Origin of the sequence: Pseudomonas sp. W5-36, assembly GCF_046540455.1 — a bacterium.
GTDB lineage: Bacteria > Pseudomonadota > Gammaproteobacteria > Pseudomonadales > Pseudomonadaceae > Aquipseudomonas > Aquipseudomonas graminis_B.
On the sequence record NZ_JAXCIQ010000018.1, the window covers coordinates 1 to 112,705 of the forward strand.

107 protein-coding genes and 2 pseudogenes (1 of these 109 cut by a window edge) are annotated in these 112,705 nt (G+C 62.1%); 49 read left to right on the forward strand and 60 right to left on the reverse strand.

Annotated elements, in window-relative coordinates:
- Positions 1-252 precede the first annotated feature (252 nt).
- The 6 genes from SLW74_RS22450 to SLW74_RS22475 all read left to right on the forward strand — a co-directional run bounded on the left by SLW74_RS22450 (position 253) and on the right by SLW74_RS22475 (position 7,610).
- Positions 253-1,272 (forward strand): FecCD family ABC transporter permease, encoded by a 1,020-nt coding sequence (locus SLW74_RS22450; protein WP_410930169.1) that lies wholly within the window; start codon positions 253-255, stop codon positions 1,270-1,272.
- The gene (locus SLW74_RS22455) at positions 1,269-2,033 is read left to right on the forward strand and encodes an ABC transporter ATP-binding protein (protein WP_410930170.1); all 765 of its coding nucleotides are present in this window, start codon (positions 1,269-1,271) and stop codon (positions 2,031-2,033) included. Before SLW74_RS22450 ends, SLW74_RS22455 begins: the two co-directional genes overlap by 4 nt.
- An 8-nt stretch (positions 2,034-2,041) precedes the next feature.
- Positions 2,042-4,153 (forward strand): TonB-dependent receptor, encoded by a 2,112-nt coding sequence (locus SLW74_RS22460; RefSeq protein WP_410930171.1) that lies wholly within the window; start codon positions 2,042-2,044, stop codon positions 4,151-4,153.
- Between the two features lie 17 nt (positions 4,154-4,170).
- Complete coding sequence (locus SLW74_RS22465) at positions 4,171-5,250, forward strand: ABC transporter substrate-binding protein (RefSeq protein WP_410930172.1); 1,080 nt, start codon at positions 4,171-4,173, stop codon at positions 5,248-5,250.
- A gap of 61 nt (positions 5,251-5,311) precedes the next feature.
- The gene (gene pabB, locus SLW74_RS22470) at positions 5,312-6,655 is read left to right on the forward strand and encodes an aminodeoxychorismate synthase component I (RefSeq protein WP_410930173.1); all 1,344 of its coding nucleotides are present in this window, start codon (positions 5,312-5,314) and stop codon (positions 6,653-6,655) included.
- A gap of 220 nt (positions 6,656-6,875) precedes the next feature.
- The gene (locus SLW74_RS22475) at positions 6,876-7,610 is read left to right on the forward strand and encodes a phosphoadenylyl-sulfate reductase (RefSeq protein ID WP_065988515.1); all 735 of its coding nucleotides are present in this window, start codon (positions 6,876-6,878) and stop codon (positions 7,608-7,610) included.
- A gap of 109 nt (positions 7,611-7,719) precedes the next feature.
- On the opposite strand, the gene cysB is transcribed toward SLW74_RS22475, so the two are convergent.
- From cysB to SLW74_RS22500, 5 genes are all read right to left on the reverse strand, one after another.
- Positions 7,720-8,694 carry an HTH-type transcriptional regulator CysB gene (cysB, locus tag SLW74_RS22480; RefSeq protein WP_410930174.1) on the reverse strand — a complete coding sequence of 325 codons (975 nt, stop codon included), beginning with the start codon at positions 8,692-8,694 and terminating at the stop codon, positions 7,720-7,722.
- Between the two features lie 151 nt (positions 8,695-8,845).
- A complete protein-coding gene (locus tag SLW74_RS22485; protein WP_296313394.1) occupies positions 8,846-9,340 on the reverse strand; it encodes a universal stress protein in 495 nt (164 codons plus the stop codon).
- Positions 9,341-9,435: 95 nt separating this feature from the next.
- Complete coding sequence (locus SLW74_RS22490) at positions 9,436-10,356, reverse strand: 5'-nucleotidase (protein ID WP_074892511.1); 921 nt, start codon at positions 10,354-10,356, stop codon at positions 9,436-9,438.
- Between the two features lie 46 nt (positions 10,357-10,402).
- Positions 10,403-11,371 (reverse strand): putative 2-dehydropantoate 2-reductase, encoded by a 969-nt coding sequence (locus SLW74_RS22495; RefSeq protein WP_410930175.1) that lies wholly within the window; start codon positions 11,369-11,371, stop codon positions 10,403-10,405.
- 12 nt (positions 11,372-11,383) lie between these two features.
- Positions 11,384-11,719 carry a thioredoxin family protein gene (locus SLW74_RS22500; RefSeq protein WP_410930176.1) on the reverse strand — a complete coding sequence of 112 codons (336 nt, stop codon included), beginning with the start codon at positions 11,717-11,719 and terminating at the stop codon, positions 11,384-11,386.
- A gap of 212 nt (positions 11,720-11,931) precedes the next feature.
- On the opposite strand from SLW74_RS22500, the gene SLW74_RS22505 reads away from it, so the two are divergent.
- A complete protein-coding gene (locus SLW74_RS22505; protein ID WP_410930177.1) occupies positions 11,932-13,008 on the forward strand; it encodes a 3-deoxy-7-phosphoheptulonate synthase in 1,077 nt (358 codons plus the stop codon).
- 65 nt (positions 13,009-13,073) lie between these two features.
- Here SLW74_RS22505 and SLW74_RS22510 read toward each other — a convergent pair whose 3' ends face one another.
- Entirely contained in the window at positions 13,074-13,355 is a 282-nt protein-coding gene (locus SLW74_RS22510; protein ID WP_410930178.1) for a GNAT family N-acetyltransferase, read from the reverse strand.
- Positions 13,356-14,000: 645 nt separating this feature from the next.
- Between SLW74_RS22510 and SLW74_RS22515 the strand changes: the two genes are divergently transcribed.
- On the forward strand, positions 14,001-14,252 hold the full coding sequence (locus tag SLW74_RS22515; RefSeq protein WP_065988522.1) for an Lpp/OprI family alanine-zipper lipoprotein: 252 nt from the start codon (positions 14,001-14,003) through the stop codon (positions 14,250-14,252).
- Between the two features lie 77 nt (positions 14,253-14,329).
- On the opposite strand, the gene SLW74_RS22520 is transcribed toward SLW74_RS22515, so the two are convergent.
- The 4 genes from SLW74_RS22520 to SLW74_RS22535 form a co-directional block, all read right to left on the reverse strand.
- Positions 14,330-15,298 (reverse strand): L,D-transpeptidase family protein, encoded by a 969-nt coding sequence (locus SLW74_RS22520; protein ID WP_065988523.1) that lies wholly within the window; start codon positions 15,296-15,298, stop codon positions 14,330-14,332.
- A gap of 83 nt (positions 15,299-15,381) precedes the next feature.
- Positions 15,382-15,678, reverse strand: a complete 297-nt coding sequence (locus tag SLW74_RS22525; protein WP_065988524.1) for a hypothetical protein — start codon at positions 15,676-15,678, stop codon at positions 15,382-15,384.
- A gap of 71 nt (positions 15,679-15,749) precedes the next feature.
- A complete protein-coding gene (locus tag SLW74_RS22530) occupies positions 15,750-16,214 on the reverse strand; it encodes a thiol-disulfide oxidoreductase DCC family protein (RefSeq protein WP_410930179.1) in 465 nt (154 codons plus the stop codon).
- A 119-nt stretch (positions 16,215-16,333) separates the two neighbouring features.
- Positions 16,334-16,939 carry an arylesterase gene (locus tag SLW74_RS22535; protein ID WP_192130214.1) on the reverse strand — a complete coding sequence of 202 codons (606 nt, stop codon included), beginning with the start codon at positions 16,937-16,939 and terminating at the stop codon, positions 16,334-16,336.
- Positions 16,940-16,949: 10 nt separating this feature from the next.
- On the opposite strand from SLW74_RS22535, the gene SLW74_RS22540 reads away from it, so the two are divergent.
- Positions 16,950-17,633 carry an ABC transporter ATP-binding protein gene (locus SLW74_RS22540; RefSeq protein ID WP_410930180.1) on the forward strand — a complete coding sequence of 228 codons (684 nt, stop codon included), beginning with the start codon at positions 16,950-16,952 and terminating at the stop codon, positions 17,631-17,633.
- On the forward strand, positions 17,633-20,146 hold the full coding sequence (locus SLW74_RS22545; protein ID WP_410930181.1) for an ABC transporter permease: 2,514 nt from the start codon (positions 17,633-17,635) through the stop codon (positions 20,144-20,146). The genes SLW74_RS22540 and SLW74_RS22545 overlap by 1 nt, the downstream gene beginning before the upstream one ends.
- Before the next feature lie 78 nt (positions 20,147-20,224).
- Here SLW74_RS22545 and greB read toward each other — a convergent pair whose 3' ends face one another.
- Both greB and SLW74_RS22555 read right to left on the reverse strand, forming a co-directional pair.
- The gene (greB, locus tag SLW74_RS22550; RefSeq protein WP_065988745.1) at positions 20,225-20,698 is read right to left on the reverse strand and encodes a transcription elongation factor GreB; all 474 of its coding nucleotides are present in this window, start codon (positions 20,696-20,698) and stop codon (positions 20,225-20,227) included.
- Between the two features lie 126 nt (positions 20,699-20,824).
- The gene (locus SLW74_RS22555; protein ID WP_410930224.1) at positions 20,825-21,808 is read right to left on the reverse strand and encodes a GlxA family transcriptional regulator; all 984 of its coding nucleotides are present in this window, start codon (positions 21,806-21,808) and stop codon (positions 20,825-20,827) included.
- A gap of 253 nt (positions 21,809-22,061) precedes the next feature.
- Here SLW74_RS22555 and SLW74_RS22560 point away from each other — a divergent pair, with 253 nt between their 5' ends.
- From SLW74_RS22560 to SLW74_RS22580, 5 genes are all read left to right on the forward strand, one after another.
- Positions 22,062-23,240 (forward strand): GGDEF domain-containing protein, encoded by a 1,179-nt coding sequence (locus SLW74_RS22560; protein WP_192130211.1) that lies wholly within the window; start codon positions 22,062-22,064, stop codon positions 23,238-23,240.
- Positions 23,241-23,264: 24 nt separating this feature from the next.
- Positions 23,265-23,783, forward strand: coding sequence for a GNAT family N-acetyltransferase (locus SLW74_RS22565; protein ID WP_410930182.1), 519 nt, complete (start codon positions 23,265-23,267; stop codon positions 23,781-23,783).
- A gap of 499 nt (positions 23,784-24,282) precedes the next feature.
- Positions 24,283-24,636, forward strand: coding sequence for a hypothetical protein (locus SLW74_RS22570; RefSeq protein WP_065988531.1), 354 nt, complete (start codon positions 24,283-24,285; stop codon positions 24,634-24,636).
- Between the two features lie 342 nt (positions 24,637-24,978).
- Entirely contained in the window at positions 24,979-25,461 is a 483-nt protein-coding gene (locus SLW74_RS22575) for a DUF2938 family protein (RefSeq protein WP_410930183.1), read from the forward strand.
- A 123-nt stretch (positions 25,462-25,584) separates the two neighbouring features.
- On the forward strand, positions 25,585-26,646 hold the full coding sequence (locus tag SLW74_RS22580) for an SDR family oxidoreductase (protein WP_065988533.1): 1,062 nt from the start codon (positions 25,585-25,587) through the stop codon (positions 26,644-26,646).
- A gap of 94 nt (positions 26,647-26,740) precedes the next feature.
- Here the strand turns inward: SLW74_RS22580 and SLW74_RS22585 are convergent, their stop codons facing one another.
- The 3 genes from SLW74_RS22585 to SLW74_RS22595 are packed head-to-tail and all read right to left on the reverse strand — an operon-like array spanning position 26,741 to position 29,610.
- Complete coding sequence (locus SLW74_RS22585; protein ID WP_265386250.1) at positions 26,741-26,950, reverse strand: DUF2945 domain-containing protein; 210 nt, start codon at positions 26,948-26,950, stop codon at positions 26,741-26,743.
- A 25-nt stretch (positions 26,951-26,975) separates the two neighbouring features.
- Positions 26,976-28,817, reverse strand: coding sequence for a glycoside hydrolase family 15 protein (locus SLW74_RS22590; protein WP_410930184.1), 1,842 nt, complete (start codon positions 28,815-28,817; stop codon positions 26,976-26,978).
- Positions 28,810-29,610 carry a glucose 1-dehydrogenase gene (locus tag SLW74_RS22595; protein ID WP_410930185.1) on the reverse strand — a complete coding sequence of 267 codons (801 nt, stop codon included), beginning with the start codon at positions 29,608-29,610 and terminating at the stop codon, positions 28,810-28,812. The genes SLW74_RS22590 and SLW74_RS22595 overlap by 8 nt, the downstream gene beginning before the upstream one ends.
- A gap of 346 nt (positions 29,611-29,956) precedes the next feature.
- Between SLW74_RS22595 and SLW74_RS22600 the strand changes: the two genes are divergently transcribed.
- On the forward strand, positions 29,957-30,880 hold the full coding sequence (locus tag SLW74_RS22600) for a LysR family transcriptional regulator (protein WP_065988536.1): 924 nt from the start codon (positions 29,957-29,959) through the stop codon (positions 30,878-30,880).
- Between the two features lie 289 nt (positions 30,881-31,169).
- Here the strand turns inward: SLW74_RS22600 and pstB are convergent, their stop codons facing one another.
- The 13 genes and pseudogenes from pstB to cydP form a co-directional block, all read right to left on the reverse strand.
- Positions 31,170-31,949, reverse strand: a complete 780-nt coding sequence (gene pstB / locus SLW74_RS22605; protein WP_065988537.1) for a phosphate ABC transporter ATP-binding protein PstB — start codon at positions 31,947-31,949, stop codon at positions 31,170-31,172.
- Positions 31,949-32,827 (reverse strand): phosphate ABC transporter permease PstA, encoded by an 879-nt coding sequence (gene pstA / locus SLW74_RS22610; RefSeq protein ID WP_065988538.1) that lies wholly within the window; start codon positions 32,825-32,827, stop codon positions 31,949-31,951. The genes pstB and pstA overlap by 1 nt, the downstream gene beginning before the upstream one ends.
- Complete coding sequence (gene pstC, locus SLW74_RS22615) at positions 32,824-33,819, reverse strand: phosphate ABC transporter permease subunit PstC (RefSeq protein WP_065988539.1); 996 nt, start codon at positions 33,817-33,819, stop codon at positions 32,824-32,826. The genes pstA and pstC overlap by 4 nt, the downstream gene beginning before the upstream one ends.
- Positions 33,820-33,889: 70 nt before the next feature.
- A complete protein-coding gene (gene pstS / locus SLW74_RS22620) occupies positions 33,890-34,909 on the reverse strand; it encodes a phosphate ABC transporter substrate-binding protein PstS (protein ID WP_065988540.1) in 1,020 nt (339 codons plus the stop codon).
- 413 nt (positions 34,910-35,322) lie between these two features.
- A complete protein-coding gene (gene bla, locus SLW74_RS22625; protein ID WP_410930186.1) occupies positions 35,323-36,213 on the reverse strand; it encodes a class A beta-lactamase in 891 nt (296 codons plus the stop codon).
- Between the two features lie 176 nt (positions 36,214-36,389).
- Positions 36,390-36,593, reverse strand: coding sequence for a hypothetical protein (locus SLW74_RS22630; RefSeq protein WP_192130202.1), 204 nt, complete (start codon positions 36,591-36,593; stop codon positions 36,390-36,392).
- A gap of 29 nt (positions 36,594-36,622) precedes the next feature.
- Positions 36,623-38,680 (reverse strand): pyridoxamine 5'-phosphate oxidase family protein, encoded by a 2,058-nt coding sequence (locus tag SLW74_RS22635; protein WP_410930187.1) that lies wholly within the window; start codon positions 38,678-38,680, stop codon positions 36,623-36,625.
- Positions 38,681-38,708: 28 nt separating this feature from the next.
- Positions 38,709-39,331, reverse strand: a pseudogene (locus tag SLW74_RS22640) (glutathione S-transferase family protein).
- Positions 39,332-39,635: 304 nt separating this feature from the next.
- Positions 39,636-39,938 carry a cyd operon YbgE family protein gene (locus SLW74_RS22645; protein WP_296308818.1) on the reverse strand — a complete coding sequence of 101 codons (303 nt, stop codon included), beginning with the start codon at positions 39,936-39,938 and terminating at the stop codon, positions 39,636-39,638.
- On the reverse strand, positions 39,928-40,044 hold the full coding sequence (cydX, locus tag SLW74_RS22650) for a cytochrome bd-I oxidase subunit CydX (protein WP_065988546.1): 117 nt from the start codon (positions 40,042-40,044) through the stop codon (positions 39,928-39,930). The genes SLW74_RS22645 and cydX overlap by 11 nt, the downstream gene beginning before the upstream one ends.
- Before the next feature lie 25 nt (positions 40,045-40,069).
- Positions 40,070-41,212, reverse strand: coding sequence for a cytochrome d ubiquinol oxidase subunit II (gene cydB, locus SLW74_RS22655; protein WP_410930188.1), 1,143 nt, complete (start codon positions 41,210-41,212; stop codon positions 40,070-40,072).
- A 10-nt stretch (positions 41,213-41,222) separates the two neighbouring features.
- Positions 41,223-42,815 carry a cytochrome ubiquinol oxidase subunit I gene (locus SLW74_RS22660; protein ID WP_065988548.1) on the reverse strand — a complete coding sequence of 531 codons (1,593 nt, stop codon included), beginning with the start codon at positions 42,813-42,815 and terminating at the stop codon, positions 41,223-41,225.
- Entirely contained in the window at positions 42,812-43,009 is a 198-nt protein-coding gene (cydP, locus tag SLW74_RS22665) for a cytochrome oxidase putative small subunit CydP (protein WP_410930189.1), read from the reverse strand. The genes SLW74_RS22660 and cydP overlap by 4 nt, the downstream gene beginning before the upstream one ends.
- An 808-nt stretch (positions 43,010-43,817) precedes the next feature.
- Here cydP and SLW74_RS22670 point away from each other — a divergent pair.
- From SLW74_RS22670 to SLW74_RS22690, 5 genes and pseudogenes are all read left to right on the forward strand, one after another.
- Complete coding sequence (locus tag SLW74_RS22670; protein ID WP_410930190.1) at positions 43,818-44,615, forward strand: substrate-binding periplasmic protein; 798 nt, start codon at positions 43,818-43,820, stop codon at positions 44,613-44,615.
- Positions 44,616-44,617: 2 nt separating this feature from the next.
- A complete protein-coding gene (locus SLW74_RS22675; protein WP_410930191.1) occupies positions 44,618-45,976 on the forward strand; it encodes a diguanylate cyclase domain-containing protein in 1,359 nt (452 codons plus the stop codon).
- 15 nt (positions 45,977-45,991) lie between these two features.
- Complete coding sequence (locus SLW74_RS22680; RefSeq protein ID WP_065988551.1) at positions 45,992-46,732, forward strand: substrate-binding periplasmic protein; 741 nt, start codon at positions 45,992-45,994, stop codon at positions 46,730-46,732.
- 241 nt (positions 46,733-46,973) lie between these two features.
- Positions 46,974-48,602 (forward strand): annotated as a pseudogene (locus SLW74_RS22685) (phosphoethanolamine transferase).
- A 6-nt stretch (positions 48,603-48,608) separates the two neighbouring features.
- Positions 48,609-49,442: an AraC family transcriptional regulator gene (locus tag SLW74_RS22690; RefSeq protein WP_410930192.1), complete on the forward strand. Its 834-nt coding sequence runs from the start codon at positions 48,609-48,611 to the stop codon at positions 49,440-49,442.
- Positions 49,443-49,470: 28 nt separating this feature from the next.
- Here the strand turns inward: SLW74_RS22690 and SLW74_RS22695 are convergent, their stop codons facing one another.
- The 3 genes from SLW74_RS22695 to SLW74_RS22705 all read right to left on the reverse strand — a co-directional run bounded on the left by SLW74_RS22695 (position 49,471) and on the right by SLW74_RS22705 (position 52,372).
- Positions 49,471-50,058 (reverse strand): LysE family translocator, encoded by a 588-nt coding sequence (locus SLW74_RS22695; protein ID WP_410930193.1) that lies wholly within the window; start codon positions 50,056-50,058, stop codon positions 49,471-49,473.
- 98 nt (positions 50,059-50,156) lie between these two features.
- A complete protein-coding gene (locus SLW74_RS22700; RefSeq protein ID WP_369319681.1) occupies positions 50,157-51,626 on the reverse strand; it encodes an MFS transporter in 1,470 nt (489 codons plus the stop codon).
- Positions 51,627-52,072: 446 nt separating this feature from the next.
- Complete coding sequence (locus tag SLW74_RS22705; RefSeq protein ID WP_065988555.1) at positions 52,073-52,372, reverse strand: ArsR/SmtB family transcription factor; 300 nt, start codon at positions 52,370-52,372, stop codon at positions 52,073-52,075.
- Between the two features lie 216 nt (positions 52,373-52,588).
- Between SLW74_RS22705 and SLW74_RS22710 the strand changes: the two genes are divergently transcribed.
- Positions 52,589-54,070 (forward strand): nucleobase:cation symporter-2 family protein, encoded by a 1,482-nt coding sequence (locus tag SLW74_RS22710; RefSeq protein WP_410930194.1) that lies wholly within the window; start codon positions 52,589-52,591, stop codon positions 54,068-54,070.
- A gap of 42 nt (positions 54,071-54,112) precedes the next feature.
- Complete coding sequence (locus tag SLW74_RS22715) at positions 54,113-54,595, forward strand: LEA type 2 family protein (protein WP_410930195.1); 483 nt, start codon at positions 54,113-54,115, stop codon at positions 54,593-54,595.
- 156 nt (positions 54,596-54,751) lie between these two features.
- Here SLW74_RS22715 and SLW74_RS22720 read toward each other — a convergent pair whose 3' ends face one another.
- Positions 54,752-55,009, reverse strand: coding sequence for a hypothetical protein (locus SLW74_RS22720; RefSeq protein ID WP_065988751.1), 258 nt, complete (start codon positions 55,007-55,009; stop codon positions 54,752-54,754).
- Positions 55,010-55,210: 201 nt separating this feature from the next.
- Here SLW74_RS22720 and SLW74_RS22725 point away from each other — a divergent pair, with 201 nt between their 5' ends.
- Entirely contained in the window at positions 55,211-55,531 is a 321-nt protein-coding gene (locus SLW74_RS22725) for a YqjD family protein (RefSeq protein WP_065988557.1), read from the forward strand.
- A 73-nt stretch (positions 55,532-55,604) separates the two neighbouring features.
- Here SLW74_RS22725 and SLW74_RS22730 read toward each other — a convergent pair whose 3' ends face one another.
- Positions 55,605-55,958: an SPOR domain-containing protein gene (locus SLW74_RS22730; protein WP_065988558.1), complete on the reverse strand. Its 354-nt coding sequence runs from the start codon at positions 55,956-55,958 to the stop codon at positions 55,605-55,607.
- Between the two features lie 404 nt (positions 55,959-56,362).
- On the opposite strand from SLW74_RS22730, the gene SLW74_RS22735 reads away from it, so the two are divergent.
- From SLW74_RS22735 to SLW74_RS22755, 5 genes are all read left to right on the forward strand, one after another.
- The gene (locus SLW74_RS22735; protein WP_410930225.1) at positions 56,363-56,989 is read left to right on the forward strand and encodes a paraquat-inducible protein A; all 627 of its coding nucleotides are present in this window, start codon (positions 56,363-56,365) and stop codon (positions 56,987-56,989) included.
- Positions 56,986-57,603: a paraquat-inducible protein A gene (locus tag SLW74_RS22740; RefSeq protein WP_065988559.1), complete on the forward strand. Its 618-nt coding sequence runs from the start codon at positions 56,986-56,988 to the stop codon at positions 57,601-57,603. The genes SLW74_RS22735 and SLW74_RS22740 overlap by 4 nt, the downstream gene beginning before the upstream one ends.
- A complete protein-coding gene (locus SLW74_RS22745; RefSeq protein WP_410930196.1) occupies positions 57,593-59,269 on the forward strand; it encodes an intermembrane transport protein PqiB in 1,677 nt (558 codons plus the stop codon). The genes SLW74_RS22740 and SLW74_RS22745 overlap by 11 nt, the downstream gene beginning before the upstream one ends.
- Positions 59,266-59,889: a membrane integrity-associated transporter subunit PqiC gene (locus tag SLW74_RS22750; RefSeq protein ID WP_410930197.1), complete on the forward strand. Its 624-nt coding sequence runs from the start codon at positions 59,266-59,268 to the stop codon at positions 59,887-59,889. Before SLW74_RS22745 ends, SLW74_RS22750 begins: the two co-directional genes overlap by 4 nt.
- A gap of 321 nt (positions 59,890-60,210) precedes the next feature.
- Complete coding sequence (locus SLW74_RS22755; protein ID WP_410930198.1) at positions 60,211-60,681, forward strand: helix-turn-helix domain-containing protein; 471 nt, start codon at positions 60,211-60,213, stop codon at positions 60,679-60,681.
- Between the two features lie 73 nt (positions 60,682-60,754).
- On the opposite strand, the gene araH is transcribed toward SLW74_RS22755, so the two are convergent.
- From araH to SLW74_RS22780, 5 genes are all read right to left on the reverse strand, one after another.
- Complete coding sequence (araH, locus tag SLW74_RS22760; protein WP_065988753.1) at positions 60,755-61,720, reverse strand: L-arabinose ABC transporter permease AraH; 966 nt, start codon at positions 61,718-61,720, stop codon at positions 60,755-60,757.
- Between the two features lie 45 nt (positions 61,721-61,765).
- Positions 61,766-63,295 (reverse strand): L-arabinose ABC transporter ATP-binding protein AraG, encoded by a 1,530-nt coding sequence (araG, locus tag SLW74_RS22765; RefSeq protein WP_296306953.1) that lies wholly within the window; start codon positions 63,293-63,295, stop codon positions 61,766-61,768.
- Between the two features lie 93 nt (positions 63,296-63,388).
- Positions 63,389-64,399 (reverse strand): substrate-binding domain-containing protein, encoded by a 1,011-nt coding sequence (locus tag SLW74_RS22770; RefSeq protein WP_296306954.1) that lies wholly within the window; start codon positions 64,397-64,399, stop codon positions 63,389-63,391.
- A 164-nt stretch (positions 64,400-64,563) separates the two neighbouring features.
- Positions 64,564-65,442: an SMP-30/gluconolactonase/LRE family protein gene (locus SLW74_RS22775; protein ID WP_410930199.1), complete on the reverse strand. Its 879-nt coding sequence runs from the start codon at positions 65,440-65,442 to the stop codon at positions 64,564-64,566.
- A gap of 76 nt (positions 65,443-65,518) precedes the next feature.
- Positions 65,519-66,229: a FadR/GntR family transcriptional regulator gene (locus tag SLW74_RS22780; protein ID WP_192130186.1), complete on the reverse strand. Its 711-nt coding sequence runs from the start codon at positions 66,227-66,229 to the stop codon at positions 65,519-65,521.
- 359 nt (positions 66,230-66,588) lie between these two features.
- Between SLW74_RS22780 and SLW74_RS22785 the strand changes: the two genes are divergently transcribed.
- Together SLW74_RS22785 and SLW74_RS22790 are read left to right on the forward strand one after the other, a co-directional pair.
- The gene (locus tag SLW74_RS22785; protein WP_410930200.1) at positions 66,589-67,731 is read left to right on the forward strand and encodes an aldose epimerase family protein; all 1,143 of its coding nucleotides are present in this window, start codon (positions 66,589-66,591) and stop codon (positions 67,729-67,731) included.
- A gap of 260 nt (positions 67,732-67,991) precedes the next feature.
- A complete protein-coding gene (locus SLW74_RS22790) occupies positions 67,992-68,216 on the forward strand; it encodes a DUF6555 family protein (protein WP_037011182.1) in 225 nt (74 codons plus the stop codon).
- 390 nt (positions 68,217-68,606) lie between these two features.
- Here SLW74_RS22790 and SLW74_RS22795 read toward each other — a convergent pair whose 3' ends face one another.
- From SLW74_RS22795 to SLW74_RS22805, 3 genes are all read right to left on the reverse strand, one after another.
- The gene (locus tag SLW74_RS22795) at positions 68,607-69,347 is read right to left on the reverse strand and encodes an S-methyl-5'-thioinosine phosphorylase (protein ID WP_410930201.1); all 741 of its coding nucleotides are present in this window, start codon (positions 69,345-69,347) and stop codon (positions 68,607-68,609) included.
- Positions 69,348-69,356: 9 nt separating this feature from the next.
- Positions 69,357-70,358, reverse strand: a complete 1,002-nt coding sequence (gene nagZ, locus SLW74_RS22800; RefSeq protein ID WP_410930226.1) for a beta-N-acetylhexosaminidase — start codon at positions 70,356-70,358, stop codon at positions 69,357-69,359.
- Between the two features lie 105 nt (positions 70,359-70,463).
- The gene (locus tag SLW74_RS22805; RefSeq protein ID WP_065988570.1) at positions 70,464-71,174 is read right to left on the reverse strand and encodes a TetR/AcrR family transcriptional regulator; all 711 of its coding nucleotides are present in this window, start codon (positions 71,172-71,174) and stop codon (positions 70,464-70,466) included.
- Between the two features lie 228 nt (positions 71,175-71,402).
- Here SLW74_RS22805 and lexA point away from each other — a divergent pair, with 228 nt between their 5' ends.
- A complete protein-coding gene (gene lexA, locus SLW74_RS22810) occupies positions 71,403-72,011 on the forward strand; it encodes a transcriptional repressor LexA (protein ID WP_065988571.1) in 609 nt (202 codons plus the stop codon).
- Between the two features lie 11 nt (positions 72,012-72,022).
- A complete protein-coding gene (gene sulA / locus SLW74_RS22815; RefSeq protein ID WP_065988572.1) occupies positions 72,023-72,526 on the forward strand; it encodes an SOS-induced cell division inhibitor SulA in 504 nt (167 codons plus the stop codon).
- 98 nt (positions 72,527-72,624) lie between these two features.
- Here sulA and SLW74_RS22820 read toward each other — a convergent pair whose 3' ends face one another.
- From SLW74_RS22820 to SLW74_RS22850, 7 genes are all read right to left on the reverse strand, one after another.
- Positions 72,625-72,861: a hypothetical protein gene (locus SLW74_RS22820; protein WP_065988573.1), complete on the reverse strand. Its 237-nt coding sequence runs from the start codon at positions 72,859-72,861 to the stop codon at positions 72,625-72,627.
- A gap of 75 nt (positions 72,862-72,936) precedes the next feature.
- Positions 72,937-73,458 (reverse strand): DUF6586 family protein, encoded by a 522-nt coding sequence (locus tag SLW74_RS22825; protein ID WP_410930202.1) that lies wholly within the window; start codon positions 73,456-73,458, stop codon positions 72,937-72,939.
- Between the two features lie 149 nt (positions 73,459-73,607).
- Complete coding sequence (gene topA, locus SLW74_RS22830) at positions 73,608-76,211, reverse strand: type I DNA topoisomerase (protein ID WP_410930203.1); 2,604 nt, start codon at positions 76,209-76,211, stop codon at positions 73,608-73,610.
- A gap of 109 nt (positions 76,212-76,320) precedes the next feature.
- Positions 76,321-76,557, reverse strand: a complete 237-nt coding sequence (locus tag SLW74_RS22835) for a DUF1653 domain-containing protein (RefSeq protein ID WP_065988576.1) — start codon at positions 76,555-76,557, stop codon at positions 76,321-76,323.
- A gap of 102 nt (positions 76,558-76,659) precedes the next feature.
- A complete protein-coding gene (gene fadA, locus SLW74_RS22840; RefSeq protein WP_410930204.1) occupies positions 76,660-77,835 on the reverse strand; it encodes an acetyl-CoA C-acyltransferase FadA in 1,176 nt (391 codons plus the stop codon).
- A gap of 23 nt (positions 77,836-77,858) precedes the next feature.
- Positions 77,859-80,006: a fatty acid oxidation complex subunit alpha FadB gene (gene fadB / locus SLW74_RS22845; RefSeq protein ID WP_410930205.1), complete on the reverse strand. Its 2,148-nt coding sequence runs from the start codon at positions 80,004-80,006 to the stop codon at positions 77,859-77,861.
- Positions 80,007-80,578: 572 nt separating this feature from the next.
- The gene (locus SLW74_RS22850) at positions 80,579-81,016 is read right to left on the reverse strand and encodes a hypothetical protein (RefSeq protein WP_410930206.1); all 438 of its coding nucleotides are present in this window, start codon (positions 81,014-81,016) and stop codon (positions 80,579-80,581) included.
- A 110-nt stretch (positions 81,017-81,126) separates the two neighbouring features.
- Here SLW74_RS22850 and SLW74_RS22855 point away from each other — a divergent pair, with 110 nt between their 5' ends.
- Positions 81,127-81,570 carry a universal stress protein gene (locus tag SLW74_RS22855; protein ID WP_192130178.1) on the forward strand — a complete coding sequence of 148 codons (444 nt, stop codon included), beginning with the start codon at positions 81,127-81,129 and terminating at the stop codon, positions 81,568-81,570.
- Positions 81,571-81,639: 69 nt separating this feature from the next.
- On the opposite strand, the gene SLW74_RS22860 is transcribed toward SLW74_RS22855, so the two are convergent.
- Positions 81,640-83,550, reverse strand: a complete 1,911-nt coding sequence (locus SLW74_RS22860) for an ATP-binding cassette domain-containing protein (RefSeq protein WP_410930207.1) — start codon at positions 83,548-83,550, stop codon at positions 81,640-81,642.
- Between the two features lie 213 nt (positions 83,551-83,763).
- On the opposite strand from SLW74_RS22860, the gene SLW74_RS22865 reads away from it, so the two are divergent.
- A complete protein-coding gene (locus tag SLW74_RS22865) occupies positions 83,764-85,692 on the forward strand; it encodes a transglycosylase SLT domain-containing protein (RefSeq protein ID WP_192130176.1) in 1,929 nt (642 codons plus the stop codon).
- 169 nt (positions 85,693-85,861) lie between these two features.
- Here the strand turns inward: SLW74_RS22865 and SLW74_RS22870 are convergent, their stop codons facing one another.
- On the reverse strand, positions 85,862-86,668 hold the full coding sequence (locus tag SLW74_RS22870; protein WP_410930208.1) for an MOSC domain-containing protein: 807 nt from the start codon (positions 86,666-86,668) through the stop codon (positions 85,862-85,864).
- Between the two features lie 117 nt (positions 86,669-86,785).
- Positions 86,786-87,712: a chemotaxis protein CheV gene (locus SLW74_RS22875; RefSeq protein WP_065988584.1), complete on the reverse strand. Its 927-nt coding sequence runs from the start codon at positions 87,710-87,712 to the stop codon at positions 86,786-86,788.
- Between the two features lie 552 nt (positions 87,713-88,264).
- On the opposite strand from SLW74_RS22875, the gene SLW74_RS22880 reads away from it, so the two are divergent.
- The 3 genes from SLW74_RS22880 (at position 88,265) to SLW74_RS22890 (ending at position 90,622) form a co-directional block, all read left to right on the forward strand.
- Positions 88,265-88,768, forward strand: coding sequence for a hypothetical protein (locus tag SLW74_RS22880; protein WP_410930209.1), 504 nt, complete (start codon positions 88,265-88,267; stop codon positions 88,766-88,768).
- 358 nt (positions 88,769-89,126) lie between these two features.
- The gene (locus SLW74_RS22885; RefSeq protein WP_244160343.1) at positions 89,127-89,963 is read left to right on the forward strand and encodes a sensor histidine kinase; all 837 of its coding nucleotides are present in this window, start codon (positions 89,127-89,129) and stop codon (positions 89,961-89,963) included.
- Complete coding sequence (locus SLW74_RS22890) at positions 89,960-90,622, forward strand: response regulator transcription factor (RefSeq protein WP_192130172.1); 663 nt, start codon at positions 89,960-89,962, stop codon at positions 90,620-90,622. Before SLW74_RS22885 ends, SLW74_RS22890 begins: the two co-directional genes overlap by 4 nt.
- A gap of 47 nt (positions 90,623-90,669) precedes the next feature.
- On the opposite strand, the gene yegS is transcribed toward SLW74_RS22890, so the two are convergent.
- A complete protein-coding gene (yegS, locus tag SLW74_RS22895) occupies positions 90,670-91,578 on the reverse strand; it encodes a lipid kinase YegS (RefSeq protein ID WP_369319700.1) in 909 nt (302 codons plus the stop codon).
- A gap of 451 nt (positions 91,579-92,029) precedes the next feature.
- Here yegS and SLW74_RS22900 point away from each other — a divergent pair, with 451 nt between their 5' ends.
- Positions 92,030-93,481: a mannose-1-phosphate guanylyltransferase/mannose-6-phosphate isomerase gene (locus tag SLW74_RS22900; protein WP_410930210.1), complete on the forward strand. Its 1,452-nt coding sequence runs from the start codon at positions 92,030-92,032 to the stop codon at positions 93,479-93,481.
- Between the two features lie 905 nt (positions 93,482-94,386).
- On the opposite strand, the gene SLW74_RS22905 is transcribed toward SLW74_RS22900, so the two are convergent.
- Positions 94,387-95,271 carry a LysR family transcriptional regulator gene (locus SLW74_RS22905; protein WP_410930211.1) on the reverse strand — a complete coding sequence of 295 codons (885 nt, stop codon included), beginning with the start codon at positions 95,269-95,271 and terminating at the stop codon, positions 94,387-94,389.
- A gap of 152 nt (positions 95,272-95,423) precedes the next feature.
- On the opposite strand from SLW74_RS22905, the gene SLW74_RS22910 reads away from it, so the two are divergent.
- Positions 95,424-96,953, forward strand: coding sequence for an MFS transporter (locus SLW74_RS22910; protein WP_410930212.1), 1,530 nt, complete (start codon positions 95,424-95,426; stop codon positions 96,951-96,953).
- Between the two features lie 24 nt (positions 96,954-96,977).
- Here SLW74_RS22910 and SLW74_RS22915 read toward each other — a convergent pair whose 3' ends face one another.
- Entirely contained in the window at positions 96,978-98,114 is a 1,137-nt protein-coding gene (locus SLW74_RS22915; RefSeq protein WP_410930213.1) for a glycerate kinase, read from the reverse strand.
- A 211-nt stretch (positions 98,115-98,325) separates the two neighbouring features.
- Positions 98,326-99,411: a CdaR family transcriptional regulator gene (locus tag SLW74_RS22920; RefSeq protein WP_410930214.1), complete on the reverse strand. Its 1,086-nt coding sequence runs from the start codon at positions 99,409-99,411 to the stop codon at positions 98,326-98,328.
- 189 nt (positions 99,412-99,600) lie between these two features.
- Here SLW74_RS22920 and SLW74_RS22925 point away from each other — a divergent pair, with 189 nt between their 5' ends.
- The gene (locus SLW74_RS22925; RefSeq protein ID WP_410930215.1) at positions 99,601-100,764 is read left to right on the forward strand and encodes an alpha/beta fold hydrolase; all 1,164 of its coding nucleotides are present in this window, start codon (positions 99,601-99,603) and stop codon (positions 100,762-100,764) included.
- Positions 100,765-100,847: 83 nt separating this feature from the next.
- Here SLW74_RS22925 and SLW74_RS22930 read toward each other — a convergent pair whose 3' ends face one another.
- A complete protein-coding gene (locus SLW74_RS22930; protein ID WP_065988595.1) occupies positions 100,848-101,561 on the reverse strand; it encodes a FadR/GntR family transcriptional regulator in 714 nt (237 codons plus the stop codon).
- A gap of 346 nt (positions 101,562-101,907) precedes the next feature.
- On the opposite strand from SLW74_RS22930, the gene SLW74_RS22935 reads away from it, so the two are divergent.
- The 5 genes from SLW74_RS22935 to pncA all read left to right on the forward strand — a co-directional run bounded on the left by SLW74_RS22935 (position 101,908) and on the right by pncA (position 107,303).
- The gene (locus tag SLW74_RS22935; RefSeq protein WP_065988596.1) at positions 101,908-103,257 is read left to right on the forward strand and encodes an MFS transporter; all 1,350 of its coding nucleotides are present in this window, start codon (positions 101,908-101,910) and stop codon (positions 103,255-103,257) included.
- An 86-nt stretch (positions 103,258-103,343) separates the two neighbouring features.
- A complete protein-coding gene (gene gudD, locus SLW74_RS22940) occupies positions 103,344-104,687 on the forward strand; it encodes a glucarate dehydratase (protein ID WP_410930216.1) in 1,344 nt (447 codons plus the stop codon).
- Positions 104,688-104,855: 168 nt separating this feature from the next.
- A complete protein-coding gene (locus SLW74_RS22945; RefSeq protein WP_065988598.1) occupies positions 104,856-105,509 on the forward strand; it encodes a DUF1345 domain-containing protein in 654 nt (217 codons plus the stop codon).
- Between the two features lie 127 nt (positions 105,510-105,636).
- The gene (locus tag SLW74_RS22950) at positions 105,637-106,602 is read left to right on the forward strand and encodes a D-2-hydroxyacid dehydrogenase family protein (protein ID WP_410930217.1); all 966 of its coding nucleotides are present in this window, start codon (positions 105,637-105,639) and stop codon (positions 106,600-106,602) included.
- 50 nt (positions 106,603-106,652) lie between these two features.
- Positions 106,653-107,303 (forward strand): bifunctional nicotinamidase/pyrazinamidase, encoded by a 651-nt coding sequence (gene pncA, locus SLW74_RS22955; RefSeq protein ID WP_369320094.1) that lies wholly within the window; start codon positions 106,653-106,655, stop codon positions 107,301-107,303.
- A 5-nt stretch (positions 107,304-107,308) separates the two neighbouring features.
- Here the strand turns inward: pncA and SLW74_RS22960 are convergent, their stop codons facing one another.
- On the reverse strand, positions 107,309-107,794 hold the full coding sequence (locus tag SLW74_RS22960) for a GNAT family N-acetyltransferase (protein ID WP_410930218.1): 486 nt from the start codon (positions 107,792-107,794) through the stop codon (positions 107,309-107,311).
- 186 nt (positions 107,795-107,980) lie between these two features.
- On the opposite strand from SLW74_RS22960, the gene SLW74_RS22965 reads away from it, so the two are divergent.
- The 3 genes from SLW74_RS22965 to SLW74_RS22975 all read left to right on the forward strand — a co-directional run bounded on the left by SLW74_RS22965 (position 107,981) and on the right by SLW74_RS22975 (position 111,230).
- Positions 107,981-108,904: a formate/nitrite transporter family protein gene (locus SLW74_RS22965; protein ID WP_065988602.1), complete on the forward strand. Its 924-nt coding sequence runs from the start codon at positions 107,981-107,983 to the stop codon at positions 108,902-108,904.
- A 273-nt stretch (positions 108,905-109,177) separates the two neighbouring features.
- Entirely contained in the window at positions 109,178-109,861 is a 684-nt protein-coding gene (locus SLW74_RS22970; protein WP_065988603.1) for a response regulator transcription factor, read from the forward strand.
- Positions 109,839-111,230, forward strand: coding sequence for a sensor histidine kinase (locus SLW74_RS22975; RefSeq protein WP_065988604.1), 1,392 nt, complete (start codon positions 109,839-109,841; stop codon positions 111,228-111,230). Before SLW74_RS22970 ends, SLW74_RS22975 begins: the two co-directional genes overlap by 23 nt.
- A gap of 81 nt (positions 111,231-111,311) precedes the next feature.
- Here the strand turns inward: SLW74_RS22975 and SLW74_RS22980 are convergent, their stop codons facing one another.
- The 3 genes from SLW74_RS22980 to SLW74_RS22990 all read right to left on the reverse strand — a co-directional run.
- Complete coding sequence (locus SLW74_RS22980; RefSeq protein ID WP_167355789.1) at positions 111,312-111,470, reverse strand: hypothetical protein; 159 nt, start codon at positions 111,468-111,470, stop codon at positions 111,312-111,314.
- Positions 111,470-112,336 (reverse strand): zeta toxin family protein, encoded by an 867-nt coding sequence (locus tag SLW74_RS22985; RefSeq protein WP_410930219.1) that lies wholly within the window; start codon positions 112,334-112,336, stop codon positions 111,470-111,472. The genes SLW74_RS22980 and SLW74_RS22985 overlap by 1 nt, the downstream gene beginning before the upstream one ends.
- Positions 112,337-112,516: 180 nt before the next feature.
- Positions 112,517-112,705: the 3' end of a hypothetical protein gene (locus SLW74_RS22990; protein ID WP_410930220.1), read on the reverse strand. 222 nt of this gene lie beyond the right edge of the window; only the last 189 of its 411 coding nucleotides appear in the window; the start codon falls outside the window, past its right edge; the stop codon is at positions 112,517-112,519.

Below are 112,705 nucleotides of genomic sequence, written 5' to 3' on the forward strand. Positions count from 1 at the left end.
TCCTCGAACAGGCCTTATACATAGATGCAACCGGGTAGCAGTGTTCGAAAAGCAGGTTGAATGTGGGGGCGAGTCCATACATAGGACCGGCTTTAGCCGGGAAGGCGTCAGGCGTCACACCGCAAAATTCAGCCCAATATTCCCGCCCACAAGCTCCTGCTAAGTGAAGATTCACGCATGCGGCATTCCGTCCCTGGAGAACCCTCGCCTATCGCTGTATAGTTTTTTACATATCGAAACAATGAGCAACAGATGTCTTCTGCCAAGCTGTATTCCCCTCTGTTGCTCAGCCTCTTGGCATTGATCGTGACGGCCGCCTGCGCGCTGTTATTGGGTCGCTATCACATCTCAATCCACGAACTCAGCACGTTCATCGCAACGATGCTCGGCCTCAGCGACATGCCAGCCCGGCGCTATGACCTGCTCCACAGCCTGATCATCGAGGCGCGCCTGCCTCGGGTTATCGCAGCGGTTCTAGTGGGCGCCGGGCTTTCCGTCTCGGGCGCGGCGTATCAGGGCGTGTTCCGCAATCCGCTGGTGTCGCCGGGTTTGCTGGGGGTGTTGAGCGGCTGTGCGTTCGGCGCCGCGCTGGGGATCATCTGGCACTTGCCGCCCCTGGGAATTGCGCTGGTCGCCTGCATGACCGGGCTGATCGCCGTGGCGGTCGGTCTGGGCATCGCGCACATGTTCCACACCCCGTCGATCTTGCTGCTGGTGCTCGGCGGCATTGTCGCGAACGCCCTCTTCACCTCGCTGCTGTCCATCGCCCAATACATGGCCGATCCGGTGGATCAATTGCCGAACATCGTCTATTGGCTGCTCGGCAGCCTCAGCGCCGTGGATGTTCAAGCACTGTGGATCATCGGCCCGATTCTGGCCGTGGCGATTGTGCTGTTGTGCATGACCGGCCGCGCCATCGATGCCCTGTCCCTGAGTGATCACGAGGCCCTGAGCCTGGGCGTGCCGGTCGAGCAGATCCGTAGCGGCCTGATCGTGCTGACCACGCTGATCTGCGCACTCACTGTGAGTCTGGCGGGGATGGTCGGCTGGATCGGCTTGTTGATTCCGCATCTGGCGCGGCTGCTGGTCGGCCCCGGCAATGCGCGCATGCTACCCCTTAGCGCCTGCCTGGGCGGGATCTTCCTGCTGGCGTCTGACGGCGTCGCTCGCAGCGTGTCGGCGGGAGAGATCCCCCTCGGCATCATCACCGAGCTGTTCGGCGCGATCGCCTTTGTGCTGGTGCTGCATCGCGTGCGCAAGGGTTGGCTATGAAGCGCTTGCAGGCCCGTCAACTGAGCTATCGAATCGGCGACCGCGTGATCCTCGATAACGTCTCGCTGGACATCGCCCCCGGCGACAACATCGCCCTCCTGGGGGCCAACGGTGCCGGAAAAAGCACATTGATGAAACTGCTGCTGGGGTTGCTGACACCCCACGCCGGCGAGGTGCTGCTCGACGGCCAACCGATGGGCTCGATGAAGCGCCGTGCCATTGCCCGGCAGATTGCCTACGTCCCCCAGAGCCATGTGCCGAGCTTTCCGTTCAGCGTCGCCCACATCGTTGGGCAGGGGCGATTGCCCAGCGTGGGCCTGGGCCATGCACCGAGCCGCGACGACAAGACCTCTGTGCAGCAGGCCCTGACCGACCTGGGCATCCTGCACTTGAGTGAACGGCCGTACACCGAACTGTCCGGCGGCGAGCGCCAGTTGGTGCTGATCGCCCGGGCCATGGTCCAGCGCGCCAATACCATCATTCTTGATGAGCCGGTCACCGGCCTCGACTACGGCCATCAGCTGCGCCTGCTGGCCTTGCTCAAGCGCCTCGCCGCCCAAGGCATCAGCATTTTGTCCAGCACCCATCGCCCTGAACACGCCCTTGCCTCGGCCAATCGCGTGCTGGTCCTGCACGACGGCCGACTCATCGCCGACGGCGCCCCCCACGACGTCATCGACAGCGCCCTCATGGCGCGTCTATACCAGGTCGCCGTCGAGCAGATCGACAGCAGCGGCCACCGCTTTTTCATTCCTTGCTGAGTGTTTGCATGACCCGATCCTTCTCCACGCGCCTGGCCTTCGCGCCACTCTTGTTCGGCGGCTTCGCCCAGATCAGCCTGGCCCAAGAAATGACCCTGGCGCCGCTGGACATCAGTGCCGAACAGTCGATTGCCGATCAGGCGCGGGAGAAGTCGGCGACCCTCGGCCCGATGGGTGAGCGCAGGCTGCTGGACACGCCTTATTCCCTCAGCGTGCTGTCCTCGGACCTGATCGACAGCCAGCAGCTCAAAAGCTTCAAGGACATCATCCGCTACATGCCCTCCGTGCAGGCCGACGGCGCCCGGCCGCAGACCCGGGGTCTACAGGGCAGCGTGGTGCAGAACAGCCGGCTGGACGGCCTCAATGTGGTGTCGACCACCGATTACCCGGCCGAGCAACTGGGCGGCGTCGAGGTGCTGAGCGGGCTGTCGGGGTCGCTGTATGGCCCGGCGAACCCGGCCGGCACCTTCAACCTGCTGTCGAAACGCCCGACCGATTTCACCCGCAATCGAGTGACCCTCGGCGTGGGCACCGGGCTGACCTGGCTCAAGGCCGCTGACCTGAGCGGCCCGTTCGACCCGGACGGCAAGATCAAATACCGCCTGAACGTGGCCGACGAGCAAGGCCACAGCTATGCCCCCGGCAGCACGTTGCGCCGGCAGCTGGTCAGCCTCGCCACGGATTTCCAGATCAGTGACGACAGCGTCATCGAAACCAACGTCAGCCACTACAGCTATCTATCCAAGGGCTTGCCCGGCAAGTTCGCCGTCGCCTCGGGCGTGACGCTGCCCCACGCGCCGGACCCGACCCGCAGCAACCTCGGGCAAAATTACTCCGGCGACAACAACACCACGGACACCGCCAGCGCGCATTTCAAGCATGACTTCGACGGCAACTGGAAACTCGACATCGGCGCGCTGCGGCAGATCGCCGACCGCGAGTCCACCGCGGTCACCAACACGCTGATCAACAACGCCGGCACCTATCGCAGCTCGGTGGCGAGCGCGACCGCCAGCCGCTTCACCATCAACAGCTATCTGGCCAACCTCAACGGCAGCGTCTACACCGCCGGCATTCGCCACGACCTGACCGTCGGTGTCACCGGTTTCGACTGGGACAACTACAACCCCGTGAACGGCGGCACGAAGACCTTGGGTAGCGCCTCATTAAGCAATCCGGTCGGCTTCGACGAGCCTGACTTCCCCGACTTCACCGATCGCTACCACTCGGCCAACGCCCGCCAGCGTTCCTTCGTACTAGGCGACACCCTGACCTTCACGCCGAAATGGAGCCTGATGCTCAGCGGCAGCCAGAGCCGCTTGACCGCCGACAATTATTCTCAAGCGGGCGTCCACACGTCATCCCAAGACTCGGGCATCAGCACGGCGAGCAGCGTGATGTACAAGCCGGTGGACGACCTGACGCTGTACCTGACTTACGCCGACAGCCTGCAACAGGGTGACAGTGCGGCGGCCGGCAGCAGCAACGCCGGGGCGATCCTGTCGCCGTACCGCAGCCGCATGTGGGAGCTGGGTGGCAAATGGGTCGCGCGCGGGGTCAACCTGTCGCTGGCAGCATTTCAGATCAAACGCCCCTTCGCCTACACCCAGCCCGATAACCTGTACGCCGTGGCGGGTGATCAGCGCAATCGCGGGTTGGAATTCTTGGCCGAAGGCGACCTGAGCCAGAATCTCAAGCTGTTCGGCGGCATCACCTGGCTGGACCCGAAGCTGCTGTCCACCGGCAACGACAGCACGGAAGACACGCGCATCGTCGGGCTGTCGCGGATGACGGCCAGTCTGCTGACCGAATACCGCATCGATCAGGTGCCGGGCCTCACCGTCAACCTCAACGCCCGTTATGCCAGCGCGCGCCCCACCGATGACAGCAACGATCACTGGGTGGGCAGCTACAAGACCTTCGACGCCGGCGCCAGCTACAGCACCCGGTTGATGAAACGCGACACGGTCTACCGCCTCGAAGTCACCAACCTGGCCAACGAACGCTACTGGACCAACATCGTCCCCGGCGGGCTGAACGGCTACACCGGTGCCGGCCAAGCCAGCGCCACACCGGCCGCGCCGCGCATGCTGCAGGCGTCGATTCAGGTAGACCTGTGAGGCGGCGGCAGGGCGGCATGCGCCATTTGCTAAAAGGCTTGCTGAGCGGTGTGCTGCTCGCCGGCCTGAGTGCCTGCGCCTTCGCTGATCCGGGTGACGCTGGGCAGAACATTCAGGCCAGTCTGCTGAAACCCGGACAGGTGCAGGACGATAGCGGCCAACGTGTCAGCCTTCCCTGCGAACCCGCGCGTATCGCTGACGCCTGGTACGCCCATCACGTGCTGCTGATGACGCTCGGGGCCGGCTCGCGCATCGTTGCGACGGTCAACCACCCTGAAAGCCAACCGTGGATGTTCAAGGTCCTGCCGACGCTGAACCAGGCCACGGCCATCGAAGGCACGGCGTTCAATGCCGAAACTTTGCTCGCCGAGCACGTCGATCTGGTGTTCACCGCCCTCGTCGACCGTCAGGCCATCGCCTATCGACAGCTGGGCCTGCCGGTCATGCAGATGGGTTACACCGACCTGGCGGGGCTGAAACGCTCGGTGCTCAACACCGCTCAAGCCCTGGGCGGCACAGAGCCCGGCGTGCGGGCCCGTGCCTACAACGGGTTTCTGGATCAGCAATTGGCAGCAGTCAATCGCGTGGTCGCGGGTATCCCGGCGGAGCAACGGCCCAAAGTGCTGCACATCGCCTCGGTCAATCCGCTGAAAGTGGACGGCGCCGACACGCTGATCGACGACTGGATCAAGCTCGCCGGAGGCCGCAATGCCGCGACGGGACTCAAGGGCAACCTGCAAATCGTGTCGGCAGAGCAGTTGCTGGCCTGGCAGCCGGATGTGGTCATTCTCGCTGCCAACGCAGGCCGGCTGGACCAAGCAGCGCAACCGCAACTGCTGAACCAGCTTGAGGCCGTGCGCAACGGGCGCGTCCTGCGTAACCCGGCAGGGGTGTTCCCGTGGGATCGGTACGGCACCGAAGTCGCGCTTCAGGTGGCGTGGGCGGCGCAGCAGTTGCATCCCGCTTTGTTCCCGGACGTGGACATGGCGGCACAGACGACGGACTTCTACCGGCGCTTTTTCGATTACCCGCTGACGCCGGAGGAGGCCCAACGAATTTTGCACGGTGAGCCGCCAGCGACTGCGCCTTCCCCCTAGGACTCGCCCTTGGGGAGGACTACAATCGCCGTCCTCGCGCACTGACTGATCCACGCCTCGCATGCCAACTTGCTCTGTACACCCACTGCCCTATCACGCCGACCCCAGCGGTTACTTCGCCCACGTGCGCGGTGCCCCGGGCGCCGTGCTGCTGGACAGCGGTCGCCCGACTGCGGACCGTGGCCGCTTCGATCTGATCAGCGCCTGGCCGCTGGAAACCCTGCAGCCGGTGGCGGACGAATCCGGTCCGGGCTTTCTCCAGCGCCTGCGTGAATCACTGGCCCGGCTCGGTGAAGCTGATCTGCCCGAGCACTGCGCGCTGCCATTCGCCGGTGGGTTGATCGGTTACCTGGCGTATGACTTCGGCCGTCTGTTCGAGCCCCTGCCCGATCAGGCTACCGATGACCTGCAGCTGCCCGCCGCGCGGTTGGGCCTCTACGCCTGGGCGCTGATCAGCGATCACCACGACCACACCAGCCAGCTGGTCTTTCACCCCGCCCTTGATCACGCCGAACGCCAGCGTCTGATCGCGCTGTTCGAGCAACCCGTGGCGCAACCGGCACCATCGTTCACGCTGACAGCGCCCTTCGCGCCGGACATCAATGCCGAGCAGTACCGGCAGGCCATCGAGCGGATTCACGCCTACATTCAGGCCGGCGACTGCTATCAGGTCAATTTCGCCCAGCGCTTTCGTGCGCAGTACCTCGGTGATCCGTGGGCGGCGTATCAAGCACTGCGGGTGGCCTGCCCCACGCCGTTCGCCGGGTATCTGGCCCTGCCAGAGGGGGATGCGGTGTTGAGCCTGTCGCCGGAGCGGTTCGTCAAAGTCAGTCAGCGTCAGGTCGAGACCCGGCCGATCAAAGGCACGCGGCCGAGAGGGCGAGATGCCGTTGAGGACGCCGCATTCGCTCAAGCGCTGCTTGCGAGTGCGAAAGACCGCGCCGAGAACCTGATGATCGTCGACCTGCTGCGCAACGATCTCGGCCGGACCTGCCGGATCGGTTCAGTGAAGGTGCCGGAGCTGTTCAGTCTCGAGAGCTATCCCAACGTGCATCACCTGGTCAGCGCCGTCACCGGCGAATTGGCCGACGGCAAGGACGCGCTGGACCTGATTGGCGGCAGTTTTCCCGGTGGCTCGATCACCGGCGCGCCGAAGATCCGCGCGATGCAGATCATCGACGAACTGGAGCCCAACCGTCGGGCCTTGTATTGCGGTTCGTTGATGTACCTGGACGTGCGCGGCAGCATGGACAGCTCCATCGCCATCCGCAGTCTGCTGGCAAAAGACGGCGAGGTTGCGTGTTGGGGCGGCGGTGGGATCGTCGCTGATTCGCAGTGGGAGGCGGAATATCAGGAGACCTTCACCAAAGTGCGGGTGTTGATGCAAACGCTTGAGGGGATGTGATCGGGACGGTGAACCGGTCCGTTTCGGGTGGCAGCCTTTAGGTGATGTATGGCGGGGAATGCAACCCTGTGGGAGTGACCGGGGTGGCAACCCGACAGGTTTGCCGCCCGCCAAAGCACCCGTGCTCTCCTCGCTTTCAGCCAAACGGCCCGACGTTTTTTGTTACCATCTGCGCCATTACGAGCGCTTAAGCGCCAGCCCTGATCAGGAAGCCGCCCAGATGAACCACCCTTTTGACGTTGACGACATCGCCGCCACCTTCGCCAGCAAATCCCCGTCCGACATCCTCAAGTTTGCCTTCCAGCACTTCGGCGACGACCTGTGGATTTCCTTCAGTGGCGCGGAAGACGTGGTGCTGGTGGACATGGCCTGGAAAATCAACAAGAACGTCAAAGTGTTCAGCCTGGACACCGGCCGGCTGCACCCGGAGACCTATCGCTTCATCGATCAGGTCCGCGAGCAGTACAAAATCGACATCGACATCGTCAGCCCGGACCGCGAAAAGCTGGAGCCGATGGTCAAGGAAAAGGGCTTGTTCAGCTTCTACCGCGACGGCCATGGCGAGTGCTGCGGGATCCGCAAGATCGAGCCGTTGCGCCGCAAGCTGTCCGGCGTGAGCGCTTGGGCCACCGGTCAGCGTCGGGATCAGAGCCCGAGCACGCGCAACAACGTCGCCGTAGTGGAAATCGACAGCGCCTTCTCGACCCCGGAACGCACGCTGTACAAATTCAACCCGCTCGCCCAGATGAGCAGCGCCGACGTGTGGAACTACATCCGCATGCTCGAACTGCCGTTCAACAGCCTGCACGAGCGCGGCTTCATCAGCATCGGCTGCGAACCCTGCACGCGCCCGGTCCTGCCGAATCAGCACGAACGCGAAGGCCGCTGGTGGTGGGAAGAAGCGACGCAGAAGGAATGCGGGCTGCATGCCGGGAATATGATCGCGAAGGGATAGAGGAGCAGCGCTAAGCGGTAAGCTTCAAGCTGCAAGAGAACAGCAGTCCGCGTGAGGTCTGCTCCTTCTAGCCGCTTGAGACTTGCCGCTTGAAGCTGAGGCTCGCCTATCAATGCTCCGGCAGTTGAACCCCGGCAAACAGCTCTTCCAGCTCCTGCTTGTTGTGGCACTGAATGGCTTTGGCCATGACCTCGCGGGTCAGGTGCGGGGCGAACTTCTCGATGAAGTCGCACATGAAACCGCGCAGAAAGGTGCCGCGGCGGAAACCGATCTTGGTCACGCTGGCCTCGAACAATTCGCTGGCGTCGAGCACCACCAGATCGCTGTCCAGCTTCGGATCGACGGCCATTTTCGCGACGATGCCGACGCCTAATCCCAGTCTCACGTACGTCTTGATCACGTCAGCGTCGGCGGCGGTGAACACCACTTTCGGCGTCAGCCCACGGTGGCTGAATGCTTCGTCCAGCTTGGAGCGGCCGGTGAAACCGAACACGTAGGTCACGATGGGATATTCGGCGAGAATCTCCAGGGTCAGCTTCGGCACTTTGGTCAGCGGGTGGCCCTGGGGGACGACCACGCAGCGGTTCCAGGTGTAGCACGGCATCATCACCAGATCGCCGAACAGTTCCAGCGCTTCCGTGGCGATGGCGAAATCGACCGTGCCGTCGGCGGCCATTTCGGCGATCTGCATCGGCGAGCCCTGATGCATGTGCAGCGCGACGTCCGGGTACTGCTTGATGAAATTGCTGATCACCGGCGGCAACGCGTAACGCGCCTGGGTGTGGGTGGTGGCGATGGACAGCGTGCCCTTTTTCTCGTTGGAGAATTCCTGGGCAATCTGCTTGATGCTTTCGACTTTGCGCAGGATCTCGCCGGCGGTCGTGATAATGCGCTCGCCAGCCGGGGTGACGCGGGTCAGGTGCTTGCCGCTGCGGGCGAAGACCTCGACGCCCAACTCGTCTTCCAGCAGGCGGATCTGCTTGCTGATGCCTGGCTGAGAGGTGTAGAGGCTTTGCGCGGTCGCTGAAACGTTGAGGTCGTGGTGCGCCACTTCCCAGATGTAGCGCAGTTGTTGAAGCTTCATATGTATCCCTCAAAGCCGGAAGACGCCACGGGCATCAGCGACGGTATATAACTGGATTATTGGTCAGGAAGGCAAAGCTAGAACTTTTTATCACTTTTATCCGGTAATGGCACGCGGCTTTTGACGCCCTTGGCACATTCCCGGAATGCGATCACCTCGGTGTGCGCCTGTGCAGCATCGGCACCATGTACACCGGCACGTCGGACAGTTGCAGGACTCGCGCCGCCGTCCGGCCAATCGGCGTATCCCCCTCCCCGCCGTGGCTGCGACTGCCCACCACCAGCAGGTCGACGCTGAGCAGGCGCGCCTGATCGAGTATCACATTGGATGGATCGCCTTGGACCACGCGAACGCTGCGAATCAGGGCAAGGTCCTCATGCCCCTCCCCCAGTTCTTCACGAAAGCTGTCCATTACCCGCGCCTCAATGCCATCGATCACCGTGTTGACGCCCTCACTGTGCAGCTCTTTGAGCACGTCGGCGGCCAGATAACTCTGCAACACGGACTCGGCAAACAGGCCCATTGGCTCCACCACATGCACGACATGCAGCTCGGCATCGAAGGTCCGTGCCAGCACCAGCGCGTGCTGCAGGGTATAAGGCGCATAAGCACCGAGGTCCGTGGCGTAGAGCATCGAGCGGATCATGGGACCCCCGGACAGCCTTTGAAGTGAAGACTTACTCAGCGTAGCAGCGCGCCGCGCACTCAGGCGGCCCGACTGCTGCTTTTCGGTCTAACGCCTCAAGGTTTTAGCTCGTTGCTGATGCCGTGGGGCACATGCCCGGTCGCCACCACTTCCCGCGCGCGCTCACAGTGGCCCGGCTGATCGTCGAAGAACACGTCCGCCGCGAAGGCTTCGAGAAACGCCGATTTGTCCAGGCCGCCGAGGAACAGCGACTCATCCAGACGAATGTCCCACTCGCGCAGTGTGCGGATGACCCGCTCGTGAGCCGGCGCCGAGCGCGCGGTGACCAATGCCGTGCGAATCGGGCAGGACTCTTCAGGGAATTCACGCTGCAAGGCGTTCAATGCCGCGAGAAAGGGTTTGAACGGCCCGCCGGGCAAGGGCCGTCGCGCCGCTTCGCGCTCATTGGCCTGAAACGCCTCAAGCCCTCCGGACTGATACACGCGCTCGGACTCATCGGAAAACAGCACGGCGTCACCGTCGAAGGCGATGCGCAGCTCGGCACTGGCCGCGCGACGGGCGCCACCAGAGAGAATGGTCGCGGCGGCGAAGCCGGCGTCCAGCGCGCTGCGCACGTCTTCGGCGTGGGTGGACAGGAACAGATGACTGCCGAAAGCGGCCAGATACGGAAACGGACTGCGCCCGCCGACGAACGCCGCGCGGGAAATGTCGAGGCCGTAATGCTGAATCGAATTGAACACGCGCAAGCCGGTGTCGGCACTGTTGCGCGAGACCAGCACCACTTCCACCCGGGACTGGTTCAGGCTGGCGTTCAGGCTGAGCAGTTTTTCCACCAGCCGGAACGCATCACCGGGCTCAAGGATTTCGTCCTCGTGGTCGATCTGGTACTGGCGATAGGCAGCAACGCCGCTGGCCATATAAACGTCATGGCTTTCCCGCAAATCAAACAGCGCCCGCGAGGAAATCGCCAGCACCAGCTTACTCCCCGGGGTTTTTACGTTCAGCTGAGTGCTCATCAGTTTTCCTTAAAGCGGGAGGTGGGCAAGCGCACGGCATTGGCCGTCAACGATTGCCGCGATCAATAAACGCCAGCGCGTGATACAGGGCGCGCACCTTGGGCATGTCGCAGCCGGCGGCCAGCGCAGCCGCAAGGGGCCGGGCGTAGATGGCGTCAAGTTCCAGCGGGCGTTTTCCGGTGAAGTCGTGGTACATGCTCGGCCGATAATCCGGCATCTGGCCAGTGACCTTGAGCAATTGCTCGGCGTAGGCCTCCGGCAGTACGTGCCCGCACGCTTCGGCGCCCTGCACCACTTCCGCCATCAAGCCCTGGATCAGGGCGCGACTGTCGGCGTCAGCCATCAGCGGCGTGGTGCTCGCGTTGAGCAGCACCGATAGCCCGTTGTAGGGCACGTTCCACACCAGTTTCTGCCAGCGTGCTTTGTCGAGGTTGTCCATCGCCACGGAGTCAATGCCCGCCTGGTGAAACAGCGAAGCGCCCTGCTCGACCCAGTGCCCGCGCGTTGCCAAATTGGCCGGCCCGCTGTGGTAGCCGATGTTCACGGCACCAAAGGCTTGGTGGGTGATTTGCCCTGGCCCTGTGCGATGCACGCAGACAAAACACAGGCCGCCCAATAGATGAAGGGAATCCGGTAGTTCGGCGCGCAGCTCTTCCTCAACGCCCAACCCGTTTTGCAGCAGCAACACCTTGGCGTCTGGCGCCGAGGCTTGGACGATAGCGTTGGCCACCCCGCCGTTGCCGGTGGTCTTGGCGCCGACCAGCAGCCAGTCACAGGGCGGCATATCAGCCGCTGAGGCGTAGGCCTGGACATTCTCCAGCACCAACGGGCCGTGCACCTGGCTGTCCACGTGCAGGCCATTGCGGGCGACGGCCTCGAATTCGCTGCGCAGCAGAAAGTGCACATCGAAGCCGGCCCGGGCCAGCATCACGCCATAGAAGCCGCCGATCGCACCGGTGCCGATGATGCCGATCCGGGGTTTGACTGCGCTTTCGCTCGCTGCACTTTCGCTCATGGAAACTCCGCTTCAGGGTAATTCGTCTGGCGGCGTCGCCAGCGCGTGTGCCAGGCCCGTGACAATAGCGTCGGCTGACATCTGCGTGCGAAGGGCCCCGAGGAAGGCGCCGTCGCGTATCACAAACATCGTCGGCAGATGAAACACGCCGTAGCGCTCCACCGCGCCGCCGTTTTCTTCGGCATCGATCCAGCACAGCCGATCCAGCGGCAACGATTGCTCGGGCAAATGATGCCGGGCCCAGCGGCAACTGGAGCAGCCCAGGCTGGTGAAAATCAGCAGTGAGACGCCGGGCAGATTGAGAAGTTGCTGGTCGAGGTCGAAGTCCGTCAGTTGCAGTTGATCCACGCGCTTCTCCTCTGAATGATGTTCGGGTGATGCCTGTCGCAACCCCAGACAGGTCAGACAATGCCGCAACCGTTGGACGAAAGCCACGTTTACCCATTGTCGAACCGCCGGCTAACGCGCTAAGGTTCGGCTCCCCCGTTGCGCTCAATCATGCTCGGCTCCGCCGCACGGGGACGCTGGCGGCCAGCATCCGTGACCTGATGAGTAACACGATGGCTGATTTACCGATTGACGACCTCAACGTTGCTTCCAACGAGACACTGATCACCCCGGATCAGCTGAAACGCGAAATCCCGCTGACCGCCGCCGCCCAGGCCACTGTCAGCCAGGGCCGCGAAGTCATCCGCAACATCCTCGATGGCAAGGATCACCGCATGTTCATCGTGATCGGGCCCTGCTCGATCCACGACCTCAAGGCCGCCCACGAATACGCCGATCGCCTGAAAGCGCTGGCGGCCGAGGTGTCCGACACTCTGTATCTGGTCATGCGCGTCTATTTCGAGAAGCCACGCACCACTGTCGGCTGGAAAGGCCTGATCAACGACCCGTATCTGGACGACTCCTTCAAGATTCAGGATGGCTTGCACATCGGTCGTCAGTTGCTGCGCGACCTGGCCGAAAAAGGCCTGCCGACCGCGACCGAAGCCCTCGACCCGATTTCGCCTCAGTACCTGCAGGACCTGATCAGCTGGTCGGCCATCGGCGCGCGCACCACTGAGTCCCAGACTCACCGGGAAATGGCCTCGGGCCTGTCCTCGGCAGTCGGCTTCAAGAACGGCACCGACGGCGGTCTGACTGTGGCCATCAACGCCCTGCAATCGGTGTCCAGCCCCCATCGTTTCCTCGGTATCAACCAGGAAGGCGGCGTGTCCATCGTCACCACCAAAGGCAACGCCTACGGTCACGTGGTATTGCGCGGCGGCAACGGCAAGCCCAACTACGATTCGGTCAGCGTTGCCCTGTGCGAACAGGCGCTGAACAAGGCGAAGATCAAGCCGAACATCATGGTTGATTGCAGCCACGCCAACTCCAACAAGGACCCGGCGTTGCAACCGCTGGTGATGGAAAACGTTGCCAACCAGATTCTCGAAGGCAACCAGTCGATCATCGGCCTTATGGTCGAGAGCCACCTGAACTGGGGCTGCCAGGCCATTCCCAAAGACCTCGCCGACCTGCAATACGGCGTGTCCATCACCGATGCCTGCATCGATTGGGAAAGCACCGAGAAAACCCTGCGCAGCATGCACGCCAAGCTCAAGGACGTACTGCCAACGCGCAAACGCGACTGACCGTACTGCAGAAACGACAACGCCGAGCACATGCTCGGCGTTTTACTGTGTGAAGCGCGGTTCGGTCAGATCTTGGCAGCCTGCCGCTGGTTGCGCTCCATGTAACGCTCCACATAGGAGCACGAAGGAATCACGGTGTAGCCCATCCGGTCGGCATAGTCGAGGGCCACCTTGGTCAAGGCTGCCGCTATCCCACGTCCGCGCAATTCGTTGGGAACGAACGTACGGTAGATATCCAGGGTCTCTTTACCCAGGTCCATGTACGTCAGATAGGCACGGTAGCCGTCGATATTGACTTCGAACTGGTGACCGGTCTCGTCATGGTGGATGGACAACGCCTCGCTCATCACTACTCCTCGCGGGTCTTGGAATTGGACCCTTACCTTATCGACATTTTCCCGGCGAAGGAACCTCTACAGGCAGTACGACCACTATTGGCTTCTGCAATAGGGCCTTCTGCAATAGAGCTGACTGCGCCACCCTGTGCCGTTTGGACACCGCGAAGAGCATCGCTGTTCTCAAACAATTTGAGCACAGGCGAATATAGGCGCCCCGAGCGAATGCGCTCAAGTGAATCAACTGTTAATTGCGTTGCCGCGCATCTGACTGCATGCCCCATGGAACCTGTTATCGCCGACGAATGTCCATTGAGACGCCATGCCCGGACTCAAGTCACTTGAGGGCCATTTAAACGGCTCTCAAGGGTGCGCCTGTCACGATAATCGACTATATAAAAATGGTCGCCGATACGTGGATGGTAGTGGGAAATCGCCTGGGCCGGAGTCACCTGACAGACACCTGCGCCCTGGGGCTTTCTGCGTGCGAAGAAAAAGCGTGAGGAGTTCGACGGAACCCGTTCAAACCCAAGAATTTTCTGCAGATGTTGCGCGCGGTCCGTTTACTTACTACAAACAATGAGTAAGATGTACGCCGGTCGTTTTCTCACTCTCGAGAGATGACTAATTTGATAGAAGTCCTTTAAGGGGAACACGATGAACAACGTTCTGAAATTCTCTGCTCTGGCCCTGGCCGCAGTTCTGGCTACCGGTTGCAGCAGCGCATCCAAAGAAACCGAAGCTCGTCTGACTGCAACTGAAGACGCAGCCGCTCGTTCGCAAGCCCGTGCCGATGAAGCCTACCGCAAGGCTGATGAGGCTATGGCTGCTGCTCAAAAAGCTCAGCAAACTGCTGACGAAGCCAACGAGCGCGCTCTGCGTATGTTGGACAAGGCTAGCCGCAAGTAATAATCCCTCGGGATTATTGATAAGCCGACCCGTTAACGGGTCGGCTTTTTTATTGCCCGGCGTTTGGCGTCGCAGCGTTACTGCAGCGTCATTGGCGCGTCGCCCACCACGGGGGCCGGCGTAGTCGGCACGGCAATTTCGACCGGCATGCCGTCTTCGGCAGCCACCACGTCCCGCACTTCGTCCCAATTGATCCGCAGGCTGTTGGCCAGGTCTTCACGCTTGAGCAGTGCGTTGATCACGGCGGTGTGCTTGTCGACCACCGACGGCTTGCCGCTTTCGTCCAGCGGCGTGTGCGCTTCGAGGTAGACCTTGCCGCCGCTGACGCCGAACTTGTACGGCTCGCTCATGATGCGCACGGTGGTGCCCACCGGGACCATGTCCGCCATTTCCAGCACGTTGTTGTTGTACATGCGGAAGCAGCCGTGACTGGTGCGCATGCCGATGCCGAACTTCTTGTTCGAGCCATGGATCAGGTAGCCCGGCAGCCCGAGGCCGAATTTGAACGGGCCCAGGGGGTTGTCCGGCCCGGCCGGGACCACGTTGGGCAGGATATCGCCGTCGGCAGCGTGCTCGGCCTTGACCGACGCAGGCGGCGTCCAGGTCGGATTGGGTGTTTTGGCGGTGACCTTGGTGGTGGAGACCGGCGAACCCCAGCCTTCGCGACCGATACCCAGCGGGAAGGTGTACACCACGTTCCGGCCTTTCGGGTAGTAGTACAAACGGTACTCGGCGAGGTTGATGACGATGCCTTCCCGAGGACCCGGCGGCAGGATGAAACGCGTCGGCAGCACCACCTGGGTGCCTGCGCCCGGCAGCCAGGCATCGACGCCCGGGTTGGCGGCGATCATTTCCAGGTAACCCAGGTCGTAGCGCGTGGCCAGGTCGGCGAAAGTGTCTTCGTACTTGGCGGTCACGGTCTGCACCTGGCCGATGATGTCCTCACCGGGCGGCGGCAACGGAAACTCCAGGGCGGAGACGGGGCCGGCCGCGCACAGCGCAGCGAGCGACAGACAGCGGGCGAAAGCTGGAATGCGCGACAACATCCGGAGAATCCTTGGTAAACGGAAGGCTTGATTGTGCGCGATTGTACACGCACCCCTGCGCGTCCGGGAGTGTTCGCGTGGCCTTAAACGCCGGCTTCCAGTTCCGGCCAGATCGGGTGCCAGCCGCGCCGTTGCGCGTCGATGATCGCCCGGCACAGCGGGCACAGGCGCTCGTCCTGATAAACCGTCTGCTGCACTTCCGACCAGCGCGGCTGCGCCGGCAACAAGGTGCCGCACAACGTGCGGTCGGCGGAGCCTGCCAGTTCGAGCTGGCGAGCGACCAGATGCACAAGGATTTCCTGGCACGCGAACAGGTCGAGCTGTTCGTCAGGCTCGATCAGTTGATAGGCATAAAGGGACCAGGCAGGACGGCGCGGCATTGGGGGCTCCAGAGCGGGGGCGCCACATTAGCCGAAAGCCCCCGTCCGGAAAAGGCCTGCAGGCCTTTAAATCAGCGGTTTTGGTCTGAGGGCCTGGAAACCGTACAACTGCCGTCGCGGCATCGGCGGCTGCCATCCGGATGAGGTAACCACGCCAGCTGGGGACGAAAGCGGCAGAACAACCGATAACCGAGGTTCAACAGCGGTCTCAACGGCCGCCATGACAGTGGCGCAGCCCAGGCGCCAAGCCCGGCTGCGCGCCAGCTCCAGAGCGTCGCATCCAGGCCCGTGACCCAGGTGCCATCGTCGAAACGGGCATGCAAAACAGACTGCATCTGCTCATGGGTGAATCCAAGAGCCGGTGCAACAAAGCCCTCTTCGCTCATGTCGACGAACAGCAGTCGCGCGGTTGTTGCGTCTGCGCCTGCCTCTGCGTTCGCGCAAGCGTGGGAACGCAGGAGTTTGATCTCCCGCGCGCAAAGCGGGCAGTCACCGTCGAAGTACAGCGTGAGTGGCCACGGCTCTTTCTTGTACATCTTTTGGGTCCTGTATAGGTTTGGGCCACCATAGGCGCAAACCTTCGTGCTGGCAATGAGCGGTCCCTCGCACCCGATGTTTGACCCCATCGCCGAACGCCTGATGTCTGCAGCCGCGACTAAAGCAAGGGTTTAAGGACCGGCCAGACGTTATCCAGCAAGTACGGCTGAGCCGGAACATTGGGGTGAATGCCGTCTTGCTGGGTCATGTCAGGCCGGCCGCCAACCCCTTCCAGCATGAACGGCACCAGAGGCACATTGGTCTCCTCAGCGACTTTCGGGTACACCGCCGCGAAGGCCGTGGTGTAGCGCTCACCGTAGTTAGGCGGGATTTTCATGCCCAGCAGCAGCACCTTGGCCCCCGCCGCCTTGGACTGCTCAACCATGTCGGTAAGGTTTTGTTGCAATTGCGCCGGCGGTTGCCCGCGCAGGCCGTCATTACCGCCCAGTTCGAGGATCACCAGATCCGGTTTGTGCTCGGCAAGCAGCGACGGCAGCCGCGCCTGGCCTCCTGCGCTGGTGTCGCCGCTGACCGACGCATTGACCACTTTTTCCTTGAAGCCTTCCTTCGCCAGACGCTGTTCCAGCAGACTGACCCAACCCAACCGGGTATCCAGGCCGAAAGCCGCGCTGATACTATCGCCAACGATCAGCACCGTGCCTGCCATCGCGCCTTGTGATACCAGCAGCAAACCCAGGCCAGCACTTAAAAACCACGCACGCATCGGATTCTCCATGAGCGAAAGTATTCTCAGTGCTCGGAACCTCAGCAAAGTGGTCCCAAGCACCGAAGGTGACTTGACCATCCTGCACGAACTCTCCCTGGAACTAAACAAGGGCGACACGCTGGCCATCGTCGGCGCGTCGGGCTCGGGCAAATCCACCCTCCTCGGCCTGCTGGCCGGTCTCGACCTGCCCAGCGCCGGTTCCGTAGTCCTGTCGGGGCGCAACCTCAGCGAGCTGGATGAAGATCAGCGCGCCCGGGTTCGCGCCGAACACGTGGGCTTTGTCTTCCAGTCCTTCCAGTTGCTCGACAGCCTGAACGCGCTGGAAAACGTCATGCTGCCCATGGAGCTTGAGGGCCGCAAAGACGCCCGCGATCAGGCCCGGCATCTGCTGGAGCGGGTCGGCCTGGGTCAGCGCCTGACCCACACACCACGGCAGCTGTCGGGCGGCGAGCAGCAACGGGTCGCCATCGCCCGTGCATTTGCCGCCGACCCGGACGTGCTGTTCGCCGATGAGCCCACCGGCAACCTGGACAGCTACACCGGCGAGCGCATCAGCGATCTGCTGTTCGAGCTGAACCAGGAGCGCAACACGACGCTGGTGCTGGTCACCCACGATGAGCGCCTGGCCCACCGTTGCCGGCGCCTGATCCGTCTGGAGGGTGGCCGACTGGTCGCCCCAATGGAGCCTTGATGGCACGCCTGCCTTTCTCACGCCTGCTCAGCCTCGCGGCGCGCCAGCTCATGCGCGATGCCCGCGCCGGCGAGCTGCGCGTGCTGTTCTTCGCACTGGTGGTGGCGGTTGCCGCCAGCACCGCCATCGGCTATTTCGGCGCACGCCTCAACAGCGCCATGCTGCTGCGAGCGACGGAGTTTCTCGGTGCTGACCTGATCCTCGGCGGCTCCACGCCGGCGACACCTGCGCAGATCGATGCCGGCAACGCGCTGAAGCTGGATCACTCGCAGATCGTGATTTTCTCCAGCGTGGTGGCCACCGATAACGGCATCCAGCTGGCCAGCGTCAAGGCCGTCGATGGGGCGTACCCGTTGCGCGGCGAGCTGAAAAGCGCGCCTGCCCCCTACGAAGCGGAAACCGTTGGTGGTGAGCCCCAAGCCGGCGAAGCCTGGGCGGAAGCGCGGATCCTGGTGGCGCTCAACTTGAAAGTGGGCGACAGCATCGACGTCGGTTCCAAGACCTTGAAGCTGACCCGGGTGCTGACCTACGAGCCCGACCGCGCCGGCAACTTCTACAGCCTGACGCCCCGGGTGATGATCAACATGGCCGACCTTGAGGCCACCAAGGTCGTGCAGCCCGGCAGCCGCGTCAGTTATCGAGATCTGTGGCGCGGCACGCCCAAGGACCTCGCGGCTTACCGCAAGGCCGTCGAACCCGGGTTGGCGCCGAATCAGAAAATCGACGACGCCCGTGATGGCAATCAACAGATCGGCGGCGCGCTGGGCAAGGCCGAGCGTTACCTGAACATGGCCAGTCTGGTCGCGGTGCTGCTGGCCGGCGTGGCGGTGGCCTTGTCGGCGGCGCGTTTCGCGGCACGGCGTTTCGATGCCAGTGCGCTGCTGCGTTGCCTGGGCCTGTCGCGCAATGAAGCACTGGTGCTGTTCGGTTTGCAGCTGGCCATGCTCGGCGTTGCGGCCAGTGCGGCAGGCGCCCTGCTCGGCTGGTTTGCCCAACTGGGCCTGTTTCATCTGCTGGAGAGCCTGCTGCCCGCCGCCGTGCCGCCGGGTGGCTGGCTGCCGGCAGTCGCCGGTATCGGCACCGGGCTCGTCGCCCTGGCCGGCTTTGCACTGCCGCCGCTGGCAGCGTTGGGTCGCGTGCCACCGCTGCGGGTATTGCGTCGGGACATGCTGCCGATCCCGGCCAGCACGTGGCTGGTCTATGGCGCGGCGCTGTTCGCGCTGGGCCTGATCATGTGGCGCTTGAGTCTGGACCTGGTGCTGACGTTCGCCCTGCTCGGCGGCGGTCTGATCGCGGCGCTGGTGCTCGGCGGTGTATTGCTGCTGGCCCTGAAAAGCCTGCGCCGCTTGCTGGCCGGGGCCTCGCTGCCGTGGCGCCTGGGTCTGGGTCAGCTGTTGCGCCACCCCATGGCCGCCGCCGGCCAGTCCCTGGCGTTCGGGCTGATTCTGCTGTCGATGGGACTGATTGCGCTGCTGCGCGGCGAGCTGCTCGACACCTGGCAGAACCAGCTGCCCAAGGATGCGCCGAACTACTTCGCGCTGAATATCCTGCCCAACGACAAGGATAATTTCGCTGAACGCATGGGCCGCCTGTCGACCCACAGCGCGCCGCTGTACCCGATGATTCCAGGGCGCCTGATGACCATCAATGGCGAGCCGGTGAGCAAGTTCGTCACCAAGGACTCCCGTGGCGAAAACGCCACCCAGCGCGACCTCAACCTGACGTGGGCGGCCACGATGCCGGAAGGCAACAGCATCACCGCCGGCCAGTGGTGGGCGAGCGATCAGCCGCCTGCGGAGGGCGTGGTCCCCGGCGTGTCGGTGGAAACCAAACTGGCCAACAGCCTGAACATGAAACTGGGCGACACCCTCGGTTTCGTGATCGGCGGTCTGACCCGCGAGGTCAAGGTCACCAGCCTGCGCGACATCAACTGGGACACCTTTCAGCCAAACTTCTTCATGATCTTCCAGCCCGGCACCCTCAAGGACGTGCCGGCCACGTACCTGACCAGTTTCTATCTGGCGCCGGGCAATGATCAGCAGATCGTCGAGCTGTCCCGGGCCTTCCCGGCCGTGACGATCCTGCAGGTGGAAGCGTTGCTGGAGCAGCTGCGCAGCATTCTCGATCAGGTGACGATGGCGGTGCAGTACGTGCTGCTGTTCGTGCTGGCGGCGGGGATGGCGGTGTTGTTCTCCGGCTTGCAGGCGACGCTCGATGAGCGGATTCGACAGGGCGCTCTGCTGCGGGCGCTGGGCGCCAACCGCGCGTTGCTGATCAAGGCCCGGCGCATCGAGTTCGGTCTGCTCGGGGCGGTCAGCGGTGTGCTGGCGGCGATTGGCTGTGAACTGGTGAGCTTTGCCCTCTACCGCTATGCCTTCAACCTGCAGTGGCACCCCCACGTCTGGCTGCTGGTGCTACCACTGATCGGCGCCTTGCTGGTCGGCGGCGCAGGCGTGTTCGGCACGCGGCGCGCGCTGAACGCCAGTCCCCTGCAAGTGCTGCGCGAGGGTTAGCGGCGGAATCTGACGGTGGTCGGCAATGCCCCGCCACCGTCTGTTCAAGAAGCCAGACCGGCCAGCGCAACGCTGCGGCTAGTTCAGGTATTCGATTTTAGTGATCCACCATTGCTTGCTGCCGGACGGAACCGGCACCGAGACTTCATCGTCGACTTGTTTCTTCAGCAGCGCCCGGGCCATAGGCGAATCGATGGAGATGTAATCCATACGGCCGTAGATCTCGTCATAACCGACGATGCGGAAACGCTTGCTCTCGCCCTCCTCGTCCTCGACCTCGACCCACGCGCCGAAGAACACCCGGCCTTCCTGCTCCGGCGAATAGGCAACCACGCGCATGTCTTCCAGACGTTTGCGCAGGTAGCGCACCCGCCGGTCGATCTCGCGCAGCAGCTTCTTGTTGTACTGATAATCGGCGTTCTCGCTGCGATCCCCCAGGGAAGCGGCCCACGCCACTTTTTGCGTGATGTCAGGGCGGTGCTCGCGCCAGAGGTAGTCGAGCTCTTTCTTGAGGGCGGCATGGCCCTCGACGGTGATTATTTTGGTGCTGATTTCACTCATTGACGCTGTCTCTGTGCTGCCAGGCCTGGGTCCGGCAGTGCTGGTCTGTGCCTGCCTGTCCTTGTCAGAACGAAGCCTACAGGGTTGGGCTGACGGGCGGGTAAATCAAGGCGGCACTCATTTGACCAGACGCTTTTCTTTGGAGGGCCGATAGCCGAAGTAGGCGCTGTAGCATTTGCTGAAATGGCTCGGCGAGACAAACCCGCAGGCCACCAGCACCTCCACCTGGGTCAACTCGGTGTGCTGCAGCAGGCGCCGGGCCTCGGTGATGCGCAATTCCAGGTAATAGCGTTGCGGGGTGGTGCCCAACTGCTCCTGAAAGAGCCGCTCGATCTGTCGCCGCGAACGCCCGGCGTACGCCGCCAGTTGCTCAAGCTCCAAGGGTTCTTCCAGGTTGGCGTCCATCAACTTGACCACTTCCTTGAGCGGTGCGCTGACCGTCATGTGCCGGCTTGGCTTGATCCGCCGATAGCGCGACTCCTCGAAAGACAGAATGTCCTCGATGCCTTCGATCAGGGCCTTGTCGTGCAGGGTCTTGATCCATTCCAGCGCCATGTGAAACGCCCCCGCCGGGCTGGCGGCGGTGAGGCGATCGCGGTCGATGACGAAGGCTTCGCTGGTCACCTCACTGACTTTGCAGATCTCCGCCAGGGCGGCGCGGTGCTCGGGGTGAATCGCGCACCGGTAGCCGTCGAGCAGGCCGGCTGCGCCGAGGAACCAGGCGCCATTCCACAGCCCGGCGAGGGTAATGCCATGCTCGGCAGCCGTGGTCAGCAGGTGGGACATTCGCTCATCGGCCTTTAGCCCGGCGCGATAACCGCCACAGACCACCAGCAGGTCGAGGTCCTTCAGCGCCGAGACGTCGAGCCGCGCGTCGGGCCGAATGACGAGCCCCAGATCACTGATCACTTCGCCCTCGTGCAAGCCGAATGTCTGCGAGGTGAACAGTTCGGGGCGCAGAAGGTTGGCCGTGACGAATGTGTCCAGAGCCTGGGTGAAAGCCGGCAACGAGAAGTGTTCGAGCAGCAGGAAGCCGGTTCGGGTCTGGGCCGAGGGGGCATGCTTGTTCTCATCCACGTAGCGAAGATTCTTGCCCTTCATGCCCCCGCTGAATTCTCGCCGCTCGATCACTGCCGCCTCGCTTTTGCGTCCTGCCCGGGGTGCCGATGGTCGCACCCGTTCGCTCCCCAGGGAGAATTCCTTGATCAACGACGGCCGGGTCTGCGCCATTCTAGCGGAACGGCGCCGGCGTTAAAGTTTTGTCGAGGTGGCCGATACACATCGGCCTGCGAAAAAAAGCCTGCCAGGGCTGACATTCGCCCAACCACCCCCCTCCTTACCCACCAGGCTGCTTATGGCGCTCGACCCGACCACCCTGCTGACGATCACCATCGCCCTCGCTGCGGCGGCAGCGCTGTACCTGGCCGTGGAATGGCAGACGGTGCGGGGGCCTTCGTTGCTGTTCTGGAGCGCAGGATTCGCCACCATTTCGGTGGGCTCCACCCTGGCATTGCTGCGCAGCAGCGGCATTCTGGTGATTGGCATCTGGTTCGCCAACGGCTTGCTGGTCACCGCCCACTGGCTCTTCCTGCTGGGCGTTGCGCGGTTTACCGAAGCCCGGCTGTCCAAGGCCTGGTACCTGATCTTCGTCCTGTGGCTCGGGCTGTTGCTGCTGCCGGACCAGCCGTGGTGGTCAAAGGTGATGCTGGCCGCCAACTCGCTGTTGATCTCGCTGCTCATGGTCAAGGCCAGCGGGCTGCTGCGCCCCCACGGCAAGTCCCTGAGCGTCGGCGCGGTGCAGTTGCGCTATGTGCTGCTGGTCCACGGCCTGTTCTATTTTTCCAAGGCAGTCACAGCGGTGGTACCTGGCACGCTGATCGATCTGGCGGCCTTTCGTGGCGAGATCATCCAGATTTCGCTGGTCGAAGGGACGATGGCGGTGATGCTGATCGCCCTGTCGATGACCGGCTCGGAGCGTCATCGCCGGGAAAAACGCATGGCCCGGCTGGCGGCGCGGGATCCGCTGACGGCGCTTTACAACCGCCGCGCGCTGGAAATGCGCGGGCAGCGTCTGCTGGAAAGTGTCTCGCAGGCTCGACCGGCAGCGCTGCTGCTGATGGACGTCGACAATTTCAAACTGGTCAACGACCTCTATGGCCACAGCGCCGGCGACCGGCTGCTGGTCGCGCTCAGCGACATCATCCGTGCGGCCTTGCCCCAGGGGTCGCTGGCAGCGCGCCTGGGCGGTGACGAATTCGTGGTGTTGCTCAGTGACACGTCCAGCGAGCACTTGCTGGCCGTAGGGAGCACGCTGCGTGAGGCCTTTCACGCGACGGCCTCGGCAACCTTTTCCACGCCCCAGCCCGTGACGTTGAGCATCGGCGCCAGCCTGTTCAGCCAACCGCCGCCCAACCTGGCGGCGTTGATCGAGCGCAGCGATGCGGCCTTGTATGAATCGAAACGGGGTGGACGCAACCGCATTCAGCTGGTAGATCAGAGCGTCAACGGCAGCGATCCGCTGCCAACACAGTGAAGGCTCAGCGAAGGAACACCGGCCATGCCCATGAGCAGCCCTCATCTGATCTACCGCGCCCCTGACCCTGATGATCTTGCCCGCCTGTTCGCCATCTACAGCGACCCGCAGACACAACTGTTCAACCCTTCGGGGCCCATGACTGATGAGGCCCAGGCAGCCGCCATGCTTGAGGGGTGGATCGAGCACTGGCAGGCCCACGGCTTCGGCTGGTGGGCGATTGCGCGCAAGGATGCGCCCGAACACATCATCGGCTTCGGCGGCATCGGGCTTCATGATTTTATGGGCGAGCAGCGGGTCAATCTGGGCTATCGGTTTGCCGTTGAGGCGTGGGGACGGGGGTTTGCCACGGAGATGGGCCTGGCCGCGCTGGAGCACGGATTTTCGACGCTGAGGCTGGATGAGGTGCTGGGTTACGTGCGGCCGACCCACGCTGCATCTATCCGCGTGCTGGAGAAAATCGGCATGCAACGCTGCGGCGAGCTCGATGACGTGCCCGGCCAGGCCCCAAGCCTGATGTTCAGAGCCGTTGCGGCGCGGTGAGGGGCGGCGAGGTTCAGTGAGAGGTCTGCAGTCCGCAACTGGCGTCGAGCTCATCCCAGGGGTGCGCGGATTCGCGGGCATAGCCGCACGTCGGCAAATGCACAAACGTCGCTTCCCGTTCTGCTTCGCTCTGCCGGGCCTTGCAGGTCCTGCACAACACAGTGTGGTCATTTAGCCGCCAGTGGCTGTTCCACCGGACGAGATCGTCGGTCACCATCTTACTTCCCCTCACCCTCACATACGTAACCAGTTGATTCAACTTGTCGCCGGAGGTTTCGCCCGCCAAGCCGCTGGCTGATCGGCGGTCGTTGTTTTTTGCGGGTTCGGCGCAAGGATGGTATGCCTCGCGAGGCAAAACCCGAGGCCCAGGCCTGCGCCACGGGTCGTTTAGAGTTCGACCCGGGTTTACGCAACCTTTACCGATCCTAGACGTGGGTTTACACGGATCCGGTGTTTCATACGTCCATGGCGAACCCACTCTTTCGCCAAAGGAGACACCATGATGTCCAAGATGACCCAAGCCCTGATCCTGTCCGGTCTGCTCGCCAGCGCCGGTGCGGCGTCCGCCAGCGAACGCAACGTGATTGTGCCCGTCATCGCCGGAGCCGCCGTGGGTGCCGTACTGGCCGCGGTGATCAGTCAGTCCAGCCACGACCGACACGATCGCTATCAGGATTACCGCCCGCAACCGCGCTACGCGCCGCGTTATCAGCCGCAGTACCAGCAGGTTGTCTATGTGCCAGTGCGTGAGCGAGTCGAATATCGTCGCTTCGCGCCACCGCCGCCCCGTGGCTACTACGACGGCGGATACCGCAGAGGTTTTGACCACGGTCCGGGCAATGACCGCTGGTAAGCGCTTGAGCGGCCGTTAATGTGGGACCGGCTTTAGCCGGGAAGGCGTCAGATGTCACACTGCAAATCTCACGGTGTTAATGCGGGCCTCTTCCCGGCTGAAGCCGGTCCCACTAAGGGAATTGCGTGCAGTCAATGGGACTGGCTGCGAACCTGAATGTGGGACCGGCTTTAGCCGGGAAGGCCTCGGATGTCACACTGCAGATCTCACGGTGTTCATGCAGGCCTCTTCCCGATTGAAGCCGGTCCCACCAAGGCGTCGCGTTCAGTCAACCGGCGCGCTTTCTCTGACAAAACTGCTAACGTTTCCGCCCATCACTCGCCCATCGACACAGGGACGGACATGTTCGAATTCATTTACCTGACAATTCTCATCGGCATGGGCGGCACCGCGCTGCTGGATCTCTGGGCGTTGTTGCTGAAAGCGGTGCTGGGTTTGCCGACCCCGCCCTGGCACCTCGTCGGGCGCTGGTTTGCCGGGATGCCCAAGGGACAGTTCGTGCACCGCAATGGCATCGGTATTTCCCCTCCCGTCCCCAATGAACTGGCGATTGGCTGGTTTATGCATTACACCGTCGGCGTGCTGTTCGCCGCCGCGCTGTTATTCATCTGGGGCGTGCAATGGGCGCATGGGCCGACCTTCCTGCCGGCCCTGATCGTCGGACTGGTCACCGTCGGCGCCGGCTGGTTCATCCTGCAGCCCGGCATGGGTGTCGGGGTCGCCTGCAACAAGGCACCGCAGCCGACCGTGGCGCGGCTGCAAAACGTGGTCGGGCACATAATCTTTGCCATCGGCATGTATGGCGCGGCGCGACTGGTCGGGTGATCAAGCGCGGTATGAGGTCGCACCCGGCCAATCGCGGTGAACCTATCGACGCCGCTGCCGTTCTGAAACCTGAGGGCTGCATGATTATGAAGCCCGTTCCACTCGATCAATCAGGAGACCCCCATGACTCAAACGGCCTTGGTCGTCGGCGCCAGCGGCATCGTCGGCAGCGCAACCACTCAACTGTTGCTCGATAACGGTTGGCAGGTGGCCGCCCTTTCCCGCCGTCCCTCGCAAACGCCGGGCGTGATCCCCGTCGCAGCGGATCTGCAAGACCCGGCATCGGTCAAGCAGGCCCTCGCGGACCTCAAACCGAGCCACGTCTTCCTTACCACTTGGTCGCGTCAGGCGACCGAAGCCGAAAACATTCGCGTCAACGCGGCCATGGTGCGTAACGTGCTGGACGCCCTGAGCCCGGCGAAGAGCGTCAAACATGTCGCGCTGGTCACCGGACTGAAGCATTACCTTGGCCCGTTCGAAGCCTACGGCAAAGGCACCCTGCCGCAGACCCCGTTCCGCGAGTCCCAGGGTCGGCTGGACATCGAAAACTTTTACTACGCTCAGGAAGATGAAGTCTTTGCCGCCGCCAAACGCGATGGTTTTACCTGGAGCGTGCACCGTCCGCACACCGTCACCGGCGTTGCGGTGGGCAATGCGATGAACATGGCGACCACCCTCGCAGTGTATGCGTCGATCTGCAAAGCGACCGGCCGCCCGTTCGTGTTCCCCGGCTCCCGCATGCAGTGGGACAGCCTCACCGACATGACCGACGCCCGGCAACTGGCCAAACAGCAACTGTGGGCGGCGACCACGCCCGCTGCGGCGGACCAGGCATTTAACATCACCAACGGCGACGTGTTTCGCTGGAAGTGGATGTGGGGCCAGATCGCCGAGTACTTCGGTGTGCACCCTGCCGAATTCCCGGAGAAGGTTTCCCCACTGGAAGAGCAGATGGCAAACGATCAGGCCGCATGGGACGAACTGGTCCGCACTCACGGTCTGAAAGAAGCCGACATCACGCGCCTCATTTCGCCATGGCACACCGATGCCGACCTCGGCCGCCCGATCGAAGTGGTGACCGACATGTCGAAAAGCCGAGCATTGGGCTTTAACGCGTTTCAAGCCAGCGATCAGGCGTTCTTTGACGTGTTCGATACGTTGCGGGCACAGCGTCTGATTCCGTAACGGCACCGATCACCGCCACAAAAAAACGCAGCGATGATGACCATCATCGCTGCGTTTTCGTATCCGGATCCCCTCGACAGCGAAGAGGCGAAGCTCACGCCTTTTCCAGCGCGTCCTCCTTGTGCATCGCCAGGTGGCCGGTCTTGTCACTCTTGACCTCGTACTGCGGCGCATCGGGTGAGGCATGGCGATGACGGCCCATGAACTCCACCTCCTTAGTGTGCACCTTGGTCACTTTGCCGACGACGTGCCCGGCTTCGGAATTCCAGCGCACGTGGTCACCGACCTTGAATGCATGAGCCATTGATTTTCTCCTTTAATGCCGGAAGTCAGGGCTGCCAGAGGGTCTGGCTGCCTTCGAGTTTGCGGTCCAGAAAACTCGCCGCACTGATCAGCGCGAGGTGGCTGAGGGCTTGCGGCGTGTTGCCCAGATGGTGGCCGTGGGCGTCGAACTCCTCGGCGTACAGACCCAGCGGGTTGGCGTAGCGCAGCAGTTGTTCAAACTCAAGATGCGCCTGCTCCACCCGCCCGGCGCGGGCCAGGCACTCGACGTACCAGAACGAACAGGCCACGAACGCGCCTTCCTCACCTTCAAGGCCATCCTGGTGGTCATCGTCATTGCGATAGCGGAAGACCATGCCGTCGCGCACCAGCGTCCGTTCGATAGCCTCCAGGGTTTTCAGCCACTTGGGATCGCTGGCACCGACGAAGCGCACCAGCGGCATCAGCAGCATCGACGCGTCGAGGTTTTTGCTGCCCTTGTGCTGGACGAAATGACCCAGGTCGGCGTCCCAGAAGTTGTCCCAGATGTCGTCATGGATGGCCTGGCGCGCCTTGTCCCAGCGATCGAAGGGTGCCGGCAGCGAACGTTTCAGCGACAGGCGAAGCGCGCGGTCCAGGGCGACCCAGCACATCAGCCGCGAATGCAGGAAATGCTGGTCGTCGCCACGCATCTCCCAGATCCCGACGTCCTTGCTGTTCCAGGTTTCGCACAACTCGTTCACCAGCCGGGTAACGTGCTTCCAGCCCTCGTGGGAAATGGCCTCACCGTATTTGTTGGCCAGGTACACCGCGTCAAGCAGCTCGCCATAGATGTCCAGTTGCGTCTGCTTGTAGGCCTCGTTGCCGATGCGCACCGGCGACGCACCGCCGTAGCCGCTGAGGTGATCCAGCTCTTCTTCGGGCAATTCTTCGCGGCCGTCCAGGGCGTAGAGAATGCCGAGCTTGTTGGCGTCCTCGCAGCAATCGCCCATGCGGTCGCGGACCCAGTGCATGAAAGCGTTGGCCTCCTCGGTATACCCCAAGCGCATGAAGGCGTAGACGGTGAACGACGCGTCGCGGATCCAGGTGTAGCGGTAATCCCAGTTGCGCTCGCCGCCCTCTTCTTCCGGCAGGCCGAAGGTCGCCGCAGCGACGATACTGCCATGCTTGCGCGAGGTCAGCAGCTTGAGCGCCAGGGCCGAGCGGTTGACCATTTCACGCCAGCGACCGCGGTAGTTGGAGTGCCGGCTCCAGTGCTGCCAGTAGTTGACGGTGTTTTTCAGATCGCAATCGCAATTGGTCGCTTTGACCAGCGGATCGTCGGCACCGCCGAGCATGAACTCGACCACATCGCCCTGCTTCATCTCGAACTCTGCCACTGCGGCCTGGCCTTCGAGCATCAATCCGGTGGTCGCCGCCAGACGCATGGCAGGCTGGCCTTCGGCCTCAAAACGAATGTCCTCACCGTCCATCTGCGCGGTGGTGTCAGCCCGGCTGTAGTCATGGCGCACCCGGCAGAGCATGCGCACCGCGGCCTGGCCATGACGAACATGAATGCGGCGGATCAGGCGCGGCAGGCTGTCTACTTCGGACGCAATGGGCATCAGGTCAGTGACCTCGACGACCGCGTCCTTGGCGATCCAGCGTGTCATCAGCACGTTGGTTTGCGGCAGATACAGCTGCTGGCGACGGGCATCCGGCAAGATCGGCGCCAGCTGGAAAATCCCTGCGTCAGGGGTGTCCAGCAGCGCGGTGAAAATACTCGGGCTGTCGAAATCGGGCCAGCAGCAGAAGTCGATGCTGCCGGTGTCGGCCACCAGCGCGGCGCTGCGCATGTCACCGATAATTCCGTGGTCTTCGATGGCGTTCTGGGGCTCTTGTTCATCGGGGATCGGAGAGTGTTCAGCCATTGTTGCGGAACTCCGGGTAGAGGCTCATGCCACCGTCGATGAACAGCGTCGTGCCATGCACATAGTCGGACGCATCCGACGCCAGCCAGACAACGGCATTGGCGACATCATCGGCCTCGCCCACGCGACCGTAGGGGATCAGCTCCAGCAGTTTCTTCTCGGCGTCGCCACTGGTGGCCTTGGTGTTGATGGCCGTGCGAATCGCCCCAGGCGCAACGCTGTTGACGCGGATGCGCTGCTCGCCGACCTCTTGCGCAATGCTGCGCATCAACAGATCGACGCCGCCCTTAGAGGCGGCGTAGTTGACGTGGCCGGCCCAGGGGATGACCTGATGCACCGAACTCATGTGGATGATCTTGCCCCGGGCGCGGGACACCTCGGGGCGGATGTCCTGTTTGGCGAACTGCCGCACCGCAGCGCGGGCGCAGAGGAACTGGCCGGTGAGGTTAACGTTGATGACGGTGTTCCAGTCTTCGAGGGTCAGGTCGGCGAAGGCGGCATCCTTCTGCAGCCCGGAATTGGCGACGAGGATGTCCAGGCGGCCGAACGCCTTGAGGGTCTCGGCGAACAGCTTCTCCACGTCCTGCTCGTTGGACACGTCGGCGCCTATGGCGATGGCCTGGCCGCCGGCGTCGATGATTTCTTGCGCAAGCTTCTGCGCGGGTTCGGGCTGCGAGTGGTAGTTGACGACCACTGCCGCGCCTGTCGCTGCGAGCCCTCTGGCCGCGCCAGCACCCAGTCCGGAACTGGCGCCAGTGACAAGGGCGACCTGGCCTTTCAAGGAAATCTGCATGGAATGTGGAGCCTCATGGTGAGCGTTTTAATGCTGACTCATGGGGTTCTGCTGAAGTTCATCGGGATCAGTACGCCCGTGGCGAAAACCCAGGAGCGGCCGGTATTGGCAGACAGGGCCTCGACGGTCACGCCGCAAAATCGAGGATGCGCACGCTGGCCTCTTCCCGGCTGAAGCCGGTCCTACAATTCGCGGTCCAGCCGGGCCCACTGAACGTACGCATCCACCGGTAGGACTGGCTTCAGCCAAGAAGGCTGGACGCCGAACGACCGCGCTCCATAAACTGCGTCCATCTGTCGCAGACCTCTACAGCAGGGTGAAGAATGTCGGGTAACGGGGACGATGTATGAATCGCAATGAGCTGCGCAAGGCCGACATCAACCTGATGGTGGTGTTCGAAACCTTGATGCAAGAGCGTAACGTGACCCGCGCCGCCGAGAAGCTGTTCCTCGGCCAACCCACCATCAGCGCTGCCCTCAACCGCCTGCGTGCGCTGTTCAACGATCCCTTGTTCATTCGCGTCGGGCACCGCATGGAACCCACGGCGCGGGCCAACGAGATCATCAGTCACCTGTCGCCGGCGCTGGACGCCATGTCCGTGGCCCTGAGCCTCACGCGGGAATTCGATCCGGCCAGCAGCGACATGACCTTCCGCATCGGGCTGTCCGATGACGTCGAATACAGCCTGTTGCCGCCGATGCTGCGCGCGATCCGTGAAGAAGCGCCGGGCATCGTGCTGGTGATCAAGCAGGTCAATTTCTGGAATGTTTCGGAGCTGCTCATGTCCGGCGACATCACCGTCGGCGTCTGCCTGACCCGTGAGCTGCCGGCCAATGCCAAGCGAAAAATGCTGCGCATCATGCGGCCGATGGTGGTGCGGGCCGATTCTTCGCCCGAGCCAATCACCCTGGATGAATACTGCACCCGGCCCCACGTCGTGGTTTCACACGTGGCGAACATTTCAAGCTTTGCGGATGAGTGGCTGGCGGCGATCGGGCGCAAGCGCACCGCCGTGTTGTCGGTGCCGCAATACAGCACGTTGCCGGCGTTGATGGAGGGGACGGATCTGCTGTGCAACTTGCCGGATCACCTGACCCGTGCCATGGCCCGGACCGGTCTGCGCGGTGAGCCGCTGCCGTTCGTGACGCCGAATCTGGAGCTGTCGATGGTCTGGCTCAGCGTCATGGACACCGACCCCGCCGAACGCTGGCTGCGCAAGCGGCTGGAGGCGTTCATGGGGGATTCAAGCGCTACCAGCTCTGCGCGGTAGCCCCTGACCCCTTCCCGGCTAAAGCCGGTCCCACAAAACACCCCGCGATCAACTGTAGGACCGGCTTCAGCCGGGAAGACGCCGGTTAATACACCACCAAATTTCCGGTGTAGCGGCCGACGCCTTCCCGGCTAAAGCCAGTCCTACGATGCGCGCGTGACTTAGTGGGACCGGCTTCAGCCGGGAAAGCGTCAGCGGTGACAGCACAAAATGATGGCGTTCACACCATTCTCTTCCCGGCTAAAGCCGGTCCCACTAAAACCTTTTACAGCGCCAGCAATACCCTCAATCAGCCAAAACGACCGGTGATGTAATCCTCGGTCTGGGTCTTGGATGGCTTGGTGAAAATGGTGTCGGTGTCGCCGTGTTCGATCAGTTCGCCCATGAACATGAACGCGGTGTAGTCCGAGCAGCGCGCGGCCTGTTGCATGTTGTGGGTGACGATGATCACGGTGAACTGCTCTTTGAGCTCGGTGATCAGCTGTTCGATGCGACCGGTGGAGATCGGGTCGAGGGCTGAAGTCGGTTCGTCCAGCAGCAGCACTTGCGGGCGCAGCGCGATGGTGCGGGCGATGCACAGGCGCTGTTGCTGACCACCAGAGAGGCTCTGGGCGCTCTGCTTGAGCTTGTCTTTCACTTCATCCCACAACGCCGCGCCGCGCAGGGCCTGCTCGACGCGCTCTTCCATCTCGCGACGAGAAAGTTTCTCGTGGTGACGCACCGCGTAGGCGATGTTGTCGTAGATCGACATCGGGAACGGCACCGGCTTCTGGAACACCATCCCGACATTGCTGCGCAGGCGGTTCATCGAGTAGCCCGGGGCGAGAATATTCTCACCGTTGAGCATCACTTCGCCTTTGGCTTCCTGCTTCGGGTACATCGAGTAAATGCGGTTGAACACGCGCAGCAGCGTGGACTTGCCGCAGCCGGACGGGCCGATGATCGCGGTGATGCGCTTCTCGGGGATGATCATGTCGACCGACTTCAGCGAACGCTGAGTGCCGTAGTAGAAATCGAGACCGCGTACCTGGATTTTGGTTTTTTCGTCGGCGAGGGAAAGGTTGTTCATCAGGACGCCCTATTGCGCAAAAGGAGAAGACGGGAACTGAGGCTCAGTACCAGCACAAACATGGTCATAATCAAGGCGCCGGCCCAGGCCAGGGAGTGCCAGTCATCGAACGGGCTCATCGCGTACTGGAAGATCACCACAGGCACGCTTGCGATCGGTTTGAGCAGGTCACTGCTCCAGAACTGGTTGCCGAAGGCGGTGAACAGCAACGGCGCGGTTTCGCCGGTGATGCGCGCCAGCGCCAGCAGAATGCCGGTCACCACGCCGGCCTTGGCGGCACGCAGGACGATCTGCAGCGTCAGCTTCCATTGCGGCACACCCAGCGCAAGTGCGGCTTCGCGCATGGTCGACGGTTGCAGCTGGAGCATTTCGTCGGTGGTGCGCACCACCACCGGGATCACCAGCAGAGCCAGGGCCAGAGCGCCGGCGATGGCGGAGAAACCCACCTGGTGGTTGGTCACGGCGCTGAGGGGCAGGATCACCGCGGTGTACACGAACAGACCGAGCACGATCGACGGCGCCGACAACAGAATGTCGTTGATGAAGCGCACCGCGTTGCCCAGCTTGGTGTTGCGGGCAAACTCTGCCAGCCAGATACCGGCCATCAAACCAATCGGCGTGCCGATCAGCAGGCCGATGCCGGACATCAGGATGCTGCCGTAGAAGGCGTTGGCCAGACCGCCGGACGAGCCCGGTGGCGGGGTCATTTCAGTGAACAGCCGCAGGTTCAGCGCTTCGAATCCGTTGACGATCGTGGTCAGCAGAATCCACACCAGCCACAACAGGCCGAAGGCCGTCGCGGCGCAACTCAGGACCATCGCGATCCTGTTCTTGATGGCGCGTGAGCGGTACAGGTTTTCGTTATCGGCCTTACTCATAGACCCTCCTTGCGCGACAGACGAGAGAGCATCAGACGGGCGATCGCCAGCACGATGAAGGTAACCACGAACAGCAGGAAGCCCAGGGCGATCAGTGCAGAACGGTGCAGGTCGGTGTAGGCCTCGCTGAACTCGTTGGCAATCACCGAAGCAATCGAGCTGCTCGGCATCATCAGCGATGCGGAGAACTGGTGCGCGTTACCCAATACGAAGGTCACCGCCATGGTTTCACCGAGCGCACGGCCCAGACCCAGGAACACACCGCCGACCACCGCCGAGCGGGTGTAAGGCAGGACGATGTCCCAGACCACTTCCCACGTCGTGCCGCCCAGGGCGTAAGCCGACTCTTTAAGGGCGATGGGCACGCTGCGGAACACTTCGGTCATGACCGAGGTGATGAACGGGATAATCATGATCGCCAGCACGATGCCGGCGGTGAGCATGCCGATGCCCAGGGGCGGGCCTTGAAACACCGGGCCGATCAGCGGCAGCGCGCCAAGGTTGTCGTTGATCCAAGGGGCCATGTACTGGGCCATGAACGGGCCGAACACGAACAGGCCCCACATGCCGTAGATGATCGAAGGAATACCCGCCAGCAGCTCCACCGCCGAAGCGATGGGCATGCGCAACCAGGGCGGTGCGACTTCAGTCAGAAAAACCGCGATGCCGAAGCTCACCGGAACGGCGATCAGCAGGGCGAGAAAGGAGGTCACCAACGTGCCGTAGATCGGTACCAACGCGCCGAACTTGCCGTTGACCACGTCCCATTCGGTACTGGTAAGAAATTCGAAGCCAAACGTCTTGAATGCCAGGGCACCGCCCCAGAGTGTCGAGCCAGCGATACTCGCCAGCAACAGCAGCACCAACAGAGCCGCTCCCAGCATCGTGCGCCGAAACCAGGCGTCGTGTCGGTGATCGCGGGCCGCGCGTTTTTCGCTCTCGGATATTGCATCCGGAATCACAGCGGACATGTATTGGGTGTTATCAGTCATGGTAGGTCCACTCGCAAGGAAACCCTGCCATCGAGCGCTCGGTGGCAGGGGTAAGCCGGATTACGTCGAGTTACTTGGTGAACTCGGTTTTCCAGTAGTCTTCGATCTTGCTGACCAGCGATGCAGGCAGAGGTACGTATTCCAGTTTTTCAGCGGCGCTCTGACCTTTTTCCAGGGACCATTTGAAGAAGTCGAAAGCAGCCGCGCTTTTCTCGGCGTTCTTCGGTTGCTTGTACATGATGATCCAGGTGGTCGCGGTGATCGGCCATGCCGTCTTGCCCGGCGCGTTGGTCATGATCAGGTTGAAGTCTTTGGCGTTGGCCCAGTCGGCGGTGTCGGCCGCTGCGGCAAAGGCTTTGGCGTCAGGCTTGATGAACTCGCCAGCCGAGTTTTGCAGTTGGGTGAAAGCGATATCGCTCTTGGTGGCGTAGGAGTATTCAACGTAACCGATCGAGCCCTTGATCTGTTTTACGTAAGCCGCCACACCTTCGTTGCCCTTGCCGCCCACGCCCACTGGCCATTGAACGGCGGAACCGGTGCCTGGACCGGATTTCCATGCGTCGCTGACTTTGGTCAGGTAGCTGGTGAAGTTGAAGGAGGTGCCCGAGCCGTCCGAACGGTGAACCACGGTGATGTTGGTTTCAGGCAGTTTCACGCCTTCGTTCAGTTTGACGATCTCAGGGTCGTTCCACTTGGTGATTTTGCCCTGGAAGATGTCGGCGAGGACCTGCCCGCTCAATTTCACGTCGTTGGCTTTCACGCCTTCGAGGTTGACGACCGGAACGATACCGCCGATCACGCTTGGGAATTGACCCAGACCGCCGGCCTTGAGGTCTTCCGCGGACATCGGGGCGTCGGACGCGCCGAAGTCAACGGTGGCAGCCTTGATCTGGGCGATACCGCCACCCGAACCGATCGACTGGTAGTTGACGCGATTGTCAGCAGTTTTGCTGTAGTCCTGCGACCACTGGGAGATAACCGGGAATACGAAACTCGAACCAGCGCCAGTCACATCAACGGCGTGTGCCATACCCGACAGGCACATCGAAGCCATCAGAAGCGACAGGCGTTTTTTAGTCAGCAGAATCACGGCAATACCTCAACAAGAGAATTTTGTGTGTGTGGTCACAGTTGAAGACCCGAGGCAGATTTAAAACCGGAAACATTTCTGTTTGATGACAGTCTTGAGACCGCGCGCAAAAACGGAGGCGTCTGTCAGCCATTTCTTACAGCGTGTAAATCTGAAGTGCCCGGTTTTGCTGGCCGAGGCTGCAGTTGTCTAGCGGAGGGAATTTAATATCAATGCGCCATATATCGGCGTGAGAGAAAGGCGTTTTTCGGCCATTGAGCGCAACATCGGCCGCAGCAGGCCCGGCCTAAGACCAGCCCAGAGCCGTCATCGGGCGTGGGCAGAGACGACCGGTAGGCTGCGCACGGCCGATTCATCGAAGCAATGTGTATCGAGATTTTTCGGCCTGTCCCAATCCCTTCGAAAGCCAGCCTTTACATCGCTGCGGCAAGTCGCCCGATGTCTGCCATCAGCGCGTTGATCTGATCACCGCTGGCCTTGGAACCGGTGTAATAGGCCGTGACCAGCATGGGACCCCGCTCGCCGGGCCAGATGACGGCGACGTCGTTGCTGGCATTGTTGGCCCCGGAGCCGGTTTTATCGCCCACACGCCAACTGACAGGGACCCCGGCGCGCAGCTTCTTGTCCCCGGTCTGGTTGTTCACCAGCCACGCCGTCAGCTGATCCCGCGAGGCCGGCGTCAGTTTTTCACCCAGCACCAGCATGTTCAGTGTCTGCAACATGGCGACGGGGGTGGTGGTGTCGCGCAGGTCGTCCGGCCGGTTTTCATTCAGTTCGGGCTCACGGCGGTCGAGGCGGGTTTGCGTGTCCCCCATTGACCGCAACCATGCGGTCAACCCTTCGGGACCGCCCACGCTGTCGAGCAGCAGGTTGGCCGCGGTGTTGTCGCTCAGCGTCATCGCCGCCTCGCACAGCGAACCCACGCTCAGCCCCTGCCCGCCCGCATGCAGCTCGGTGGTCGGCGAATACGCCACCAGTTGCTCGGCGGAATAGACGATGCGCCGCGACAGGTCTTCGTGCTTTTGGTCGACCCGCGCCAGCACGCAGGCGGCGGCCAGGCATTTGAAGGTGCTGCACAGGGCAAAGCGTTCATCGCCGCGATGGCTGATCAGGCGCTGGCTGGAGGTGTCCAGCATGGCGACACCCAGGCGGCCGCCGTGGCGACGTTCGAGTTCGGCGAGTTGCTGCGCAATGGCCAGGTCGGAAGACGGCCCGGCGCGACGCTCGGCAGCCAGTGAGGAAAGGCTCAACAACGTGGGCACGGCCAGCAACGACGCGCCGATGAGGGTTCTGCGGGTGATCAAGATGAACGTCCTTGTGAAGGGCAACGAGCGCCGCATGGATCATGGCACTCACCCCGATGGGATGAGTCGCCGGTGAGCCGCTGCGAACGGTGAACAAACCGGCGCACATCATCCGACCAGACGCGGCTTCATTTCAACCGTTGCCGGCGCAAACGTCCTGTTTGCCACCGTTGCCATTATCGCGGCCGGTCGAATCCCGACACCGACCGCACCCACATGAACAGCCGCAGGGTCGCCGGGTTGTCGATGGGCTCGTGGTTTTCTGCAAGCTCGCCGGCCAGGGACGCCAGCGACTGCGGCAACAACCAGGAAATCTCCTGCTCGGTGGCCTGATAGGGCATCGGGGTTTCATCGTTCTCGATCGCTGGCCATGGGTTCATCGCCGTCTCTCCCGCACACGCATGGGTGGTTACAGATCGAGCACCAACGGCCCTGAAGCCGGGACTGCGCAGCAGATCAGTACGTGGTCCGGCGCCGGCTTTTCAGCGGGCGGGACCGGGTAATGCACCTGGCCACTGACGAGCCGGGTCTTGCAGGTGCCACAGGATCCGCCGCGACAGCTGAATTCCGGGTTCAGACCGCGGCTCTCGGCCAGTTCCAGCAAGCTGCCACCGCCGGGCCGCCAGCGCGCTTCCTTGGCAGAACGTTCGAACACCACCGGCACCGCTTCTGTCGCAGCGGGTGGTTGCTCAAAGGCAATCGCTTGAGAATCACCGCTGCGCTTGAGGCTGGACGGGCCGAAGGTCTCGGCATGAATGCGCTCATCGCGAATGTGCATGCCGCGCAGGCCGTCGTAGATCTCTTGGGTAAATGCCGCCGGCCCGCACACATAGAAATCAAAATCGTCGAACGGCAGCAGTGCCTTGAGCAGACCGAGGTCGATGCGGCCGGTCAGGTGAAAATCTTCACCCACACGCGCCGACGTTTCCGGCTGGCTCAGCACGCGGATCACGGTCAACTGATCGCCGGCCTTCGCAATGAGTGTGTCCACTTCTTCGCGAAACGCCAGGTCGACCAGACGACGGGCACTCTGGATGAACCAGGTCGCCCGCCCTCCCCGCACCCGTTTGCCTTCGTAGATGACTTCTCGCAGCATCGACAGCATGGGCGTGACGCCAATGCCCGCACCCAGCAGCACCAGCGGCCGGCGCTCTTGCGGGTCCACCACGAAACGGCCCTGGGGTGCCCGCGCCTCAAGCAGATCGCCGACCTTCACCTGATCATGCAGGTACGCCGAGGCGAGCCCGTCGCGCTTGACGCTGATGCGGAGAAATCCGTCGGACGGCGCGCTGGACAGGCTGTAGGTGCGAATTACCGGCGGCGTATGGCCTTCAAGCGCCAGGCGCAGCGGCAGGTGCTGACCGGCCTTGAACGCGGGCAACCCTGCGCCGTCGGCAGGCTCGAAATAGAACGAACGGATGCCGTCACTTTCGTCCTCGATCCGCGTCACCCGCAGGGGCCGCCATTGATCGCGCAGGGCATCGGCCTGCAAACGGGCGGCGGTTTGCTGCCAGTCGCCGGTCATCAGGCTGTTCGGCGACCACCCCTGAAAGGCCCAGCGTGAGCGCAACGCCGCCGGCCGACGCACCACCTGTTCCACCCGCACTTGCCAGAGCCGTTCGGCGCCCTGGAACGCCGCGATTTCCGGCCCTTCGAGCACCAGCGTGACAGTGCCTGCCACTTGCAACAGCTCGCCGGTCTGGAAATCAACGAACAGCAGACCGGCCTTGGGATTGAGCTGGAAGTTGCCCAGCGTGTTGAAAAACAGGTTGCCGGCGAAGTCTGGAATGGTCAGCACGTCGCCGTCCACCCGCACGAACCCGGTCTGGCCCCCGCGGTGGGACACGTCCACCGATCGATGGGGCTGCGCGCCTTCAAGGTCGACATAGCTGGCGACGAAGAACGTGTCAGCACCACGAATGGTGGCGATGGCGGCGTCATCCAGCGCGGTCAATCGCTGCACAGGGGGACGCTCCGCCACAGCTTTGAGCGGCACCTGCTTCAATGCCCGCAGCTGAATGTACTGCGGACAATTACCATACGAGTGCTCGACGCTCACGGAAAAACCGTTTTCCCACACGTCGCGGATGTGCCCGTTGAGGCGGTTGCGACGGCGGGAGTGCAGGTCGATACCGAGCATGCCCACCGCCGCGCCGGGCGCGAATCCGGCGCCGGCCGGGTCTTCGGCGTCGGGACGTCGGGCGATGTCCAGACGCCTGGCATCGGGTGATTGGATGAAACCCGACTGGGCGTCCAGCAGGCTCGCCCACGGCCAGCCTTCAGGGTCCACGGCGCCAATGATCAGGTACGGCAAGTGCTCGTAGAACTCACGGTGCTGATCGGGCATGTAGTCACGAATGACGCGCTTGCCCAAGGTTTCCATGCGCTCTGCAACGCCGACCTTGGCCTGCAGAGCACGCTCGCCGGAATGCCATGGCGATGCCGTTTCGGTGCGAATCTCGTTCATGGCGCGAACTCCCTGGCATCACGGAGGGTTACTTGACCAGGCCTACTGCCGTGCGCGGCATGGGCGTGAAGCCCGGCAGCTTCTCGATGCGCGCGAGCCATGCCTGCACGTTGCCGTAGTCGTCCAGCGAGACGTTGCCCTCCGGCGCGTGGGCGATGTAGCTGTAGGCGGCGACATCGGCGATGGTGGCGTGATCGGTGGCGAGAAAATCGCGGCCGGTCAGGTGCTGATCGATGACCAAGAGCGTCTCGTGGGCCCGCTGGATCGTGTCCTGGGGATCGAAACCGGCACCGAACACGGTGATCAGACGCGCCCGCGCCGGGCCCAGATAAATCGCGCCGGAGGCGGCAGACAACCAGCGCTGCACCTGCGCCGCGCCCTCGGGATCATTCGGCAGCCAGCGGCCCGAGGGGTCGTACTTCTTCGCCAGGTACACCAGGATCGCCGTGGAATCGGCGACGATGCCCCGTCGTCGTCAATCACCGGCACTTGGCCGAAAGCGTTGATAGCGAGGAATTCCGGCTTCCGCTGCTCGCCCTTGGCCAGGTCGACGAACTGAATGTTCGGTGCAAGACCCAGCAGCGACAACATCAACTCGGCGCGATGGGAGTGGCCGGACAGCGGGAAGTGATAGAGGGTGATGGCGGTCATGGGTGGGCTCCTGAGCAAGGTTCGACTCAGCGCGGGGCGGCGGTGCTGCCGTGGTTGTGCCGCGCTGGTGAAACCGATAGTGGGCCCGACCGCCCGATTGGGGAATCACCAAAAAAGGCAATCCACTGTTTCACTGGGTGAAATGCTGAGGACGACATCGTGTTGCTTTGCCGGCGCGCGGGGCTGACCACCCTCTATAGGCGCCATTCAGAAATATCCCCGGCCTGCTGCGCGCAATTGCCCCGTTGATCGCGCGCAGCCGGCCGGGGGAAACGGCCGAGGCTACTTCTACCTCACAAAGGGCTCACAGCCACTGCCGTGCCGTCAGCCACATCCCATAACCCACGGCCATCAGCGCCCAGGCCAGCAGCGGGTGAAACATCACCCGCCAGGCCAACGCCCGCGGCTCGAAACCGACGCCGTGGACGAACCCTCCGGCCACGCCCCACATGATCAGCATCAGCAGGCCGTGGGAATAATGGCCGTTGGCGTCAAGCATCGACGCGGGGTGAATCAGCAGCACCAGGCTCAGGGGCACGGCCATCAACACGGACAATGTCCGGCCGACGGCGTGCCTGAAGGGTGCGTTCAGCGCTTCAGCGGTCACGGCCGCTCTCCAGCGCGGCGGCGTCGGATGACTCCAGCCACAGCGCGTTGATGATGCCGAAGCTGCAGGCCAGCAACACGCCGAGAATCCAGGCGAAATACCACATGATTGTCTCTCCTCTAAAACGCGGGTCAGTACAGGCCGTGGGGGTTGCGATCGATGTGCGCGGTGGTGACCTTGCCCCACATTTTGGCGTAGCACCACAGCGTGTAGCAGAGGATCAACGGCACGAAGATGGACGCCGCGATCAGCATGATCATCAGGGTTTTATGGCTGGACACGGCGTCCCACACGGTCAGGCTCGACGCCGGGTCCAGGCTCGACGGCATGACGAACGGGAACAGCGCAAAGCCTGCCGTGCACAGCGCGCCGACGATCGCCAGGCTGCTGCCGAGGAACGCCGTTCTGCCCTGCCCCGCACTGGCGCCGAGCAAGGTCAGCAAGCCACCGAAGATCCCCAGCAGCGGCGCGATCACCGTCAGCGGGTGCTGCTGATAATTCGCCAGCCAGCCGTGGTTGCTGGCCGTCACGGTTTTCGCCAGCGGGTTGAGCGCAGCGCCTGCATCGAACGCCGAGGTGATCGCCAGGCCTTGAATGCCGCCCAGCAACAGCCACGCGCCGGCGCCGATGAACGACAGCAAAAACAACAGCGACAGCCACTGGGCCGCACGGCGGGAGCGTCGGGCAATGGCGCCTTCGGTGCGCATCATCAGCCAGCTGCCGCCGTGCAGGCCGAGCATGCTCAGGCTGACCACCCCGGCCAGCAAGCCGAACGGGCTCAGCAGTTGCCAGAAGTTGCCGTGATAACTGGAGCGCAAGGTCTCGTCGAACTGGAACGGCACACCCAGCAACAGGTTGCCGAACGCCACGCCGAAGACCAGCGACGGCACCACGCCACCGACGAACAGGCCCCAGTCCCAGCTCTGCCGCCAGCGGGTGTTTTCCAGTTTACTGCGGTAGTCAAAACCCACCGGGCGCACGAACAGCGCAAACAGCACCAGCAGCAGCGCCCAGTACAAGCCGGAGAACGCAGCCGCGTACACCAGTGGCCAGGCCGCGAACAGCGCGCCGCCGGCCGTAATCAACCACACCTGATTGCCGTCCCAGTGCGGGGCGATGGTGTTGATGACCACGCGCCGCTCGGTGTCGCTGCGCCCGACGTAGGGCATCAGCATCGCTGCGCCCAAGTCGAAGCCATCGGTGAGGGCGAAGCCGATCAGCAGCACGCCGACCAGCACCCACCAGATCATTTTCAGTGTCTCGTAATCGAACATCGGGAATTCCTCAGGCCAGGGCCGGTTGTCTGGCGTCAGCAGCGTTGCCCTGCGCGCCTTGCTCGAAGTGGTAGCGACCGGTGTGCAGGCTGCTCGGGCCGAGTCGGGCGAACTTGATCATCAGGTACATCTCGATGATCAGCAGGACGGTGTAGAAGCCGACCAGCGCCACAATCGAACCGATCACATCCGCCGCCGACAGGGTCGAGGCCGAGAGGTGCACGGGCAGCACTTCACCGATGGACCAGGGCTGACGACCGTGCTCGGCGACCCACCAGCCGGTCTGGGTGGCAATCCACGGCAGCGGCAGGCTGAACACCGCCCACTTGAGCAGCCAGCGCTTGCGGGTCTCGTTCTTGCGCGCCGAGGCCCAGAAGGCACAGGCGAACAGCAGCAGCATGAGCATCCCGCTGAGCACCATCACGCGGAAGGTCCAGAAGATCGACGCCACCTGCGGGATCGAATCCAGCGCGGCCTGTTTGATCTGCTGCTCGTTGGCGTCGACCACCTTGTCGGTGTATTTCTTCAGCAACAGGCCGTAGCCGAGGTCTTTCTTCACCCCATTGAAGGCGTCGAGGGTCTGCTCACTCTTGTCGCCGCCGCGCAGCTGGCCGAGCAAGTCGTAGGCAGTCATGCCGTTACGGATGCGGCCTTCGTGTTCGCGGACCAGGTCCTTGATGCCGGTGACCTGTTTATCCACCGAGCGGGTGGCGATGATGCCCATCACGTAGGGAATCTTGACGGCGTAATCGGTGCGCTGCTCGGCCTGGTTGGGCAGGCCGAACAAGGTGAACGCCGCCGGAGCCGGTTCGGTGTCCCATTCAGCTTCGATGGCGGCCAGCTTGGTCTTCTGTACGTCGCCGATTTCGTAGCCGGATTCGTCACCCAGCACGATCACCGACAGGATCGAAGCCAGGCCGAATGCCGAGGCGATGGCGAACGAACGCCGGGCGAAGGCGATGTCGCGGCCCTTGAGCAAATACCAGCTGGAAATCGCCAGGACGAAGATCGCGCCGGTGACGTAGCCGGAGGCCACGGTGTGGACGAATTTGACCTGGGCGACGGGGTTGAACAGCAGGTCGCTGAAGCTGGTGAGTTCCATGCGCATGGTGGTGAAGTTGAACTCGGCGCCGACCGGGTTCTGCATCCAGCCGTTGGCGATGAGGATCCACAGCGCCGACAGGTTGGAGCCGATCGCCACCAGCCAGGTGACGCTCAGGTGCTGGACGCGGGTCAGGCGGTCCCAGCCGAAGAAGAACAGGCCGATGAAGGTCGATTCGAGGAAGAACGCCATCATGCCTTCGATGGCCAGTGGCGCGCCGAAGATGTCGCCGACGTAGTGGCTGTAGTAGGCCCAGTTGGTGCCGAACTGGAATTCCATGGTCAGGCCGGTGGTGACGCCGAGGGCGAAGTTGATGCCGAACAGTTTGCCCCAGAACTGGGTCATGTCTTTGTAGATTGGCTTGCCGGTCATGACGTAGACCGATTCCATGATGGCGAGCAGGAAGGTCATGCCGAGGGTCAGCGGGACGAACAGGAAGTGGTACAGCGCGGTCATCGCGAACTGCAGCCGGGAGAGGTCGACGACTGATTCCGATATCATTTTGGGTTTTTCTCAGAGGGTGCGGGTGGGGTGCTCAGTAGGTGCAGGCCGGCTTGCACGCCGTCGTCCTTGACTTCGACCGGGGCGTCGAACCAGATGCTGCGGATGCCCATGAGCAGGACGAGTTTGATCAGGAGGATCAGACTGATGTCTTTGGCCAGGGGGTGTTTGAGGAAGTCGAAGGGGCCGGGCATGTTGAGGACTCGTCGGGGTGCGGGGTATTTTTCCTACAGGGCCTTGGTGCACCTTTGATCCAGGTCAAGGAAGCGCGTTTACTCCGGTGTGGCAGAACGCCACAGTTATTTAAAAGCATCTGCCTGGGGGCAGATTGTTTCTGCCTTCGGCGAGTTACTTGGAAAAGCACCCCAAGTAACCAAGGGTGCTTGCTCTCGGTTGGGCCCTTCCTTCGTCAGGGTTCCCTCACTCCGACGACGCTCCGTGGGCCCGCGCCGAACGGACATCCATGTCCTAGCGGCGCTCTCGCGGCATCCCTGCCGCTCGGCCCACTCCGCGTCGTCTGCGTTCGGCCTGCACCCAAGTCGCGTTTGGCGGTGACTCGACCTTTTGTGTACGAAGATCAAAAGCAGATCAAAAGAAGATCAAGAGCTTCCCGGCTGAAGCCGGTCCTACGCACGCGACGCCCTGGTAGGACCGGCTTCAGCCGGGAAGAGGCCGGTCAGGGCAATGGGAATCGGGGGTTGGCGCGGGACTGCCAAGGGGACGGGACTGCCAAGGGGACTGATTTATTTACAGCGCTTCACCGTAAATTAATCTGTCCCCGACTCCCCGTGGCCAAAACCGGCCTGGGCCGACCACCGCCGGTAGGGCGAAGCAACTAAACCGACCGCCACCGCCTGCCCTGTTAGGATGAACGGCAGGATGCCGTCTCAAGTGGCGGATTATTCAGCCGATATTCCGGTGTGCAAGGCAGTCGGTGACGGTTGCGCCGGTGTGTTCACGGCCCGGAATCTGTCGCTTTTGCACCCCATGAGGTAGTTATCGATGACACTCCATTCGCTCATTCACACACTGGGCAGCGCACTCTGTGTGGCGCTGTTGCTGTGCGTGGGGTCTGGCGCGTCGGGGGCTGAATCGATTAACTCGAATGCGCCTAGGGTCGAGATCCATGTCGTGACCGAAGAGCTTGCGCCCTACAACATGACCCGCGACGGGGTGCTCACCGGTATGAGCACCGAGGTGGTTCAGGCGGTGCTGAAGGAGGTCAATGTGCAGGCCCCCATTCAGTCCATGCCCTGGGCGCGGGCTTACGATCTGGCGCTGCACAACCCCAATGTGCTGATCTACTCCATCACCCGCACCGCCGAGCGCGAGCGGCTGTTCAAGTGGGTCGGGACCATTGCCGCGTCGCGCTGGTTTCTGTATTCGTCCGCCCGCCATCCCGTCACGCTGCTGAGCCTGGACGACGCCCGGGGCTGGCAGACCGCAACCGTCAATGAAGACGTTGGCGAGCAGTACCTGATGGCGCGCAGATTCGAGATCGGTCATCAGCTGCAATCGAGCAACCGCTACGAATTCAATTACCAGAAACTGCAGACCGGCCACGTCGACCTGTGGATTTCCGACGAGCTCAACGCTTACTACCTGGCCCGGCAGGTCGGCGATGACCCCGCGCGGACCCTGGTGCAATCCCTGCGCATTAAAGAGCTGGAGGAAGCCGGCGGGTTCAACATGGCGTTCAGCACCGGAACGCCCGACGCCACGGTGCAGCTGTTTCAGAAAGGCCTGAACACCCTTCGCGCCAATGGCACCTACGACGCCATCGCGCGCAAGTGGCAGTGAGCATGCAGAACGAAACGCCTTCCGATCCACCCGGCGCACCACACCCGCCACCGCGCAGCGCACAGCGCACCGGTTCGCTGGCGCGGCGTCTGGTGCTGGCGACGCTGGCGTTTTGCGTGCTGTTCACGGCGGCGACGGTGCTGGTGCGCACCTGGTTCGCCTGGAACACCAACCTGGCGAACATGAACGCCGAGCTGACCCTGATCGATCAGGTGTTCCAGGGCACGCTGTCCAAGGCCGTATGGGAGATGGATGATCAGGCGCTGCAGACCCAGATCGACAGCGTGGCCACGGCGGCGCCGGTGGGCCGGGTCCAGCTGAAAATCCTGCGGCCCGGCCGCGCCCCGGAAATTCTGGAGCGCCAGCACCCCGGCCACACCGGCTCGATCCGCGCCCCGACGCTGCATCGGCAGTTGACCATCGCCCCCTACCCCGGCGCCCGCGAAGTGGTCGGCGAGCTGACCATCGAAGGCGACGAAAGCCTTCTGTGGAAACGCCTGTGGAAAGAAGTCGCGGTCATCATGGTCACCCAGATCATCCAGTCCCTGGCGCTCGCCGGGCTGATCATGGGCATGTTCAACCGCTCGGTGACCCTGCACGTGCGGCGCATTGCCCGGCACCTCGAACACCTGACGCCGCTCAACCTGAAGACGCATCTGACCCTGGACCGTCGCGGCAAGGGGGGTGACGAACTCGACCTCCTCGAAGCGGGCGTCAATGACCTGCAAGACAAACTGGCCGCGCACCTGGAGCGTCAGGCCCATGACGAAATCGCCCTGGCCGCCAGCCGCGACCAACTCGCCGAACTGGTCGAGCAGCGCACCGCACAGCTCAAGGCCGCGAACACGCGACTGGAAGCCCTGACCCGCTTCGACCCGCTCACGGGCCTTGCCAACCGCCGCCATTTCGACGAGCTCAAGGAGCTGGAATTCAATCGCGCCTTGCGTCATCGCCACCCGCTGTCGGTGCTGATGTGCGACATCGATTTCTTCAAGCGTTACAACGACACCTACGGCCATGCCAGGGGCGATCAATGCCTGCGCGATGTGGCGCTGGCCATGAGCGCGCTGTTCTCGCGTTCCGGCGAACTGGTGGCGCGGCTCGGCGGTGAAGAATTCGCCGTGCTGCTGCCGGGCCAGGATGATCAACAGGCGCTGGCGTCGGCCGATCGCCTGCGCGCCCTGCTGCACCGGCAACAACTGGTGCACAGCGCTTCACCGGTCTCGCCTTTCGTGACCCTGAGCATCGGCGTGGCCGAGCTCGATCCGGCGAACATGGAGCACTTCGATCAACTGCTGCAGAGTGCCGACCGGGCGCTGTACCGGGCGAAAAGCCAGGGCCGGGACCGCTGTGTGATCTGAACCGAGAGGGATGCCATGGGAAATAATCATTGTCAGCGCAGCGTTCTGGCCGCTTTCCTGATGCTGTTCGTGGGTCTGAACGCCAGCGCCACGACGCTGCAAGTGGTCACCGAAGACTCCTCGTACAGCGCACTTGAGGGCGACAAGGTGGTCGGGGTCGCCAGTGAAGTGGTCGAGATGACCCTCGCCAAGGCGGGCATCAGCGACTACCACATGGCGCTCTATCCCTGGGCGCGGGCCTATGACATCGCCCGGCTCGAAGCGAACGTGCTGATCTACCCGATGATTCGCAACAGCGCACGTGAGGCGCTGTTCAAGTGGGTCGGCGAGCTGGAACACGTCACACCGTCGTTTTACAAACTCCGCGAGCGCCGGGATGTGGTCGTCAACGCCCTGGAGGACGCCAGCCACTACACCGTCGGGGTCGTGCGTGACGATTCGCGGCAGCAGTACCTGGAGGGCAAGGGTTTCAACAGGATGGTGGTCTCGCCCAATAATCTGGACAACCTGCGCAAACTGATCAGCGGCCAGGTCGAGCTGATTCCCATGCCCGAGCGCGAAGCGCGGGAGCAGTGTGCCGATCTGCAGATCGCGTTCGAGGACCTTGAAAGCGTCTACACACTCGACGAACTGTCCAAAGGTCTGTACGTGGCCCTCAGCGCCAGCACGCCGGACGAAACGGTCCAGCGAATCGCCGCTGCATTTGCCCGGCTCAAGCAGGAAGGCACGGTCGACAAGGTGATCGCGGGGCAGTAGTTGCAGGCCACCGCGAGCGCATTACCGCCTGGGCAACCTGTATTCAGGCCCCGAAAGCCGCTGCCTCGGACATTTCACAAAGCCTTCACAATCGTTTTGGAAAACTCCGCGCGATCTGTCCCCGCCTCCCCCTTCCAGCAGCCATCGACTCGCGCTGCGGACGTCTCGGCACCCCGGATGGAGCGGCCTGGTGAACCCGCACACCCGGCACTGCGCGGCCCCTTATACGGAACTGAATTCGATGGTAAAACCGGTCACGTCCACCCGTCTGGTGATGCTGTTTTCCCTGTGTCTGGTGGTGTTTTACAACCTGGCGACCTGGCGCGCACTGGTTGATCTGGCGCAGCTGCAAGGCGTCAAAGCCATCGCGTTCTATGCCTCGTTTGCCTTCCTGTTGTGGGCCGCGATCACCCTGCTGCTGACGCCCTTCTCCTTCCGCCCGACGCTCAAACCGGTGCTCAGCCTGGTCGCGCTGTGCTCGGCCGCCGCCGCCTATTTCATGAACACCTACGGCATCAGCATCGACACGACGATGATGCAGAACGTGCTCGAAACCAATCCTGGCGAGGCCGAGGCCCTGTTGAGCGGCACGCTGCTTTTCTACCTGGGCCTGCTGGGCGTGCTGCCGATTGCACTGATCTGGTGGCTGCCGGTGACCTATCGCCCCGTGCTGCCCGGGCTGGTCAACAAGGTGCTGGTGTGCGTTGGCTGTGTGCTGGTGATCGCTGCCGCCGTCGGGCCCTTCTACTCGACCTACGCGCCGATCTTTCGCGATGAAGACAAGCTCACCCACTTCATCAATCCGACCAACTACCTCTACGCCATCGGCAAGCTGACCAAGCAGACCGTGGCCATCAAAGAGACCCTGAACATCCAGACCGTCGGCGCCGACGCCGCCCTCAGCCCGCAAGCGCAACAGCGGCCGAAAAAAAGCCTGATGATCTTCGTCGTCGGCGAAACGGCCCGGGCCGACCACTTCTCCCTCAACGGTTACGGGCGGGAAACCAACCCGGAGCTGAAGCAGCAGGACATTCTCAATTTCACCCACGTGGCCTCGTGCGGCACCTCCACTGCCGTGTCAGTGCCGTGCCTGTTTTCGAAGTTTCCGCGCACCGATTACAGCGACAAGAAGGGCAAGACCTACGAGGGTCTGCTGGACATGCTTCAGCGCGCCGGCCTGAAGGTGCTGTGGCTGGACAACAACAGCGACTGCAAGGGCACCTGCCTGCGGGTGCCCCACAGTGACATTCCGAAAAACCAGCCGAGCCCGTTCTGCGACGGCCAGAACTGCCTCGACTAATCGCTGCTGGTGGGTTTGCAGGACTACATCGACTCGCTTCAGGACAACGCCATCATCGTCCTCCACTCCGATGGCAGCCACGGTCCGGAATACTACGACCGCTACCCCAAAAGCCTTGAGCGCTTCACCCCCGTCTGCCACACCAATCAGCTGGGCAGTTGTACGTCCGACGAGCTGAAAAACGTCTACGACAACACCATTCTTTACACCGACCATTTCCTGTCGCAGACCATCGAGTTGCTCAAGCGCAATCAGAACAAGGTCGATGCGTCGATGATCTATGTCTCGGACCACGGTGAGTCACTCGGTGAAAACGGCATCTACCTGCATGCCGCGCCCTACGCCATTGCTCCGTCAGCCCAGACCCACGTGCCGATGGTGATGTGGTTCGGCCACTCGACCCTGGAAGACGCCAGCGTCGATCGCAGCTGCCTGGCCGCCAAGCAAGACCAGCCGGACTTGAGCCATGACTACCTGTTTCATTCGGTGCTAGGCTTGCTCGGCGTCACCACCACGGAATACCAGCCGGCGCTGGACCTCTTTCACAGCTGCAAACGCGACAAGGGATGAGTTGAAATGACCTGCCAGAACCCGTTGAAACGTCTTGATCAACCGGTGTTCTGGCGGGACGCTCAGCTGCCTTTCATGGAGGCGCGCTCCATTGATGACGGCCGCAAGGTCTGCTATTCCCGTCACGCCCACGACGTGTTTTCCATCGGCGCAATCACCGCCGGGCAAAGCACCTATCTGCACGAGAAAACCACCCAGACCATCACCACCGGCACCGTTGTGGTGATGAACCCCGGCGAGGTCCATGCCTGCAACCCCATCGACGATCAGCCGTGGTCCTACCTGATGCTGTACGTCAACGCCCAGTGGCTGGGGGCGCTTCAGCGCGATTGCGGGGTCAGCAACGGCGGCGTGTTTCGAGGATATCCGGCCACCCATTGTCGTGACCCGCTGTTGTTCAACGGGCTGCTGGAGCTGCACCGGCGGCTGGTGGATGCGCAGCTGGACACGCTGGCAAAACAGGAGGCCGCTGTGAGGTTTTTCACCCTGATCGAACAGCGCCTGGGCGGCTCGACATTGACGCCCAAACGGGCCAATCCCAAGGTCGAACGTGCGGCGCGTTACATTGATGCGCATTATCTGCAGCCGATCCGGCTGGAGGACCTGTGCGCGGTGGCGAATCTGTCCGAGGCCTACCTGATTCGTGCGTTCGAGCAGCATTACCACATGACCCCGCACGCCTGGCTGGTCAACCGGCGCATCCAGCACGGCCAGGCGCAATTGCGCAGCGGCGAGCCCATCGCCGACATCGCGCAGCAGAGCGGCTTTGCCGATCAGGCGCACTTTCAGCGGGCGTTCAAAAAGCATCTGGCGGTAACGCCGGGTCAGTACAAGCCTTGATCTGCGGTTGCTGCTCGCAAGGGAGGGCTCAGACGTAAAACAGCGACACCGCGCAGCCTGCCAACAGCGCTGCCATGCTGCGGTTGAACACGCGGATGCGCCCAGGGCTGCGCAAGTAAGGGCCGAGAAAAGCGCCAGCGTAGGCCCAGCAGCCCACCGACAGGTAGCACACGACGAAGTAAATCAGCGCAAACAGACCGATCAGTCGCGCTTCGCCATCGGCCACGAACGCGCCCATTCCCGCCACCGCCGCCAGCCACGCTTTCGGATTCAGCCACTGCATCGCCGCGCCATGGAAAAACGACGGCTCGCGGGTCGGTCTGGTGACGTCGAGGCGGCCGTCGTCCATCGCCAGCTTCCACGCCAGATAGAGCAGAAACGCCACCCCGGCCCAGCGAATGATCTCGGTCAGCATCGGGTAGCGCTGCAGCACTTCATGCAGGCCGAACCCGGTGAACATCAGCAGCACGACGAAGCCCACCGTCGCGCCGAGCACGTGGCGCAAGCTGGGGATCAAGCCGAACTGCGCGCCCGAGCTGAGCGCCACGACATTCACCGGGCCCGGCGATATCGACGCCGCCAGCGCGAACGCCGCCATGGACATCATCAGGTTCATTGCACGTCTCCCACCTTATTGACTGTGGGTTGAGTGTACGAAGGGCGCACGAGCGGGCGATTGAACAAAACTGACCAATCGCCGACAGCCTGCTGGGGTCAGTCGTGGGCCTGGGACAACGGCCGCGCCACTTCTTCGAGGGATTTACCCTCGGAGGCCACGCCCCAGATCGCCTGCACCACGGCGGCCAGCACCATCAGCGCGGCGCCAATCAGGTAGCCGAAAAACACCGGGCCCCGCTCATGGGTGTCGATCAGCTGGCCGAACAGCGTCGGGCCGACAATGCCGCCCAGCGCCGTGCCGAACGCATAGAACACGGCGATGGCCAGCGCGCGGATCTCCAGCGGAAAGGTTTCGGCGACGGTGAGATACGCCGAACTGGCCGCTGCCGAGGCAAAGAAGAAAATGATCATCCAGGCGATGGCCTGCTGCGTGACATCCAGAACGCCCTGCTGGAACAGATAGCCGCTAATGGTCAGCAGGACTCCGGACACGGCGTAGGTCAGGCTGATCATCACCCGCCGACCGACCACATCGAACAGCCGGCCCAGCAGCAAGGGCCCGCAGAAATTGCCCAACGCCAGCGGCAGCACGTACCAGCCGATCGAGGCGGACGGCACTTGGTAGAACTCGGTGAGCACCAGCGCGTAGGTGAAGAAAATCGCGTTGTAAAAGAACGCCTGGGCGGTCAGCAACGTCAGGCCCACCAAGGCGCGACGGCGGTAGGTGTTGAACAGCGTATGGAAAATCTCTTTCAGCGGCGTGTGGTCCCGCGCGTGCAGACGCAAGGGCGGGCCCGTTGGCGCTGACAGGTCATGGCCCTGGCGACGCAGGCGTTCTTCGATGCCTTCCACGATCACCCTCGCCTCCTCGCCCTGGCCATGGATCAGCAACCAGCGTGGGCTTTCCGGCAGCCACAGGCGCATCAGCAGAATGATCAGGCCGAGCACCGCGCCGATGCCGAAACACAGGCGCCAGCCCATGTCCGCGCCGACCCACGGGGCGTCCAGCAGCACGATGGAGCCGACCGCGCCCAGGGCCGCGCCGATCCAGAAGGTGCCGTTGATGGTCAGGTCGACCCAGCCGCGAAACCGTGCCGGCGTGAATTCCTGGATGGTCGAGTTGATCGCCGTGTACTCGCCGCCGATACCCATCCCGGTGAGAAAGCGGAACAGCAGGAAACTCCAGAGGCTGAAGGAAAACGCCGTGGCGGCGGTGGCGGTGATGTACAGCGCGAGGGTGATGAAGAACAGCTTGCGCCGGCCCAGACGGTCGGTCAGCCAGCCAAAGAACAACGCCCCCAGCACCGCGCCGCAGATGTAGGCGCCGCCGGCCAGACCGATGTCAGCGTTGGTCAGGTGCAGGACGGGGCTGTCTTTCAACGCCCCGGACACCGAGCCCGCCAGCGTCACTTCGAGCCCGTCGAGCAGCCAGGTGATGCCCAGCGCGAAGACCAGCAACGTGTGAAAGCGCCCCCACGGCAGACGATCGAGCCGGGCCGGGAGGTCCGTTTCGAACACCTCCCCTTTGCTGTCTGCCGCTCCTGCCTGCACGCCGCTGATCGCCATGACTCGTCCCCGTGGATCGGAAGTGATCTGTGGGTTCAGAGTTCGCGGGGGACGTGGGAGTTCAGCGGGGTGTCGCCCGATATCTTCGGCACGCCACCGAACCTGTGGGACCGAGCTTGCTCAGGAAGGGGCCGGAGCAGTCAGCTACTTTCTTCGGTGAGTGAGAGCAGCCTTCGCGAGCAAGCTCGCTCCCACAGGATCGCGGCCGGCTCGGTCGCAGAGAGTGGCAGAGGGGACTGATTTATTTACAGCGCTTCATCGTAAATGAATCTGTCCCCGGCTGGACTCAACATAGAGGCCGCCGATACTGGCGCCTTCCCGGCGGAAGCCGGTCCTACAGTCAATGCCAATCCTGCTGGATGCATGCGATGCCATCGTAGGACCGGCTTTAGCCGGGAAGGCGCCAGTGCAGGCGCTGACATTCGAGCGGTACCAAGCGGCGCACGCTAGATCTGCATCAACTGCTGGGCGTAGGCGTGGAGGACCTCTCGCTGGATCATGAAGCTGGCGTATTTGCCCTCGCGCAGGGTGGCGATGAGGCCGGCGCGCTCGAGCTCTTTGGTGTGGTGGGAAACGGTAGCGGCGCTGACCGGATTGACCTTCAGCACCTCGGCGCAGGGCAGCGCCTGTTCGCTGTTGCCAATCTGAACCAGTATCCGGAAGCGGCGGCTGTCAGCCAGCGCCCGGGCTATCAATGCGATTTGCGACTCACTCAACGGAAACTGCTGTGCCGTGCTCTCGATCATCGTGACGCCTCAGTAAAAACCTCCTTGTCCAGAGATACTGCGGAATAAACCGACAGGCTAATGACGGTGGGCACTGGCGGTCAATACTATGGAGGCTCACGGCAAAAGATGGTTCAGCGCCGTGAGGATTCGCCTGCGAACAACTCTACGCTGCCCGCAGACCTGCGTAGCGTTTTCTGGCATCCTGCGCGCCCTTTTCCCCTGCGATCGACCGCCATGCCTGCCCCCTCCGACCTCATCTACGGGCTTGAAGACCGGCCGCATTTCACCGCCGCGATCTTCGCGGCGTTGCAGCACGTGCTGGCCAGTTTCGTCGGCATCATCACCCCCACCCTCATCGTCGGCAGCGTGCTCGGGCTCGACAGCGAAGTGCCCTACCTGATCAGCATGGCGCTGTTCGTCTCCGGGCTGGGCACCTTTGTTCAGGCCAAACGCTTCGGCCCGATCGGCTCAGGGCTGCTGTGCCTGCAGGGCACCAGCTTCTCCTTCCTCAGCGTGATTCTAAGCGCCGGGTTTCTGGTCAAGGGTCGCGGCGGCGGCACCGACGAAATTCTCTCGACGATCTTCGGCGTGTGCTTTTGCGCCGCGTTCGTCGAGGTGGTCCTCAGCCAGTTCATCGGCAAGTTGCGCAAGCTGATCACCCCGGTGGTCACCGGCACGATCATTACCTTGATGGGCCTGTCGTTATTGAAGGTGGCGATGACCGACATGGCCGGCGGCTTCGGCGCCAGCGATTTGGGCTCGGCGGCGAACATGGGCCTGGCCGGTCTGGTGCTGATCACCATCGTGGTGCTCAACCGGTTCAATATGCCGTTACTGCGCCTGAGCGCGATCATCATCGCCCTGACCCTGGGCTTCGCGGTCGCTTGGCTTATGGGTCGGGTGGATTTCGCGCAGATGCCTCAGGTGCCGGTGATGAGCCTTCCGGTGCCGTTCAAATACGGGTTTTCCTTCGATCTGCTGGCGTTCATCCCGATCGCGGTGATCTTTCTCGTGTCGCCGCTGGAGGCCGCCGGCGACCTCACCGCCAACTCGATGATTTCCCGGCAGCCGGTGAGCGGACCGGTGTACATCCGCCGAATCAAATCGGGGCTGCTGGCGGACGGCCTGAATTCGGCGCTGGCCGCGACCTTCAACAGCCTGCCCATGGTGACCTTCGCGCAGAACAACGGGGTTATTCAGCTGACCGGTGTGGCAAGCCGCTACGTGGCGTTTTTCATCGCCGGGATTCTAGTGCTGCTGGGCCTGTTTCCGATCATCGGCGCCGTGCTGCAACTGATGCCGAAGCCGGTGCTGGGTGGCGCGACCCTGATCATGTTCGGCACGGTCGCGGTGGCGGGCATCAAGATCCTGTCGGAGGCCGGCCTGCATCGGCGCAATATGCTGATCGTGGCGATTTCCCTGGGCATGGGCCTGGGCGTCGCTGCCGTGCCGGAAGTCTTGCGCGACCTGCCGAAGGCGCTGCACAACATTTTCGAATCGCCCATCACCGTCGGCGCGTTCTGCGCGATCATCCTCAATATCTTCCTGCCGGAGGAGTACCAGGAGCCGGAGCTTACTGAGTTCGACCCGGAAGCCGCGACCTTGAAGGTGCTGCAGGACCCGCCCCCCGGCTCTCGCGCAGACCTTGGCGCAGAACCTGCCGGAGAACCTCTTGGGGCCCGCGAGGTCGCACAGTTGAATCGTCAGGACGTTTGAAGGGGCGTGTTGCGCCCCAGCTGCCTGCCACGGGAGTCACCGATGCCGCTACGCCCGATCCGCACCCTCCTCGCCGGCCTGGCCATGGTTCTGGCACTGAGTGCCTGCGCGCTGTTTCCCAACCGCGACCCGCTGAGCATCAACGTGGTGGGCATCGATCCCCTGCCCGGCCAGGATCTGGAAATTCGCTTCGCCGTGAAGCTGCGCCTGCAGAACCCCAATGACACCGACATCCAGTACGACGGCGTGGCGCTGAATCTGGACGTCAACGGTCGCTTGCTGGCGTCTGGCGTCAGCGATCAGAAAGGTACGATCGGGCGGTTCTCCGAAGGCGTGCTGACGGTCCCGGTCACCGTTTCAGCCTTTGCCGCCTTGCGTCAGGCGGTGGGCCTCGCCGATCAGCAGCGCCTCGACAACCTGCCCTACGAACTGCACGGCAAGCTGGCTGGCGGGCTGTTCGGCACGATGCGCTTTGAGGACAGCGGCACGCTGAGCCTGCCGAAACCGGCCAGCGGCAGTTGGTGATGGCGGACTGCGTGACCGGCTTTACGCTTTTAGTGGGACCGGCTTTAGCCGGGAAGGCGTGAGGCACCACACCGCAAAAATCAGGCAAAAGTAACGTCGCCAGGACCGGCCTCTTCCCGGCTAAAGCCGGTCCTACAATGGGCGGGATCGAATGCCTCAGCCCCGCGCCGCTGCCACCTGACGATTGACCTCGGCGCGCACCATGTTGGCGTACTCCGGCGGCGACATGGCGTCGAGTTCGCCGCGCACCCACTCCGACCATTTGCCCTTGCGCTTGGCCCGCTCGCCCATCAGCCGGGCGGCGTCAGCCTTGGCCTTGCCCAGATTGCTCTGCCACAGATCGAACAGGCGAGACTTTTCGTCCTCGATGGCGGCGCGTTCCGGAAGGGTTTTGTTGGCCAGGTTGTAGCTCATGGTATGTACCTCGATGTGCAAAACGAAACGCATAAACGGAGCCGGTGGCCGGCTCGAAAAACGTCAGCATCTTACACCCGCGGACGGTGAATCCCGACCCCATTCGTTGTACTTTTTGGTCGCTGGCAGAATTGGGCTGCAACTTTTGGGGCGCTCAAAACTCCATTGCACACTGCTATAACCACTGAAAGGAAATTTGCCATGGCTCGTAAAACTGCTGCTCAGAACGCCGCTGTCGAACAGATCAAGGATCAAGCGTTCAGCGAACTGGCCGCCCTCATTGAAGAGTCCGATAAACTGCTCAAGGACAGCGCCTCGCTGGTTGGCGAAGAAGCCGACACCGTGCGCGCCCAATTGAGCCAGAAGCTCAAGCAGGCCATGGAATCGGTGGGCAGCGTGCGCGAACGCGCCAAGCCAGCCGTTGATGCCACCGAAAACTACATCGGCGGTCACCCATGGCAGACCGTGGCGATCTCGGCAGGCTTCGGTCTGGTGGTGGGTCTGCTGCTGGGCCGTCGTTGATTAGCGACGTCTGATTCTGTAGCCAGACTCGCTTTGGCCGGTGGCATCGCCTGATGCCACCGGCTTTACATCCTCAAGATCGAGGCGAGATCACTTCCAGCTGTGACAGGCGGTGGCCTTTGACCATCGCGGCATCGATCTCTGTCTTGGCCTTCTCGGCGTCTGCCTGAGACTCGAACGGCCCGATCATCACCACTTCCCTGCCATCGACCTTCACCACATAAGACGGGTAATGGTGCTCGACCAGCCAATAGGTCATGTCGCTCAGCGCTTCTTTCAAATGGACACGAATGGTCCATTGCGGCGAAGCCGGCGTCGGCGCTTCCGCGGTCGAATCAGTGCTCGGAACCTGGGCGGGCGTTGCGGGCTTGCCGCCATCACAACCCGCCAGCATCAACACCGCCACCATCATTGCCATCTTGCGCACGTCTGTCGCTCCTCGTTTGAAGTGGCGGGAGTCTACCACCGCAGGCGAGTGCGAGTTTAACGTCCAGCCGGTACACTGCTCGGCGACCGCCCTGAACGGGTCTTCAACCCTCACCGGTGACCGAGCCCCTGGAAGATTGCTGCCGGGCCCACAAATAACCGAACGCGATGATGGCACTGTGGTCAATCTCTCAAGTCTTTTCGCAGGCTCACCTTGATGACGTTCATTTCCGATAATGCCAGCCTGCGCCTCACCGACCGGGTACTGCTGCCCGCCCGCCCCACAGGCGCGCAATCGACAACAGCCGATCTATCGCGAACACGCCCATGAATTCCGCGACGCCCACGCCGATGACTGACATTTCTCACCGCCAGGCTCATGCCCCCGAGCAGCCGACCGCGCCAATGATCGCCGAGCCCCATAGCCACGGTGATCAGTGGATCATTTGCGAGCACTGCGACTCGGTCTATGAGTCCATGCCCCTGAACAAGGGCGAGGCAGCCTATTGCCTGCGCTGCGCCGCGATCCTGCGTCGCAGCCATCGGCTGACCCTCGAGCAACTGCTTGCCCTGAGCATTGCGGCCTGCATTCTGTTCATCTTCGCCAACGTATTCCCGGTCATCACCATCAGCATGCAGGGCCTGCACAACGAGGTAACGCTGTGGGGTTCGGTTCAGGCGCTGGCCCAGGGGAAGATCACGTTGATTGCGCTGGTGGCCGGGCTGGCCATCATTCTTGCCCCGGCACTGCAGATCGCCTTGTTGTTCTGGGTGCTGGCCCATGCCCATCGCGGCGAAATCGCCCCCGGCTTCAAAATGTGCATGCGCACCCTCGAACACCTGCGGCCCTGGAGCATGCTGGAGGTGTGCCTGCTGGGGATTCTGGTGGCCATCGTCAAACTGGCGGGCATGCTCGATGTGCACGCAGGCGTCGGCCTGTGGGCCATGGCGATGCTGATGGTGCTGATCCTGCTGATCGCCGGCAAGGACATCCGCCGCCTGTGGGATGAACTGGGAGTCGAACCTGAATGAACGGCATTCCCTACGCTCGGGAGTACAAGATCACCCTGTGCCACGTGTGCAGTTACGTCTGTGCGGAAGAGGCCCATGAATGCCCGCGCTGCAACTCGCCCGTGCATCGGCGCAAGCCCAACAGCCTGACGCGCACCTGGGCCTTTCTGATTGCCGGTCTGATCTTCTATATCCCGGCCAATCTGTTGCCGGTGATGTACACGACGATGCTGGGCAGCAGCAGCGAGAACACCATCATGAGCGGGGTGATCGAGTTCGCCGAAAGCGGCTCGTGGGACATCGCCATTCTGATTTTCATCGCCAGCGTGGTCGTGCCCTGTATCAAGTTTCTGGTACTGGGGCTGATGCTGGTGACCTGCCAGCGCCGCAGCACCTGGGCGATGCGCGAACGTTCGCGGCTGTTTCGTTTCATTGAGTTGATCGGCTACTGGTCCATGCTTGATGTGCTGGTGGTCGCGCTGGTGGCAGCCCTGGTTCAGTTTCGCGGGCTCAGCACCATCGAGCCGCGCCTTGGCATTCTGTTTTTTGGTTTGGTGGTGGTGATGACCATGCTTGCCGCCATGACGTTCGATCCCCGGCTAATCTGGGACGCAGAGGTTGAAGATGTCCGATAACACCCTACCCCCCTCCCCGCCGACTCGACCGCAAGTCAAAGCGCGCAAGATGCGCGTTTCGCTGGTCTGGCTGGTGCCGATCGTCGCGGCCCTGATCGGCCTGTCGATGGTGGTTCATGACTTCCTCAACGTCGGCCCCAAAGTGGTGGTGAGCTTTCTCACGGCAGAGGGCCTGGAAGCCAAGAAGACCCAGGTCAAGTACAAGAACGTAGTCATCGGCATCGTCACCGACATCGAACTCAGCGATGACCGCACCCACGTGCTAGCGAGCATCGACCTGAACCAGTCGGCCGCGCCGTTCACCCGCGCCGATACGCAGTACTGGGTGGTGCGTCCGCGCATCGGTGCCCACGGCGTCACCGGTGTCGACACGCTGTTGTCGGGGGCTTTCATCGGCGCCGACGCGGGCAGCTCGGAAGAAACCAAAAAAGACTTTACCGGCCTGGAAACCCCGCCCGCCGTGACCTTCGGCGAGAAAGGCAAACGCTTCATTCTGCACACCGACGACCTCGGCTCGCTGGACATCGGCTCGCCGGTGTACTTCCGCCGCATCCAGGTGGGCCAGATCGTGGCCTACGAACTGGCGAAGGACGGTAAGGGCGTCGACGTCGAAATCTTCGTCGGCGCGCCCAATGATCAATTCGTGCTCACCGACTCGCGCTTCTGGAACGCCAGCGGCGTGGACGTGACCCTCGGCGCCTCGGGCCTGAAAGTGTCAACCCAGTCCATGGCGTCGATCCTCTCCGGCGGTATCGCCTTCCGCGAACCCAAATACAGCCCCGACGCCAAGCCAGCCGACGGCAACGCCGAATTCAAACTGTTCGAAGACCAGACCACGGCACTGGCGCCGCCCGATGGCGAACCCAAATACATCCGCATGCGCTTCAACCAGTCGCTGCGCGGCCTGGTGGTCAATGCGCCGGTGGATTTCCTCGGCGTCAATATCGGCCGTGTGGTGTCGGTGGACCTCGACTATGACGCTGCCACGGGCACATTCCCCGGCATCGTCGGTGCGGTCATTTATCCCCAGCGCCTCGGTGCGGCCAATGACAAGCTCAAAGAGCAGGCAGGCGCTGGCGATGACGAAGAGCAGACCTCAAGGATTCTCGGGAAGTTCGTCGAACGCGGGCTGCGGGCGCAAGTGCGTACCGGCAACCTGTTGACCGGCCAGCTGTACGTCGCGATGGATTTCGATCCCAAGGCGGCGAAGATTTCCTACAACTCCAAGGCGCGGCCGCTGGAGATCCCGACGGTGCCCGGCAGTTTCGACAAACTGCAGGAGCAGTTGCAGGCGTTCGTCGACAAACTGGGCAAGATCCCCCTCGACGACCTGGCGAAGAATCTCAACGGCAGCCTGATCGAACTTCAGAAAACCATGAAGCAGGTCAACAGCGATGTGTTGCCGCAGATGCGCGGCGCGTTGCAGCAAGCGCAGAAAACCCTGGGCACGGCCAACGAAGCGTTGTCGGACGACTCGCCTGCGCGTCAGCAACTGGGTCAGGCCATGGACGAAGTCCAGCGCACGGCCCGCTCGGTCCGTGTGTTGACCGATTTCCTCAGCCGTCACCCTGAATCGCTGATTCGCGGTCGTACCGGCGATGCGGCGCCCGGCTCGTACAAAGGATCATCCTCTTCCCGTGAAATTGCTCCGGAGCCTGCTCAATGACCTTGCGTAACTCGTTCCTCGCCCTGGCCTGTGTGCTGGGTGTGACGGCCTGCTCCTCCACGCCGACCCACTATTACACGCTGATCGCGCCGGCCACTCCGACGCCTGCAAGTGTGGGTCAGACGCCGTTCCAGTTTGAAATGCAGGCGGTGCTCATGGCGGTTCAGGTCGATCAGCCGCCGCTGGTCATCCGCCAGGGCAACGGCAGCCTGGCGATTCTGGAGAATGAGCGTTGGGGCGCCCCATTGGGCGATGAGTTCCATGACGCGCTGACCGGGCAACTGGAGCGCCGCTTCGGCTCACGGGACTTGGCGGGCTTGCCCAAACAACGTGATCAGCCGGTGCTGTCGGTCCGAACCGACGTACGTCGCTTTGAATCGGTGCTGGATCAATATGCGCTGATCGATGTCGTCTGGAACCTGAGCCTGCGAGGCATCGGGGCCGAGCCCGGTACCCAGCGGCAAACCCTCACCTGCAGCAGCGTCATCAGGCAACCGGCGGGCATCGGCATGGAAAATCTGGTCATCGCGCACCAGAAAGCCGTGTCAACGCTGGCCGACACCATCGCCCGCACCGCCACGCAATGGGCGCGTCAACCCGACGCCCGCTGCCCTTCCTGACAGCATCGACGCCGGGGCTGCAGAGGCCCCGGCTGTTTACCGCCCTTCGCTCCCTCGCACCCCCGCTCAGAACGCCGAACAGTCCGCATAAAAGCACTTCATTCGGGCAGTTATCGTACAACTGTTTGAGAATACTCCTACAAACCGGTATGTTTGGATCCACATTCCAACCAGATGGTTGTATTGTCTGGCCCGGTATGAGTTGGTTAAACCTCATCAGCCGCACCCGTTTGCGTTGATCTGCTCATTCTCGCGCCGAGTCGATTCATGAATTCGCAATCAGCTGCTTAACGTCAGGGATCGTCAAATGGAGTTGATCACATGAACGGCATAGGCCTGAGACTCAGGCAGGAACGCACCAGACTGAAGCTGTCACAGAGCGCGTTGGGAGCGATCGGTGGCGTCGAGACGAACGCTCAGGGCAATTACGAGAACGGCACTCGATCGCCCAAGGCCGATTATCTGCTTCGCATTGCGCAAGCCGGTGTGGACCTCAACTACGTCCTGAGCGGCAACCGATCTTCTGCGGACGTCATGAATATGGCGGCTGTGATTGATCCTGAGGGGAAGCCGGACGTCTATCCGCATCTGACCAAAGTCACCCACCAGCTGCACCGTAACCTCTATGGCCTCATCGACGCCTCGTTGCAACTGACGCAACTCATTGAGGTGCGCAACCAAGACGCCCGGTTCAACGAGGCCAAAGTGCAGCTGGAGACGATACGGGTTGAAGCGCAGTCGCTGGCCCAGGCGACGATGAAGTTGATCTTCGAGACTTCGAAGCTGGTGTAAGGCGGCTTCGTAGCAGGCTTGCGCTGTGTGGGGAGGGCCTCTCCCTACACAACGCACGCCTGAAAACTCCGAATCAGCGACGCTTCAACCGGTCGATGATCACTGCCAGCAGCAGGATCGTGCCGCGAATCACGTATTGGTAGAAGGTGTCGATGTTCTTCAGGTTCATGGCGTTCTCGATAATCGCCAGAATCAGCACCCCGGCGATGACATGGCGAATCATGCCGATGCCGCCACTGAGGGAAACCCCGCCCAGTACGCACGCGGAAATCACCGTCAGCTCGAAACCCTGGCCGATCATTGGCTGACCTGAGGTCATGCGCGAGGCCAGCACCACACCGGCCAGTGCACCAATCAAACCGTGCACGGCGAAGATGATGATCTTGGTCCGATCGACGTGAACGCCTGCGAGCAACGCCGCTTCCTGGTTGCCGCCGATGGCCAGGGTATTGCGGCCGTAGGTGGTGTAGTTCAGCAGCCAGCCGAAGAAGATGAAGCAGACGATGGTGATCAGAATCGGCACCGGCACACCGAACAGCTGACCGTTACCGAACACGAAGAAGGCCTCGTCGCCCACGCCCACGGCTTTACCGTTGGAGAAGATATAGGCCAGCCCCCGCACGATCTGCATGGTCGCCAGGGTGGTGATCAACGCATTGATGCGCAACTTCGCGATGACGATGCCGTTGATCAGCCCGACCAGCAAACCCATGGCCAGCGCCGCCGATACGCCGAGAAACACGCTGTCGGTGTCGCGAATGACGATCCCGGCAATGACCCCAGAGCATGCCAGCACCGAACCGACCGACAGGTCGAAATGCCCGGACGCCAGGCAGTAGAGCATGGTGCAGGCGGCGATGCCGACCGTGGAGATCGCCAGGCCCAGGCCGCGCATGTTCAGCGGCGACATGAAGTTGTCGATCAGCAGCGCACAGAGCACAAAAATGCCCAGGGCGGCCATGAGCATGGCCCAGTCGTCGACGAATCGACGCAGGTTCATGCCTTGGCGGGGAGCCGTCAGGCTGGATTCGGTAGACATACGCACCTCGTTCTTATTTTTCATAGCCAGTTTTCATAGCCAGGTTCAACCGCGGGTACGCGGCAATGCCAGTTGCAGAAGACGCTGTTCATTAGCCTCTTCCCGGGACAATTCGCCGGTGATGGCGCCTTCACTCATGACCAGAATGCGATCGGAAATGCCCATCACCTCCATCAGGTCGCTGGACACCACGATGACCGCGATGCCATCGGCGGCCAGGTTATGGATGATCTGATAGATCTCGGATTTCGCGCCGATGTCGATGCCGCGGGTGGGCTCGTCCAGCAGCAGCACCTTCATTGGCATCGACAGCCAGCGGCCCAGAATGGCCTTCTGCTGATTGCCACCCGACAGGAACAGCATCTGCTGCTCGGGCGAAGGCGTCTTGACGTTCATTGATTTGATCTGGTGCCGGGCGTTGTCACGCTCCCAGCGCCCCTGGATCAGGCAACCCAGGCTGAGGTGCCGAGGCCGCGCGCCGATGTTGATGTTCTCCGCGACACTGGAGAGCGGCACGATGCCTTCTTTCTTGCGGTCTTCCGGGCACAGCAGAATGCCGGCGTCGATGGCGTCACGGGGTGAACGCAGGTTCAGCGGCTTGCCTTCCAGCTGCAAGGTCCCGGCCTGACTGCGCGTCAGCCCCGACAACATGCGAAACATCTCGGTCCGACCGGCACCGACCAGCCCAAAGAAGCCGAGGATCTCGCCCTTCTCCACGGCAAAACTGGCGGGCTCCTGCAAGCCCGGGCCCATCAGGCCGGTCACCCGCAGGCTCGGCCCCTGGTGCTGACGCGGCCGATAGTTATAGATGTCCTGAATATCGCGCCCGACCATGCAGGTCACCAGGCGGTCATGGTCCAGATCGGCCATGTCCTCGAAGGTGCGCACGAAGCGGCCGTCTTTGAACACGGTGACGGCGTCGCAGACGCGGAAGATTTCTTCCATTCGGTGGGAAACGTAAAGAATGACCCGGCCTTCATCACGCAGCCGGGTGATGATCGCCATCAGACGATCGATCTCCCGCGCCGACAGGCTGCTGGTGGGTTCGTCGAACGCGATGACGTGGGCGTTGCGCGACATGGCCTTGGCGATTTCCACCAATTGCCGTTGACCCAGGGACAGATCACCCAGGCGCGTGTTCGGGTCGATCTCGTCGGCCAGGCCTTTGAGCAGTTCCCGCGCGCGGCGGACCATCGCCCGACGGTTGATCATGCCCCAGCGATTGGGCATGTGACCAAGCAGCAGGTTTTCCGCCACCGACATTTCCGGGACCAGGTGCAGTTCCTGGTGAATCACCGCCACGCCGGCCGCGATGCTGTCGGCAGTGGATTTAAACGCCAGGTGCTGATCGCCGATCTGCAGATCGCCGCTGTTGGGCTGGTACGAGCCGCCGAGAATCTTCAGCAGCGTCGATTTACCCGCGCCGTTCTCGCCCATCAGCGCGTGAACGCTGCCTGGCCGAGCTTCGAAATTGATGTCCGACAGCGCCTTCACGCCGGGGAAGGTTTTACCGATCCCGTTGAAGCGCAGGCTGCCGCCGTGCTGGATCTGTTGCTGAACCGATGCCTGTTGCATGAACCACCTCCACCCCGCCCCACCCTTGTCGGGTGGAGCGAGGCCTCGCAGATATCCGCCTGATTGCCAGGCGTCCCGACTCGACTGCCGCGCTTACTTGTACAAACCGAGCGGGGTCAGCACGTCCTTGAAGTTGCCGCGATGAATCAGGGTCACGTCATCCATGGCGGTGTATTTAGGCGGTTCTTTGCCGGTGGTGACCCACTCGTACACCATCAGCGCCGTGTTATAGCCCTCTTTGTCAGGGCTTGGCAGCATCGACCCGTAGAAGCCGCTTTCCTTCTTCTTCAGTTCATCGATGGCGTCAGTGCCATTGATACCGATGCCGATTACGTTGGCCGGTGCGAAACCTGCCCCCGCCGTGGCGCGCACGCCACCCAGAACGGTGTTGTCGTTCATGCCGCCGACAATGAGGTTTTTCGCCCCGCTTGGAAGCTTGGGCAGGGCAGCGCCGGTGGAATCCATGCTGCCCGGCACATCGAGGGTCTTCTGTGGTGCGAAGAGGATATGATCCTCAGGCAGACCGGCTTTCTTCAACGCATCCACCGAACCGTCGGTGCGCTTCTTGCCGGTGTCCAGCTCGTTGTAGGTGTTGATGATCGCGTAGGTTTCTTTCCAGTCCCACTTGCGATTCTTCGCTTCGTCGGCCATGGCGGCGCCCTGTTTCTGGCCGACTTCGAACGCGGCCATGCCCAGGTACGGCACGTCTTCCATGAACTTGCCTTTGGCATCCACGAAACGGTCATCGACGGCCATGACTTTCAAGCCGTTGGCCTTGGCTTTGGCGACGATGGACGGGCCGAGGGAAACATCAGGCGGGCAGATGACAAACCCTTTGGCGCCGTTGGCGGCGAGGCTGTCGATGGCAGAGAGGGTTTTTTCACCGTCGGGAACGGCGATTTTGATAACTTCGAAACCGTGTTCTTTACCGGCCTTTTCGGCGAACTGCCATTCGGTCTGGAACCAGGGCTCTTCAGCCTGCTTGACCAGAAAACCGATCTTGACCTTTTCGGCGTCAGCGGCGGATACACCGGCGCTCATGCCCAGAATGGCGGTGGCAACAGCAGCACAGCACAGGGAACGAATCCCGTGGCGACTCAACATAGCTAACTCCTTATTTTTATTGACTAGCTACAGCGTTCAGCAGTGAGTGTCGGGGCGGCATACAGCTGAAAACAGTGCAGGCCGCTCGACTGAAAACAGTCATATCATATTATCAATGAAGCCTATGTAACCGAGTGTCACACCCCTTGAGCACAGGGTTTGGATCATCCCGCGAAGCGGTGTGAGGCCATGCCCTTGACGCCGATTTCCATCTGAATCACAGACCCGTCCAGCTCCAGTGCGCCCTCCGCAGGCCGCGCGCTGGTCACAAATAAAGTGGTCATGTCGGGCCCGCCGAACACGCAGCTGGTCGGGTGACTGACCGGCAGTTCGACGATCCGGTCAACGCTGCCATCGGGGGCAAAGCGGATCAGGCAACCGCCATCCCAGCGGGCGTTCCAGACAAACCCATCTTCGTCCATGGCCGAGCCATCGGGTGCGCCGCGAGCATGCTCATGGGCCCAGACTTCCCGCTCACCGAGGGAATGATCATCGTTGATCAGGTAGCGATAGATCACGCCGTCCAGGGTGTCGGCGGTCAGCACCGCTGAACCGTTTTCCGGCCAGACCAGGGTGTTGACGATGCCCTGACCTTGGACCAAAGGAGCGACCGAGCCATCGCCGTCGACGCGGTAAAGCCCGCCCGAGCGACGCTCGATAGGCAAGTCGCCGCCCTGCTCGTCCAGGTTGTTCTGCATCGTCCCCAGCCACAGTCTGCCGTGCCGGTCGCAACGGGCTTCATTGGCACGGTTGCCCGGCACCGGGTCGGCTGCGCACAGCAGAGAAACAACGGGCTGATGGAACGGGGAATCAAGGTCGAGACGATGGACGCCGCTGGCGAGGGTGACCAGCGCATCACCTTGCGTGGTGGGGATGAAGGCCGAAACCGGCTCGCTGAATTGCCAGTGGGACAGCGTGCCTGCATGCAGGCGCAACGCACGGAAGCCGGCGATATCGACCCAGTACAACGCCTGCTGGGCATGATCCCAGAACGGCCCTTCGGCCAATTTGAAACGCTGGTCACAGACCGGCAGCCACTTCATGAACAATTTCCTGCTTATTATTGTAGGTCCGTGAGCCACTCAAAAAGCTCACCTGTCGAACGTCAAACTGGCCTGTTCAGGACTCGCGCGCCAGCGGTTGTTCCCGTGAACGCGCAATCACTTCACCCGCGTTTTCAATCAGGCTCATGCAAGCCCAGACACCCCGCGCCGAATCCCGGTTGGCGATGGCATCCGCCAGATCCTTATGCAGCGGCAAGGTCCTGCCGAGCTCTCCGGGCACCCCCGACGACACTTCGAACGAGATCGCCAGCAAGGCGCCCAGTGCCGGCAACATCTGCTCGATGAACTGGTTATGACTGGCCGCCAGCACCGCTTCATGGAAACGTTGGTCCGCAGCGTTGTAATCACTCGGGTCCGCGACGCTGGCTGCAAGCCGCGCATAGGCCGCGTGAATCCCGGCAATCTGCTCCGGCGTCGCCCTTTCGCAGGCCCAACGCACCGCCATCGGTTCAATAGCGCGCCTCAAATCCAGCAGGTCCAGCACAAAACTCTGGGGCAGGCCTTTGGCCGCCAACCAGCCCACGACTTGTGGGTCGAACAGATTCCAGCTGCGTACCGGCATGACCCGCGTACCCACTTTGGGCCCGACCTCCAGCAACCCTTTGGCCACCAGTGTTTTGATGGCTTCGCGAATCACCGTACGGCTGACCCCGAATTCTTCACCCAATGCCGCTTCAACCTTCAGCGACTGGCCCGGCGTTACATTGCCTTGAGCAATCCAGGCTCCCAGACGGTCTACCGTCGACGCGTGAAAACTGCTGCTCATTGATCCGCCCCTGTCTGCGTTGTGTTCCGCAAATCGAGGCTAATGATCATACGATTAGGAGTCAAACGTCTGTACAGACGGGCAATCCTGGGCTAGACCTTCCCGGGTCGTAACCGACACGGCCTTTCGCCAAATAGTATTACAATTTATTTTTAAAGCGAGTGCTTTTGATCTATAACTCGAAATATCAGGGCCGACCGGCTCAAATAGTATGACCAATCAGCCGTCGCTGCGCCTTCTTCGGTGGCGACGGGCAGCAGCATCGTGAGCAACAAGGATGCTGCCCTGAGCGGTACCTGCGAGAACGTCCACGGCAACATGCTCATAACTACCTCCCATAAGAAGAAAGGATCAACGCAATGAGAAAGACGCTCATACCTGCCCTAGGCCTGTCGCTGATGGCCGCCGCCCTGCAAGTGCACGCCGCCGGACTGACCACCGAACACGGTGCGTTCGGCAAACTCGCCGATGGCACCCCGGTCGAGAAATACACCCTGCGCAACAGCCAGGGCATGCAGGCGACCGTGATCACTTACGGCGGCACGCTGCAGTCGCTGCTGGTACCGGACAAGCACGGCAAGGCTGAGGACGTGGTCCTGGGCTTCGATGACGTGGACGGCTACGTCAAAGGCACCGCGTTTTTCGGCGCCACCATCGGCCGCTTCGGCAATCGCCTGGCCGGCGGCAAGTTCTCCCTGGATGGCAAGAGCTATCAGGTGCCGCTGAACGACAAGACCAATTCCCTGCATGGCGGCCCGAAAGGCTTCGACAAGCAGATCTGGAAGGCAGAAGAGGTCAAGGACAAAGGCTCGGTCGGGGTCAAGCTGACCTATGTCTCCGTCGATGGCGAGATGGGTTTCCCCGGGACGTTGAAAACCGAAGTCACCTACAGCCTGAACGACAAGAACGAGTTGCGCATTCAGTACCACGCCACAACTGACAAGCCGACCGTGCTCAACCTTACCAACCACAGCTACTTCAACCTGGCCGGCGCTGGCAACGGTGACATCCTCGACCAGGTGGCCGTGGTGCACGCAGCACGCTATACGCCGGCGAACGAGACGCTGATCCCGACGGGTGAGCTGGCGCCTGTGGCGGGCACACCGCTGGACTTCCTCAAGCCTGTCGCCTTCGGCAAGCGCATCCGTGAAGACAACGTGCAGCTCAAGTTCGCCGAAGCCACGCAGGGCGGCTACGACCACAACTGGGTGCTCGACACCAAGGGCAAGCTGTCGAATCTGGCAGCGGACGTGGTCGATCCGAAGTCCGGTCGCCGTTTGCAGCTCTTCACCACCGAGCCCGGCGTTCAGCTATACACGGGCAACTTCCTCGACGGCACCGTCAAAGGCAAAGGCGGCAAGATCTACCCGCACTGGGGCGCATTCACCCTGGAAACCCAGCACTACCCGGACTCGCCCAATCAGCCAGCCTTCCCTTCCACTCGCCTGGACCCGGGCAAGTCTTACACTCAGACCACTGTGTTCAAATTCCTGAACAAGTAACCATTTGAGTGTAAAAACGGTGCGGCAGGACGGCTTTCATCGTCGTCCCCGCCGCATCGCGTCCTGCTTCATGCCGCCATGGCGCCGCTGAAACCGCTCAACACCGGGGGTTTGCCATCCATTTGTGAGGGTGGCCGACGATTCGCTCACCGTTCTGTACTAAAGCTAACCGTTTGGCTTAGAACGGTAATTTCGAGTGAATTTTCCCGGCGGTGACGACTCAGTTACAAAGAGAGTGACTGATAGGGAGGTTTGCAAGCGTGGCACAGTACAAGCATTTCAGAATCGATTATCTGCTGCACGGCAGTTACAAAAGCTTTTACATCAGCGCCGAAGCCATGGACAACGCGTCGGCCTGGCACTGGGCCTCGGTGGATGCCGGGTTCGGTCAGATTCCAAAATACCGCTCGGACCGAGTCCCTAAAGTGACCAAGCCAAAAGCCGAGCAACTGGGTTTGACCGATGTTGAGTGGGCCGAGTCCTGATCAGCTGATCAGGACTTCTTACCCGCTAACCTGTTCGCTGAACCACCTGATTGCTCCCTACGGGAATCTGCCTTGGCAGGGCGTCATTATCGGCGCGCTGCCGGGCATACCCTCGCCCCATCCCTCCCCCGCGTTAACCCGCTCAGTCCAGGCCTGATCCGAAGAGAATTCTGACGATTAGCTCGCCCCATCGACGCCATTAGCAAACCTGATCATTAAACGACCATTGCAGCTAAAGCCTTGCAACTACAGGCTTACAGAAACTTATCCACAGAGATATTCACGCTTTCCGTGGACAACTTTTTCAACGAAATGGCGTTGACTTTATTGCCCTCTCCAGCCTAGCCAGCTTTCTAAAAAAAATCCTGTCCATCCCGACAACAGCCTGCTTCAAGCGGCGCTGAGTACCCTTGCCAGTGTGGCCTTGACCTTGCCAATCCCGTCGTGCAGCGCCTGCTCGATTTCCGCCATCGTAATGACCGCTGCCGACTTGCCGGCGGCCGGATTCACCACCAGCGCCAGGCAGGCGTATTCCAGCTCGAGCTCACGGGCCAAGGCCGCTTCCGGCATGCCGGTCATGCCAACGATGTCACAGCCGTCGCGCTCCAGACGCGCGATCTCGGCCACGGATTCCAGGCGCGGGCCCTGGGTGCAGGCGTACACGCCGAAGTCGCTATGGGCGCACCCTTCAGCGGCCAGTGCTGCAATCAGTCGAGCCCGCAGTGGCGCGCTGTAGGGGAAGCTGAAATCGATGTGGGTCACGTGCTCCAGGTCATCGGCAAAGAACGTATGTTCGCGACCGCTGGTGTAGTCCACCAGATCATGGGGCACGCAGAAATGGCCGGTGCCCATGTCGGGATGAATCCCGCCGACAGCATTGACCGCCAGAATCGCCTCGGCCCCGGCCTGCTTCAGGGCACAGATGTTGGCGCGGTAGTTGACCTTGTGCGGCGGAAAGCGGTGCGGGTGCCCGTGACGCGCCAGAAACATCACCTCGCGGCCGGCGTATTCGCCCAGATGGATATCGCCCGACGGCGCGCCGTACGGGGTATTCACTGACAGGGACTGACGAATCGTCAGCCCGTCAAGCTGGGTCAGGCCGGTGCCGCCGATAATTGCGTAAACAGTCATGGGGATTCCTTATTCGATCAGTTGAGCAGCGCGCAGGGCACTCAGCGCCGCCAGCCAGCGAGGGTGCTGCCGATATTCGGTGGACGCCACGCCCTGGCCGCGCATCCGGTCAAGTCGCGCCGCAGGAGCCGAAACCTTCAAGCGCTGCGCCGCGCTCAACGCGAGCTCAGCCGCCGCCCGGTCGTTACAGACCAATCCCATGTCACAGCCTGCGCCAAGCGCTGCCTCGATGCGGCTGGCAGCGTCACCGACAACATGGGCGCCGGCCATCGACAGGTCATCGCTGAAGATCACGCCATCGAAGCCCAGCTCGCCACGCAGGATGTCCTGCAGCCAGCGGCGGGAAAAGCCCGCCGGTTGCGAATCGACCTGGGGATAGATCACGTGGGCAGGCATGACTGCGGCCAGGTGTTTGCTCAAGCGCTGAAAGGGCACCAGGTCATTGGCGCGGATGGTTTCCAGACTGCGCTCGTCATGGGGGATGGCCACGTGAGAGTCAGCCTCGGCCCAGCCATGCCCGGGAAAATGCTTGCCCGTGGCGGCCATGCCCGCCGCGTTCATGCCACGGATAAAAGCGCCCGCCAGCATGGCAGCCCGCTCGGGGTCGCCTTCGAATGACCGGGTGCCGACCACCGCACTGCGTTGATAGTCCAGATCCAGCACCGGCGCAAAGCTGAGGTCCAGCCCCACCGCCAGCACTTCGGTTGCCATCAGCCAGCCGCAATGCTCGGCGAGGCTGTCGGCATCCGGATGAGCCGCAATGGCGCGCATCGGCGGCAGTCGCACAAACCCCTGGCGCAAGCGCTGCACCCGTCCGCCCTCTTGATCGACAGCGAGCAGCAATTCGGGACGAATGGCACGAATGGACGCGCAGAGTTCACGGACCTGCCGTGGACTTTCGATGTTGCGCGCGAAAATGATCAGGCCGCCCACTTCGGGCTGACGCAGAAACTGACGGTCTTCGGAGGTCAGCCAGGTACCGGCGACATCCACCATCAGGGAGCCTTGCAGGCCAGAACTCATAGGAAGATCCTTCAACTACCAATGCTCAGGCCGGCATGGTGAGGGATCGAAGGATGTGATGCAAATTCCGCCACCGCCAGCCGGTGACGGGCCTCAGACCTTGGCAGGCACCGGTGTCGGGGTTTTGGTCCGGGGGCGCAGTTGCGCGGTAAGCATGGCGTTGTCGGTGACGCCCGATTCGGCGCGCATGCCGGCCGCCAGAAACGGCACCATGAGGCGCATGACCTGCTCGATGGACGTGTTGACGCCGAAATCGGTCTCGGCGATGGCCCGCAGTGCTTTGATACCGGACATGCTGAACGCGGCAGCGCCCAGCATGAAGTGGACCCGCCAGAACAGCTCGATGGGGGGAATGCGCGGTGCGGCTTCATTGACCAGCAGCATGTAACGACGGAACACCTTGCCGTACATGTCTTCGAGGTAACGACGCAAGTGGCCCTGGCTCTGACTGAACGCGAGACCCAGCAGGCGCATGAAGATGGACAGGTCGTTGTTGCTGCGCGGCTGAACCACCAGCGCTTGTTCGACGAGGATCTCCAGCAACTCTTCAAGGGTGGGTTTGTGTTCAGGCTTGGCCTGACGGCGTTCCAGCTCGCGGTCGAGACTGACGCAGAACGGCCCGAGGAAGCGGGAGAATACCGCCTGGATGAGGGCCTTCTTTGAACCGAAGTGGTAGTTCACCGCTGCCAGATTGACTGACGCCTTGCTGGTGATGAGCCGCAACGAGGTTTCGGCAAAACCCTTCTCGGCAAACAGCTGCTCCGCTGCATCGAGAATTCGTTCAACTGTTTCCGACTGAGCCATGGTTCAACGCCTGACAAACACGTGTTTGAAACATACGTTTCATACACGGCACTGTCAACCCTGAGCGTCGCTTTCCGTCCGGTCAGTCACGGGCATTTAACCATACAAACCGGGGCCTGTAGCCATTCATGGCACGGGGTGATTACAGACGTCGCGAAAAGGATCATTGCCAAGACCCAAGCACTGTATATAATCCCAGTCACTGTATAAAAAGCCAGAGCGATGCACATGATCAAACTGACGTCACGCCAAGCCGAGATTCTGGACTTCATCAAGCGCTGCCTGGAAGACAACGGCTACCCGCCGACCCGCGCCGAGATCGCTCAGGAGCTGGGCTTCAAATCGCCCAACGCTGCCGAAGAGCACTTGAAAGCACTCGCGCGCAAAGGCGCCATCGAAATGACCCCGGGCGCTTCCCGCGGTATTCGCATTCCCGGCTTCGAAGCCAAACCCGATGACAGCGGCCTGCCGATCATTGGCCGCGTCGCAGCGGGTGCGCCGATCCTGGCCCAGCAACACATCGAAGAATCCCTCGCCATCAACCCGGCCTTCTTTCACCCGAGTGCAGATTACCTGCTGCGGGTACACGGGATGAGCATGAAAGACGTCGGCATTCTCGACGGCGACCTGCTGGCCGTCCACACCACCCGCGAAGCGCGCAACGGCCAGATCGTAGTGGCGCGAATCGGCGACGAAGTCACGGTCAAACGCTTCAAGCGTGAGGGCAACAAGGTCTGGCTGCTGGCCGAGAACGCCGACTTCGCACCGATCGAAGTGAATCTCAAAGATCAGGATCTTGTCATTGAAGGCTTGAGCGTCGGCGTGATACGTCGATAAGGAGAACGTAGATGCAGCTCCCACAGACACCGCAACAACATGCACAACTGCCACTGTTCGAAGCATTCATGGCGCCCGGCCTGCCCATGCTCGACGTCCCGCTGCTGCAGGTCCCGACGCTGGCAGAGATTGCCGAGTCGCCCTGGAGCAACGAGCCGGAAGTCTTCAGTGAACTGTCTTTGCGCGGCGCTGCCGGGAACTGCCTCAACTTGCTGGCGCCGATTCTGCGTGAGCTGAGCCAAGACACCAATGATCGCTGGCTGACGCTGGTGGCACCGCCTGCCAGTGTGACCCAGGCTTGGCTGCGTGACGCCGGTTTGAATCGGGAACGTATTATTCTGATGCACCCGCGAGGAACCCAGAGTGCGCTGGAACTGACCCGTGAAGTCTTGCGCTTGGGCCGCAGCCATACGGTGGTCAGCTGGATCAATCCGATCTCGGGCAATGCGCGCCAGCAACTGGCAAGCGCAGCACGTATCGGCGACGCGCAGAGCCTCAACATTCGGCTGGGCTGATCACGTCGGCAGCACTATTCAGGGTATTTAGAGCATGTGGGCGCTTCTTGAGGATCGAGAAGCGGGATAGCGTGTGAGCGACCGGCAGATTCCGAGGATCAATGCAGGACGCGCGGCCCGTCTTCATCCTTGGTCAACTCACCTTCGGCCAGCCGACCTGCCATCTGCACACCCACGCTGAGCATCGCCTTGGCGACCTCAACGTGTTGACCCTGCAAAAACGCCTTGGCGTCTTCGGAGAAATTCAGCGTGACGAGGGACCCTTCGTCTTCAGCGCGGCGCAGTTCGATGCGGCCGTCAGGCAGTTCAACAATTTCCAGAAACGAAGTTGGCATCAGAGCAGTTCTCCACGAAAGGCCGGCATTGTAACAGCCAGACGACTCAGCCCCTAGCCCATCGATCACTCCGTATCAGCACTCGCTCAGGCCTTCTCTGAACCGGATGGCCAGGCTTTTGATCTGCTGACGCCAGATCTCCATCTCTTCCCGCGTCAATGGCTGCTCAGGCTCTTCTTCGGCGCCCACTGAAATGATCAAAGGCTGCGTGACATCGCCTTTCGGCTTCCGCGGCGCGCTGGGCGGCATAAACAGCGCACGGTACGAAGCCAGCAACTGCGCCAGCCACGTTTCGCGGTTGTGGGCGAGCTCCACCAATTCGCCCATTTCCGGAATGGCGATGGCTTCCAGTACCTTCGGTGACAGCAGGTCCTCGGCACGCGGCGTACTGGCCTGCGGCAGCCGGTAGTAGCCGGCGATTTCATGGCACAGCCCCAGCAACGCACCATACAAATGAAAGATCGCGGACTCACGCTCGGCCTGCTCAAGCCCCTGGGCGTTCATGGCGCGACTGTCTCTGGCCTTCGCCATCGCTTCCAGGGCGAGACCTGCAAAGAAAATCTTCTGATTGGTGCGGGTATAGAGTTCGTGAGCCATGACAGCGGCCTCTGTAGAGATGAGTGGATCGCAACGCGCCTGCGGCCGGTCAACCGCAGACAAAAAAATCCCTCGGAGCGCAAGAGCACGCCGAGGGATTCTTTTAACGCAAAGCGTCGGGGCTGACCAGTCGGATCGAGATCAAACGATCAACGCTTGTCCTCGACCTTCCACTTGCCGCCGTCGTAAAAAGCACGCCAGCCAGTAGGCTTGCCCTCCACTTCGGTCTGCACGTACTGCTCCTTGGATTTGCGGCTGTAGCGGATCACCGCCGGACGACCATCGGGATCCTTCTTCGGCGCTTCGCACAAGAAGTGGTACTTAGGATCGATCTCGTCCTTGTGCGGCGCAATTTCCATGACTAGGGGTGCACGGGTCTCGCGGTTTTTCGGGAACTGGCTGGCCGCCAGGAACAACCCGGAAGCACCATCGCGCAGGATGTAGGTGTCGTCGACCTTGTCGCACTTGAGCTCCGGCATCTTCACCGGGTCCATCTTCGGCGGTGCGGCTTCACCGCTTTTCAGCAGCTTGCGGGTGTTCTTGCAGTTGGTGCAGCCGAAGAACTTGCCGAAACGGCCGGTCTTGAGCTGCATTTCGCCGCCGCACTTGTCGCACTCGACGCTCGGGCCCTCGTAGCCCTTGATGCGGTACGTGCCCTCTTCGATCTCGTAACCCGAGCAATCCGGGTTGTTGCCGCAGATGTGCAGCTTGTGCTTCTCATCTAGCAGGTACGCATCCATCGCGGTGCTGCAGATCGGGCAGCGATGCTTGCCACGCAGTACGCGGGATTCGGACTCGCCCTCATCGTCGTCGGCGATTTCGTCGCCCGGCGTGAGGTTGACCGTGGCCTTGCAGCGCTCTTTCGGCGGCAGGCTGTAGCCCGAGCAGCCGAGGAACACGCCGGTGGACGCGGTACGAATCTGCATCGGGCGGCCGCAGACCTTGCACGGGATGTCAGTCATCACCGGCTGGTTGGCGCGCATGCCGCTGTCGGGTGCTTCGGCCACTTCGAGTTTCTTCTTGAAGTCACCGTAGAACTCGTCGAGGACGTTCTTCCAGTCGCGCTGCCCGTGGGCCACGTCGTCGAGGTTTTCTTCCATGCCGGCGGTAAAGCCGTAGTCCATCAGGTTCGAGAAGCTTTCGGACAAACGCTCGGTGACGATATCGCCCATCTTTTCGGAATAGAAACGACGGTTGTGCAGGGCCACGTAACCACGGTCCTGAATCGTCGAAATGATCGCCGCATAGGTCGATGGACGACCGATGCCGCGTTTTTCCATTTCCTTGACCAGGCTCGCTTCCGAGTAACGCGCAGGCGGCTTGGTGAAATGCTGGCTCGGGTCGAGCTTGATCAGCTTCAGCTTGTCGCCCTGGGCCATGTCCGGCAGTACGTCATCATCGCCCGGCTTGCTCATTTGCGGCAGCACGCGGGTGTAGCCGTCGAACTTCAGGATGCGGCCCTTGGCGCGGAGCTCGAAATCGCCGGCCGCGACGCTGACAGTGGTCGACAGGTATTGCGCAGGCGGCATCTGGCAGGCCACGAACTGGCGCCAGATCAGCTCGTACAGACGCTCGGCGTCGCGCTCCATGCCGGTCAGCTTGCTCGGGTGCGTGTTGACGTCGGAGGGACGAATCGCTTCGTGAGCCTCTTGCGCGCCTTCCTTGCTGCTGTAGACGATCGGCGATTCCGGCAGGTACTTCTTGCCGAACTCGGTTTCGATGTAGGTGCGGGCCATGGCCACAGCGTCAGCCGACAGGTTGGTCGAGTCCGTACGCATGTAGGTGATGTAACCGGCTTCGTACAGACGCTGGGCCATCATCATGGTTTTCTTAACGCCGTAGCCCAGGCGGTTGCTCGCAGCCTGTTGCAGCGTGGACGTGATGAAGGGCGCCGACGGCTTGCTGCTGGTCGGTTTGTCCTCACGCTTGCTGATGCTGTAGGCCGAGGCCTTGAGCTTCTCCAGCGCCGCCATGGCGGTCGCTTCATTCAGCGGCTTGAAGGCTTCGCCTTTCTCGCGAGCGACTTCGAAGCGAACGTTGGCGCCCTTGGCGGTGCCGAGGTCTGCGTGGATCTCCCAGTACTCTTCCGGGTTGAACGCACGGATTTCACGCTCGCGCTCCACCACCAGTTTCACTGCCACGGACTGCACTCGGCCGGCCGACAGACCGCGAGCGATCTTCTGCCACAGCAGCGGCGACACCATGTAACCGACGACGCGGTCGAGGAAACGGCGTGCCTGCTGGGCATTCACGCGGTCGATATCGAGCTCGCCCGGTTTGGAGAAGGCTTCCTGAATGGCTTTTTTGGTGATCTCGTTGAAGACCACACGCTTGTAGCGCGAATCGTCGCCGCCGATGGCTTCGCGCAGGTGCCAGGCAATGGCTTCCCCTTCGCGGTCCAAGTCCGTCGCGAGATAGATGGTGTCGGCGTCTTTGGCCAGGCGGCGCAATTCGTCGATCACCTTCTCTTTGCCGGGAAGGATTTCGTACTTGGCCTTCCAGCCGTGATCCGGATCGACACCCATGCGCGCCACGAGCTGGCGCTTGGCCTTTTCCTTGGCCGACAGGACGGGCGCTTCGGCCACGGCCTTGCCGCGCTTGGCAGCAGGCTCTTTGGAGGCGCTAGCCGAACCGCTGGTGGGCAGGTCTCGGATATGGCCGATACTCGACTTCACCACGTACTGGTTGCCCAGGTACTTGTTGATGGTCTTGGCCTTAGCCGGGGATTCCACAATGACCAGCGATTTGCCCATGGATCGGAAAATTCCTAATGCGAGAAAAAAGACGTCAGAGCCGTCGAGGCCCCGCTATATATAGTGGCTGAAAGGTGAGGTCAAGCAATGGCTGCTGCGAGGTCCCGCCTCAGGGCCGGGGAAAAAGATCCGGTTCGGCCTGGACCAAAGCAAAGCGCGGCACTTGCTCGCCGTCAACCTCAACTGACTGCAGAAACATGCTCAAAGGGCGTACCCACAGGCCGTATTCGCCGTACAGCGCCTGATAGCACACCACTTCTTCTTCGGTCTCCGAATGCCGCGCGACACCGATAACACGGTATTCAGGGCCTTTGTAGTGACGGTAGAGACCTGGCTGTAGCGGCATGCGGGGAACCTCGGGTGTGACAAGAAAAAAAATGGCGAAAATACATTTCCGGAAAAAAACAAAAGCCGGGGCACCAGGCCCCGGCTCGCACACTGACACCGTTTAGACGCGTTCGAATACGGTGGTGATGCCCTGACCCAGACCGATGCACATGGTGGCAACACCCAGGGTGCCGCCATTCTGCTTCATCACGTTGAGCAAGGTGCCGGAAATCCGCGCCCCCGAGCAACCGAACGGGTGACCCAAGGCAATGGCGCCGCCGTGCAGGTTAACCTTCTCGTCCATCTTGTCGAGCACTTTCAGATCTTTCAGCACCGGCAGGGCCTGTGCAGCGAACGCTTCGTTGAGCTCGAAGTAGTCGATATCAGCGATGCTCAGCCCCGCGCGCTTGAGCGCTTTCTGAGTCGCCGGAACCGGTCCGTAACCCATGATTGCGGGGTCGACACCGGCCACTGCCATGGAGCGGATCACCGCCAGGGGCTGGATGCCGAGGTCCATGGCGCGCTGGCCGGACATCACGATCATGCACGACGCACCGTCGGTGATTTGTGACGAGGTGCCGGCCGTGACCGTACCGCCTTTCGGGTTGAACGCAGGCTTGAGGGCCGCCAGGCTTTCCAGCGTCGTCTCCGGACGAATGGTCTCGTCGTAGTCGAACATCTTCAGGAAACCGTTCTCGTCGTAGCCCTGCATCGGGATGATTTCGTCCTTGAATTTCCCTTCCAGCGTGGCCTTCTGCGCGAGTCTGTGGGAACGCACACCGAACGCATCCTGCGCCTCACGGGTGATGCCGTGCATCTTGCCCAGCATTTCGGCGGTCAGGCCCATCATGCCGGAGGCTTTGGCGGCGTACAGCGACATGTGCGGGTTCGGGTCGACACCGTGCATCATGCCGACGTGGCCCATGTGCTCGACACCGCCGATGACGAAGACGTCACCGTTGTTGCTCATGATGGCCTGCGCCGCCGTGTGCAGCGCGCTCATGGACGAACCACACAGACGGCTGACCGTCTGTGCTGCGGAGGTGTGCGGAATCTGGGTCATCAGCGACGCCAAGCGCGCGATGTTCCAGCCCTGCTCCAGGGTCTGGTTGACGCAGCCCCAGATCACGTCCTCGACTTCCGCCGGGTCAACCTTGTTGTTGCGTTCCAGCAATTTGCTGATCAGGTGCGCCGACATGTCTTCGGCGCGGGTATTGCGGTGCATGCCACCCTTGGAGCGGCCCATCGGTGTGCGACCGAAGTCGACAATCACGACGTCTCTCGGATTCAAGCTCATATCTTCACCTGTTCGTTGGGCACTTAGCCGAAGAAGCGCTGGCCGGTCTTGGCCATTTCACGCAGCTTCGCAGTGGGGTGGTACAGAGCGCCCAGATCAGCGTATTGGTCAGCCAGGGCGACGAATTCAGCAACACCGATCGAATCGATGTAGCGCAGCGCGCCACCGCGGAACGGAGGGAAGCCGATGCCGTAGATCAGGCCCATGTCGGCCTCGGCCGCCGTGTCGACGATGCCGTCTTCCAGGCAACGCACGGTTTCAAGGCAGAGCGGGATCATCATCCAGTTGATGATGTCTTCGTCGCTGACTTCACGCTGCTCGTAGATCACTGGCTTGAGCACTTCCAGCACGAAAGCGTCGACCACTTTCTTCGGCTTGCCCTGCTTGTCGGTCTCGTAGACGTAGAAGCCCTTGCCATTCTTCTGGCCCAGGCGATTGGCGTCGTACAAGGCGTCGACAGCGGTGCGGCGATCGTCCTTCATGCGGTCCGGGAAACCTTCAGCCATGACGTCGCGACCGTGGTGGCCGGTGTCGATGCCGACCACGTCCATCAGGTACGCCGGGCCCATTGGCCAGCCGAATTTTTCCATGACCTTGTCGATGCGCACGAAGTCGACACCGGCGCTGACCAGCTTGGCGAAACCGCCGAAGTACGGGAACAGGATGCGATTGACCAAAAAGCCCGGGCAGTCGTTGACCACGATCGGGTTCTTGCCCATTTTCTTGGCGTAGGCCACGGTGGTCGCCACGGCGACTTCGCTGGACTTCTCGCCACGGATGACTTCGACCAGCGGCATCATGTGCACCGGGTTGAAGAAGTGCATGCCGACGAAGTTTTCCGGACGCTTGAGGGCCTTGGCCAGCAAGCTGATGGAGATCGTCGAGGTGTTGGAAGCGAGAATGGTGTCTTCACCCACCTGCCCTTCCACTTCGGCCAGCACGGCCTGCTTGACTTTCGGATTCTCGACCACGGCTTCGACGACGAGGTCGACGGTGCCGAAATCGCCGTAGGACAGCGTAGGACGAATCGCGTTGAGCGCTTCGGCCATCTTCGCGGAGGTCAGACGGCCTTTTTCGACGCGCTTGCCCAGCAGCTTCGATGCTTCGCCCAGGCCCAGTGCGATGGCTTCTTCACGGATGTCCTTCATCAGGATCGGCGTGCCTTTGACCGCCGACTGATAGGCGATGCCGCCGCCCATGATGCCGGCGCCCAGTACGGCGGCCTGCTTCACGTCCTTGGCCACTTCGTCGTAGACCTTGGCTTTCTTTTTCAGCTCCTGATCGTTCAGGAACAGGCCGATCAGGCTCGCGGCGGCCGAGGTCTTGGCCATCTTCACGAAACCGGCCGCTTCCACTTCCAGCGCTTTGTCGCGACCGAAATTGGCGGCTTTCTGGATGGTCTTGATCGCTTCGACCGGAGCCGGGTAGTTCGGGCCGGCCTGGCCTGCCACGAAACCCTTGGCGGTTTCAAAGGCCATCATCTGCTCGATGGCGTTGAGCTTGAGCTTGTCCAGCTTCGGCTGACGCTTGGCCTTGAAATCGAACTCGCCGGAGATGGCGCGTTTGATCAGGTCCAGAGCAGCTTCCTGCAGTTTGCCCGGGGCGACCACTGCATCGACGGCGCCCACTTTCAGTGCGTCTTCGGCGCTGTTGTCTTTGCCGGACGCGATCCACTCGACGGCGTTATCCACACCGATCAGACGTGGCAGACGGACTGTACCGCCGAAGCCCGGGTAGATGCCGAGTTTGACTTCTGGCAGGCCGACCTTGGCGGTGGCGGACATGACGCGGAAGTCAGCGGCCAGGCACATCTCCAGACCACCGCCCAGCGCGACGCCGTTGATGGCCGCGAGGGTGGGCACGTTGAGGTCTTCGAACGCGCTGAAAATCTTGTTGGCTTCGAGGTTGCCGGCGACGAGTTCAGCGTCCGGCAGCTTGAAGTTATCGACGAACTCGGTGATGTCGGCGCCGACGATGAACACGTCCTTGCCGCTGGTGACGATGACGCCCTTGATCGAGCTGTCGGCCTTGATGGCTTCGATGGCCTGACTGAGGTCGTTGAGGGTGAGACGATTGAACTTATTGACGGACTCACCCTTGAGGTCGAACTGCAGTTCGACGATGCCACTTTCAAGAGCCTTAACCGTGATGGCTTTACCTTCGTAAATCATCAACTGATCTCCACGATATGGAAGCTGAACAATACGCATCAGACGCTGAGATCCGGCGCTATGCACGACGTTGCCGTCGAGGCGAAACACCAAACGCCAGTCACCCCGTCGACGCGATTCGAGCGTCTGTCAGAGCATTCCTACGGCAAACGCTCAATTCATACGCCCGTTTGATTTGGGTGCGGCTACCTTCTGCCATATTCCAGCAATTGTCAATTCAGCACACAGCGGGCAAAACAGGCAAATCGCAGGTAAAAAGCGCGCCTGATACGGGCCCATTCAAGGTAATGATTGCTTCAGTGACGGCAGCCGCTGATCAAGCGCTGGCGCGTGGAGAAGCTTGGCACGGAGGGAATAAAAAGCAGCACGGCAGCAGACAAATGCACCATTAAGGTCTACATTCAGCGCACTGCGCATCAAGACGGGTCATTTAAGCGTCGCCACCAAGCGATATGTGACCCCGGTCGCGGCATTGCACCGCACCGCACAGGAATTACGGCCTGCCTGGCCAACCCCGGCCCGATGTTGTTATCGGGCTTTTTAATGCCCGTGATTCGGGCATCGGGGGCGGATTACGCCAAGGCCTTCAGCACCGCTGCAATGTGCTGCAACACATCGGGTTCGCCACGTTCGGCCCAGTACAGGGCAATCAGCTGCTTGCCCGCTTCCACCTTGTAGACGTCTGCCGGCAGCGTCTTGAACTGCTCAAGCAGCCGCGGATCTTCACACGGCTCGCGCCACTGGTTAAGCCACACGCCCGGTTCCATCTGCCAGTACACCCAGACATCGGGCGCACGTGCGGTACGAGGCCGGTGATACTGCGGGCACGGGCTCGGCGGCTCGGTCGGCACCCAGTGCGGCCACTCCTGGGGGATCAACTGCATGGCCAGCCCCATTCGACGCGCCTGCATGCGCATGGCCATTCTGCCGCTCTGGGAGCGCGACGGGCGCAGCCAGACCATCGGACTTAAAACCACCGCGATGATTGACAGAACGATCCACACCGTCATATTTGTACGCCCCCCGCGGCGGCAAGCGGCGGGCGGACCACATCGGCGTGCCAGAGGCGCGTGAAAAGAGCCATAATCAAAACCATCGCAAACCTCAGAAGGAAAACCCCATGTCCTATGTACATATTCTGGTAGCCGTGGACCTCACTGAAGAGTGCGATCCGGTGATCAAAAAAGCCATGGCGCTGGCATTGGCCGGCGGCTCGAAGCTTTCGCTGGTGCACATCGTCGAACCCATGGCCATGGCCTTCGGTGGCGATGTCCCCATGGACCTGTCGCAGCTGCAACAACAGCAGTTCGATCAGGCCAAGGAAAAGCTGGAAGCGCTGAAACGCAAATACCCTGACGTCAAAACCGGCGACAGCCATCTCACCTATGGCCAGCCGCGTCAGGAAATCCACAACCTGGCGAAGGAGCACCAGGTCGACCTGATCGTTGTCGGCAGCCATGGCCGACACGGTCTGTCGCTGCTGCTCGGTTCCACCGCCAATGACGTGCTGCACGGCGCACCGTGCGACGTACTGGCTGTGCGACTGGTCAAGCGCGTCGACTGATTCAGGCCCGCAAACAAAAGCCCGGCCCTTGAAAAAGGACCGGGCTTTTTTAGGGCCGCAGGTGACCGATCACTCGTCCAGCTCGGCCCAACGCTCAAGCAGCCCGTCCAGTTCGCCTTGGAGGCTTTCCAGCTGCGCCATCACGGCAGTGGTTTGCTCTGAAGGACGCTGATAGAAACCGGCCTCGGCCATCTCGGCAGTGAGCGCAGCCATTTGCGCCTCTACACCGTCGATCTGCGCGGGCAGCGCTTCCAGCTCGCGTTGCAGCTTATAGCTGAGCTTCTTTTTCGCGACGGGCATTTCGGCCGCCGCGACGGGTGCTGCCTGAACCACGGCAGTGGCCAGCTCGGACTTGCCGGACTTGCTGTCGGTGACGCCCAGCAGACGCGGCGAGCCGCCCTGACGAATCCAGTCCTGATAGCCGCCAACGAACTCGCGGACCTTGCCCTCGCCTTCGAACACCAGGGTGCTGGTGACGACGTTATCGAGGAATGCCCGGTCGTGGCTGACCATCAGCACGGTGCCCTTGAAGGTCAGCAGCACTTCTTCAAGGAGCTCGAGGGTCTCGACGTCCAGGTCGTTGGTCGGTTCGTCGAGGACCAGCAAGTTGGCCGGTTTGCTGAACAGTTTGGCAAGCAGCAGACGCGCCCGCTCACCACCCGACAATGCCTTGACTGGCGTCCGCGCCCGCTGCGGGCTGAACAGGAAATCGCCCAGGTAGCTGAGGACGTGACGGCTCTGGCCGTCGATGTCGATGAAGTCGCGCCCTTCGGCGACGTTATCGATCACGGTCTTTTCCAGATCGAGCTGGTGACGCAACTGGTCGAAGTAGGCGACGTCCAGACGGGTGCCGACTTCCACCTTGCCGCTGGTGGGCTGGAGGTTGTCGAGCATCAGCTTGAGCAGCGTCGTCTTGCCGGTGCCGTTGGCGCCGAGCAGACCGATGCGGTCTTCGCGCTGCAGGACCATGGAGAAGTCCTTGATCAGCATCGGGCCGCCCGGGTGAGCGAAGCTGACGTTGTCGAGCACCATCACCTGCTTGCCGGATTTGTCTGCCGTGTCGAGCTGAATGTTGGCCTTGCCGGTGCGTTCGCGGCGGTCGCTGCGCTCGACGCGCAATGCCTTCAGGGCGCGTACGCGGCCTTCGTTACGGGTACGACGGGCCTTGATGCCCTGACGAATCCACACTTCTTCCTGGGCCAGACGCTTGTCGAACAGCGCGTTGGCGGTTTCTTCCGCCGCGAGCATGGCTTCCTTGTGCACCAGGAAGCTGGCGTAGTCGCCATCCCAGTCGATCAGGCCGCCACGGTCGAGCTCCAGAATGCGGGTCGCGAGGTTCTGCAGGAAGGACCGGTCGTGGGTGATGAACAACACCGCGCCCTGGAATTCCTTCAAGGCTTCTTCGAGCCAGGCAATCGCGCCGATGTCGAGGTGGTTGGTCGGTTCGTCGAGCATCAGCAGATCAGGCTCGGACACCAGCGCCTGGGCCAGCAACACGCGACGACGCCAGCCACCGGACAGTTCGGCGAGGGTCTTGTCGGCCGGCAGTTGCAGACGGCTGAGGGTGCTGTCCACCAACTGCTGCAGGCGCCAGCCGTCACGGGCTTCGAGGTCCGACTGCACGTGCATCAGCTTGTCGAGGTCTTCGGCAGTGACGATGTTCTGGCTGAGATGGTGGTACTGAGCGAGCAGCTCGCCCACGCCGTCCAGGCCTTCGGCCACCACGTCAAACACGGTACGGCCGTCAGCGACCGGCAACTCCTGCGGGAGCTCGCCGATCTTCAGGCCGGGGGCGCGCCAGACATTGCCGTCGTCGGGCATCTGAATGCCTTTGACGAGCTTCAACATGCTGGACTTGCCCGTGCCGTTGCGGCCAATGATGCAGACCCGCTCACCACGGGCGATCTGCCAGGACACCTTGTCCAACAACGGCATGGCGCCGAACGCAAGGGACACATCGCTGAATTTGAGCAGGGTCATGAGCTTCTCCAAAAACCGGGCGCGCATTCTACCTGAGATAACCCGGCAGAGGGGCGGCTAATCGATGACAGGACGTCGTCCGGACCCGGTGGCCGGCCGATTGTAGGCCGGGTTTGTTTCCATCCATCACGACGGGCGAGGCAGCGCTTCAACCCGCGCGGGCAACAGGCTAAGCTAGCCGCACTTTTCACGATGCATCTGAACGGAAGTCTCATGCGCAGTCGTTTCTTCAGCCTTTTGTCCTGCCTGCTTCTGTCGGCCACCGCTGCCCAGTCCGTCCAAGCGGTCGATCTCACCACCCAGCGTCAGTATTACGATGAAGCCAAACGCGCTTTGGCCAAGGGCGACAGCGGCCCTTATCGCACCTATGCCGCCGCGCTGGCGGATTACCCCCTCGAGCCGTATCTGGCCTACGACGAACTCACCGCACGCCTGAACAGCGCGAGTGACGAGGAAGTCGAAAAATTCTTCGCCGAGCATGGCGACCTGCCGCAAGCCAACTACATGAAGCTGCGCTGGCTGCGACTGCTGGCCTCGCGCGGTGACTGGCAGCCCTTCGTCAAGTATTACGACCCCAAGCTGAATTTCGTCGAACTCGACTGCCTGTACGGCTCCTATCAGCTCAGCCATAACCAGCGCTCGGAAGGCTATGCCAACGCCGAGAAGACCTGGATGACGGGCAAGACGCTGCCGGCAGCCTGCGACACGTTTTTCACCCAGTGGGCGGTCGAAGGTCAGCTGACCGAGCAGAAACGCTGGCAGCGCGCCAAGCTCGCTGCGCAAGGGCGCAACTATGCGCTGGCCAATCAGCTGGTCAACAGCATGACGACCCTCGCGCCCCAGGGCCGTTTGCTGATCGCCGTGGCGCAGAAGCCGGAAATGGTCAACAACCAGGGCCAGTTCATGCCGGCCGACGAGGCCATGTCCGATGTGGTGGGTCTGGGCCTGCGCCGTCTGGCCAAGCAGGACCCGCAGCGGGCCATGGAACTGCTCGACAGTTACGCGCCGGTGCTGCATTTCTCCCATGAAGAACAGGTGCAGATCGCCAAGGAAATCGGCCTGACCCTCGCCCGCAGTTACGACGGCCGTGCCCTTGAGGTCATGACCAAGTACGACCCGGACCTGCGCGACAACACCGTCACCGAATGGCGCCTGCGCCTGTTGCTGCGACTGGGCCGCTGGAGTGACGCGTACGAGCTGACCCGTCGCCTGCCCCAAGACCTGGCGACCACCAACCGCTGGCGTTACTGGCAGGCCCGCTCCCTGGAGCTGGCCCAGCCCAACAGCCCACTGCTGCCGGGGCTGTACAAGGCGGTCGCAAAGGAGCGCGATTTCTACGGTTTCCTCGCCGCCGACCGCACCCAGACGCCCTACATGCTTAATAACAAGCCGTTGGCGATGAGTCAGGCGCTGATGACCAAGGTGCGCAACACCCCAGGTGTGCGCCGCGCGCTGGAGTTCTACGATCGCGGGCAGATCGTCGACGGTCGCCGCGAGTGGTACCACGTTACCCGTCGCTTCAGCCGTGACGAAATGGTTGCCCAGGCCAAACTGGCGTACGACATGCACTGGTACTTCCCGGCGATTCGCACCATCAGCCAGGCGCAGTACTGGGACGACCTCGACATTCGCTTCCCGATGGCCCACCGCGACACCCTGGTGCGTGAAGCGCAGGTTCGCGGGCTGCATTCAAGCTGGGTATTTGCGATCACGCGACAGGAAAGCGCGTTCATGGACGACGCCCGCTCCGGCGTCGGTGCCGCAGGCTTGATGCAACTGATGCCTGCGACGGCCAAAGAGACCGCACGCAAATTCAGTATTCCTCTGGCCTCGCCGGCGCAGGTACTCGATCCGGACAAGAACATCCAGCTCGGCGCCGCGTACCTGAGCCAGGTCCATGCGCAGTTCAATGGCAACCGGGTGCTGGCTTCGGCGGCGTATAACGCAGGCCCGGGACGTGTCCGTCAGTGGTTGAGGGGCGCCAACCACCTGGCCTTCGACGTCTGGGTCGAGAGCATTCCGTTCGACGAGACCCGTCAGTACGTGCAGAACGTGCTGTCTTATGCAGTGATCTATGGGCAAAAGCTCAACTCGCCGCAGCCGCTGGTGGACTGGCATGAACGGTTCTTTGATGATTTGTAAGGCTGCGCGGTCGTAGGACCGGCTTTAGCCGGGAAGACATCGGGCTGCACGGCGGAGATTCGCGGCGTGACTGCCGGCCTCTTCCCGGCTAAAGCCGGTCCTACAGTGCGAATCGAGTGCATTTTGTAGGACCGGCTTTAGCCGGGAAAGCGTAAGAGCAAGCGCTCAACTACTCCAGCACCTCAACCTCCATCCCCACCTCGACCTGCCCCGGTCCATTACTCACCAGGTTCTGCCCAAACCAGATCTGACCCTCCCGCTCCCGATACGTCTTCAGCGTCGTCATCGGTTCGCGGTCGGCGCTACGTTCGCCGGTTGCCGGATCTATCGTCGTCAGAATGCAGCGCGAGCAGGGCTTTAACACCCGCAATTCAACGCCGCCAATTCGAATCCGCTTCCAGCCATCCTCCGCAAACGCCTCGGAGCCAGTGACAACCAGATTCGGGCGAAACCGCAGCATCTCCAGCGGGCGGCCGACCTTCTGCGATAAATCATCCAGCGAGGACTGGCCGATCAACAACAGCGGGAAACCGTCAGCAAACCCGACCTTGTCTTCGATCGCCCCGTAACCGGAAGGCAACCCGCGAGCGCGGGCCTTCGGCACATGCACCAGCCGTGTCGGCTTGCCCACCAGGGCACTGACCCAACGCGCCGCGTCTTCGCCCGCGTCCGGCACACGAAAACTGTCGCGCCAGATCGTGATGCCGCGCAGATTGGCCTCTTCATCGGCTGGCACCGGCACATTCAGACTGCCCAGACCGGGGGCCGACAACGTCACGCCACCGCCCTTCCACAGCACCGACAGCTGCGACATCTGCGGCAGCACACGCTGGCTGTAAAAGCGCCCGGTGGCCTCATCCACCAGCATCCAGCGGCGATCACCACTCATGCCCAACTCATCGAAACTGGCCTGCTGCAACGGCTCGGCCATGCAGGATTTGAGGGGGTACCGATACAGTGCGCTGAGGTGAAACATGTACGCGTCCTTATGCCAGAGCGGAAAGCCACCACTCTATACGAGACGCCGGAAAACCAAGCGGTACAGATGCAAAAAAGCCCCTCCATACAGCAAGGGGCTTGAAACAGAACCGGATCAGTTGTCGAGCATGAGCCGCTCGCGGACCACATCGACCAGCTTGTCCGGCTGGAATTTGGAGAGGAAGTTATCGCAGCCGACCTTCTTGACCATGGACTCGTTGAAGCTGCCGGACAGCGAGGTATGCAGCACCACATAGAGGCCGCGCAGGCGGGGGTCGTTGCGGATTTCCGTGGTCAGGCGGTAGCCGTCCATTTCCGGCATCTCGGCGTCGGTAAAGACCATCAGCAGCTTGTCGGTCATCACTTCGCCGGTGTCCGCCCAGCCCTTGAGCATGTTCAGGGCTTTCAACCCGTCACGGGCGACGTGCATTTTTACGCCGAGCTGACCCAAAGTGTCACGCAACTGCGAGAGCGCCACGTTGGAGTCGTCCACCAGCAGCACTTCGCGGCCAATGGCGCGGGTGAGGACCGGATCTTCCAGCTTGTCGCGGGAGACCTTGGCGCTGTACGGCACGATCTCGGCGAGAACTTTCTCCACGTCGATGATCTCCACCAACTGGTCATCGACCTTGCTGATGGCGGTCAGGTAGTGCTGACGCCCGGCGCTGGTCGGTGGTGGCAGGATCGCCTCCCAGTTCATGTTGACGATGCGGTCGACGCCGCCCACCAGAAAGGCCTGAACCGAGCGGTTGTATTCGGTCACGATGATCGTGCTCGAAGGGCCCGGCACCAACGGGCGCATACCGATGGCCTGGGACAGGTCGATGACCGGCAGGGTCTGGCCGCGCAGGTTGACCACGCCGCACACGAACGGATGACGCTGGGGCATCAGCGTCAGCTTGGGCAGTTGCAGGACTTCCTGAACCTTGAATACGTTGATCGCGAACAACTGCCGGCCAGCCAGGCGGAACATGAGGATTTCCAGGCGGTTCTCACCTACCAGCTGTGTACGTTGGTCTACTGTGTCGAGAATGCCAGCCATCTGTTGCTCCTGGAGCAGGGTTCAAGTAAGTCCGCCTACCCTTTATCGGCAGCCCCATGACAGACCTTAATCGGAATAGAATGCGCACGGCGCAATTGATGTCACATTAACATCACCAAAGGCCCGTCGACAGACCTGAGCGCTGGCAGACCGGCGAACGGCGTGGCTTTCAGACGCGCGGCCCGATGACGACCTGCTGCAGAGCGACACCGCGAGTAGGGGTAACCCTTAAGGGCAATCGGGGCGAACCCAATATTCGGCCTTCCCAATAGCCATTACTGTGACGCCCTTCTCGTAAATGAATGGAGTCAGGCATGCGGTTGCGCTCGCGGAAGTATCCCCCTCAGTGGCCGGCCGCCTTGCAACGGACTGTCCTCGCGAGCCCTGTGGGCAGATGAACGTCCGACGCGCTCATGCCGATTACCCCGCCCTGCCCGACCATTCGCAACAATCAGAAACGCCCTACAGACTTTCCAGTGCCTTCAACATTAACTTTGGGCCACTCGCCCCACGCGACCTGACGTCGCCATTTGAGAAGAGTGGAGATTGCACATGCTGAACGGCAATGAATGGCAGCAGCTGCATGCAGAGTTTCTCAGCGATACCCAGACACTCATGTGCCGCGCCGATGAATGCCTCAGCCATCTGGAATTGATCAGCGATGATCGTGACGCGATGGAATGCCTGCTCACCACACTGCAACAGATTGCCGGCGAGGCAGACACCCATGGCGTTGAAACCGTCAGTGGTTTTGCCCGCCAGTTGCGTTACCTCCTTTACTTCGCCCACGCTGCCGGGCAATTGCAGCCAAAGGCATTGCACACCCTCAAATGTTGCTTCGAGCTGATGGCCTGGCAGCTTGAGCTCATCGACCCCCAGACTGGATCGCTGGCGCTTGACGACTGCGAGCAGCGCGATTTGCTGGACGCATTCGCCTGCCAGTGCGGGGCCGGCACGCGGGCGCTCAACGTCGCCGTTAACCCGGGCTGGACGGTCAGTGGCGGGAAGTACGACGGGCTCGCACCCGAGCGTGCCGATCACCGTGAAGCGCCATGAATTGCTGCTGATAGCACCCATCGCACGCCCGTCCCGCACTTGAAAGGCTGGCTGAACGGACCCTCGGCGTTGTGATGGGTGTCAATCAGTGCTCAACCTCAGCCCTCAATAAAACCGACAATTAAGGTACTATCGGCGCGCTCGAAGGGACGCTTGAAGCAGCACTTTTTCGGTCCATTCGAACAGTCGTCTGGACGCGCTATACCCCTACACAGGAAGTTCAGCATTGGGTTGTTCGCAGTGCTCGTTCAAATGGCCTGACAGATCCGTCAGGTGTAGACATCCATTATCGATGGCTTCATTCGCTATGCATGGCAGCAGGAAATTACGTGGCGTTCATCGGATGAACCCCGGCAGCATGATTCGCTGGGCAGCCTTGCTCGGCCTGGCGACCACGGGCTGCAATGTGGTCGCGTATCTGGCGAGCGGCGCGCTGCCGCTGGGGTTGGCGCTTATCAACGGGCTGGCGTTTGCCGGCCTCTGCTACAGCCTGACCCGCCCGAACCGGACCATTCAGTTTCAGCCCAGGGAACTGGCCGAGCACATGCTGCAGGTTCAGGAAACCGAGCGGCATCGTCTGAGCCGCGAGCTGCACGATGACATCGGCCAGATGCTCACGGCGGCAAAAATGCAGAGTGACTGGCTTCAGCGCCGCGCGCCGCAGGCATTGCACGCGCAGTGCACAACGCTCATCAACACCCTCGATGAAACCCTGGCGAAGGTTCGCGACGTGTCCGCCATCCTCAACCCCCGCCAGTTGACCAGCCTGGGACTGGAAGCCAGCCTGCGCGCGCATTTGCTGCGCACGCTGTCGGCCACGTCCGTGCAGTGGAGCCTGGAATGCCAGCAGCGCCTGGACGGTATTCCCGAAGAAATCGCCGTGGCGGCCTTCCGGATTACCCAGGAGGCCGTCACCAACATGCTGCGCCACGCCCAGGCAAAAAACCTGCGCGTGCAACTGCAGCGTCGTCCGGAAGGGTTGTCGCTGAGCATTCGCGATGATGGCCTCGGGTTCGCCCCGGCGCTGAGCCCCGCTGGACAGGGACAGCGCGGTATGGCCGGCATGGCGGAGCGCGCGAGCCTGTTGGGCGGTGAATTGAGCGTCGCAAGCGAGCCCGGACAAGGCACCTCCATTCAGGCGTTGTTTCCGTGGGCGCCGCGTGTTCGCGGACGCGCCAATGGCAGCAAGCCGTGAGGGTCTGCAACGTGCTGCTGGTGGATGATCACGCGCTGATCCGCGCCGGTGTTCGCGCGCTGGTGTCAGACATTCCGGGTTACGCCGTCATTGGCGAGGCCAGCGACGGCCATCAGTTGCTGGAAATGAGCCTGCAGCTGAAACCCGACATCATTTTGCTCGACATCTCCATGGGAGACAGCGACGGTCTGGAGGCCCTGCAACGCCTGCGCCGGACGCTTCCGCACAGCAGGGTGCTGATTCTGTCGATGCACACCGAGCCGTGCCTGATCATGGGCGCGCTGGCCAGCGGCGCCCACGGCTATCTTCTCAAGGATGCGACCGCCAGCGAGATCGAGCACGCGCTGAACGCCCTGCGCGATGGCGAACGCTACCTGAGCCCGGCCATCGCTCACACGGTCATCAGCCAGGCGCTGGTCAGCAGCCAGATCGCACCTGCCGAACCCGCCGAGAACCACAACCTGACCGCGCGGCAGCTGGAAATCCTGCGGCTGGTCGTGCGGGGCACCTCCACCCGCGAGATCGCTGCCGGCCTCGGCCTGAGCGTCAAAACGGTGGAAACCCATCGCGCGCAAATCATGAAGCGGCTGCACATCTACGACGTGCCCGGGCTGGTGCTGTTCTGTGTGAGGGAGCGAATCATCAGCCTGGATGACTGACGGCGCCGGATGAGCACGCGGGCGCGGCTCATCCGACATTTCAAGGCTCAGGCGAGCTGTCGCGTCTGCCCCAGCAGCGGCGAATGCGACGGCAGGTGAACGCGCAACGCACCCGCTCGCGCCTCGAAACGGTTTGCTTCGCCGCTCAGGGGTTCGCCGTCGAGGTTGATATTCAGCCCCTGCGCCGACTTGAGCTCCACCCACGGCAGCCGCGCCCGAACGAACATGTTGTCGAGGCCCAGACCGCCTTCGAGCAGGCTCTTCAGGGTGCTCACCACCTCCTGGGGCGCTGGCAGAATGCTGATGTCCAGCAGCCCGTCATCGGCCAGGGCTTCCGGGCACAACGGATGGCCACCGCCCGCCTGACGACCGTTGCCGATCCCCAGCGCCAGCATCTCGCCCTTCCAGTGAAAGTCCGGGCCGTTGAATTCGCCGTAGGCGGCCTTCAACTCACTGAAACGTGTGAGGCCGGTGAACAGATAGGCCGCACCGCCGAGGATTTTTTTGAGGTCTTCGGAGGTGTTGGCGGTGACCTGGCTGCCAAACCCGCCGGTGGCCATGTTGAGGAACATTTGCCCGCCCACGACCCCCATGTCGACCGGGCGCGCCGGGACGTCCAGCAGGTCGAGGGCCTGATCGGGTTCCAGCGGCACGCCCGCCGAACGGGCGAAGTCGTTGGCGGTGCCCAGCGGCATGATCACCAGGCTGGCGTCGACTTCAGACAGCGCCAGCGCCTCCGCCACGTCCCGCAGCGTGCCATCGCCGCCACCGGCGATGATGTGCCGATGACCGGCCTCCAGCCCCTCACGTACCAGGCGCTGGGCATCCCCCGCTTCCCAGGTCACGCGCACGTCCAGTTCCCAGCCATGTTTGCGCTTGCGCTCCACCGCCTCGCGGACATCCTCGTTGAGCGCCTGCTTGCCGTGAAGAATCAGTAATGCCCTGCGCGCTGTCATATCCCTTCCTTCTACCTGTACGAATTGATGCGTGATGTGTTGACCGCGCCCGCTGCAAAAAAAGCCCGTGGGGGAAAAATCTTTTGAGCCAGTGTCCCGGATGAGAGACGTTTTAAATACCTCCGGACAGCCGTGAAATGGCAGGTCGAGAGCCCAGTGATGGCAAAAAGTCTTGCGCGGCAGGGACTTAGACAAGGCTGCTCCTCCTCTGCCCTGCGCCCCGATGCTGCCACTGCCACAGCCCTTACGGTCAGTGCCCCGCAAATAAGGGACGAGAGGCGTTAATTCTGCGTTACCGACCCTTGAAATGCATCGGAGGAAAGCGCTTAATCGACAAATAATTGGCTAATTTGACCGGCCCCGAATTAAAAGTCAGTAAATTGACTTTTTACCGATTGGCCTGGCATGCCGCCGAGTCATTGATTCACGGATCGAAAAGGCGAGAAACGACATGCAACTGATTCCCTGCATTATTGCTGGCGGCGCCGGCACCCGGCTGTGGCCTGTTTCACGGGAGGCGATGCCCAAACCCTTCATACGCCTGCCGGACGGCGAAAGCCTGCTGCAGAAGACGTTCAACCGCGCCAGCCAGCTGGACGGCGTGGGAAGCGTTCTCACCGTCACCAATCGGGATGTGTATTTCCGCACTGTCGATGAATATCGGCTGCTGAACAAGCACCAATTGGCGCTCGAGTTTCTGCTCGAGCCGTTCGGCCGCAACACTGCCCCTGCCATCGCTGCGGCGGCGCTGCACGTTCAGGCGCGCTACGGCGACGACGCGCAGCTGCTGATCCTGCCGGCTGACCAGCTCATCAGTGACGTCGCCGCCTTCGAGACGGCCGTGCAAAGCGCACGCAAACTGGCCGACGAAGGCTGGCTGGTGACGTTCGGGCTGATTCCCTCCCGCGCAGAGACCGGTTTTGGTTACATCGAGAAAGGCCAGGCCCTCGGTGGCGAGGCCTACCAGGTCGCGCGCTTCGTCGAGAAACCCGACGCCGTCACTGCCCAGAACTATCTCGCAGGCGGTCTGCATTTGTGGAACGCCGGGATGTTCTGCATGCGCGTCGATGTGCTGCTGAACGAAATGGACACTCACGCGCCGGAGGTGCTGGCCGCCGTGCGCCATTGCCTGTCGCAGTGCAACACCAAGGAAGGCCGCAACGAGCTGCAGATCGAACTGGACAGCACGACCTTCGCCCAGGCACCTGACATTTCCATCGATTACGCGTTGATGGAGCGTTCGCAGAAGGTCGCGGTGGTGCCCTGCGAGATGGGCTGGAGCGATATCGGTTCGTGGCGCGCCATTCGCGAGCTGGCCCCGGCGGATGAAAACGGCAACCAGTGCAACGGCCAGGTGGTGCTGCACGACGTGACCAACTGCTACATCGACTCGAAAAAACGCCTGGTGGGTGCGGTGGGTCTGGATAATCTGATCATCATCGACACGCCGGATGCTTTGTTGATCGCCGACGCCGATCGCAGTCAGGAGGTCAAGATCATCGCTCAGGAGCTCAAGCGTCAGGGTCATCCGGCGTATCTGTTGCACAACACCGTTACCCGGCCGTGGGGGACTTATACGGTGCTTGAGGAGGGCAAGCGCTTCAAGATCAAGCGCATCGTGGTGAAACCGCAGGCGTCTTTGTCGCTGCAGATGCATCACCACCGCAGTGAGCACTGGATTGTGGTCAGTGGCATGGCGCGTGTTACGAATGGCGAGAAGGAGTTCATGCTCGACACCAATGAGTCGACGTTCATTCAGCCCGGCCACACCCATCGCTTGGTCAATCCGGGGGTGATTGATCTGGTGATGATCGAGGTGCAGAGCGGGGAGTATCTGGGGGAAGACGATATTGTCCGGTTTACCGATGTGTATGGGCGGGTGCCTGAGGCTGCGAAAGCTTAGGCGTAGTCTGATTAGATCAAGATCAAGGGCGTCGGCCTAACGGCCTCGGTTTCGCCTTCGGCGAGTTACTTGGAAAAGCACCCCAAGTAACCAAGGGTGCTTGCTCCTGGTTGGGCCCTTCGTTCCTCAGGGTTCCTTCACTCCGGTCCCGCTCCGTGGGCCCGCCGCCATCCGCCATCCATGGCGGGGGGCGGCTCTCGCGGCATCCATGCCGCTCGGCCCACTCCGCGAGACCTGCGTTCAGCCTGCACCAAGTCGCGTTTCGCGGTGTCTGGGCTAGCGCGTATAAAATCAAAAGCGAAGGCAAGAGCAGAAGCTTCCCGGCTAAAGCCGGTCCTACGACGCGTGCAGCAGTCAATAGGCCTCACTTGATCGTGCCCACGCTCCGCGTGGGAATGCATCTCGTGACGCTCCGCGTCACCTTCCCCGGCCTGAATGCGCGTTGTCTGCGGGACGCGGAGCGTCCGGAGGGGCGTTACCACGCGGAGCGTGGGAACGATCGGAATCGATGCTGAGCGAACCGTCCCTTTCCCGGCTAAAGCCGGTCCCACCACAGACCGCGCGCTCCCGTAGGACCGGCTTCAGCCGGGAAGCTTTTGATCTGCTTAAACGCGCCTTTGATCTTGATCTTCATACACAAAAGGCTCAAACACCGCTAATCGCGACTTGGGTGCAGGCTGAACGCAGGTCTCGCGCAGTGGGCCGAGCCGCAGGGATGCGGCGAGAGCGCCGTCAGGACATGGATGTCCGTTCGGCGCGGGCCCACGGAGCGAGACCGGAGTGAAGGAACCCCGACGCAGGAGGGGCCCAACCAGGAGCAAGCACCCTTGGTTACTTGGGGTGCTTTTCCAAGTAACTCGCCGAAGGCGAAACCGAGGCCGTTAGGCCGACGCCCTTGATCTTTTTTACAGCGCCCCCGCGCCCTTGCCGCCCTTGACGTACTCAATAAACCTCATCACCGCCGGGGCCTTCTCGTAGCGTCGGTGGATCAGCGACAACGACGAGCTCGGCTGACAATCCTCAATCCGCCGATACACCACATTCGGCAAACGAATATGATCAACCACCGACTCCGGCACCACCGCCACACCCTGCCCCAGACTCACCAACGCAATCACCGACACCAGCCCTCCCGGCTGCGGACCCAGCGTCGGCGCAAAACCGCCGTGGGCCGCCACCTCCAGCGTGCCGGAAATCTGCTCGGGGAGAATGAACGTCTCGTTCTGCAGATTCACCGCAGTGATGACCTTCAACTTGCCCAGCCACGAACTGTCCGGCAGCGCCAGGGCGAAACCCTCCGTCAGCAACTCCACGGCGCTCAAGGCATCCGGCAGCTGCATGGGAGAACGGATAAAACCCACGTCCAGCCGCCCCTCCTCGATCAGCCGCGGCAGCGTCGGCATCAGGTGCTCGTTGATACTGAATTCAACCCCACCATAGCGCTGCCGAAACTGACTGACGTGTTGCTGCAACACCCCGGAAAACACCGCTGAGGCGACGTAGCCCAACTCGATCCTGCCGGCCTCGCCACGGCCGGCGCGCTGGACGTTGTACTGCGCGGTCTCAAACTGCCGCACCGCAAGCTCCGCCTCGATCTGCAGCGCGCGCCCGGCCTCCGTCAGCCTCACCTCCCGCTGTTCCCGCAGAAACAGTCGGGTGCCCAAGGCATTTTCCAAGTCCTGAATCTGACGCGTCAGCGTCGGCGGCGCGATGCCCAACTGCTCGGCCGCGCGGGTGAAATGCCGATGGCGGGCGACCGCCAGAAAGTAGCGAAAATGGCGGATTTCCATGGAGCGTTACCTGGCAGGTAATGAAAACGCGAGGCGCGGGTAACAGAGCATAGGGCATATCCGCTTACTCTGTTGCGGCGAAGCACCACCCCGCCCCACTTCTTCACCACCCGCGTTAGTCCGCACCTAACAGCCCCCCCGGAGCCCCGCACATGTCTCGACCCAGCCCCCGCATGACCCTGCTCACGGCCTCCGGCGTGTGCGCGCTGATCGTGCTCGACACCAATATTGTCGCCGTGACCCTGCCGAGCATCGCGCGGGACCTGAATGCCGGGTTCGCCGACATCGAGTGGGTCGTCAGCGCCTACATGCTGGCCTTCGCCGCGCTGCTGCTGCCGGCGGGCAGTCTGGCCGATCGCTTTGGCCGCAAGCGCATGCTGGTCACCGGGCTGGTGCTGTTCATTCTGGCCTCGCTGGGCTGCGGCGCGGCGCCGGACATTCTGTTCCTCGACATCGCCCGGGCGATCAAGGGCGTCGGCGCGGCGCTTCTGCTGACCTCGGCGCTGGCGACCATCGGCCACGTTTTCCACGATGAAGCCGAGCGCGCCAAAGCCTGGGCGTTCTGGGGCGCCTGCATGGGCGTGGCCATGACCGCAGCGCCCACGGTGGGCGGGCTGATCGCCGACCTGATTGGCTGGCGCTGGATTTTCTACCTGAACCTGCCGGTGGGGTTGGGCTTGCTGCTGATGGTGTTGCGTCACATCGAGGAGTCGCGCAACGAGCAGTCGGCGCGTCTCGACCCGTGGGGCAGCCTGTTTTTCAGCGCCAGCCTGCTGAGCTTGATCTGGGGCCTGATCGAAGCCAACCGAATCGGCTGGGACCACCCGCTCACGTCCATGCGTCTGGCAGCGGGGGCCGTGCTCCTCGTGCTGTTCGTCATCGCCGAGCGCCTGCAACGGCGGCCGATGGTCGATTTGCAGCTGTTCAACTACCCGCGCTTCATCGGCGCCCTGCTCGGGATGTTCGCCTACGCCGGCTGCGCCCAGGTGATGATGACGTTGCTGCCGTTTTACCTGCAAAACGGCCTGGGCTTCAGCGCCATCGGCTCGGGCCTGGGCATGCTGCCCTTCGCGATCACCATGTTGCTGCTGCCGCGCTTCGGGCCGACGCTGTCACGGCACCTGTCGCCGGCCGCCATGATGGCGCTGGGCCTGACCCTCGTCGGCATCGGCAACCTGCTGTGCGCCTGGGCCACAGGGATTGGCGGCTACCCGGCGTTCGCGGCGGCGATGGCGGTGACCGGTGCGGGCGCGGGCTTGCTCAATGGCGACACGCAGAAAAACATCATGGCCTGCGTGCCACGGGAACGCACCGGCATGGCGTCGGGGATGAGCACGACCATGCGTTTCAGCGCGATCATGCTGGCGATCGGCGTCTACGGCGCGCTGCTCGCCAGTCATACGCTCGGTTCGCTGAAAGACTCACTGGCGACTGTCACGCCCCGTCTTCTCGATCAGGCCGAGCACATCGCGTCACGGGTGGTGGCCGGCGACATGCACGCCGCGCTGCAAACCATGGATGCCGGCGCGCGGGGTATGATTGAGCCGCTGGCCCGGGATGCCTTCGTCTCGGGCTTCGGCTCGGTGCTGTGGGTGGCAGGTCTGATCGCGCTGTTCGCGGCGGTGCTGGTGGGCACGTTGATGCGCAAACCGATTCCGCTGATGCACCTGAAGACCGCCTGATCGACGGAAACGATCAGGCCAGCGTCAACGGGCAGCGAGGGCCCACACCCGGGCGATATCCCGCACGCGGTCGTGGAGCAACGTCGCCGCGTTGGCGCAGGCGAATTCCAGCGTCATCGGCCCGCTGGTCACCGCGAACGCGGCGCTGATGCCGTGGGCATAGAGGTCGGCGTAGCCCTCGCCCAGTGTCCCGGCCAGCACAATGACCGGCACGTTGTGGCGCTGCGCTATCCGGGCGACGCCGAACGGCGTTTTGCCGCGCAAGGTCTGGGCGTCGAAACGGCCTTCGCCAGTGATCACCAGGTCTGCACCCTCCAGCGCCTCGGCCAGCCCGGTCAGGTCGGCCACCACCTCCACACCGGGGCGGAACGACGCGTTCAAATAGGCCTTGGCCGCGAAGCCCATGCCGCCTGCTGCGCCGCTTCCCGGATATTCGCTCTCGTCGCGGCCCAGCGCCTGAGCCGAGTGCTCGGCGAAATGCCCCAGCGCTGCGTCCAGCGCCAGCACCTGTTCAGGTGACGCGCCCTTCTGCGGGCCGAAGATGTGCGACGCGCCTTGCACGCCGCAGAGGGGATTGTTGACGTCGGCGGCGACTTCGAACTGCACGCAGTTCAAGCGCGGGTCGAGCCCGGTCAGGTCGATTCGCGCCAGTTGCGCCAGGGCCAGACCACCGGCCGGTAGGGGCTGGTCGTCGTGATCAAGAAAGCGCGCGCCCAGCGCCGAGAGCATGCCCGTGCCGGCATCATTGGTCGCGCTGCCGCCGATGGCCAGAATCACCCGGTCGGCGCCGGCATCCAGAGCGGCCTTGATCAGCTCGCCGGTACCAAACGTGCTGGTGGTGGTTGCGTCGCGCTGTTCCAGGCTCAGCAGTTGCAAACCGCTGGCCGTGGCCATCTCAATGATTGCCGTGCGCGTTTCCGGCAGCCAGCCCCACTGTGCCAGAACCGGTTCAGCAAGCGGTCCGCTGACCTGACTGCTCATCCATTCACCGTCGCAGGCGGCCAATACCGCTTCGATGGTGCCCTCCCCGCCATCGGCCATCGGGCACTCGACTAGTTCTGCGTCTGGCCAGACATCCCTCAGCCCGCGGGCAATGGCTTGGGCGACACTCTGGGCGCTGAGGCTGTCTTTGAAAGAGTCCGGGGCGATGACGATTTTCATATTGTTCTCCTTGTCTGAGGGCCGATCTTCGCACCGTGGGGCGACTTTACCGCCTTACGCATGCACAACAGGTGTCTCTCTCGGTTGTTCATACGAACAAAGCCGCGAAAGCCTCTTACCTGACCACCATCTGCGCGCCTGCCAGCTTAGGGGACTGATTTATTTACAGCGCTTCACCGTAAATCAATCTGTCCCCGCCCCCCAAAAGCCCTCACCTGGCCACCATCTGCGCGCCGAGGTACAGGCGCAAGAGATCTTCGGTCCGGTAGGGATCACAACCGGTCAGTTCGGTGATTTTCTCGAGCCGGTAACGCAGGCTGTTGCGATGGATGCCCAGCGCGTCGGCGCAGGCCTGGCTTTCGCCGCTGTAATCGAACCAGGCGCGCAGGGTGTCGAGCAACTGCGGGTTGTCGAGCAGGCGCTGAATCGGCTCGGCGATGCCTTCGGCCAACCAGTCGTGGCGGTTGCGCCAAAACAGCAGCGCGACGCGATGGCTGCCCAGACGCAGGAGTTTGACGGCCGGCCGCAGGTGGCGTGCGTATTCGAGCAGGTCGCGGGCGGCGGTGCACGCGGCGCGCAGGGAGGGGAGGTCTGACGATGGCTCGACGGTCGCCATGCGCTGAACGGGCCAGCCCTGCTCGTCGAACAGCTCCAGCAACAAGGCGTCGTCACGGTCCTTGCCCAGCGCGCGGCACCAATAAATCAGACCCGGCTCGCACGGCAGGCACCAGCTGTTGGCGTAGCGCCCCGACAGCCACGCACTCATCGCAGCGGCATAGGTCGCGTCTTCAGGCAGTTCGAGCAACACGGCCTGGCGCGGCAACTGCGGCTGCAGACCCAACTGTTCAGCTTCGGCGACCAAGTGGGCAGCGCTGTCGCCGAGCAACAACCGCGACAGCAAGTCTTCACTGCGCTGATGCCGCCACTGCTGATCAGCCTGCTGACGTCGATGCTCCATGAGCATCTCGGCGGTCATCTTCACCAGTTCCGCGTAGACCCGCACCTCATCCGGCTCGCCGGTGATACCGAGCACGCCGATCAGTTTCTGATCCAGCATCAACGGCAGATTCACCCCCGGGCGCACGCCGTCGAGCTGCCGCGCCGTGTGCGAATCGATCTCCACCACGCGGCTGTTGGCGAGGACCAGTTGCGCCCCCTCATGCCGGGTGTACAACCGCTCCACCTCGCCGCTGCCAATGATGATGCCCAGGTAATCCATGACATTGACGTTGCACGGCAAAATCGCCATCGCCCGGTCGACGATGTCCTGGGCGAGGGCGTGGTCAAGGGCGAACATGAGGGGTGGCTGCACAGCAAAGGGAATGAGGGTTCATACACATCAGGTCTTGTTTTTGTGGGTGGTGGGAGTCTGCCTGAATTTTTCCAAGACTTCTCGCGCCAGTCCTGAGTGCATCGATATCCAACAGCGAGAGGCCGTGGCAGAGTGCGACCGTACCTTTATGGCCCTATCGAGTAATGCCTATTTATGTTGAGAACTGCCATCAAAAAGCTGCACCGTGTCACCCTCCTCCTCTGCGCCATGACCCTTCAGGCCTGCGCCTCCGGCGAGCCGCCTTTGGGGCAGGCGAGTTTTGCCGAGTATCGCCAGCAGACCATTGACTGGACGCAGGGGAACCGCACCTTTCAGACGACCGATCACCCTGCCGAGATCGAATGGAATGCGCCTCGGGAATGGCGGCCAGAAGCGCCAGCCACTCGGGGGATTTTGTTGGTCCATGGCCTCGGCGACTCCCCCTGGTCGTTCAATGACGTCGGCGAAGCGCTCGCCGCGCAGGGGTTTCTGGTGCGCACGGTTTTGCTGCCGGGGCATGGCAGCAAGCCGGCGGACATGCTGGGGGTGACGCTCAAGCAGTGGCAGCAGGTGGTGCGCGAGCAGACGCAGCTTCTTGAGCTGGAGGTGCCGACGGTGTATATGGGCGGGTTTTCGACCGGGGCGAATCTGGTGCTGGATTACGCCTACGAGCACCCGAATATCGCTGGCCTGGTGCTGTTCTCTCCGGCCTTCAAACCTGCCAACACCTACGCCTGGGTTACTCAATACATCGGCTGGTTTCGCCCGTGGCTGGCGAAGCCGGATGATGGCGTGCGCCCGATGCAGACGCCGGTCCGCTACCTGAACGTGCCCACCAACGGTTTCGCCCAGTTCTATCGCAGCGCGCTGCTGGCGCAGAAGCATCTCGACAGAGGGGCCTACGACAAGCCGGTCTTCGTCGCCATCACCGAGCACGATTCGGTGCTGGACACCGCTTACGTGCTGGACACCTTCAACGCCCGCTTCACCCACCCCCTGAGCCGACTGATCTGGTACGGCAACGAACCGGCACCGGCGCAGAAAAACCTGAAGGTACTGGTGCGCAACGACTTCCTGCCCGAATACCGCATCGCCCGGTTCTCGCACATGGGGCTGATGTTTTCCCCGGCAAATCCGCTGTATGGGGTAAATGGCACTCAGCGAATATGCTGGAACGGCCAGTCATCCGCCGACATGCAAAAATGCCTGAATGGCGAGCCGGTGTGGTATTCCGATTGGGGCTATCGAGAGCTAGGCAAGGTCTTCGCGCGGCTGACGTTCAACCCGTATTTCGAGTGGCAGTCGGGGGTGATGATGGAGGTGCTGGCGTACCCATAGTGGGACCGCGCACGCTTCGTAGGACCGGCTTCAGCCGGGAAGAGGCCGGTGTGAGCGCCACACATTTCGAGCGATAAAGACCTTCACTCAACCGGCGCCAGCCGTTCTCGGCTGTTGCTCAGGTGCGTCCACATCGCGGCGCGGGCGGCGTCGGGGTCCTGGCGGCGGATGGCGGCGAGGATGGCTTCGTGTTCGAGGTTGGCCAGATACGCACTGTGGGTGAGGCTCGCGCCGGCCCGTTCGCTGGTGGCAATGCGGCTGCGCGGGATGACGGCGATGCCGAGGTTTTGCAGGATCTCCACGAAATAAGGATTGCCAGTCGCTTCGGCGATCAGCAGATGAAAGCGCCGGTCCGCTTCGACGCAGCTGTCTTCCTTGGCCAGCAGGTCCTGATAATCATCCAGCGCGGCGCGCATCGCCGTCAGCTGGGCCTGACTCCGGCGTTGCGCGGCCAGGGCGACGGCCTGGGTTTCCAGGCCCATGCGCAGCTCGATGATGTGCCGCACGCTGAACGCCGTCTCCACCTTCAGGTGCAGCCCGCTCTGCTCCGAACGCGCCAGCACGTAGGTGCCTTTGCCCTGATGGGTCTCGACCAGCCCGGACGCCTGCAATTTGGAAATCGCCTCACGCACCACCGTGCGGCTTACGCCGTGCTCGCGGACAATCTCGCTCTCGGACGGCAGTTTCGCGCCGGGCGCAATGGTGCCCATCAAAATCCGCTGACTCAGGTCGGTGACCAGGTCCGTCGCCAGGCTGTGTTGGCGTCGCTTGGGTGGCAAGGGTCCGGTGCTGTTCAAAAAAGGTCGTCCTATAAGTATTGAAATAACGACGGCTGCCAACGCCTGCCGTCCACTTGTATTTTCCTGACAGCCCAGGCTCGTCACTCGTATCAAACCACTCGCTGGAAACCCAAGGCGAAACGACCGGGGCCCTTGGAAACACAGCCACTCAGCACCCCATACGCACTCATCCAACTTGTCAGACAAGCGAGACTAGCCCGACGAAATACTTCCCGCAAGCCCCGCAAATACGGTTGCCAAGGCGATCATTACTTGTATGATGACTGGCAACAGGGCCTATACACCTTGTCACACACAACTTGCTTAATTACCCGCATAAAAATAATCAGTGGGAGTTACCAGAGTGAACACATCCTCATCACGGGCGGATGACGCCACCGATTCCGTCCTGCAATCGGCGGTCTCGAAAGTCAAACGACACATCCTGCCGCTGTTCGTCATCATGTTCATCGTCAACTACATCGACCGGGTCAACATCGGCTTCGTGCGTAGTCACATGGAACATGACCTGGGTATCGGCGCGGCCGCCTACGGCTTCGGTGCCGGCCTGTTCTTCATCGCGTATGCGATGTTTGAAGTCCCCTCCAACATCCTCCTGCAGAAAGTCGGCGCGCGCATCTGGCTGACCCGCATCATGCTGACCTGGGGCATCGTCGCGGCGTGCATGGCGTTCATCCAGACCGAAACCCACTTCTACATCCTGCGCTTCTTGCTGGGCGTGGCCGAAGCCGGGTTCTTCCCGGGCGTGATCTACTACTTCACGCGCTGGTTGCCCGGCGTCGAGCGTGGCAAGGCCATCGCCATCTTCCTCAGCGGCTCGGCCTTTGCGTCGGTGATCTCCGGCCCGCTCTCCGGCCTGCTGCTGCAGATCGACGCGCTGGGCTTCCACGGCTGGCAGTGGATGTACTTCATCGAAGGCATGTTCTCCGTCGGCCTGTGCTTCTTCGTCTGGTTCTGGCTTGACTCCAAACCCCACGACGCGAAATGGCTCACCGAGGCCGAGAAAGACGCGCTGGTCAACACCATCGACGCCGAGCAGAAAGCTCGCGAAGCGGCCAACCCGGTCAAGCTGTCCATCGGCAAACTGCTCAAGGACCCGCAGATCATCCTGTTCTGCCTGATGTACTTCTTCATCCAGCTGACGATCTACGCGGCGACGTTCTGGCTGCCGAGCATCATCAAGAAGATGGGCGATCTCACCGACTTCCAGGTCGGTCTGTTCAACTCGATCCCATGGTTCATCGCCATCGTCTGCATGTACGGTTTTGCCTCGCTGTCGGCCAAGTGGAAACACCAGCAGGCGTGGGTTGCCGTGGCCCTGTTGATCGCGGCGGCCGGAATGTTCATGTCGACCACGGGCGGTCCGGTGTTCGCCTTCGTCGCCATCTGCTTCGCGGCGATGGGCTTCAAATCGGCATCGTCGCTGTTCTGGCCGATTCCCCAGGGCTATCTGGATGCACGGATCGCCGCCGGCGTCATCGCGTTGATCAACTCGGTGGGCAACCTCGGCGGCTTCGTTGCGCCGACCACCTTCGGCATCCTTGAACAGCAGACCGGTTCGATCCAGGGCGGCCTTTATGGCCTGACCGTCACCTCGATCATCGCCGCCATTCTGGTGTTTACCGTGCGCACGACGCCCAAGCCCGGCGCGGTGCCGGTGGCCAAGGTCGACGTCACACCCAGCCACACTTGAGCCAAGCGCTTGGGCCCTGAGCTCTGAGCAATGAAGACCGTAAAGACAGCGCCCCCGCCGCGCTGGGTACTCACAAGGATTTAGACATGAACACACAGCATTCCGGCAGCACCCCCGTCATCACCGACATGCAGGTCATTCCGGTGGCCGGCCACGACGACATGCTGCTCAACCTCAGCGGCGCCCACGGTCCGTATTTCACCCGCAATATCGTCATCCTCAAGGACAACGCCGGCCACACCGGCGTGGGTGAAATCCCTGGCGGTGAGAAAATCCGCCAGACCCTAGAAGACGCCCGGTCCCTGGTGGTCGGCAGCAGCATCGGCAACTACCAGAAGATCCTCAACGACGTGCGCCGCACCTTCGCCGAGCGCGATGCCGGCGGTCGCGGCCTGCAGACCTTCGACCTGCGCATCACCATCCACGCGGTCACCGGCATTGAAGCTGCAGTGCTGGATCTGCTCGGTCAGCACCTTGAGGTGCCGGTCGCGGCGCTGCTCGGCGAGGGCCAGCAGCGTGACGAAGTGAAAATGCTCGGTTACCTGTTCTACGTCGGTGACCAGACAAAAACCAACCTGCCCTATCGCACCGAAGCCGACGCGGACAACGAGTGGTTTCGCGTCCGCCACGAAGAAGCCCTGACCCCGGAAGCCGTTGTGCGTCTGGCCGAGGCGGCTTATGCGCACTACGGTTTCGAGGACTTCAAGCTGAAGGGCGGCGTGCTCAGCGGCGATGCGGAAATCGAAGCGGTGACGGCGCTGGCCGAACGTTTTCCGAAAGCGCGCATCACCCTCGACCCGAACGGCGCCTGGTCACTGAAAGAAGCGGTGCGTCTGTGCCGCGATCAGCACAAGGTGCTGGCCTACGCCGAAGACCCCTGTGGCGTAGAGAACGGTTATTCGGGCCGCGAAGTGATGGCTGAATTCCGTCGCGCCACCGGCCTGCGTACCGCCACCAACATGATCGCCACCGACTGGCGCGAAATGGGCCATGCCATTCAGCTTCAATCAGTAGACATCCCCTTGGCCGACCCACACTTCTGGACCATGCAGGGTTCGGTGCGCGTCGCGCAGATGTGCAACGAATGGGGCCTGACCTGGGGCTCGCACTCCAACAACCACTTCGATATCTCCTTGGCGATGTTCACCCACGCGGCCGCCGCTGCACCGGGCAACATCACCGCCATCGACACTCACTGGATCTGGCAGGACGGCCAGCGCCTGACCAAGGCGCCGCTGCAGATCATCGGCGGCAGCGTTCAGGTGCCGAAGAAGCCGGGGCTGGGGGTCGAGATCGACATGGACCAGGTGGCCAAGGCCCACGAGCTGTACAAAGGCATGGGCCTCGGCGCGCGGGATGACAGCGTGGCGATGCAGTTTCTGGTGCCCAACTGGACGTTCAACAACAAGCAGCCGTGTCTGGTGCGCTGATTCAGTGATTTCAACCGGTCAACCTCCCACTGGACGGGCCGGTTAACAGATTCACCTAAACTGCCAAATGGCGACCGGCGCGTAACCCCTTGCGCGCCGTTTTTCTTCATCATCTGCTGTAGCGGCCGCGTGCTACTGTTCGCGCATCTCACTGCCGTGAATTCCTCTATGTCCCGCCTTGCCAAGACCCACCCCCGCCTGACCATCGCCACCCTTGTGGGCGTCGCTGCCGGTATCGCCAGCGCGTTCGTCGCCCCCGACATTTCAGTCATCAGCAAATGCCTGATCGGCTGGAACGTCGCCGGCTGGCTGTACATGGCGATGATCATGCGCCGCACCTTCAAATCCAGCGCGGAAGACGTGCGCCGGGTGGCCGAAATCGAGGACGAAAACGCCGGCGTGGTGCTGTTCGTTGTCTGCGTGGCGGCCATTGCCAGCCTGGCGGCGATCATCCTCGAGCTGGCCGGCATTCAGGACATGAAGGACGCCGATAAAGCGCTGCATTACGCCTTCACCGGCTTCACCATCCTCGGCTCATGGCTGCTGATCGGCGTGGTCTTCAGCCTGCACTACGCCCGGGTGTTCTACACCTGGAACGGCGACAAGCCGGCGTTGCGCTTTGCCGATGGCGAAGAGAACCCGGACTACTGGGACTTTCTGTATTTCTCCTTCACCTTGTGCGTTGCGGTGCAGACTTCCGACGTCGGCGTCGCCACGCGCGGCCTGCGCAAAGTGGTGCTGGCGCAGTCGCTGATCGGGTTTGTGTTCAACACCTCGATTCTGGGGTTCTCGATCAACATCGCGGCGGGGTTGTTTAACTGACATTCAGCGCAGGTACCGGCACCTTCACGAGCAAGCTCACTCCCACACACGGACTTCCAGACCGCCCCGCGCAGGCGTACTGTGAGCGCCACAAATCCAACATCGCTGCTGAACGAGGCCTCGCTCAATGACTCAGGATTCCGGGCTGAAGATTGCCGTACTCGACGACTGGCAATCGGTCGCTGAACACGTTGTGGACTGGGCCGTATTGCAGCGGATCGGCGAGGTCAGTTTTCTCCATGACTACCCGGCGGATACAAACGCGATGGTCGCCCGCCTCAAGGACTTTCAGATCCTCTGCGTGATGCGCGAGCGCACGGTTTTCGATGACGCCCTGCTCAGTCAGCTGCCGAACCTGAAACTGCTGGTGACCGGCGGCATGCGCAACGCGGCGCTGGACCTCAAGGCCGCCGCGCGCCTGGGCATCACCTTGGTCGGCACCGACAGCTATAAGTACGCGGCGCCTGAACTGACCTGGGCGCTGATCATGGGCGTGACCCGCAACCTGGTCGACGAAGCCAATTCCCTGCGCGCGGGCGGCTGGCAGATCGGCATCGGCAGCGACTTGTACGGCAGGACCCTGGGCATCGTCGGGCTGGGCAGCATCGGCCAGAAAATCGCCCGCTACGGCAAGGCTTTCGACATGAAGGTGATCGCCTGGAGCGAGAACCTCACCGCTGAACGGGCCGCCGAGCATGGCGTGACGTACGTCAGCAAGCAGGAACTGTTCGAGCAAGCGGACGTGGTCTCGGTGAACCTGGTGCTCAGCGAGCGCAGCCGCGGGCTGGTCGATGCCGATTCGCTAAACCGCATGAAGCCGACGGCGTATCTGGTGAACACCGCCCGCGGGCCGATCGTCGACGAGGACGCGCTGATCGAGGTGCTCAACCAGAATAAAATCGCTGGCGCCGCCCTGGACGTTTACAGCGTCGAGCCGTTGCCCGCCGATCACCCGTTTCGCACGTTGCCCAACGTCCTGGCCACACCCCACGTGGGCTACGTGACCGAGAACAACTACCGGATGTTTTTCAGCCAGATGATCGAGGACATTCAGGCCTGGCACGCCGGCGCGCCGATCCGCGTGTTGGCCTGACCGCGAACCGACTCATTGCCCCAAGACTCACTGCATCAAGGACTCAGATGATGACCACGCCGCTTTCCCGATTGCCCTCCGACCCACGCGCCGCGTTGCTGGTGATCGACATGCAATATGACTTCATGCCCGGCGGCGCGCTGGCCGTGGCCGAAGGCGATGCACTGGTGCCGTTGATCAACCGCCTCGGCGCGCAGTTTCGCAACGTGGTCATGGCCCAGGACTGGCACCCGCGCGGGCATGTGTCGTTTGCGTCGAGCCACGCCGGGCGCGCGCCGTTTGACAGCATCACCCTGCCCTACGGCGCGCAAACGCTGTGGCCCGATCACTGCGTGCAAGGCAGCCACGGTGCCCGGTTGCACGCCGACCTGGACATCACCCACGCACAGTTGATCCTGCGCAAGGGCTGCAACGCCGGCATCGACAGCTATTCCGCGTTTGTCGAAGCCGACCGCACCACGCGCACCGGGCTGGCCGGCTATCTGAGCGAGCGTGGCATCGACAGCGTGTTCGTGGTCGGCCTCGCCCTGGATTTCTGCGTGGCCTGGACCGCGCTGGACGCCAGGGCGGCGGGTTTCAACACCTGGGTGATCGCCGATGCGTGCAAGGCCATCGACCTGAACGGCTCGCTGGACCAGGCCTGGAAAGACATGGCCCTCGCGGGCGTCAACCGGATCGACAGTGCAGAGCTGACTGACTAGATGGCTCAATCCTGCCCTTCTGCAAAGCGCTTCAACCCTTCCCCCTCCATCCGGTAGCGCACCCACTCGTCCTGGGGCTCGGCGCCGATCGATTTATAGAAATCGATCGCCGGCTGGTTCCAGTCCAGCACGCTCCATTCCAGACGGCCGCAGCCGCTGTCGTGGGCGATCCGGGCCAGATGGCGCAGCAGCTTCTTGCCCGCGCCGACACCCCGCTGCGCGGCGGACACGTACAGATCCTCAAGGTACAGGCCCTTGCGACCCAGCCAGGTGGAGTAGCTCAGGAAGTACACGGCGAAACCGATGGGCTGGCCATCCAGCAGACAGATCAGCGCCTTGGCCGGAGAGGCTTCGTCGAACAGACTGCGCTCGATGTCGGCGACACTGGCCTTGACCTCGTGCTCGGCTTTTTCGTAGATCGCAAGCTCGGTGATGAAGCCCAGAATGACGGCGGCGTCGGCACGGGTGGCGTCGCGAATGTGAAGGGTCAAAAGAGGTTCTCCCACATCAATGAAAAGGCAGTCGCCGTTGGCGAACGACGGGTAACGGATTGTGTCTCAAGCAGCAGCGCCGCGCAGCAAGCATGTGCAAGCGAACCGTCGCCTCCCGAGCACTCTTGAACCGAGCACTCTCCCAAAGAACACGTTTCAACGTGCACTGACACCCAAAGGATCGCCATGGAACACGAACCAGACGGCAAGACCCCCGGCCTGACGCCGGAAGAAGAACGCGACATCGACGAAAACCAGCCGCCCCGGGCCGCCGTCCTTCACGAAACGATCCGCATGCAGGGCGATCAGGAGCTGGAGCGCAACGTCGCTGCGCTGTTCTGGTCGGCCCTCGCGGCCGGGCTTACCATGGGCCTGTCCCTGATGGCGATGGGGTTGTTGAACTCGCGACTGCCCGATGCGGAAGGCTTTAAAGTCATTGCCAGCCTCGGCTACAGCGCAGGGTTTCTGGCGGTGATTCTTGCTCGTCAGCAACTGTTCACCGAAAACACCCTGACTGCCGTGTTGCCAGTGATGAGCAAACCGACGCTGAACAATGTCGTGCGTCTGTTGCGGCTGTGGACCGTGGTGCTGGTGGGCAACCTGTGCGGCACGTTGCTGGTGGCCTACGTCATGCTGCATCTGCCGATCTTCGACACCAAGACCGATCAGGCCTTCCTCGAAATCGGCCGCAAGGTGATGGAGAACGACACCTGGCAAATGTTCTCCAAAGGCATCATTTCCGGCTGGATGATCGCCACCATGGTGTGGATGATCCCGTCCATGGAAAGCGCGAAGATCGGCATCATCGTGATGATCACCTACCTGATGGCGCTGGGGGATTTCACCCACATCGTCGTTGGCTCGGCTGAGGTGTCTTATCTGGTGTTCGCCGGCGAACTGCCGTGGAAGGATTTCTGGATGATCTTCGCCGGCCCGACACTGGCCGGTAACATCATCGGCGGCAGTTTCATCTTCGCGTTGATCAGCCATGCGCAGATCCGCAGCGAAGGCGAAACGCCGGACAAGAAAGGCAAGAAGAAAGCGCTGGACGAAAAGCTGAAGCAAGAGCTGGGTCAGCCCAAAGCAGAATCGGATCGCAAAGGCGCGTAAGGCAACTGTAGGAGTGACCGGGGTGGCGCTCCACCTTGCTCGCGAAGCGTCCGAGCAGACAAAACATGGTCGCCTGACGGAATGCATTCGCGAGCAAGCTCGCTCCCACTAATCGACAGCACGATCAGAATTCTCCAGCGTGCCCCCTCCCCTCGGCACCCTGGCTAGCACCAAAAAGTCCCTCATGCCCTTCTTAAATTATTTTTAAGAAATCCCGACTACGTTTAAAGGCAAAATGCAGACTTCTGTCCTCTCACGTGGCCCTGACCTCACATGACGCGAATTCTGACAATCGAAGACGATGCCGTCACCGCGAAGGAAATCGTTGCCGAACTGAGCAGCCACGGCCTGCAAGTGGACTGGGTCGACAACGGTCGCGAGGGCCTCGTCCGTGCGGTCAGCGGCGATTACGACCTGATCACCCTCGACCGCATGCTGCCGGAAGTCGACGGCCTGGCGATTGTCACCACCATGCGCGCCCTGGGCATTGCCACGCCCATTCTGATGATCAGCGCGCTGTCGGACGTCGATGAGCGGGTGCGAGGGCTGCGGGCCGGTGGCGATGATTACCTGTCCAAACCCTTCGCCTCCGATGAAATGGCCGCGCGCGTGGAAGTCCTGCTGCGCCGCAGCAATCCGGTGACCCAGGCCGAGACCATGCTCAAGGTCGCCGACCTCGAACTCAATCTCATCACCCGTGAGGCCAGCCGCGCCGGACAGCCGTTGAACCTGCTGCCGACCGAATACAAGCTGCTGGAATTCCTGATGCGCAACAGCGGGCAGATCATCACCCGCATGATGATTTTCGAAGAAGTCTGGGGTTATCACTTCGACCCGGGCACCAACCTGATCGACGTGCACATCGGTCGCTTGCGCAAGAAAATCGATCCCCCTACCCTGACGCCGCTGATACGTACCGTTCGAGGCTCAGGTTATGTCATTGCCGAACCCGTCTAAGGGCTGGCGCTCCTCCAGCAGCCGGCTGCTGGCGCTGTACAGTTTCCTGTTTGTGGCCTGGAGCAGCATCCTCATGGGGGTGCTGTACTGGGAAGTCACCAGTTACCTCAACACCCTCGCCCGCCACTCGTTGATGCAGCGCCAACAGTTGTTCTCGCGCTTTGAAGGCGCGCAGCTGGACGATGCGTTGCGCACCAGCGACAAATTCGACATGCGCTCGGTCGACGCCTACGGGCTGTTCGACAAGGACATGAAGCCCATCAGCGGCCCGATCCAGAGCATTCCCGACGGCCTCAAGCTGACCGGCGAAATCCAGGAACTGAACACCTGCATCGATTCCGACGACCCGGACCTGCCCAGCTCGGGCTGCGACGCCGTGGCAATCCATACGCTGGATGATCGCTGGCTGATTCTGGTGCGCGACAACGGTTCGCTGTTCGCTGTGACCACGCTGATCCTGCGCGCGCTGCTGTGGGGAATTTCGCTGACGATCATTCCGGGCATCGCCGGCTGGCACCTGCTGGGACGCCGGCCGCTCCAGCGCATCCGGGCAATCCAGGCCAGCGCCGAAGCGATCGTCACCGGCGACCTGGCGCGCCGCCTGCCGGTGTCTGACCGACGCGACGAACTGGACATGCTCGCCGACATCGTCAACGCCATGCTCGACCGCATCGAGCGCTTGATGAACGAGGTCAAGGGCGTCTGCGACAACATTGCTCACGACTTGCGCACCCCGCTCACCCGGCTGCGCGCGCAGCTTTATCGAATCCAGCAGCAGTCCCCGGAAGATTCGGCGCTGGGCGAGCAGATGGCCCAGGTGATCGCCGACGCCGACACACTGATGGCGCGCTTTCGCGGATTGCTGCGGATTTCCGAACTGGAAGATCACCAGCGGCGTTCGGCTTTCGGTCAGCTGGACCCGCAGCCGCTGTTGCAGGAGCTGCACGATTTCTACCTGCCGCTGGCCGAAGAAGGCCGTGTCTCGTTGCAGCTGAAAGTCGCCGAGCGCCTGCCGCCGATGGTGGGTGATCGGGCCCTGCTGTTCGAGGCGCTGTCGAACCTGCTGAGCAACTCGATCAAATTCACCCCGCCGGGCGGCCAAGTGCTGCTCATCGCCCGCGCCGAAGGTGACACCACGTTCATCGAAGTCCAGGACACCGGCCCCGGCATCCCCGACGCCGAACGCGAGGCGGTGTTCAAGCGCTTCTATCGCAGCGAAAACGGCAATCAGCAAAGCGGCTTTGGCCTGGGATTGTCCATCGTCGCCGCCATCGTCAACCTCCATGGCTTCAAACTGCGCATCGGCAGCAGCCCGTCCGGCGGCGCGAGCCTGGTGCTGGAATGCCGACGGGTGTTGGCGTTGGGGTAAAAAGACTGGGGCTGCAAGCTGCAAGCTGCAAGCAAAACGACAAAGCCGCCTCGAGGGCGGCTTTGTTAATTGGGGGCGGGGTTACATTTTCCGGGCTTGCTCGATGATCTTTTCCTGCCGCGCCCAGGCTTTCTCCATGACATCCAGATAAACCCGCTCCTTCTCCTCGAAGGTGGCGTTGCGGACGAAGTCGGAAAACGGCGTCGACTTCACTGTTTTGAGTTTTTGTGGAGTAGCCATTATTCGTACCTCCTGGAATTCAGCCTGCGTTCAAGCGATGCCCGATAATAGGTTTCGGGTATGTGGGTGTCAATTTGCTGGATGTTCTGCCGGTAAGACTTGGTAGAACCATCATGATTCTTGATAAAAACATCCGCGGTCACTGCATGGCCAAACTCGTATTTCAAACGGTTCACCACCTCCCGAGCCGCAAAGTATTGATCCACGAACCCCTGCATAGGGATGTTCCGGCCCTCCACTTTCTCGCGCGCCTGAACGAACTCCCAGGCTCTCTCGGGGTTTTGATAGACATAGAGCACCAACACGAACCGACCCCGCTTGAGCGAGCGCCGGATGTTGAGTGAAACCGTGTCGAAATTCGATGCCGTGCCGTCCAGCAGAAACGATTGCTGCAGCCGCAACGCCTCATCGTGAACGGCAGACACCAAAACAGAAACCGCTCGTTGAAACAGAGAAGAATTACTTCCCGTGTAGCCGGGCAATTCGGCGCGATAGGTATCCGGGTCGATCCGCAGCACTGATCCGCCGAATCGGCCGAGAAACTCCAGGGATGCTTCGGTTTTACCAACCCCGGGTGAGCCCGCCATAAACACCGATACAGGCGAATCCTCCGAAAGGTATATCGAAGGATCCGTCAGCCTCTTTGCAATCTCCTTCCTGTTCGCCTTGGCAAAAACAACAGCCTCTTCTGATATCCGTCGATCATCCGTATCCACAGTCACCCATCCCTTTATGAAGTCACGACAGTCCAGCGGCGCGCAGTATTCGCGAGCGGCTGGACTGCGCCTATCCGACGTCACAAAACGAAACAGGATGCGCTGGCGAGCATTCACAGATGTGGATTCGTGCACACTGCCACGCAGCAAACACGAATCCTGTGGGAGCGAGCTTGCTCGCGAATAGGCCGGTACAGCCGCTCATTATCCGGCAGCCTGAATGCCGTCTTCGTGAGCAAGGTAGGTCGCCACCCCGGTCACCCCCCACATGGATCAGGTGTGCCGCGTGACAGTGCGCGACATCACCCGAACCACAAAGCAGCTTCCCCATCACCCCGGCATACAGGTGAAATCCACGCTGTGCCCCAGGGATTTCCCTTTCGCATCCTCAAGCTTCACCCGGTATTCCTCGCCCAGGCTGGACTCCACCAGTTTGTAATGCTCGCCCGCCTGGAACTGGCTGAATTGGATACCGGTCTGGCAGTTCATCTCTCCGTTGTCGCCGCTGCGTTCGACGAT

Excerpts from the sequence above, each read along its gene's own strand:
- SLW74_RS22690 (WP_410930192.1), top strand. The coding sequence starts at position 48,609 with ATGACCTGCCAGAACCCGTTGAAACGTCTTGATCAACCGGTGTTCTGG.
- SLW74_RS22585 (WP_265386250.1), bottom strand. The coding sequence starts at position 26,950 with ATGGCTCATGCATTCAAGGTCGGTGACCACGTGCGCTGGAATTCCGAA.
- SLW74_RS22860 (WP_410930207.1), bottom strand. The coding sequence starts at position 83,550 with ATGACCCTGCTCAAATTCAGCGATGTGTCCCTTGCGTTCGGCGCCATG.
- SLW74_RS22680 (WP_065988551.1), top strand. The coding sequence starts at position 45,992 with ATGGGAAATAATCATTGTCAGCGCAGCGTTCTGGCCGCTTTCCTGATG.
- araH (WP_065988753.1), bottom strand. The coding sequence starts at position 61,720 with ATGTCTACCGAATCCAGCCTGACGGCTCCCCGCCAAGGCATGAACCTG.
- SLW74_RS22920 (WP_410930214.1), bottom strand. The coding sequence starts at position 99,411 with ATGTTCGCCCTTGACCACGCCCTCGCCCAGGACATCGTCGACCGGGCG.
- SLW74_RS22750 (WP_410930197.1), top strand. The coding sequence starts at position 59,266 with ATGACCTTGCGTAACTCGTTCCTCGCCCTGGCCTGTGTGCTGGGTGTG.
- SLW74_RS22885 (WP_244160343.1), top strand. The coding sequence starts at position 89,127 with ATGATTCGCTGGGCAGCCTTGCTCGGCCTGGCGACCACGGGCTGCAAT.
- SLW74_RS22850 (WP_410930206.1), bottom strand. The coding sequence starts at position 81,016 with ATGACGGTGTGGATCGTTCTGTCAATCATCGCGGTGGTTTTAAGTCCG.
- SLW74_RS22700 (WP_369319681.1), bottom strand. The coding sequence starts at position 51,626 with ATGGCGATCAGCGGCGTGCAGGCAGGAGCGGCAGACAGCAAAGGGGAG.
- SLW74_RS22900 (WP_410930210.1), top strand. The coding sequence starts at position 92,030 with ATGCAACTGATTCCCTGCATTATTGCTGGCGGCGCCGGCACCCGGCTG.
- SLW74_RS22555 (WP_410930224.1), bottom strand. The coding sequence starts at position 21,808 with ATGAAGGGCAAGAATCTTCGCTACGTGGATGAGAACAAGCATGCCCCC.
- SLW74_RS22630 (WP_192130202.1), bottom strand. The coding sequence starts at position 36,593 with ATGAACCCATGGCCAGCGATCGAGAACGATGAAACCCCGATGCCCTAT.
- SLW74_RS22950 (WP_410930217.1), top strand. The coding sequence starts at position 105,637 with ATGACTCAGGATTCCGGGCTGAAGATTGCCGTACTCGACGACTGGCAA.
- SLW74_RS22835 (WP_065988576.1), bottom strand. The coding sequence starts at position 76,557 with ATGCCGCTACAGCCAGGTCTCTACCGTCACTACAAAGGCCCTGAATAC.
- gudD (WP_410930216.1), top strand. The coding sequence starts at position 103,344 with ATGAACACACAGCATTCCGGCAGCACCCCCGTCATCACCGACATGCAG.
- pabB (WP_410930173.1), top strand. The coding sequence starts at position 5,312 with ATGCCAACTTGCTCTGTACACCCACTGCCCTATCACGCCGACCCCAGC.
- SLW74_RS22865 (WP_192130176.1), top strand. The coding sequence starts at position 83,764 with ATGCGCAGTCGTTTCTTCAGCCTTTTGTCCTGCCTGCTTCTGTCGGCC.
- SLW74_RS22805 (WP_065988570.1), bottom strand. The coding sequence starts at position 71,174 with ATGGCTCAGTCGGAAACAGTTGAACGAATTCTCGATGCAGCGGAGCAG.
- SLW74_RS22705 (WP_065988555.1), bottom strand. The coding sequence starts at position 52,372 with ATGATCGAGAGCACGGCACAGCAGTTTCCGTTGAGTGAGTCGCAAATC.
- SLW74_RS22490 (WP_074892511.1), bottom strand. The coding sequence starts at position 10,356 with ATGAGCACTCAGCTGAACGTAAAAACCCCGGGGAGTAAGCTGGTGCTG.
- SLW74_RS22535 (WP_192130214.1), bottom strand. The coding sequence starts at position 16,939 with ATGCGTGCGTGGTTTTTAAGTGCTGGCCTGGGTTTGCTGCTGGTATCA.
- SLW74_RS22590 (WP_410930184.1), bottom strand. The coding sequence starts at position 28,817 with ATGGCTGAACACTCTCCGATCCCCGATGAACAAGAGCCCCAGAACGCC.
- SLW74_RS22855 (WP_192130178.1), top strand. The coding sequence starts at position 81,127 with ATGTCCTATGTACATATTCTGGTAGCCGTGGACCTCACTGAAGAGTGC.
- SLW74_RS22785 (WP_410930200.1), top strand. The coding sequence starts at position 66,589 with ATGAGAAAGACGCTCATACCTGCCCTAGGCCTGTCGCTGATGGCCGCC.
- SLW74_RS22510 (WP_410930178.1), bottom strand. The coding sequence starts at position 13,355 with ATGAGCGAGGCGTTGTCCATCCACCATGACGAGACCGGTCACCAGTTC.
- SLW74_RS22755 (WP_410930198.1), top strand. The coding sequence starts at position 60,211 with ATGAACGGCATAGGCCTGAGACTCAGGCAGGAACGCACCAGACTGAAG.
- SLW74_RS22965 (WP_065988602.1), top strand. The coding sequence starts at position 107,981 with ATGGAACACGAACCAGACGGCAAGACCCCCGGCCTGACGCCGGAAGAA.
- SLW74_RS22525 (WP_065988524.1), bottom strand. The coding sequence starts at position 15,678 with ATGCCGCGCCGTCCTGCCTGGTCCCTTTATGCCTATCAACTGATCGAG.
- SLW74_RS22675 (WP_410930191.1), top strand. The coding sequence starts at position 44,618 with ATGCAGAACGAAACGCCTTCCGATCCACCCGGCGCACCACACCCGCCA.
- yegS (WP_369319700.1), bottom strand. The coding sequence starts at position 91,578 with ATGACAGCGCGCAGGGCATTACTGATTCTTCACGGCAAGCAGGCGCTC.
- pstA (WP_065988538.1), bottom strand. The coding sequence starts at position 32,827 with ATGAGTAAGGCCGATAACGAAAACCTGTACCGCTCACGCGCCATCAAG.
- SLW74_RS22580 (WP_065988533.1), top strand. The coding sequence starts at position 25,585 with ATGACTCAAACGGCCTTGGTCGTCGGCGCCAGCGGCATCGTCGGCAGC.
- SLW74_RS22635 (WP_410930187.1), bottom strand. The coding sequence starts at position 38,680 with ATGAACGAGATTCGCACCGAAACGGCATCGCCATGGCATTCCGGCGAG.
- SLW74_RS22565 (WP_410930182.1), top strand. The coding sequence starts at position 23,265 with ATGCCCATGAGCAGCCCTCATCTGATCTACCGCGCCCCTGACCCTGAT.
- SLW74_RS22740 (WP_065988559.1), top strand. The coding sequence starts at position 56,986 with ATGAACGGCATTCCCTACGCTCGGGAGTACAAGATCACCCTGTGCCAC.
- araG (WP_296306953.1), bottom strand. The coding sequence starts at position 63,295 with ATGCAACAGGCATCGGTTCAGCAACAGATCCAGCACGGCGGCAGCCTG.
- SLW74_RS22915 (WP_410930213.1), bottom strand. The coding sequence starts at position 98,114 with ATGAAAATCGTCATCGCCCCGGACTCTTTCAAAGACAGCCTCAGCGCC.
- fadB (WP_410930205.1), bottom strand. The coding sequence starts at position 80,006 with ATGATTTACGAAGGTAAAGCCATCACGGTTAAGGCTCTTGAAAGTGGC.
- SLW74_RS22870 (WP_410930208.1), bottom strand. The coding sequence starts at position 86,668 with ATGTTTCACCTCAGCGCACTGTATCGGTACCCCCTCAAATCCTGCATG.
- SLW74_RS22545 (WP_410930181.1), top strand. The coding sequence starts at position 17,633 with ATGGCACGCCTGCCTTTCTCACGCCTGCTCAGCCTCGCGGCGCGCCAG.
- SLW74_RS22465 (WP_410930172.1), top strand. The coding sequence starts at position 4,171 with ATGCGCCATTTGCTAAAAGGCTTGCTGAGCGGTGTGCTGCTCGCCGGC.
- SLW74_RS22775 (WP_410930199.1), bottom strand. The coding sequence starts at position 65,442 with ATGAAGTGGCTGCCGGTCTGTGACCAGCGTTTCAAATTGGCCGAAGGG.
- SLW74_RS22595 (WP_410930185.1), bottom strand. The coding sequence starts at position 29,610 with ATGCAGATTTCCTTGAAAGGCCAGGTCGCCCTTGTCACTGGCGCCAGT.
- SLW74_RS22600 (WP_065988536.1), top strand. The coding sequence starts at position 29,957 with ATGAATCGCAATGAGCTGCGCAAGGCCGACATCAACCTGATGGTGGTG.
- SLW74_RS22970 (WP_065988603.1), top strand. The coding sequence starts at position 109,178 with ATGACGCGAATTCTGACAATCGAAGACGATGCCGTCACCGCGAAGGAA.
- SLW74_RS22745 (WP_410930196.1), top strand. The coding sequence starts at position 57,593 with ATGTCCGATAACACCCTACCCCCCTCCCCGCCGACTCGACCGCAAGTC.
- SLW74_RS22570 (WP_065988531.1), top strand. The coding sequence starts at position 24,283 with ATGATGTCCAAGATGACCCAAGCCCTGATCCTGTCCGGTCTGCTCGCC.
- cydP (WP_410930189.1), bottom strand. The coding sequence starts at position 43,009 with ATGCCCGGCCCCTTCGACTTCCTCAAACACCCCCTGGCCAAAGACATC.
- SLW74_RS22975 (WP_065988604.1), top strand. The coding sequence starts at position 109,839 with ATGTCATTGCCGAACCCGTCTAAGGGCTGGCGCTCCTCCAGCAGCCGG.
- SLW74_RS22460 (WP_410930171.1), top strand. The coding sequence starts at position 2,042 with ATGACCCGATCCTTCTCCACGCGCCTGGCCTTCGCGCCACTCTTGTTC.
- lexA (WP_065988571.1), top strand. The coding sequence starts at position 71,403 with ATGATCAAACTGACGTCACGCCAAGCCGAGATTCTGGACTTCATCAAG.
- SLW74_RS22720 (WP_065988751.1), bottom strand. The coding sequence starts at position 55,009 with ATGAGCTACAACCTGGCCAACAAAACCCTTCCGGAACGCGCCGCCATC.
- SLW74_RS22820 (WP_065988573.1), bottom strand. The coding sequence starts at position 72,861 with ATGCCAACTTCGTTTCTGGAAATTGTTGAACTGCCTGACGGCCGCATC.
- SLW74_RS22780 (WP_192130186.1), bottom strand. The coding sequence starts at position 66,229 with ATGAGCAGCAGTTTTCACGCGTCGACGGTAGACCGTCTGGGAGCCTGG.
- SLW74_RS22945 (WP_065988598.1), top strand. The coding sequence starts at position 104,856 with ATGTCCCGCCTTGCCAAGACCCACCCCCGCCTGACCATCGCCACCCTT.
- SLW74_RS22560 (WP_192130211.1), top strand. The coding sequence starts at position 22,062 with ATGGCGCTCGACCCGACCACCCTGCTGACGATCACCATCGCCCTCGCT.
- SLW74_RS22515 (WP_065988522.1), top strand. The coding sequence starts at position 14,001 with ATGAACAACGTTCTGAAATTCTCTGCTCTGGCCCTGGCCGCAGTTCTG.
- SLW74_RS22880 (WP_410930209.1), top strand. The coding sequence starts at position 88,265 with ATGCTGAACGGCAATGAATGGCAGCAGCTGCATGCAGAGTTTCTCAGC.
- SLW74_RS22660 (WP_065988548.1), bottom strand. The coding sequence starts at position 42,815 with ATGATATCGGAATCAGTCGTCGACCTCTCCCGGCTGCAGTTCGCGATG.
- SLW74_RS22825 (WP_410930202.1), bottom strand. The coding sequence starts at position 73,458 with ATGGCTCACGAACTCTATACCCGCACCAATCAGAAGATTTTCTTTGCA.
- SLW74_RS22575 (WP_410930183.1), top strand. The coding sequence starts at position 24,979 with ATGTTCGAATTCATTTACCTGACAATTCTCATCGGCATGGGCGGCACC.
- SLW74_RS22540 (WP_410930180.1), top strand. The coding sequence starts at position 16,950 with ATGAGCGAAAGTATTCTCAGTGCTCGGAACCTCAGCAAAGTGGTCCCA.
- SLW74_RS22505 (WP_410930177.1), top strand. The coding sequence starts at position 11,932 with ATGGCTGATTTACCGATTGACGACCTCAACGTTGCTTCCAACGAGACA.
- SLW74_RS22670 (WP_410930190.1), top strand. The coding sequence starts at position 43,818 with ATGACACTCCATTCGCTCATTCACACACTGGGCAGCGCACTCTGTGTG.
- pncA (WP_369320094.1), top strand. The coding sequence starts at position 106,653 with ATGACCACGCCGCTTTCCCGATTGCCCTCCGACCCACGCGCCGCGTTG.
- cydX (WP_065988546.1), bottom strand. The coding sequence starts at position 40,044 with ATGTGGTATTTCGCCTGGATTCTCGGCGTGTTGCTGGCCTGCAGCTTC.
- SLW74_RS22715 (WP_410930195.1), top strand. The coding sequence starts at position 54,113 with ATGCCGCTACGCCCGATCCGCACCCTCCTCGCCGGCCTGGCCATGGTT.
- SLW74_RS22905 (WP_410930211.1), bottom strand. The coding sequence starts at position 95,271 with ATGGAAATCCGCCATTTTCGCTACTTTCTGGCGGTCGCCCGCCATCGG.
- SLW74_RS22450 (WP_410930169.1), top strand. The coding sequence starts at position 253 with ATGTCTTCTGCCAAGCTGTATTCCCCTCTGTTGCTCAGCCTCTTGGCA.
- SLW74_RS22475 (WP_065988515.1), top strand. The coding sequence starts at position 6,876 with ATGAACCACCCTTTTGACGTTGACGACATCGCCGCCACCTTCGCCAGC.
- cysB (WP_410930174.1), bottom strand. The coding sequence starts at position 8,694 with ATGAAGCTTCAACAACTGCGCTACATCTGGGAAGTGGCGCACCACGAC.
- pstC (WP_065988539.1), bottom strand. The coding sequence starts at position 33,819 with ATGACTGATAACACCCAATACATGTCCGCTGTGATTCCGGATGCAATA.
- SLW74_RS22520 (WP_065988523.1), bottom strand. The coding sequence starts at position 15,298 with ATGTTGTCGCGCATTCCAGCTTTCGCCCGCTGTCTGTCGCTCGCTGCG.
- SLW74_RS22910 (WP_410930212.1), top strand. The coding sequence starts at position 95,424 with ATGTCTCGACCCAGCCCCCGCATGACCCTGCTCACGGCCTCCGGCGTG.
- SLW74_RS22735 (WP_410930225.1), top strand. The coding sequence starts at position 56,363 with ATGATCGCCGAGCCCCATAGCCACGGTGATCAGTGGATCATTTGCGAG.
- cydB (WP_410930188.1), bottom strand. The coding sequence starts at position 41,212 with ATGTTCGATTACGAGACACTGAAAATGATCTGGTGGGTGCTGGTCGGC.
- SLW74_RS22530 (WP_410930179.1), bottom strand. The coding sequence starts at position 16,214 with ATGTACAAGAAAGAGCCGTGGCCACTCACGCTGTACTTCGACGGTGAC.
- topA (WP_410930203.1), bottom strand. The coding sequence starts at position 76,211 with ATGGGCAAATCGCTGGTCATTGTGGAATCCCCGGCTAAGGCCAAGACC.
- SLW74_RS22710 (WP_410930194.1), top strand. The coding sequence starts at position 52,589 with ATGCCTGCCCCCTCCGACCTCATCTACGGGCTTGAAGACCGGCCGCAT.
- SLW74_RS22485 (WP_296313394.1), bottom strand. The coding sequence starts at position 9,340 with ATGATCCGCTCGATGCTCTACGCCACGGACCTCGGTGCTTATGCGCCT.
- SLW74_RS22795 (WP_410930201.1), bottom strand. The coding sequence starts at position 69,347 with ATGACTGTTTACGCAATTATCGGCGGCACCGGCCTGACCCAGCTTGAC.
- SLW74_RS22925 (WP_410930215.1), top strand. The coding sequence starts at position 99,601 with ATGTTGAGAACTGCCATCAAAAAGCTGCACCGTGTCACCCTCCTCCTC.
- SLW74_RS22695 (WP_410930193.1), bottom strand. The coding sequence starts at position 50,058 with ATGAACCTGATGATGTCCATGGCGGCGTTCGCGCTGGCGGCGTCGATA.
- SLW74_RS22875 (WP_065988584.1), bottom strand. The coding sequence starts at position 87,712 with ATGGCTGGCATTCTCGACACAGTAGACCAACGTACACAGCTGGTAGGT.
- SLW74_RS22770 (WP_296306954.1), bottom strand. The coding sequence starts at position 64,399 with ATGTTGAGTCGCCACGGGATTCGTTCCCTGTGCTGTGCTGCTGTTGCC.
- SLW74_RS22725 (WP_065988557.1), top strand. The coding sequence starts at position 55,211 with ATGGCTCGTAAAACTGCTGCTCAGAACGCCGCTGTCGAACAGATCAAG.
- SLW74_RS22495 (WP_410930175.1), bottom strand. The coding sequence starts at position 11,371 with ATGAGCGAAAGTGCAGCGAGCGAAAGCGCAGTCAAACCCCGGATCGGC.
- pstB (WP_065988537.1), bottom strand. The coding sequence starts at position 31,949 with ATGAACAACCTTTCCCTCGCCGACGAAAAAACCAAAATCCAGGTACGC.
- fadA (WP_410930204.1), bottom strand. The coding sequence starts at position 77,835 with ATGAGCTTGAATCCGAGAGACGTCGTGATTGTCGACTTCGGTCGCACA.
- sulA (WP_065988572.1), top strand. The coding sequence starts at position 72,023 with ATGCAGCTCCCACAGACACCGCAACAACATGCACAACTGCCACTGTTC.
- SLW74_RS22980 (WP_167355789.1), bottom strand. The coding sequence starts at position 111,470 with ATGGCTACTCCACAAAAACTCAAAACAGTGAAGTCGACGCCGTTTTCC.
- SLW74_RS22455 (WP_410930170.1), top strand. The coding sequence starts at position 1,269 with ATGAAGCGCTTGCAGGCCCGTCAACTGAGCTATCGAATCGGCGACCGC.